This is a genomic window from Streptosporangium longisporum (assembly GCF_039534895.1).
Taxonomy (GTDB): domain Bacteria; phylum Actinomycetota; class Actinomycetes; order Streptosporangiales; family Streptosporangiaceae; genus Streptosporangium; species Streptosporangium longisporum.
The window spans coordinates 57,672-155,860 of record NZ_BAAAWD010000003.1 but is presented as its reverse complement, the minus strand read 5'-3'; the positions used below and the strand labels follow the sequence as shown (position 1 = coordinate 155,860).

The following is a 98,189-nucleotide window of genomic DNA, read 5'->3' as shown; positions in this document are numbered from 1 at the left end:
ACCCGTCCCGCGACCGCGCCGCGCGGCAGGGCCCTGCCCACCCACCTCACCCCCGAGGGGCGTGAACTGTGGCGGACCGCCAGCGTCGCCGTCCGTGCCGTCGAGGATCGGATGCTCGCGCCGTTCTCCCCGGACGGGAAGGAAGGACTACGCCGCGACCTCGCCGTCTGTATCGCCGCCCTTCCCGACCGCAGGCCTCCCGACACGTGATCGGGCGAGGCGGCGGGCCCGGGGACTCCAGGGCGACGACGGCATGCCGGGGGTTCCGGGGGGTGCCGGGGGTGTCGGGGGTGCCGTCGGCCGGCCCTGTGCTGGACGCCGGTGCCGGCGGGGGAGGGGGTGGGGGTCGGTGTGCCGGGGCCGGTCAGCGGGTGTCGCGGGTCAGCTTCATCCGCAGCCGCACGTGGGAGCGCCCGTCGACCTGGCGGATGGTGAACTCATCGCATATCTGGCCCATCAGCCACAGCCCGAACCCGCGGGTCGCGCGGGAAGAGGGACGGTCACGGTGGGCGTCCCCCGGGGTGAGACGGCCGGCGTCGTCGGTGACGTCGACGGTCAGGGTCTCCTCGTCCTGCCAGACGCTCACCGTGCCGGACGCGCCACCGTGCTCCAGGACGTTGATGGTGGCCTCGTGGGCGGCCAGCAGCAGGTCGTCGCGCCGCCTGCCGGTCAGCCCCACCTGGTCGGCGTAACGAGCGAGCCGCCTGCGCAGGCCGGTCAGGTCGCTCGTGATCGGCCACTGTGCTCGGCTGCTGGTTCTCACGTCGATCTCCCCATATGCGTCCATGTCGTCGCCGGGGGGCTACCGGTACGTCGACCAGGATCCGAACGGTCGCTGAAGTATTACGTCCAGGTAACTACCCCCGCTGACCTGCCTAACCATCGATCATCGCTGGGAGCGCTCCCGTTGCTGATCAGAGCCTTCCGATTCCGGCTCGCCGGAAGCCCGTACCGGGAGAGGACGAGTAGTGAATCTACGACGTAAAGGGCATTGCTGGTGAAAATTCTTGATCGGAAGAGGGGAAAGGGGAGCGGGAGGAGAAGGCGGAACCGGCAGGGGTGCGATCGAGAGGGCGTTCCGGGCATCCCGGGCCTCGCGGTCCCTGCCCGCACCGGATGAAGCCGGTCTTCCCCTCATTTCCTCCTCTTTGCGGGCCGGTGCTGATAACAGATCGGTAAGACCGTACTGTCATGGCCCGCATACACTGGGTGACTTTTGCCAGGCTGGGGTGGTCGGACGCGATACGGGAGGCGAGATGCTCGATGGGCACGACCGGACCCACGGCCACGGCCCGAGAAGGCCGCGGGGTCGCATGCCGTACGGCGACCCGCCGCCCGGACGGCCCTCGTCTCCGCGGCCCCCCTCGGCCCTGTCCCCGTCCCCGGAGGTCCTTCCGGACGGGGGAGAGGTCACCGAGGAGGTGGCGGCCGACGAGCGTGCGGCGGCGCGGGCCTGGACGTATCTCGACAGCCGGCCGTTCTCCATGCCCCCGCCGCCGAGCCCGTGGCGGCGGCCCTGGTCGCGCCTCTCCCGCGACCGGCTGCTGCGACCGGCGCTGATCGCCGGGTTCCTCGCCGCCGCGGGGGTCGGCGTCTGGTCGTCCGGCTGGTCACCGTGGACCGGGACGCCGCTCTCCGGTACGACGTCCGCGCCCACCGGGGGGCCCGTTCTCGCCGGTCACGACACGCGGGCCGTCCCGCCGTCGGCCACGGCCGGTGCGCCGCAGGCGCCTCCCGCGAAGGAACGGGAGCCCGTGACGGACGGTGAGCCCGGCGCGGGGGAGGGGCGAGCGGGCCGGGACGAGGTCTCACCACGGGGACGGGCGCTGTCGTCCGGGCGGGCCCCGTCCGGTACCGGTTCCCGGGACGCGGAACCCGACGGGAACGGGTGGGTCCGGCGGATGGGGGCGAACGAGCGGGCCGGACGCTCCGGCGAGGGACACGATTCCCCGGCGGCCGGTTCCGCGACGAACGGTCCGCGAGGCGGCACCGGTCCGCGAGGCGGCACCGGTCCGCGGGGTGACACCGGTCCGCGGGGTGACACCGGTTCACGGGGCGGCGGGGCGAGCCGTCCGGACGGCGCCTCCGGGGGAGGCGGCAGCGCCGGACCGCGGGAGAGGGCGGGAACGCGGGAGAGCGCGGGTCCCGGCCGGGACGCGGGCGAGAGGCCCCGGGCCGCCAGGACGGGACGGCCGCGGACCGGGCCACCGGGAAGCGGACCGGCGGGGAACGGGGCACGGTCCCGCGCGCCCAGGTCGCCGTCGCCGCAGGCCACCGGCGGCGGGCGGCCGGCCACGGGTATCAGCGCCGCCTACGCGTGCCGCCACCTGCCCCCGGGTGACTGGCGGTACGCCTACTGCGTGCGGGTCTGGAACGACTACAAGCGCAGGAACGGCCTGCCCTGAACGAGCCCGCCGGCCGGACCCGGTGGTGCCCCGGGACGGCGTCCGGGCGCGTCGGCCCCGAGCGCGGCCCGGAGCACGCGGCGGTGTCGCGGCGATTGCTCACCTGCCGGGCATCGGCGGACCACTGAACCGTCGACCGGATGTCATGAAGACCTGTCAGCTTCGGGTCACAGAACATTCTCCACCTCTGAGGAGACCCGTGTTCCGACGACTCGGTACCGCGCTCACGACCGCGCCGGCGATGCCGGCCGTGCCGGCCACGCTGGCCGTACTGGCCATGCTGGCCGTGCTGATGGTGCCCGTCCCCCCGGCCGCCGCGGCGCAGTTCTCGACACCCCTCAACGTCGCCCACCGCGGGGCGTCCGCGTACGCGCCGGAGAACACCGTCGCGGCCTTCGAGCTGGCGCACGAACAGGGCGCCGACATGTTCGAGCTCGACGTCCAGGAGACGAGGGACCACAGGCTGGTCCTGATGCACGACACGACGCTGGCCCGTACCACCGACGCCGAGAGCGTCTTCCCCGACCGGGCTCCCTGGAGGGTCGGCGACCTCACGCTCGCGGAGATCCGCAGGCTGGACGCGGGCTCGTGGTTCGACGCGGAGTACGAGGGCGAGCCGGTGCCCACGCTCGGGGAGGCGCTGCGCGCGATGGGGGAGAGCAGGCTCGGCCTGCTGTTGGAGATCAAGGCGCCACGGCTCTACCCGGGCATCGAGGCCCGTGTCGCCGCCGAGCTACGGCGCCACCCCTCGTGGCTGGCTCCGGGGCGGCTCGCGGTGCAGTCGTTCGACTGGAACTCGATGCGCACGTTCCACCGGGCCATGCCCCAGGTCGCGATCGGCCTGCTCGGCACACCGGCGGTCGCGGAGCTCCCGGAGCTGGCGAGGTTCGCCGACCAGATCAACCCGCCGTACCGCGACGTCACCCCGGAGTACGTCGGGCGCGTCCACCGTCACGGCATGGAGGTCTTCACCTGGACGGTGGACGATCCGGCGGTCATGCGGCGCATGACCTCCTACCGGGTGGACGGCATCATCACCAACCGGCCCGACCTGATGCGCTGACCGCTCCCGTCTCACGCGGCCTGAGCCGCTTCGGGCCCCGTCGCACGGGCCCGAGCGGTGGGCCGAGCCGTACGCCACGTGCCATACGCCACCGCGCCGTACGCCACCGTGCCGACCGTCCGGTTCGGCAGGACATGTCGCAAATCAGATATTGCCTACCATTTATAGAGGGATTAGGGTGATCTCACGCGACAGGGAGAACGGACACCGGCATGAGCATCATCGGCACGACGTCCCAGGTCCCCGACCGGCCCGGGGGGCACGTGATCGCCGACGACGAGGAGGCGATCGCCACGGCCCGTACGCTGGCGGCCGAGTTCGCGACCGGCGCCGCCGAGCGGGACGCCGAACGGCTGCTGCCCGTCGCCGAGCTGGACCGGCTCTCCGCGAGCGGGCTGCTCGCGATCACGGTGCCGCGCGCGTTCGGCGGCGCCGACGTGCGCGCGGAGACCCTGGCCGAGGTGGTACGCCTGCTGGCCGCCGCCGACCCGAACATCGCGCAGATCCCGCAGAGCCACTTCGTCTACGTCAACGTGCTGCGCCGCCAGGGCACCCCCGAGCAGCAGAAGTTCTTCTTCGGCGAGGTGCTCGCCGGTGCCAGGCTCGGCAACGCGCAGTCCGAGGCCGGCACCAGACACGTGCAGGACTACCGCACACGGCTGGTGCCCGACGGCGAGGACGGCTTCCTGCTGCGCGGGGTCAAGCACTACAGCACCGGCGCGCTGTTCGCGCACTGGATCCCGGTGCTGGCCCGGCGCGAGGACGAGACGTTGCACGTGGCGTACGTGCCGAGGGACGCCGACGGGCTGACGGTGATCGACGACTGGGCCGGGATGGGCCAGCGGACCACGGCCAGCGGCACTGTGCGCCTCGACGACGTGCGCGTGCCCGCCGACCGCGTGGTGCCGCACCACCTGACGTTCACCGGGCCGCAGCTCCACGGCGCCGTCGCGCAGCTCCTGCACGCCGCGATCGACGTGGGCATCGCCGGCGGGGCACTGGCCGAGGCGCTGGACTTCGTCCGGACCCGGGCCAGGCCCTGGTTCGAGAGCGGGCTGGACAGCGCCGCGGAGGACCCCCTGACCGTCCAGCGGGCGGGCGAGCTGACGATCAAGGTGCGGGGCCGCGGAGGCGCTGCTGGCCGTGGTGGGCCGCCAGGTGGACGCGGCGGCGGCGGACCTGACCGAGGAGTCCGCGGCCGAGGCCTCCATCGCGGTGGCGACCGCGAAGGCCTACGTCGATCCGGTCGCGGTCGAGCTGGGCAACGCGATCTTCGAGCTGGGCGGCACCCGCGCCGCCCTGGACGGGCTCAACCTCCACCGTCACTGGCGCAACGCCAGGACGCACACGCTGCACGACCCGGCCCGCTGGAAGGTCCAGCACATCGGCCGCTACGTGCTCAACGGGCGGCTCCCACCCCGCCACGGCCTGCTCTAGCGCATCCCGCCGCCCCGACGACCACGACGACCACGACGACCGGCCGAGGAACGGCCGACGACGTCGGCCGACATCGGCCGACGACACGCCGGAAAGACCGGCCGGTGACCGACCGGCGACCGACCACGGAAGTGCCATGACACACCTGACGTTCCACTGGTTCCTGCCCACCTACGGCGACAGCCGCGACATCGTCGGCGGCGGTCACGGCCTGCCTCCGGGCGCGGCCGGTGGTGCGCGTCCGGCCACGCTGGCCTACCTGCGGCAGATCGTGCACGCCGCCGAGCACCTCGGCTTCGTCGGCGCGCTGACGCCGACCGGCGCGTGGTGCGAGGACGCCTGGCTGACCACGGCCATGCTCACCGAGACCACCGAGCGGCTGAAGTTCCTGGTCGCGTTCCGGCCCGGCCTGGTCACGCCGACCCTGGCCGCGCAGATGGGCGCCACCTTCCAGCGTCACTCGGGCGGGCGCCTGCTGCTCAACGTCGTCACCGGGGGAGAGAGCCACGAGCAGCGCGCGTACGGCGACTTCCTGGACAAGGACGCCAGGTACGCGCGCACCGACGAGTTCCTGCACATCGTGCGGGCGCTGTGGCGCGGCGAGAGCGTCTCCTTCGCCGGGGAGCACCTGCGGGTGGAGGACGCCAGGCTGAACCGGGTGCCCGACCCGGTGCCCGACATCTACTTCGGCGGGTCCTCCGCGGCGGCCGGCCGGGTCGCGGCCCGTCACGTGGACGCCTACCTCACCTGGGGCGAGCCGCCCGCGGCGGTCGCCGAGAAGATCGCCTGGGTGAACGGCCTGGCCGAGGCCGAGGGCCGCACGCTGCGGTACGGCATCCGGTTGCACGTGATCAGCAGGGACACCTCCGACGAGGCGTGGGCGCAGGCCCGCAGGCTGCTCGACGGCATCGACCCGGCCACGGTCGAGAAGGTGCAGGCAGGGCTGGGCCGCAGCGAGTCCGAGGGGCAGAAGCGGATGCTCGCCCTGCACGGCGGCAGCCGCGACGGCCTGGAGATCTCCCCCAACCTGTGGGCCGGTGTCGGGCTGGTCCGCGGTGGCGCGGGTACCGCGCTGGTCGGCAGCCACGCCGAGGTGGCCGACCGGATCGAGGAGTACGCCCGCCTGGGCATCACCGAGTTCGTCATGTCCGGGCACCCGCACGTGGAGGAGGCGTACTGGTTCGGCGAGGGGGTGCTGCCGATCCTGCGCGGGCGCGGCCTGTGGGAGCATCCCGCGGCGGCGGGCGCGCACGAGCCCGCGTCGATCCCGTTCGCGTCCACCGGGTCGAGCTGAGCCGCGGCCCGCACCGGCCGGGACCGGGATGGTCCCGGCCGGCAGCGGGGGAGGGCCGGGCGGGGGAGACGGCTCAGTAGCGCCCGGCCCGCCGCATCGTGCGGGGACGCCCGTCGGGGTCGCAGACGATGCGGTAGAAGGGCGTGGCCCAGGCCGCGGTCCAGGGTGACATCGGTGCCGGCCGGTACGTGCGCAGCCGTCCCGGTGGACGGGGACCGCGGCGGCCCCCGGCGTGCCAGCGTTCCAGGGCGGCGGCGCAGGAGGCGAAGGCGTCGAAGAAGGAGACCGGGTCGAGCAGGTCCGCGTCGGAGTCGGCGGCCCGGTCCAGGTGCTCGCGGGCCAGCGTCAGCCGCAGGTCCCGGGCCAGGCGGCGGGCGCCGTCCCCCAGGCCGCCGGGGTCGGCCGGCTCCCGGTCGTCGCGGGTCTCGTCCAGGATCGCGCAGGTCAGTTCGGAGTCGTAGGTCCACGAGCGCCGGTTGAAGTTGTCCGAGCCGATGGTCGCCCAGACGTCGTCGACGACGCACACCTTGGCGTGCACGTAGACCGGCGTGCCCTCCCGGTTCTCCAGCCCGTAGATCGCGACCCGGTCGCCGCCCGCGCGCTTGAGGACGTCCAGGGCCTGGTTGCGTCCCAGGATCTGCGGTACGCCGCCGATCGGGCCGTCCTGGTCGGGGTGGAGCGGCAGCACGCTGATCATTCTCAGGTCGGGGTTGGCCGTCAGCGCCTCGGCGAAGGACTCGGCGACCTGCGGTGACCACAGGTACTGGTCCTCGATGTAGATCAGGCCGCGGGCGCGGCGCAGCGCCTTGAGGTAGCCGCGGGCGATGCTGCGCTCTCCCTGCGGCGCGAACGCGTAGCGGGTCCTGCGGTGGGCGTAGGTGCGCAGCAGCTGCACGGCGTGCGGGCCGCAGGCGGGCGGGTCGGCGGTCTGCGGGGGCATCGGGTCGGCCCGGGTGTCCTCGTGCCGCATCAGGTCGGCGACGCGGTGCACGGGGTTGCGGGTCAGCGGCTGCGGGTCCTCCCAGCGCTCGCGGAAGACGGCCTCGACGTCACCGACGGCCGGGCCCTGGATCGCGGCCTGCACGTCGTGCCAGGGCGGGCGGTCGCCGTAGACCTCGGCCATGGGCGCGGCCTGGACGTCACCGGTGTGGGAGGCGTCGTCGCGGCGGCTCCAGCACAGGTCGATGCCGCCGACGAACGCGATGTCGCGCCGGGGGTCGTCGCGGTGGCGCAGCACCACGAGCTTCTGGTGGTGCGAACCTCCGACCGGGACGCGCATGTCGCGCAGGCACTCCCCGCCGGCGGCCTCGATGGCGTCGCCGAGGTGGCGGTTCTCCTCGGCGCTGAAGAACAGGCGGTCCCAGTGCGAGCGCCAGAGCAGGCCCTTGACCACGACGCCGCGCCGGGCGGCGTCCGCGAACACGTGCGCGACCTCGGTGCCGGGGCCGTCGAGCCGCTCCCCGGGGTCGCCGCGCCAGTCGGTGAACAGCAGCAGGTCCCCGGCGCGCAGCTCGCGGACGCGGGTGAGCAGCTCGGCGAAGTAGGGGGCGCCGTGCGGGATGGGACGCACGGTGTTGCCGCGCGACCAGGCGAGCCCGTCGTCACGCCGGGTGTCGATCCGGGACGCCGGGTTGCCGCGCTCCTCGGGGGCGAGAAACCACGTGTCTTCCGTCATCGGCCTGGATCTACCCGGTTTTTACGTGATCTCACCCGGGCCGTCCGGCGCTCCCCGGGGAGGCCGGGGCCGCTCCGCATCGGACGGCGGACATGACACCGGCACGGGTCACGCCGTCCGGCCGCGAACGAGAGGCGAGAGACCGGAGGCGCCGGACCACTCCGGGGACGACGGGACGGGGCGTCACGGAGGCGGTCACACCGGGCGGGGAAATCCTGACAGGGCATTTACACCATGTTACCTACGTGTTAAAATCAGCAAAAGAACGATCAAGCCATGAAAAAAGTGGACTGTTCGTTCTCTGAGGTCGCTCCCGTCCCCCGGTTTCCGCCCTTTCCGGCCCCTTCTCCTCCCCGGCCTTCCTCTGACCTCCCCCATGTCAGGAAAGGACCCCATGTCCCCCCGTCCTCGCCCATGGGCCGGCCCGCTCGCCGCCGTCCTGCTCCTCCTCGCCGGTGCCGCGCCCCCGGCCGCCACGGCCCATGCCGCCACCCTCCCCACCACCGCGACGGCCACCACGACGACCACCACGACGGCCACCGCCACGGGTGCCGTCACGGGTGCCACCGCTTCCGGTACGGCGGCCGACATCCCGCCCGCCGACTACCAGCAGGTCTCCCTGGCCACCGGCCCGGCCGAGCTCGGCGAGCCCATGTCCCTGACGGTGCTGCCCGACAGGTCGGTGCTGCACACCGCGCGCGACGGCACGATCCGCCGTACGACCGCCGCCGGTGACACCGCGGTCGCGGGCAGGCTGGACGTCTACACCCACGACGAGGAGGGCCTGCAGGGCATCGCGGCCGACCCGGGCTTCGCCACCAACCGGTACGTCTACGTGTACTACTCGCCCCGGCTGTCCACCCCGGCCGGTGACGCCCCCACGACCGGCACCGCGGCGACCTTCGAGCAGTGGAAGGGCCACCTGAACCTGTCCAGGTTCACCCTCAGGGCGGACGGCACTTTGGACACGGCGAGCGAGAAGGTCGTGCTGCAGGTGCCCAACGACCGGGGCCAGTGCTGCCACGTGGGCGGCGACATCGACTTCGACGCCTCCGGCAACCTGTACCTGACCACCGGCGACGACACCAACCCGTTCGAGTCCGGCGCCTACACCCCCATCGACGAGCGCGCCGACCGCAACCCGCAGTTCGACGCCCAGCGCTCCTCGGGCAACACCAACGACCTGCGCGGCAAGATCCTGCGCATCAAGCCCCAAGCGGACGGCACCTACACGATCCCGCCGGGCAACATGTTCGCCCCGGGCACGGCCAGGACCCGTCCCGAGATCTACGCGATGGGCTTCCGCAACCCGTTCCGCATGTCGGTCGACAAGGCCACCGGCATCGTCTATCTCGGCGACTACGGCCCCGACGCGGGCGGGCCCGACCCCGCGCGCGGTCCCGGCGGGCAGGTGGAGTTCAACCGCGTCACCGGGCCGGGCAACTACGGCTGGCCGTACTGCACCGGCACCAACACCGCCGCCGAGACCTACAACGAGTACACCTTCCCCTCGGGCCCGTCCGGGGCGAGGTACGACTGCGCCGGCGGCCCGGCCAACAACTCCTTCCGCAACACCGGCCTGCCCACCCTGCCCCCGGCCAAGCCCAGCTGGATCCGCTACGGCGGGGAGGCCGGCTCGCCACCGGAGTTCGGCGGCGGCTCCGAGTCGCCGATGGGCGGCCCGGTCTACCGCTACGACGCGGCCCTGAACTCCTCGGTCAAGTTCCCCGCCTCGCTCAACGGCCGGTTCTTCGCCGCCGAGTACGGCCGCCGCTGGATCAAGGCCATCGAGGTCACCTCCTCCGGCGCGCCCGGCGAGATCGCCGCCTTCCCCTGGACCGGGACGCAGGTGATGGACCTGACCTTCGGGCCCGACGGCGCCCTGTACGTGCTCGACTACGGCACCGGCTCGGGCAACCAGACGCTGTTCCGGATCGAGTACATCGGTGGCGGCAACCGCAACCCCGTCGCCAGGGCCGCCGCGAACAGGACCTCCGGACCCGCGCCGCTGGCCGTCACCTTCTCCTCGGCCGGCAGCTCCGACCCCGAGGGCGGGGCCCTGACCTACGGCTGGACCTTCGGTGACGGCGCCACCTCCACCGCGGCAAATCCCACCCACACCTACACGTCCAACGGCACCTACACCGCCACGCTCACCGTCAGGGACCCCGGCGGGCTGACCGGCACGGCCAACGTCACCGTCACCGTCGGCAACACCGCGCCCGTGGTGAACCTCACCCTGCCCGCCGACGGGCAGCTGTTCTCCTTCGGCGACACCGTGCCCTTCCAGGTGACCGTCACCGACCCGGAGGACTCCTCGATCGACTGCACCAGGGTCAGGGTCGCCTACATGCTGGGCCACGACAGCCACGCGCACGAGATCACCGTGAGGAACGGCTGCTCCGGCACCCTGACCGTGCCCCGCGACGGCGAGCACGACGAGGCCGCCAACATCTACGGCGTCTTCGTCGCCCGCTACACCGACGCCGGTGGGCTGGCAGGCGAGAGCAGCCGCACCCTGCAGCCCCGTCACCGCCAGGCCGAGCACTTCGGCGCCCAGTCCGGCATCCAGATCGCCGAGCACGGCCCGGCCGAGGGGGCCAGGACCGTCGGGTTCGTCGACAACGGCGACTGGATCTCCTTCCGGCCGTACGTGCTGCGCGACGCGACCTCGGTCGCCCTGCGCGTCTCCTCGGGCGGTGCGGGCGGCACGATCCAGGTGCGCGCGGGATCGGCCACCGGGACGCTGCTCGGGTCGGCGACCGTCCCGGTCACCGGAAGCTGGGACACCTTCGTCGAGGTCTCGGCCCCCCTGACCGGCGCTCCCGCGGGAGCCAGCACGCTCTACCTCGTCTTCACCGGGCCGACGGGCCAGGGCAACCTCTTCGACCTGGACGCCTTCACCTTCACCACCTCCGGTTCGGCGACGGTGGAAGCGGAGGCGTTCTCCTCGACGTCGGGGGTGCAGCCGGCCGGTCATGCCGGGGCGAGCGGCGGGACGACGGCGGGCTACATCGAGAACGGGGATTGGGCGGGGTACGCGTCGACGAGCGCGGCGGGTGCGCGGACGTTCGCGGCGCGGGTCTCCTCCGCGGGGTCGGGCGGCACGATCCAGGTGCGGGCCGGGTCGGCGACGGGTGCGTTGCTGGGGTCGGTGAGCGTGCCGGTGACCGGGAGCTGGGACACCTTCCAGAACGTCTCGGCCCCGTTGACCGGCAGTGGCAGCGGCCCGGTGTTCCTGGTCTTCACCGGCGGTTCGGGCTTCCTGTTCGACGTCGACACCTTCACCATCACCCGATGACGGTCCAGGGAATCCGCTGACCGATCCCCGGGTCACCTTTCCGGTCGCGTCGTCTCCTGGAGGGCCGCGTCGGCTCCCGGCGGGTCACGCCGCCTTCCGGCCGACCGCGAGCCCGGCCGGGAGGCGCGTCCCGGCCGGTTCATCGCCCGGCCGGGACACGCCCCGGCGGGCGGTGAACCGGCCGGGGTCACACGCCTCACGAGCGCCCCGGTCCGGGCCGGACCCGCTCACCGCCCTTCCCGGACGCCTCCCGTCGCATCGTGCCGTACCGCGACATGCCGTACGGTGAGACGCGAATACGGACTCCCGTCATCGGGCGTCCCGGAAAACCCGTGTGTGACCTGCCGTCCCACGGACCCGCGAATTAGCACTGGACATGCCACGTTAAATACTGCTCAAATGGTGTTTTTAGTGAAAACAATTAATCCTGCGTGAGGGCAGTCGAACACTTTCTGATGGTGGCGCATGGACACTGCTCTGTCGTTTCGAGTTCTCGGCCCACTCGAAGTCCTGGTAGGTGAGCGACGAGTCTCGATCGGAGGGGCGCGCCAGCGGATCACCCTCGCCACCCTCGTCCTGCGCGCGGGACGCGTCGTCCCCGTCGACCTGATCGCCGAGGCCATCTGGGGCGAGCACCCGCCACCCACCGCCCGCCGCCAGGTGATCATCTGTGTGTCCGGGCTCCGCCGTGCCTTCCAGGAGGCGGGCGCGCCCCCGGACCTGCTCGTCACCTCCCCGCCCGGGTACGTCCTGCAGGCCGGTCCGGACGACGTGGACGTCCTGCTCGCCGAGCGGCTCGCCACCAAGGCACGGGCCGCCGAGGCCGAGGGCGACCTGACCGGTGCGGCCCGATGGTTCGCCGAGGCGTGCGACCTGTGGCGCGGCCCGGCCCTGGCCGGTATCGAGAGCGCGTTCGCCGAGGCCGAGGCGCGGCGGCTGGACGACCGGCACCTGACGCTGACCGAGGAGCGCGTCCAGCTGGAGCTGGCCCTGGGCCGCCACCGTGAACTCATCGACGACCTCGCCGTCTTCGTCGACGCCAACCCGCTGCGCGAGCGGCTGCGCGCCCAGCTGATGCTGGCCCGATACCGGTGCGGGCGGCGGGCCGAGGCGCTCGACACCTACCGGATCGGGCGGGCCCAGATGGTCGGCGAGCTCGGTATCGAGCCCGGTACCGAGTTGCAGGCCCTGCACGACGCCATCCTCCGCGACGACCCGGAGCTGGCCGCGCCGTCCGCGCCCCCCGCCCGGGTGACCGCCTCCACCCCGGAGACCGCGCGCGCCGGGGGCAGCGCCACGGCCGGGGGGGAGCGCCACGGAGCCGGAGCGGCCGACCGTGGACCGCCCGTCGGCGGCACCCGCACCCGCACCCACCGCACCCGCACCCACCGCACCCGCACCCGCCGGACCCGTACCCGGTGGTCTCGCGACCGCCGCGCACCCGCCCGCCGGTCCCGTGCCGCCCGCGCCCGCGGGTCCCGGAGCCGCAGGACCCGCGCCCGTCGTCCTCGCACCCGCCGCACCCGTGGCACCTGCAGTACCCGTCGCACCCGTCGTGCCCGTCCCGGCCGTTCCCGGGAACGGTGTCCCGGCACCCGCCGGCCCCGGACCCGCGGGACGCGCGCCCGCGGGACCCGCGACGCCGGGCGAGCACGGGGTGGTCCCCGCGCAGCTTCCCGCGGACGTGCCGCACTTCGTCGGCAGGACCGCCGAGATCGCCCAGCTGGACGCACTGCTTGACGAGCGGATCGGGCAGGGCCTGCTGACCATCGCGCTCATCACCGGGGTCGCCGGGGTCGGCAAGTCGGGGCTGGCCGTGCACTGGGCTCACCGGGTCGCCTCCCGCTTCCCCGACGGGCAGCTCTTCGTGAACCTGCGCGGGTACGACCTCAACGCGCCGCCCCTGACCCCCGGCGCGGTCATGGACCGCTTCCTGCGCGCCTTCGGCATCGGCGGCGAGCGCATCCCCGAGGACCTGGACGAGCGCGCGGGCCTGCTGCGCACCGTCATCGGCAGGCGCAGGCTGCTGCTCGTGCTGGACAACGCCCGCGCCGTCGAGCAGGTCAGGCCGCTGCTCCCGGGGTCCGGCACCTGCTGCGTCGTCGTGACCAGCAGGGACCCGCTGGGGGACCTGGCCCCCTCCCTGGGCGCCAGCGTCATGCACCTGGAGGTGCTGGGGTCCGACGACTCCGTGGCCCTGCTCCGCGGGGTGTCCGACTCCGTGGCCATGGGGGAGGACCCCGGGTCCACGGCCCTGCTGGGCGAGCTGTGCGACGGGCTGCCGCTGGCCCTGCGGATCGTGGGCGCCCGCCTCAGCGCCCGCTCGTACTGGACCCCGGCCCGGCTGGCCCGGCGGCTCGCCGACGAGCGGCGCCGCCTGGACGAGCTGAGCTACGGCCAGCTGACCGTACGGGCCGGTTTCGCCCTGAGCTACCGCGACCTGAGCCCGGAGGCGGCGCTGATGTTCCGCAGGCTGGGCCTGCTGGAGGCGCCCGACTTCGCCTCGTGGGCGGGCGCGGCGCTGCTCGGCATCGACGCCCTCGACGCCGAGGACCTGATCGATCGGCTGGTGGACGCCCAGCTCGTCGAGGTGCTGGGACGCGACGGCGCCGACCAGATCCGCTACCGCTTCCACGACCTGGTCCGGCTGTACGCCAGGGAGCGGGCCCACGCCGAGGAGACGGCCGAGGAGCGGCACGCCGCCGTCGTCCGCGCGCTGGGCTGCTGGCTCGCGCTGGCCGAGGAGGCGCACCAGCGGGAGTACGGCGGCGCCTTCACCCAGTTGCACGGCACGGTGCCCCGGTGGCGGCCCGAGGACGCGGACGAGCTTCTGGAACGGCCGCTCGACTGGCTGGAGGCCGAGCGCGGTGCCCTCGTCGCCGCGATCTCCCAGGCCGCCCACCTCGGCGTGTCCGAGCTGTGCTGGGACCTCGCCGTCACCGCCACCACCCTGTTCGAGGCGCGCAGCCACTTCGACGACTGGCGCGCCACCCACGAGACGGCCCTGGCCCTCGCCCGCGAGAGCGGCGACCCGCGCGGGGAGGCCGCCGTCCTGTGCTCGCTGGGGAGCATGTACCTCTTCCAGCAGGAAGCCGACAGGGCCGGTGAGCGCCTGCGGGCGGCCCACGAGCTGTTCGAGCGGCTCGGGGACTCCTACGGGCTGGCGCTGACGCTGCGCAACCTCTCCCTGCTGGACCGGCTCGCGGGCCGCTTCGACCTGGCCCTCGACAGGTTCCGCACCGCGAAGGACATCTTCGTGGAGGTCGGGGACCGTTTCGCCGAGGCCCACGTGCTCGGCGGGATCGCGCAGGTCCACACCGACCGGGGCAGGACCGACCTCGCCGAACCGCTGCTCAGGCAGGCCCTCGGGGTCTTCCGCGAGCTCGGCAGCGAGCGGGGGCAGGCGCAGATCCTCAACAGGCTGGGAGAGGTCCTGCTGCGCCAGGACCGGCCGCAGGAGGCCGAGGAGATCGCCCGGACCGCGCTCACCCTGGTCAGGGACCGGCAGGACGGTATCGGGCAGGCGTACATCCTGTGCGGGCTGGGGGAGGCCCAGCTCCGTCAGGACCGGCAGGAGGCCGCGGCGGAGAGCCTCGGCGAGGCGCTCGTCATCGCCCGGGGGGTGCGCGAACGGTTCGTGGAGGCGCGCATCCACCTGGCCTTCGGGCAGCTCCACGCCCGGTGCGGCCGGTTCGACGAGGCGGTGACCCACCTGCTGCAGGCCCTGGAGATATCGACCGAGCTGGACACCCGGCTGTGGCGGTTCCGGGCCCTGTCCGCCCTGGGGGAGGTGTTCCTCCTCAAGGGGGACGAGGCCGCGGCCTTCGACGCGCTGAGCCGTGCCCTGGACTGCCGTACCGGCACCGGCCCCGAGGACGACCGGCGGATCAGGGCCCGGCTGGCGGTCCTGTCGCGGGTGTCCGCGGACGCGTCAGGTCCACGTGCTGTCGCCGGCGGTGTAGGCGACTGACGAGGCCATGCCGAGCGCGGCGTGGCTCGCGGCCATGGGGAGCGTGAGGAGCGCGGCAGTGGCGGTGACCTTCGCGGCCCAGGTGATCCACCGGGACATCTTCTTCCACCTCGTTCGTTCGTGTCGGCTGCTTTCGGCGACGAACGTAGGGCGAGGCGGAATCGCATCGGCATCGCATCGGTCATCGACCGGCATCCCCGGCCGGTATCCCCGCTCCCGCACCGGATGCCCCGAGGCGGCGCACCCTGCGGGCGCGTGAGGCCGCGGGGAACGGGTGCGCGCCCGGGAAGGGGTTCCCCGACGGGGCGGGCCTGCCGGGCAGGGGAAGCTGGTCCAGGCCGGTCACGGCCCTCAGGTGGGCGTCCAGCAGGTCGAACCCGCACTCCCGCGCGAAGGCCGCGGCGTCCGCCCTGTCCGCGCCGTCAGCGGGGTGGGCGTCGATCCGCACGACGTAGGCGTGGTCACCGGCGAGCCTCATCTGGACGTGGGCGGCACCGTGGGTGAGGCCCACGGCGGCCAGGGCCCGCGTCGCGGTCGCGGTGAGCGTCCGGACCCGGTCGGGCGGCAGCGGCATCGCGGGGACGTGGCCGCGTTCCACCAGGTGCGGCGGGGCGGTCACCTGCCCGGCGGTGATCCCGGCGCACCGGTGGAACCCCCCGGCGCCGACGGTGTCGACGCCGAACCCCGGTCCCGGCAGGCGGCCCTCGATGACGGCGGTCCCGGCCGGGATCCCCGTACCGGCGGCGGGCGACACGATCCGGCGGCAGTGCGCGATCACCTCGCCGTAGGTGGAGCAGAGCGCGAGCCCGGGCTCCCCGCCGGATCCGGTGCCGGGCCCGGGGGCGCCGGGGACGCCGGGGGAGCTGAGGGCGCCGAGGGCGGGGCCGGTGAGGTCGAGGGCGGGCCCGACGACGCAGGGCAGCGCGATGCGCGACAGCGCGGCCACCACCCGCGCGTCGAGGTCGTCGTCCGGGGAGACCGGTTCGAAGGCGGGGGAGGGCAGCCGGGCCGCCACCAGCGCGCGGCGCGTCAGCACCCTGTCCGCGCAGGCGGCGACGGCCTCCGGCGTGTTGCCGGGCAGCCCGAGGCAGGCGGCGACCCGGGCGGCCGTGACGGCGTGCGTCCTGTCGGCCGCGGTGACGCCGGCGATCTCCCCCAGGGCGTGGCGCAGCCGTCCGGCCAGGGTGGCGGGGGAGTCGAGGTCGCAGGTCAGGACCCGCACCCCGGCGGCCCGCACCCCGGTGCGGGGGGCCGGGTCCGCGGTGACCAGCACCGGGGTGAACCCCAGCGCGGCGGCCCTGGCGAAGGCCGGGGCCCCGAGGCCGCCGGCACCGGACCCGATGAAGACGATCTTCATGCCCGCTCCGATGCGCGTGCGGGTTCCGGGGGCGGAACGGTCACGACGCCTCGCCCGCCCTCGTGCCGGCGGTGTGCTCCCAGGCCTCCCGCAGCCACCCGGACCGCTGCGCGGTGCCCCGGTCGACCGCGGCGAGCCGGTCGCCGACCTGCTCCAGGAGGAGGAGGACCTGTTCCGGGCCGGTCGAGCCGGCGGTCCTCTTGCGCCGCACGACCCCCTCCGGGTCCAGCAGCTCGCGGACCTCGGCCTCCCCGACGTTCAGCGCGACCCCGAACCGCTCGCCCGCGGCGGTCAGGCCCGACGCCGAGAGCCGGGCGGGGGTGAGCGCCCCGGCCGGGCCGCCCTTCCCCCCGGACGCCGAGGCCCACGCGTCGACGACGGCCCGCGCCGTCCCGTCCGGTACGCCGTGTTCCAGCGTGAGGTGCGCGGCGACGGCCGGGACGGCCACCGGTTCGTCCCGTACCGCGCGGCTCGCCCGCTCCGGGTGGAAACGCAGGTTCGCCACCACCCGGTCGAGCAGCGCGAGCATCGTGCCGCAGGTCGAGAACAGCTCCTCCGCCGCGTGGCCGTCGTGGCCGGCCCCGTCGGGGTCGGCGTACCCGATGTCGCGCTGGGCGGCCATGATCTCGTACGAGAGACCGGCCAGGTGGCGGGTCATGTCGCGGATGCCCTCCAGGACCACCGGGACCGGCGCGCGCGTCCCGGCGGGGGAGGGGCCGGAGAGCTCGTCCGGCAGGCCGACGAACCGGCGGCCGGGACCGCTCCACCGGATCAGGTCGTTCAGGAAGCGGTTCAGCGTGGTGCCGAGCACCGACAGCTCCCCGGCCGGGCGCAGCACCCAGGCACCGGAGGCGGCCGAGGTCAGCGCGTGCGGCTGCGGCCCGTCGAACCCCAGCGCGACGGCGAGCCGGTGCCGGTCCCACGGCGCCTCCAGCCCGGTCATCGCGCCCGAGCCCAGCGGGCAGAGGTTGACCGCGTCGAACAGCGCCTGCAGCGACTCCGCGGCCCCGGCCGTGGCCTCGGCGAGCGCGGCCAGGTAGAAGCCGAAGGTCATGGCCTGGGCGGGCCGGTCCCCGCGCCGGGGGGACCCCGGCATCACCGACCCGCTGTGCCGGGCCGCGACCTCCATCGAGGTACGCGACAGGCGGCTCACCGCCGCCACCGTGCCCAGCAGCCGCTCCCTGCCCCGCATGAGCCGCGCGCACGCCCGCACGTCGTCACGGACCGGGTCGGCGTGCCACACGCGCGCGTCGTCGGGAAGGCGCGACCGGACGCACGCCTCCAGGGCCGGCAGCGGGTCGGGGAGCACGGCCGTCCCGGAGCCGGTCGCCGGTTCGGGGGACAGGGCCAGCACGGCGCGCCGGATCCGCTCCGCGGTCTGTGGGCCGAGCAGCCCCATGCGGGCGTACTCGCCGATCCTGGCCAGCTCGATCCAGCGGTGGTGGCGCAGCAGGGGGTGCGGTTCCCCGCCGTGCGGGCGGGCCGGGACCGCGTCACCGGGACCGCCGAGGTCCCCGAGAGGCCCGAGGTGCCCGAGGTGCCCGAGATCGTCGAGGTCGTGGAGCGGGCGCGTCAGGGCCCGCCGTGTCCGTCCGGTGGCAGCCATGGATCCCACGCTGCCCGTGCCCACCGGGGGTGACCAGGAGGAATGACCGGCGATATCCGCGCGATACCAACACGAGAGCGGGAGATGACCGACTTTTCCTACCGTGGCGGCATCTGGTCGCCGCCGGGGGGTTCACGTGAGGTCTGTATCGCCGTCCGAGGGCCTGGTGTTCGCCCAGTTGCTGCGCACCCATCGCGGCCGGGTCCGGCTGACCCAGGAGGAGCTGGCCGAACGCGCCCGCCTGAGCGTGCGCACCCTGCGCGATCTCGAACGGGGCCGCACCCGCTACCCGCACCGCACCTCGGTGCGCCGCCTGGCGACCGCCCTGGAGCTGACCGGTGAGGACCGGCTGACCTTCGAGGCGGCCCCGCAGCCCCGCCCGCTCGCGCCGCTCCCCGGGATGACCGGGCCGCCCTCCGGAGCGTCCGCCAGGCTCTCCGCCGCGCCCGCGGTGCCCCCCTGCGGGGAACGGGACGTGCTCGTCTTCCCCGAGCGCGTCGTCCCCTTCCCGGAACGCGGCCTCTCCCCGGACCGCGGCTCCTTCCCGGACCGCGGCCCTTTCTCTGAGCGCGGCCTCTCCCCGGAACGGGGTCCGTCCTCAGAGCGCGGTTTCTCCTTGGAACGCGGCTCCTTGCCGGACCGTGGCCTTTCTCCGGAACGCGGTCCGTCCCCGGAGCACGCCCCCTTCCCGGGCCGAGGTCTCTTCGCGGAGCGGCTCCCAGCCCCGGGCCGTTCCCGAGCCCCAGGCCGGACCCCGGCCCAGGAGCGTGCCCCGTTCCCGGAGCGGGTCCCGTTCCCCGGGCGGGTCCCGGCGGGGAGAGCGGAGGAATGGGCGCTGCCCGCGGTGAGCGACAGCGTCGCGCTGAGCCGCCTCCCGCTGCTGCGCGAGATCGAGGACGCGGTGATGATCGCCTCCTGCAGCGGAAGGCCCACGGTGGTGACCGTCACCGGCCCGGCCGGGACCGGCAAGACCACCCTGGCCACCCAGTGCGCCCACGTGCTGCGCCAGCGGATGGGCCTGGACGCGCTCTTCGTCGACCTGGGCCGTGACCGGCGTGACCCTCGCGAGCTGCGCGCGGCCCTGCGGCTGGCACGCCTCGGCCTGGCGGCGTCCCCGGCCTCGGGCGGGCGGTGCCTGCTGCTGGCCGACGACGCGGACGGCCGCTGGGACGGATCGGCGACCGGCCGGGTGCAGCCGCTGCTGGCACTCGGGTTCACCGGGATCATCGTCACCGGCAGGGAACCGATCGCCGGGCTCGTCCCCTCCCGGCACCTCGTCCTCACCCACCCGGGCTGAGACCCGCCGCCGGCCGGTGCTCACGAGACCCTCCGGCGACCGGCCGGCGCCCGCCGGGATCACCGCCCGGTGCCCGCCGGTCGGGATCACCGCCCGGTGTCCTCCGGTGCCATCCGCCCGATCGCGGCCGGTCCCGGGTGCCCGTCGTGCCGCGCTAGCCGGGGCTCCCGGAACCGCCCGTTCCCGGTACGGCGATCGCGGTGACGAGCAGGCCGTCGGCCACCAGCCAGCGACCCGTGAAGCCGGTCACCTCCCGGCCGTCGACCCGGGGGCCGGGCACCAGCAGGCGGGCGGTGAACGTGCCGTCCGGCGAGAAGGACAGCCGCGCCTCCTCGAACCCCAGCCAGCGCCTGGCCAGCGGGAACCACGCCTTGTAGACGCTCTCCTTGGCGCTGAACAGCAACCTGTCCCAGTGCACGCCGCCACCGAGGCCGGCCAGCTCGGCCCGCTCCTCGTCCAGCGAGATCGAGGGCAGGATGCCCTCGGGGAGGGGTTCGTGGGGCTCGGCGTCGATGCCGACGGTCAGCGCCTCCAGGGAGACGGCCGCGGCACGGTAACCGGCGCAGTGGGTCATGGTGCCCGCGACCCCGTCCGGCCAGCCGGGGGCGCCGCGCTCACCGGGCAGGATCGGTGCCGGCGGCACCCCGAGGCGTGCCAGTGCCTGGCGGGCGCAGTGGCGCGCGGTGGCGAACTCGCGCCGCCGCTTCTCCACCGCGCGGGCGATGACCGCCTCCTCCTCGGGGAACAGCACGACGTCCGGCGGGTCCTCGAACGCCTCCGCGCTCACCACCCACGGCGGCAGGATCTTCTCGATCATGCGACGGGCTGCGGGCTGGGCAGGATGTGCCGCAGCCTGCCGGGCGGGGTGGAGCGGGGACGCCATTCACGTGGGTAGCCCAAGGAGACCTCCTCGAAGCGGACACCGTCGTACCAGGTGGTGCGGGGGATGTGCAGGTGGCCGTAGACCATCGTGTGGACGTCGAAGCGCAGGTGCCAGTCGGCGGTGCGCTCGGTGCCGCACCAGATCGCGAACTCGGGGTGGTACAGCACCAGCGTGGGGTCGCGGACCAGCGGGTAGTGGTTGACCAGCACCGTCGGCACGCCGGGCGTCCTGGCCTCCAGGCGCCGCTCGGTCTCGGCGACCCTGGCCTCGCACCACGCGTCGCGGGTCGGGTAGGGGTCGGGGTGCAGCAGCATCTCGTCGGTGCAGACCACGCCCTTGTCGTAGGCGATGGCCAGCGCCTCCTCCTTGGTCGCCACCCCGGGCATGCGGAAGGTGTAGTCGTACAGCACGAACAGCGGGGCGACGGTGACCGGGCCCTCGGGGCCGGTCCAGGTGAGGTACGGGTCCTCGGGCGTCGTCACCCCCAGGTTGCGGCACAGCTCGACCAGGTGCCGGTAGCGTTCCTCGCCGCGGAGCTGGACCGGGTCGCTGGGATGGGTCCACAGCTCGTGGTTGCCGGGCGCCCACACCACCTTCTCGAACCGCTCGGCGAGCAGGCCGAGGGCCCACTCGACGTCGGAGACCTTCTCGGACACGTCGCCGGCGACCAGCAGCCAGTCGGAGGCGGAGACGGGCCGCAGCTCCTCGACGATGCGGCGGTTCTCCTGGTAGCCGATGTGCAGGTCGCTTATGGCCAGCAGTGACGTCATGCCCCGCCCGCCCCGCCCGCCCCGCGCGTTCCCTCGTCCACGAGCACCGTCGCCTCCGTCCAGCGCGCTTCCCCGACTTCCCCGGGCCGGTCACGGATCAGCGATCCACCGGCAAAGGAACCCTCTCATGGCCGCCCCCCGGCGGCACACCCCGCCCCACCCCGCCCCGCCGCGCAACCACCCGTGGAACCGGTCGCGGCACGACCCCCGGAACCGTCCACGGAACCACCCGCGGGACCATCCGGGAGACGGCCCGCGAGGCGACCCATACCGGTCGGCGTACGAGTGCACGATACCCGTGCGCCCGCCGGGCGGAGCGGCGATTCTGGACCCATGACCACAGCACGGACGACCGTCCCCCACCCCCCGCCCCCCTGCCACATCGCGCCTCCCGACCTGCTGGAGGCGGTGGCCGGGCAGGGCGACCCCTCCGAGCGCCGGGCCGCGCTCAGGACCCTGGCCACGTCGGAGAGGGCCCGGGCGCAGCGCGCCTCGGTCGCCGGCGTGCTGCGCCAGCTCGGCCTCACCATCTCCGACGTGGCGCCCGCCCCCGGCATGGTGCGCACCGTCTACGACGTGGAGAACGGCGGGGACTTCGACCTTCCCGGCCGCAGGCGCCGCGGGGAGGGCGACCCGCCCTCGGGGGACGCGGCGGTCGACGACGCCTACGACGGCGCGGGCGTCACCTACGACTTCTACCGGACGGTCCTGGGCCGCGACGGCATCGACGGGCGGGGGCTGGAGATCGTCTCGTCCGTCCACTACGGGACCGACTACGACAACGCCGCCTGGACCGGCTTCCAGATGATCTACGGTGACGGCAGCGGGCAGATCTTCACCAGGGGGTCGCTCACCAGGGCCGTCGACATCGTCGCCCACGAGCTGACCCACGGCATCACCCAGTTCACCGCGCACCTGCTCTACAGCAAGCAGTCCGGGGCGCTCAACGAGTCCTTCTCCGACGTGTTCGGCTCCCTCGTCAAGCAGTACGGCCGGGGCCAGACCGCCGATCAGGCCGACTGGCTGATCGGTGACGGCATCCTGGGCAGCGCCCTGCGCGGGACGGCCCTGCGGTCGATGAAGGCGCCAGGGACCGCCTGGTCCACCTCCGGCGGGGGACGCGACCGCCAGCCCGCGCACATGCGCGACTACGTGGACCTGCCCGACGACGGCGACCCCGCCAACGACCACGGCGGCGTGCACATCAACTCGGGCATCCCCAACCACGCCTTCTACCTGGCCGCCACCGCCATCGGCGGGCACGCCTGGGAGCGCGCCGGCCGGATCTGGTACGTCACGCTCACCGAACGGCTGCGCTCGCGCTCGGACTTCCCCGAGGCGGCGCAGGCGACGGTGGAGGTCGCCGGGGAGCTGTTCGGCGAGGGCGGGGACGAGCAGGCGAAGGTGCGCGACGCGTGGCGGAAGGTCGGGGTCCTCTGACCGGGAACGGCTCCCCGCCCCCGGCCGCACCGGCCCGGGGCCGTCTAGGATCGGGCCCATGAAGGTCTCGATCGTCCGTGGCGGCGGCATCGCCGGTCTCGTCACGGTCGTCACGGCCGACTCCGCGTCCCTGTCGCGGCCGGAGGCCGCCGAGCTGCGCGCCCGGGTGGAGCGGGCCGGGCTGACCGGCGAGCCGCCCCCGCCGCCCCCGGTCACCGCCCGCCCGGACCGCTTCGACTACGAGCTGACCGTCGAGGACGAGGGCGGCGTGCACACGGTGCGCGCGAGCGAGGGCACCCTGTCGGCGCCGCTGCGCGCGCTCATCTCGTACGTGACCTCGCTCCCGGGCCGGCAGCAGCGGATCGGCCCGCCCGGCTGACCCCGGCCGCCGTCACCCTTTCGCGTCCCTTCTCCGCGTCCCTCGCCCGCCCGCCCCGCCGCGCGTCCCTCACCACGTGATACTCCGTACCGTCACCGGTTCCGGCGGGAACGTTCCGGTGAACCGGGCCGCCGGCGACCGGTGCGCGGCCCACCCCGCGCGGGCGACCCCGGATCCCCTCCTTTATTACACCTTGGCGGCGATTGTTGTTATGCCTGGATAATTGGCGCGTTTGAAATCAGATTGACCAGGAGCACTTCGGATATACGGAGGTATATGTGAAACGCTTCATCATCACCGCGGCCGTCGCCACCCTCGCGGCGACCGCGCTGGTGCCACCGGCGCAGGCTCGGCAGGCCGTCGCCGAACAGGGCGCGGAGACCGAGTACGTGGTCCTGTACACCGAGGGCGCGAACCCCGCGGACGCCCAGCAGGCCATCAAGGCGGCCGGCGGAAGCATCGTCAAGGAGAACACCGCGGTCGGCCTGGCCACCGTCACCACGACGAACACCGGCTTCGCCGAGGCGATGCGCGGTGCGGCCTCGATCGAGGGCACCGCCCACAACCGCTCCATCGGCAGCGTGCCCACCGCCAGGAAGGGTGTCGCGACCCGGACGGCCGGCGAGGCCAAGGCCGTGGAGAAGGACGGTCGCGGCGCGCCCGCCTCGACCTCCGCCACCGCCTCCACGTCCGCCTCCACCTCCGGCAAGCCCGCTCCCGCCGCCGAGCCCCTGGCCGACCTGCAGTGGGACATGAAGCAGATCCGCGCGACCGCAGAGGGCTCCTACCGTTACCAGCAGGGTGACCGCGGCGTCCTGGTCGGCATCATCGACACCGGCGTGGACGGGTCCCACCCCGACATCGCGCCGAACTTCAACAGCAGGCTGAGCCGCAACTTCACCGTCGACGTCCCCGTGGACGCGAACGGCGCCGAGGTCGACGGCCCCTGCGAGGCCGAGGCCGACCGTTCCTGCAACGACCCGGCGGACGTCGACGAGAACGACCACGGCACGCACGTGGCGTCGTCGATCGCCTCGCCCATCAACGGGCTGGGCATCGCGGGCGTGGCCCCGAAGGTCTCGATCGTGAACCTGCGGGGAGGCCAGGACTCCGGCCTGTTCTTCCTGCAGCCCAGCGTCGACGCGCTGACCTACGCCGGCGACGTCGGCATCGACGTGGTCAACATGAGCTACTACATCGATCCGTGGCTGTTCAACTGCGTCGACAACCCGGCCGACTCCCCGGCCGACCGCGCCGAGCAGGCCACCATCATCAAGGCCACCCAGCGGGCGCTGAACTACGCGCACGCCAAGGGAGTGACCCTGGTGGCCGCCGCGGGCAACGCCGCCAGCGACTACACCAAGGAGCTCGTCGACTCCTCCAGCCCGGACTTCGCCAGCGTGCCCGGCGAGCTCCCCTACGACCGCACGATCCCCCCGAGTTGCGTCTCCATGCCGGCCGAGGGCAAGCACGTCGTCTCGGTCTCCTCGACCGGCATCAGCAAGCGCAAGGCGTACTACTCCAACTACGGCAACGGCTACGTCGACGTCTCCGCCCCGGGCGGCGACGTCTACGACAGGCCGGACAACACCCGTGACGTGACCAGGGGCACCCTGTCGGCCTACCCCAGGGCCCTGGCCGAGGAGCGCGGCGAGCTCAACGCCGACGGCACGCCCAACGTCGCCCACGTGGTCCGGAGCTGCCGCGGTGACGTCTGCGCCTACTACCAGTACCTGCAGGGCACCTCGATGGCCTCGCCGCGCGCCGCGGGTGTGGCCGCGCTGATCGTCAGCAGGTTCGGCCTGCCCGACCGGGCGCACGGCGGCAAGAAGCTCGCGCCCGCCGTGGTGGAGACGGTCCTGAAGGCCACCGCGACCAGGACGGCCTGCCCGACCCCGCCCGCCTACACCTACACCAGGCACCTGCTGGACGGCACCACGAGCGTCACCACGCACACCTGTGAGGGAGGCCTGCTGCGCAACGGCTTCTACGGTCACGGGATCGTCGACGCCCTGAGGGCGGTCCGCTGACCTGACCCCGGCGCTCCGCGCCCGTCACGACGGCCGTCCGGCCACCCGGTCATCACCGGTGTGGCCGGACGGCCGTTCGCGTTCCCGCCCGCGTCCGGGCCGGTCCCGGTGCCCGGCACGAGCGGACGTGCCGCGATCGCCGGACCGGCCGGGTGCGGGGGCCGCCATGACATCGCCGCCGGCGAACGGCTCATCCGCCCCCGCAACGGGCCCCTGCCGGGGCAGAATGGCCTCATGACCACGGTCGTTCACCTTGAGACCTTCGTCGACCTCGACGAGCGGCACGACGACCCGCGCCGGGTGTCGGTGTCGGCGACGCTCTCGGCCGTCCTCGACGACGGCCGCCGGATCACGCTGCTCGACGACCGGGGGTGGGGCAGCACCGGGCTGTGGGAGACGACCACGGCCGGCGAGATCGAGGCCACCGCCCTGACCGTCGTCGGCCCGGACGAGCCGGCCGAGGGCGGGACCCGCGAGGAGGCGGCGGCGGCGTACTGGACGCACCTGGCCGCCGCTCTGCGGGAGCGCGGCGTGGCGGTGGGCCCGGACACGCTGGGGTCGCTCCCGCACGCCGTCGTGCTCGCCGACCGCCTGCGCGGCCGTATGACCACGGGCTGACCGGCAGCGCGGCCGTCCCCCCGGAAAGGCCCGGGGCGGAGAGCCGCCTCAGGTCACGTCGCGCGCCGACGTCCCGAAGAAGTCACCCGTCTCGAAGAAGTCGCCGTCGACGCCCCAGGTCAGGATCCGCCGAGGTCGGATCAGGATCCACGCGGTGTCGAAGGGGAACGGCGCGCCGAGCCGTCCGCCCACCTGCTCCCCACCCCCACCCCCACCCCCACCTCCGCCCTCGCCCCCGGCTCGGGCGCCTCGCGCCCGGCGCCCGCGGACGGCCTTCGCGTCCCGCCCTCACGCCCGGTCCCGGCGCGGCCGATCCGCATGGTTTCGCAGCATCTTTACGCCTTCTTGCGCGATGAGTTGATTTACCCGCAGCCCGCCCCGGGGATGGGTCGCCCGACGCCGTCGGCCACGGGTCGCGAGCCTGCCGCCGGAAGACGCATCCGAACGCGGTCCCGCTTGCGAATTCCTCTATCGACGCAAAGGAGTGATGCCCATGGCCGCCGTCACCCGCGAGACCGACCGGCTCCGTGAGCGGATGGACGACCATCTCGACCGGCTTCTCGAACGTGAGGCGGCCAAGCTCGCCTTTCTCGGCGACGACCTGGACGTGATACGCGACGTGCTGCTCGGCTTCGTCCGCGCGGGCGGGAAGCGGCTGCGGCCCTCGTTCGTGTACTGGGGCCACCGGGCCGCGGGCGGTTCCCCCGACGACGAGGCGGTGCTCGCCGCGGGCTGCGCGGTGGAGCTGATGCACGCCTGCGCCCTCATCCTGGACGACGTCATGGACGAGGCCGCCACGCGGCGCGGGCGGACCACGGCGCACCTGGTGCTCGCCGGTCACCACCGCTCCCGCGACTGGCTGGGCGACCCGGGACGGTTCGGGGAGTCCACCGCCACCCTGTTCGGCGTGCTCGCCTACACCTGGGCCGACGCGGCCCTGCTGGGCTGCGGGGACGAGCTCCCGGCCGCCCTGGAGGTGTTCAACCGGCTCCGCAGCGAGGTCGTGGGCGGCCAGTACCTCGACCTGGTCCACGCCGCCCGGCGGGGCGGGGACGTGGAGGAGGCCGGGCGCATCTCCACCTACAAGTCCGGCAAGTACACCGTCGAGCGTCCCCTGCACCTGGGCCACGCCGTCGCGGGCGGGCATCCCCGGCTGCGCGCGGTGCTCAGCGCGTACGCGCTCCCGCTGGGGGAGGCCTTCCAGCTCCGCGACGACGTGCTCGGCGTGTTCGGCGACCCGGCCACCACCGGCAAGCCCGTCGGCGCCGACCTGCTGCAGGGCAAGCACACCTGGCTGACCGCGGTGGCGCGCGAACGGGCCGGGGAGTACGGCGCGGTCCTGCTGGACGACGTCGCCGACGACGAGGGGGTGGAGGCCGCGCGTGCACTGATCGTGGCCACCGGCGCGCTGGAGGCCGCCGAGGAGCGCATCACCGACCTGGTCACCCGGGCGGTGGCGGCCTTGGACGCGGGCGGCGTCCCGGCCGAGGCCGTGGACGGGCTGGCCGACCTCGCCGACCTGGCCACCAGGAGGAGCGCGTGAGCCCCGTCGTGGTGATCGGCGCCGGTCTCGGCGGCCTGGCCGCGGCGGTCCGGCTGGCCGCGGCCGGCCGCGACGTCACGATCGTGGAGGCGGCCCAGGTGCCGGGCGGCTGCTGCGGCACCGCCACCCTGGGCGAGTACCGCTTCGACACCGGCCCGTCGGTGCTGACCATGCCGGACGTGCTGGCCGACGTCTTCGCCGCCGCGGGCGAGGACATGGAGAGTCTGCTGCCGCTGCGGCGGCTGGACCCCTACTACCGGCTGCGCTACCACGACGGCTCGCACCTGGACGTGGTCGAGGGCGAGGACGCCATGGCCGAGCAGGTGCGCGCGCTGAGCGGCGCCGCCGAGGCCGACCGCTACCGGCGCCTGCGCGCCCGGCTGGGGGAGCTGTTCGAGGCCGAGTGGCCGGCGTTCATCGACCACGACATGACCCGGCTGCGCGACCTGGCCCGGCCGCGGGTGCTGGCCCGGCTGGCCGCCCTGGGCGGCTTCCGCAGCATGGACGCCCTGGTCAAGAGCCATGTCACCGACGAACGGCTGGTCAAGGCGCACACCTTCCAGGCCCTGTACGTGGGCCTGCCGCCCCGTCGCGCGCTCGGCATCTACGCGGTCATCGCCCACATGGACACCGTCGGAGGCGTCTTCTTCCCGCGCGACGGCGGCATGCACGCCATCCCGCGCGCCCTGGCGGCACTGGCCGAGAAGGCGGGAGCCCAGATCCGGTACGGGGTGCGTGCCCTGAAGATCGAGACCGGGGCCTCGGGCGTCACCGGTGTCCGGCTGGACACCGGGGAGCGCCTGGCGGCCGGGAACGTGGTGGTCGCCTGCGACCTGCCCCGCGCCCACACCGGGCTGCTGCCGAAGGGGGCGGGCGACTGGCGGCTGCGCCGTCCCCGTTACTCGCCGTCCTGCCTGGTCCTGCACTTCGGCCTGGACCGGAAACTGGCCGGCCAGGCCCACCACACCCTGCACTTCGGCGCCCAGTGGGACGCCACCTTCGACGCGCTGCGCGCCGGACGGCCGCAGCCCGACCCCAACCTGCTGGTCACCTACCCCGAGTCCGACACCGGTGCCGCGCCGAACGGCCAGGCCACCCTCACCGTGCTGGAGCCGACCGCCAACCTGCGCGGCGAGGCCGACTGGGACGACCTGAGCCCGCGGCTGCAGGACCGGCTGCTGGGCAGGCTCGCCGACCTCGGCTACGGCGACCTGTCCTCGGCGCCGAGGCTCACCGTCGACCCACCGGCCTGGGCTCGGCTCGGCCACTCGGCCGGCACCCCGTTCGCCCTGGACCACCGCTTCAGCCAGACGGCCTGGTTCCGGCCGGCGGGCGCGGCCCGGCGCGTCCCCGGCCTGCACTTCGCCGGAATGTACACCGCACCGGGGGTGGGGGTGCCCCCGGTCCTCATCTCCGGCCGGCTGGCCGCGCAACGCGTACTGGAGACCCCCCGATGACCCTGACCGCGAGTTACGAGTTCTGCCGCAGACTGAACGCCCGGCACGGCCGCTCCTACTACCTGGCCACCCTGCTGCTGCCGGCCTGGAAACGCCCGCACGTGCACGCCCTGTACGGCTTCGCCCGCTACGCCGACGAGATCGTGGACTCGTTCACGATGACCGGCGACCGGGCGCGGGCACTGGAGGACCTGACCGTCCGGGTGTCCGGCGCGCTGGCGGGCGGCGCCCCCGCGGACGCCGCCGCCGGGGACCCGGTGATCCCGGCGTTCACCCAGACCGTCCGCTCGTTCGGCATCGACCACGGCGACGTCACGGCGTTCCTGCGCTCGATGCGGGCCGACCTGACCGTCACCCGCTACTCCACCTACGACGACCTGCTGGAGTACATGGAGGGCTCGGCCGCGGTGATCGGCACGATGATGCTGCCCGTCCTCGAACCGCTGCCCGGCCTGGCCGGGAAGGCGCGGGAACCCGCCCGCCAGCTCGGGCTCGCCTTCCAGCTGACGAACTTCCTGCGCGACGTCGCCGAGGACCTGGAACGCGGCCGGGTCTACCTGCCCGTGGAGGACCTGGACAAGTTCGGCGTCGAACCGGCCGACCTGGGACGCGACGCCCCCACCCCGGCCCTGCGCGAGCTGCTGGCCTTCGAGACCCGCCGGGCCAGGGAGCACTACGCGCGGGCCGAGGAGGGCATCGACATGCTCACCCCCTCCTCCCGGCCGTGCCTGCGCGCCGCCGTCGCGCTGTACGGCGGCATCCTCGACCGGATCGAGGCCGCCCGCTACGACGTCCTCGGCGGCAGGGCCGCGGTGCCCAGGCGGCGCAGAGCCGCGATCTTCGTACGGCACCTGCTGGCCGCCTCCGCGGCCGACCGCGCCGAGCGCCGCGTGACCGTCGAGGTCCCGTGAGCCGGTCGGACGGGACGGTCGCCGTGTCGTCGCGACCTGTGGTCGTCGACGCCATGGGCGGAGACCACGGACCGGTCGAGACGGTCGCCGGAGCGGTGACGGCCCGGCGCGAGCTGGGAGTCCCGGTGGTGCTGGTGGGCCGCGGCGAGAGCGTCCGCGTGGAGCTGGCCCGGCACGGCGCCACCGGGGAGATCGACGTGGTGCACGCCGAGGACGTCGTCCCGATGACCGAGCGCGGCGCCGGGGCGGTCTCCTCCACCACGACCAGCCTGACCGTCGGCTGCGACCTGGTGCGGCAGGGCAGGGCGTCGGCGTTCGTGTCGGCGGGCTCCACCGGCGCGGTCGTCTCGTGCGCCATCCGCGGCATCGGACGCGCCCCGGGCGTGCTGCGGCCCGCCCTGGCCGTCGCGCTGCCCTCGGTCACCGGCGGCGCGACCGTGCTGGTCGACGCGGGGGCGACCTCCGACCCCACCCCGGAGATGATCGCCCAGTTCGCGACGCTCGGCGCCTCCTACGCCCGGCTGGTGCTCGGCGTCGCCGACCCCTCGGTCGGCCTGCTGTCGATCGGCTCGGAACCGGGCAAGGGCAACCGGCTGACCCGTAGGGCCGGTGAGCTGCTCCCCGCGCTGCCGCTCCGCTTCCACGGCAACGTGGAGGGCCACGACGTGCTCGCGGGCACCGTCGACGTGATCGTCACCGACGGCTTCACCGGCAACGTGGTGCTCAAGAACGTCGAGGGCTCCATGCGGGCCGCGCTGACGCTGATGGCGCGCTCCGGTGGCGCCGGCGCCGAGGAGATGCGGGCGGTGGCCCTCCGCTACGACCCCGAGACCCACGGCGGGGCCGCGCTGCTCGGCCTGGCCGGGACCGTGGTCGTCGCGCACGGCTCCTCGCGGGCGGCGACGATCGCCCGCGCCTGCGCGGTGGCGCACGACCTCTCCGACGGCGGGGCCGCCGAGCGGTCCGGGGACCTGTCCGGCGCGGAACCCGTCCGTTGAACGGGTCCCGTTGAGCCGCGCACCGGTCCCCTCAGGCCAGCGGGTCGGCGCCGTCCCAGGTGCCCTCGCTGGCGTACGGCGCGAACCGGGCGAACAGCTCCTCGGAGTACCAGCCCTCCGTGCGCGTCCGGCCGATCACCTGGCGGTGCGCGCGTCCCCGGTGGGCGAAGCCGCGCATCGCGTCCTCGTCGCGCCAGAGCGAGAACGTGCCCTGCCGGGCCAGCGGCCACTCGCCGACGCCGACCGAGGCCAGGCAGCCGTCCTGCTCGGCCAGGAGCCGGTCCACCCCGGGGACCGAACGGTAGAACGGCACCAGCCGGGAGGGCCGGATCGACGCCCGGGTCAGCACCGCCACCGGTCCGCCCGTGCCGCCCGCCCGGTCCGTGCCGCCCGCCCGGCCTGTGTCGCTCGTGCCGGTCGTCCCGCTCAGGCCTGCCGTCCCGGCGGGACCGGAGGATCCTGCGGGGGCTGGGGATCCTACGGGGGCGGGGGGCCGCCCGGCGCCCGATGGCGGGCCGAACGGTTCCACCCCGTTCCACCTGCCGCGCGAGGCCAGCGGGACCATCCGCACCTGCCAGGACTCCCGGGCCTCGCGCCGCCAGCGGGCCGGTATCGGGGAGACGTCCAGGAAACGGTCGAGGTCGGCCTCCTCGCGCCAGACCGCGAGCAGCGCCCAGCGCCGCAGGTCCGCCCCCAGGCTGGTCGACGCCCCACGGCCGGAGCCCAGCATCCGCCAGAACAGCAGTCCCGGCGTCCGTGCCAGCACCGGACGGTCGAACGCCATATAGGGCATCCCCCCTAAATCCGGATATCTCGTCAGGTGGAAGGAAACGATGGTTCCCCTGCTCGTCTCGGTCATCGGCGGCTACCTTCTCGGGTCCGTGCCGGTCGCCGTGGTGGTCGCCCGCGCGTACGGGTTCGATCCTCGCGAGGTCGGCGACCGCAACCCCGGCTTCTGGAACGTCAGGGAGCGACTCGGCTGGCGGGCCGCCGTCCCGGTCTTCGCCGGGGACATGCTCAAGGGCACGCTCGCCGGGGCGCTCGCCCTGGGGGTCACCGCCACGCCCCCGGCGTGGACCGGCGGTGTGGACGCCGGTGCCGTGCCGGAGGTGTACCTTGCGGTGGCCGCCGCCATGGCCGGGCACGCCTGGCCGGTCTTCGCCGCCTTCAGGGGAGGCCGGTCGGTCCTCACCTTCGCGGGAGGCTTCGCCGTCATCTGCCCGCCCGCCTTCCTGCTCGGCGTCGCCGCGCTGATCGTGGTGGCGGCGGTGACGCGCTCCTTCGCGATCGGGGCGCGCGTCGGCGTGTTCGGCCTCCCGCTGCTGCAGGCGCTCTTCGCGCCGATCGCGCAGGTGGCCGGGACCGGCCTGCTGATGTGCCTCATCGGCCTGCGTTTCGGCCAGGCCGCGAAGGCCACTCGTTCGTCGTGACGCGGCCCCGGGAGGTGCCCGTCCCGGCCGTGGCGGACCGGGGACCCCCGGTGACGCGGCCCGGCTCCGCACCCGCCGTTCCCGCGGAGCCCGCAGAACCCGCGTCGGTCACCGCGCCCACAGCGGTTCCACCGGCCCCGCCGGACGGGGTCTCCGTACGGGCGCGGCCCGGCCGGACGTCCGTCGTGCTCGCGGGGTAGGTGCGGCCCCGCCAGTGGCGTACCGGCCGCAGCGTGGCCTGGGTCAGCCGCAGGGCCGCCACCGGGTCCAGCAGCGGCGACAGCAGCACCCCGGGCCCCGGCCGGGTGTAGCTGCCGCGCAGCGCGCCGGCCAGCAGGAACCGTACCGTCAGAAGGCCCAGGTCGAGCCGGGTGGGGCGGCCGGTCACCAGCCGCAGCACCGGCAGCGCCTGGGCCAGCCACACCACCCCCAGGTCGGCGGCCTGCCAGCCGGGCCCGGTGACGTCGCGCAGCGACAGCGACCGTCCCCACTCCCGCCACACCCCGCCGGCCGAGTCGTGCATGTCGACCTCCAGCAGGCCCCCGCCGTCCAGGAACCCCACGGCCCACCCGCCCGCCGCCAGGATCCTGGCCAGCGCCACGTCGTCGGCCATGTTGCCGCGGACGCGTGCGAACCCGTCCGCGTCGAGCATCGCCGTGCGGCGGAAGGCCAGGCACTGGCCGTTGGCCACCGCGCGGTGCGGCGCGGGCGGCGCCGACGGCCCGATCGGGCCGAACCGGTAGACCAGCGTCGTCAGGAACGAGGCGTGCAGCGCCTGCTCGGCCACGCCCTCGCAGACGAACCGGGGGCCCACGCTCACCAGGTCGTACTCCTCCAGCGCCGCCGCGAGCGCGCCGAACAGCCCCGGCGAGGGACGGGCGTCGGCGTCCAGGGTCACCACGACCTCGTTCCCGGCCGCCTCGATGCCCTGCTGCACCGCCCACTGCTTGCCGATCCAGCCCTCGGGCGGCGGCGTACCGGCCACGACCCGCGCTCCCAGACCGGCGGCCAGGCGGGCGGTGCCGTCGCGGGACTCGTCGTCGACCACGATCACCTCGGTGACGGCCGGATCGGCGAGCGCGGCCGACAGGCACGGCCCCAGCCGGGCCTCCTCGTCACGCGCGGGGATCACCACCGAGACGCGTGCCGTCGCCGTCGGCGCGGGGGTGCGCGGGGCGGCCAGCGGGGGCAGCCGCCGCCGTCCCCGGGCCAGCCGCGCCGCCACCGCCACCGCGGCCGCCGCCTGCAGGACGTTCAGGATTCCCATCGCCGTACCTCCACGCCGAGTCGTCCGTGCGCCGGATCTCATGCCCGCCCCCGGGCCGGGGAGCCGGTGGAGCCCGCGGTCCTCGTGGGGAAGTCCGCCCCGACCAGGGAGGACACGATCTTCGCGCCCATCGCCACCAGCGGCAGCCCGCCGCCCGGGTGCACCGAGCCGCCCACCAGGTACAGGCCGCGCCGGGGGCCCCGGTTGCCGGGACGGCGGAACGGGGCCAGCGGCCCCGAGTAGGCGCCGCCGTAGATGGAGCCGCCCCACGCGCCGTAGCGGTCGCGCAGGTCGGCGGGGGTGAACAGGTCCACGAACCGCAGCCGCCCCGACAGGTCGTACCCCCGGCCGGCCAGCCGCTCCAGCACCAGGTCCCGGTACGACTCCGGCGACATCGGCCACCGTCCCGGATCCCGGGACGGGACGTTGACCAGCATGACCCAGTTCTCCGTGCCCGGCGGCGCCTGCGACGGGTCGTCCACCACCGAGCAGCCGATGTAGACGGTCGGGTCCTCCGGAGGCCTGCGCCGCCGGAAGATGTCGCCGAACTCCCGCCGGTAGTCGGCGGAGAAGACCACCGAGTGGTGACCCAGCCCCTCGGTCCTGCCCTCCACCCCGGCCAGCAGCAGGAACGCCGACGAGGAGGTGCCGAGCCCGGCGACGCGCCGCAGCAGCCGCCGGTCCGGCAGCAGCCTCCCGTACAGCGCCGCCGCGTCGGTGTTGGCGACCACGATGTCGGCCCGCTCGGACTCCCCGGAGGCCAGGCGCACGCCGGTGACCCGGTCGCCGTCGGCGAGCACCCGCTCCACCGCGGTGCCCAGCACGACCTCCACGCCCGCCTTCTCCAGCATCAGCGCCAGGGCGTCGGCGATGCGCGGCAGCCCGCCGGGGACGTACCAGCCGCCCTCGCCGTGCTCGATCGCCGGCACGCAGCCCAGCGCGGCCGGGGCGCGGTACGGGTCGGAGCCCGCGTAGGTCGCGTAACGGCCGACGTACTGGCGCAGGCGCGGGTCGGTGAAGAAGCGCCGGGCCAGGCCGTCGAGCGTGCGGCCGGGGGCCACCGCCAGCAGGTCCGCCAGGCGGGCCTCGGCGGGCGGCGAGGTCAGCGGCCCGGTGAAGAACGTGCGCCGCGACGCCTCGTAGCAGTTCCGCGCCCAGTCGTGGAAGGCCAGCCAGGAGCGGCCCTGACCGGGGGCGAGCCGGTCGACCTCGGCGGCCATCCGGGCCGGGTCGCGGTGGGCCGCCAGCGTCGAGCCGTCGGCGAAGCGGTAGTGGCACAGCTCGTCGAGCTCCACCAGGTCCAGCTCCAGCCCGAGGCCGGTGAAGATCTCGGGAAGGGTCAGCAGGGAGGGGCCGAGGGAGAAGGTGAAGCCGTCCCTGGTGTGCTCGGCGAGCTTGCCGCCCAGCCGGGGAAGCTGTTCGTACAAGCGCACCCGGTGTCCCTGCCCGGCCAGCAGCAGGGCGGAGACCATGCCCCCCACGCCGCCGCCTATCACGATCACGTCCGGCATCGGTGCCTCCTGGAGAGCAGGGCGAGCGTTGCGAACAATCCCATCGAGACCCCTCCGGCGGCGGCGACCAGCGGGTCCGGCGGGTCGAAGACCGCCGCGAACCCCACCGTCTCCATGACCGCCATCACCGTGTAGATCGAGACCAGCCCCCCGCTCCACGCCGCGGGCCGGGCCACGACGCGCTCCACCGCGACCATGACCAGCAGCGAGACGAGGATCCAGCCCGCGAAGTTGCTGAGCGGGACACCCCGGTAGAGGCCGGGCTCGTGCCAGACCCACAGGCCCAGCCGGATCATCTGCGGGTCCAGGAACAGGTCCCAGGCGGTCAGCGCCAGCGCTCCCAGTACGACGCGCGCCGCCCGGCTCGCCGGTGCCACCGCGGCGGCCACCGCGTGCGCGGCCAGTCCCATGCCGCCCCAGGCCAGCGCCACGATCACCGGCACCCCGCCGAGCTGCGGGCGCAGCACACCGGTGTAGTGGTAGCCGCCGAACGGCACGCCCGTCCTGATCCCCACCCACTCGGCCGCGTACCCGGTCACGACCACGGCGGCGAACGCCGGTGCGGCCCTGGCGGCGCCGTGGGTCACCGAGGCGAAGGCCAGCGCGCTCCCCGCCAGCAGCAGGACCACCACGCCGGTCAGCGCGATCGGCCTCGGCTGCAGACCCGAGGCGACCTGCGCGGCGACCATCGCGACCAGCAGCGCCACACCCAGCGCGCCCGCCGCGCGCCTGGCGCGCGCCGTCCCCGGTCCGTTCGGTGGTGGCCGTTCCCGCAGCGCGCCGAGCCCCTGCCGTCCGCCGTTCACCTGTTGGCTCTGCCCCATGAACGGTCATTCGAGCGGCTGGGCGCGGTCAGATTCACTTTGAGGTCCCGATCTCGCTCCGGCTCCCCGATCCCCCGGGCCGGCCGGTGCCGGGTGGCGGTGCCGGGTGGCGGGCAGGTGGCCGCGGACAGTGCCGGAAGAGGGCCGGAAGGGTGTCGGAAGGGGGCCGGGACGGTGCCGGGGTGGTGGCGGGCGGCGACCGGGGATGTGATTGGCTGTGCGACCGTGGACGTCGCCGAGGTGCTGTGGCTGCTGGGAGCCGGGACGCTCGCCGGGGTGGTCGGCACCGTGGTGAGCTTGGCCTCGATCGTCTCCTACCCGGCGCTGCTCGCGCTCGGCCTGCCGCCGCTGGCCGCCAACGTGACGAACACGGTGGCGCTGACCTTCCACGGCGTGGGCGCGGCCCTCGGCTCGCGGCCCGAGCTGGCCGGGCAGGGCTCGAGGGTCGTGCGGCTGGGCGGGATGACCCTGCTCGGCGGGGCGGCCGGGGCCGCGCTGCTGCTGGCGACGCCCTCCACCCTGTTCGAGGCGATCGCGCCGTGGCTCATCGCGGCCGCCTCCCTGCTGCTGGTCCTCCCGCCGAAGGTGGGGCGCGGGCTCGGCGGCGAGGACGGGTGGGGGGCACGCGCCGCGATGTTCGCCGTCGCGCTCTACATCGGCTACTTCGGGGCTGCGGGCGGGATCCTCATGTTCGCGGTGCTCTCGGCCGTGCTCGACCAGACGCCGGTCAGGGTCAACGCCCTCAAGTCCGTCGTGTCCTCGCTGGCGAACGCCGTGGCGATGATCGGCTTCGCCCTCTTCGGGCCGGTGCAGTGGGCGGCGGTGGTCCCGCTCGCGGCGGGGTTCTTCCTGGGCGGCCTGCTCGGCCCGCCGATCGCCCGCCGCCTGCCCGGCCGCGCGCTCCAGCTCGGCACCGCCGCCTGCGGGCTGGCCGTCGCGGTCAAGCTCGGCCTCGACGCGTACGCCTAGAAGGCCGATGAAGCCGTGCGGGTTGCCGCAGTGGTCCGGCCGGAACCTGGACGCCTGGTCGGCTGCGCGGTGAGGTGCCGCCTGGGCGAGCCGCCGTGCCGGGCGGGTCAGGTGGGCGTCCCCTCCCGGGTGACCCAGGTGGCGATCTGGATGCGGGAGGTGAATCCCAGCTTGGTCAGGATGTGCTGGACGTGCGTCTCCGCCGTACGCGACGAGATGACGAGCCTCCTGGCGATCTCGGGGTTGCTCAGTCCCTGCGCGACGAGGTCCGCGATCTCTCGCTCGCGAGGGGTGAGGCAGGCCGCGAAGTCGTCGGCGGTCCCGCCCGCCGGGGGTGTGGCGCCTGTCTCCGTCATCTCGAACACCGCCTGGTCGGGCAGGCGTTCGCCCTCGGCGGCGTACGCCTCCAGACGGCCGGTGCCGAGGGCGGTCTCCAGGTGGAGCACGCACCGGTCCTGGTAGGGGGCGAGGTGGGCGTGGTGAGGGAGCGGGGCGCCGATCTCGCTCCAGATGCGGCGCGTCGCTCCGAGGAGCATGGCCGCGAAGCGGGCGTCCCTGGCCTGGGCGCTCATCCAGGCGATGGCCTGGACGGCGAGGGACCCGCCGAGCCGGTCGCCGTGGGAGCGGGCGGTGCGGACCGCCTCCCGTTCGTGTTCGACGGCGAGGGCCGTGTCGCCCGTCTCCCAGGTGACGATGCCGAGGATCCACAGGGGATAGGTCATGACCCAGGTCGCGCCCAGTGTCCGGCAGCGTGCCAGGCATTCCGAGGCGACGGCGCGGGCGCGGGAGTGGTCGCCGAGGGCGAAGGCGGCTTGGGCCAGTCGCAGCAGGGCCAGGGCGCTGCTGACGGCGTCGTCCCGTTCCCGGTAGCCGGTGAGGGCGGTGTCGACGAGTTCGAGGGTGCGTTCGAAGTCGCCGCGGAACAGGGCGACCAGGCCCCACATGTCGGTGACGTGGTGGGAGATCCCGGTGTCGCCGAGCCGCCTGCCGAGGAGTTCGCACTCGGTGAGCAGGGCGGTGACCTGGTCGAAGTCGCCTTGGAGTGCGGCCAGCCAGGCGTTCGCCCACAGGGCGTTGGCCCGCGCGGTCGTCGCCCGGTTCTCCGCGGGCGCCCCGGTGCTCGTCGTCACCCCGTTCCCCGCAGGCGTCCCGTTCTCCGCGGCCGTCGCGTTCTCCGCGGGCGCCCCGGTGCTCACGGTCGCCGTGCTCTCCGCGTCGAGCAGGCGGTCGAACCAGCGCCGCCCCTCGGTGAGCAGGTTCAGCGCGCGCCAGTGCAGCCACAGGGCGGCGGCCATGCGCAGGCCGGTCTCGGCCTCCCCGGGGGTGGTGAGGCAGAAGTCCAGGGCGACGCGGAGGTTCGCCTGTTCCCGGTGGGTGCGGCCGTGCGGGCCCGCGCGCAGCGCCCGCGTGTGTCCCGTCTCTCCGCTCTCGACCAGGCGCAGGTAGTGGTCGCGGTGCCGGCGTCGTACGGCGACGGTCGTCCCGGCGTCGGCGGCCAGCCGTTCGGCGCCGTACTGGCGGATGGTCTCCAGGAGGCGGTAGCGCACGCGCGCGTCGTGTTCCTCGCGGACGAGGATCGACTTCTCCACGAGGGCGGCCAGCGTGTCGAGGATCCTGTCCCGGGGGAGGTCGGGGCAGGAGCAGACCTCCTCGGCGGCTTCCAGCTCGAAGCCGCCGGAGAAGACCGACAGCCTGGCCCACAGCCGCCGCTCGTCGGGGGAGCAGAGGTCGTGGCTCCAGTCGATGAGCCCGCGAAGGGTCCTCTGCCGGGGCCGGGCGGCGGTGTCGCCCTGGTTGAGGAGCTGGTAGCGCCGGTCCAGGCGCTGGAGGATCTGGCGTACGGACAGCGCGCGCAGCCGTACGGCGGCCAGTTCGATGGCGAGGGGGAGGCCGTCGAGCTGGGTGCAGAGGGCGGCGACGTCGCGGGCGTTGTCGGGGGTGAGGCGGAAGTCGGGCAGGACGGCGGTCGCCCGGTCCAGGAACAGCCTCACCGCGTCGTGGTCGTGGAGGTCGCCGGGTCCGGTCACGGTCGCCGGGTCGGGTGCGCGCAGGGGCGGCAGTACCAGGGAGTGCTCGCCGGACAGTCCCAGGGGCTGGCGGCTGGTGCTCAGGACGTGCAGGCGGGGGCAGGCTCGCAGCAGGTCGCCGACGAGCCGCGCGCACGCGTCGCGGAGGTGCTCGCAGTTGTCGAGGACGAGGAGCAGGCGCCGGTGGTTCAGCGCGGCGGCCAGGACGGCCGTGGGTTCGCGTGCCGACTCGTCGGCGACGCCGAGGGTGGCCATGATCGTGTGGGGGACGAGGGCCGGGTCCCGCAGGGTCGACAGGTCGGTGACCCAGACGCCGGCGTCGAAGCCGGGGGCGAGTTCCCTGGCGACGTGCAGGGCCAGGCGTGTCTTCCCGATGCCGCCGGTGCCGGTCACGGTCACCAGCCGGGCGGTGGAGAGCAGGTCCCCGATGCGGGCGGCCGAGCGGTGCCTGCCGACGAACGTGGTGATCTCGGCGGGGAGGACGGTGCCGGTCTGGGGTGCGGCCGTTCTCGGCATGGTGATCGCCCCGGGGCAGGTGAAATGTCGGAAATTTCTGGTTAACGGTAGGTCCCCCGGGGGGCTCGGGTCAAAGCCGGACCGGGTGCCCCCGTCGTCCTACGTAGGGGAGACCGCCTGCGCGTACGTAGGCGGGATACGTGGGTTCCCGGAGGTGGGCGGGGCGGGAGGGTGCATACGGTGGCGCCACCGCACCGGAACGATTGATCGGTCGTGAAGCGTCATGACAGCTGATTTCCCCCCTCGGACGGATCCCGTCCCGCCGGTCCTGGAGAAGGACGTCCTGCGGAAGGTCGCCCGGCGTCTGCTCCCCTTCATCGGGTTGTGTTACATCGTCCTGTACCTGGACCGCCTGAACATCGGCGTGGCCGCGCTGACCATGAACGCCGAGCTGGGCATCTCGGCGACGGTCTTCGGGTTCGCCGCCGGCGTGTACTTCTGGAGCTACACCCTCTTCGAGGTGCCGAGCAACCTCATCCTGACCCGGCTCGGGGCGCGGCGCTGGATCGCCCGCATCATGATCACCTGGGGTCTGGTGACGATGGCGACCGCCGCGGTCCAGGGCACCACGAGCCTGATCGTGATGCGGGTGCTGCTGGGGTTCGCCGAGGCCGGGTTCTCGCCGGGCATGCTGTACTTCCTGACCTGCTGGTTCCCCAAGCGGGCGCGGGGGCGGGGCATGGCCGTCATCGTCGCGTTCATCGCGATCTCCGGGTTGTGCTCGCCGATCTCGGCGGAGCTGCTGTCGCTGGACGGGGTGGCGGGGTTGTCGGGGTGGCGGTGGATGTTCATCGTCACCGGGATCCCGGCCGTGGTGCTGGGCCTGGTGTGCCTGAGAGTGCTGCCGGACCGCCCCGAGGACGTCACCTGGCTCAGCGCCGGTGAGCGGACCTGGTTGCGGGAGCGGCTGGACGCCGAGCGCGCGGCCGACGGCCCGGAGGGGTCGCACTCGGCACTGCGCGGGCTGGCCAGCGTGCGGACCCTGGTGCTCAGCATGGTCTTCATCACCGTGACGTTCGCCCTGAACGGTTACGGGTTCTGGATGCCGCAGATCCTGAAGACCTTCCAGCTCAGCAACACGCAGGTCGGCTGGCTGGGCGCGCTGCCGCCGCTGCTGGCGATCGCGCCCGTGGTGCTGTGGACGCGGCATTCGGACCGGACCGGTGAGCGGCTGTGGCATTTCGTCGTGCCGTGCGCGGTGGGTGCCGCCGGATTCCTCTTCGCGGCCGTCACGCTGGACCGGCCCGTGCCGGCGATGGTGGGCTTCTGCGTGGCCGCCGTCGGCATCTACACCGCGCTGGCGAGCTTCTTCCTGCTTCCCATGTCGATCCTGCACGGTACGGCGGCGGCCGCCGGGCTGGCGTTGATCAACGGTCTGGGCAACCTCGGCGGGTACTTCGGCCCGCAGGCCGTCGGCCTGATCAAGGACGCGACCGGTGGTTTCGGGTGGGCGGTGGCCGCCTTCGGGATCGCGCTCCTGCTGGGCTGCGCCGTGGCGACGTCGCTGGCCCGGGACGGCCGGCTGCGCGGGCGGCCGCGGGCTCCGGGGGAGACACCCGGCGACCGGGCCGCGGACGAACTCGACGGCACCCGCACCGCCTTCGACGGCGGACGTACCCGGTGGGCCGGGCGGGGCGCGCGGTCGCTCCGGACGGGGGAGACGCGATGAAGAAGATCATCATCGAGGTGCGGCCCAACGAGAACACGATGCGCCACGAGAACCCGAACGTGCCGTGGACGCCGCGGGAGATTGCCCAGGACGCGGCCGAGTGCCGTGAGGCGGGCGCGGCGCTGATCCACGTCCACGGCCGTACCCCGTCCGGCGCGCCGGACTCCCGGCCGGAGACCCACGCCGAGATCGTCGCCGGCATCCGGGAGCGGTGCGACCTGCTCGTGGCGCCACCCCTGCCCGGCGCGGCCGGCGCGTCCCCGGACGAGCGGCCGGCGGGCGCCGGCGGCGCGGCGGGGGACCCGCGGACCCGGCCGGACTTCCTGGTGGTGGACATGGGGTGCGCCAACATGGACCTTTACGACCCGGTGAGCAGGTCGTACGCGAGCGACGGGCGGTCGCTGGCCAACGACGTCACGACGATCGGGCGACTGCTGGGGGACGGCGCGCGAGCTGGGGATGGCCCCGTACCTGACGACGTTCAACGTGAGCTGGACGCGGACCATCGCCGCGTTCCTTCACATGGGGGCGGTCGACCTGCCGGCGCTGGTCGGGATCGTCCTCGGGGGGCCCGCCTTCACGGCGGCGCACCCGGGGACCCCGGCGGGTCTGCGCGCGCAGCTGGACTTCCTGCCCGGCGGGTGCGAGTGGACGGTCTGCACGTACCTCGGTGACGTCTTGGAGGTGGCCGAGACGGTGATCGACCGTGGCGGTCACCTGTCGATCGGCCTGGGTGACCACCCGCACACGCGGCTGGGCCGGCCGACCAACGCCGAGCTGGTCCACCGGGTGGCGGAGCTGGCCCGTGCCCGCGGCCGGGAGGTCGCGACCCCCGAGGAGGCACGGCGGATGCTGGGCCTCCCCCTTCGACGATCGGAGCGGTGATGACGCGGGAGATCTTCGCCCGGCCGGGCGAGGTCCGGCCGGATCTCACCCGGACGGTGCTGGCCCGGGGCGGGCGCCGGGTGCTGGTGACGGACTCGGTGTCGTTCGCCGCCCGCGCACGGCCGGCCGACGTCGTGGTCACCGGCTCGCACGGCGGGCTGAGCGCCGGCGAGTACGCGCGCCGGTTCGGCCTGGGCTTCCTGGTCTGCAACGACGCGGGCGTGGGCAGGAACGGGGCTGGCGTCGCGGGGTTGCGCGCCCTGGACGAGACCGGGGTCCTCGGCGTCGCCGTGGGCCACCGCTCGGCCCGGATCGGCGACGGCGCCGACGGGTGGGCCTGCGGGGTGATCACGTTCGTGAACGAGACGGCCCGCGGGTCGGGACTCCGGCGCGGGACCTCACTTCGCGAGGCGGTCGGCGGGTTCCTGGACCGGCCCGCCCCCGTGCCCGCCCCCGTGCCCGGCCCCGCGCCGGGCGGCGGCGAGGCGACGAAAGGACGGCCGATGCTGCGGCAGGTCGTCCACGAGGAGGAGGGACGCAAGGTGATCGTGATGGACAGCATCTCCCTGATCGGCCCCGGCGACGTCGGTCACGTCGTCGTGGCGGGGTCCAACGGCGGGATGGCGGCGGCCGCCGCGGCACGCGCGTTCAAGGGCGCGCTGGTCGTGCTCAACGACGCCGGGATCGGCAAGGACGAGGCGGGCGTGGCCGGGGTGCGGGCCCTGGACGCGGACGCGATCCCCGCCGTGGCCGTCGGTCATCTCTCGGCCGAGATCAGCGACGGGCGGGACACCTGGGAGAACGGGGTCCTCTCGTGCGTCAACGAGACGGCCGCGCGGGCCGGGCTCGCCGCGGGGCAGCCGGTCCGGGCCGCCGTCCTGGGCCTTCTGGAGGCGTCCCATGGCTGAGCGGCAGCTTCTCGACGCCCCGGGGTCGGTGGCCGACGACGCGCTCGACGGGCTGTGCCTGGCCCACCCGGATCTGATCCGCCGGGATCGCGAGCACGGGTACGTCGTGCGGGCCGAACCGGGGCCGGTGAAGGTCGCGCTGGTCTCCGGCGGCGGCTCCGGGCACGAGCCGCTGCACGCGGGGTTCGTCGGGCGGGGCATGCTCGACGCGGCGGTGCCCGGGGCGGTGTTCGCCAGCCCGACGGCCGTGCAGATCGAGGCCGCCACCGCCGCCGCCGACCGCGGCCGCGGGGTGGTGCACATCGTGAAGAACTACACCGGTGACGTGCTGAACTTCTCGATCGCCGGTGAGCTGGCAGGTGAGGCGGGAATCACGCTCGAGACGGTGCTCGTCGACGACGACCTCGCCACCGACGGGCTGCCCGGACCGGGACGGCGCGGCACCGCGGCGGTGGTGGCGGTGGAGAAGATCTGCGGCGCCGCGGCCGAGCGGGGCGCGTCGCCGGCCGAGGTCGCGGCGCTGGGCCGGCGCGTGGTCGCGGGCGCGCGCTCCATGGCCCTGGCGCTGACGGGCTGCACCCGTCCGGGCGGGAGCGGGCCGTCGTTCGAGCTCGGCCCGGACGAGGTCGAGTTCGGGGTCGGCATCCACGGCGAACGAGGGATCGGCCGCCGCCCCTTCGGCCCGGCGGCCGAGCTGGTCGAGGCCCTGACCGTCCCGGTGGTCCAGGCACTGGAGCTGGGCCGGGGCGACCGGGTGATCGCCATCGTCAACGGGCTGGGCGCGACGCCGCCGCCGCAGCTCCTGGTGGCGTACCGGAACCTGGCAGGGCTGCTGACCGGGCGCGGGGTCACGGTGGCCCGGTCGCTGGTCGGCCCGTACGTGACGGCGCTGGACATGGCCGGGTTCTCGGTCACGCTGGTGCGGGCCGACGACGAGACGCTGTCGCTGTGGGACGCGCCGGTCCGCACCCCGGCGCTGACGTGGTGAACGTGACGAGATCGGGGAGATCCGTGGACGACCTGCTGGACACGACCGCCGCCCGCCGGTGGATCGACACCTTCGTCGAACGCTTCCGTTCGGCTCGCGAGGAGCTCACCGACCTCGACCGGCGCAGCGGCGACGGCGACTTCGGCACCAACGTGGACACCGCGCTCGACCGGGTCGCGGCCGCCCTCGAGAAGGCGCGGCCCGCCGGGCCGGGGGAGGTGTTCGGCGCCGTCTCGCGGGCCTTCCTGCACACCGGCGGGACCAGCGGCCCGCTGTTCGGGATGTGGTTCCGGGAGCTGTCCCACGCCCTGGCCGGCGGTCCGTCGGCGGGGACGGGCGCGCTGGCGGCCGGTGTGGCCGAGGGGACGGCGGCGGTGCGGCGGCTCGGCGGTGCCGCGGTGGGCGACAAGACGATGGTGGACGCGCTGGTCCCGGCGGCCGAGGCGCTGCGCGCGGCGGCCGGTGAGGGGCTGGGGGTGGCGGCGGGGTTGCGCCGGGCGGCGCGGGCGGCGCGGGCCGGTGCCGAGTCGACCCGGGGCCTGCGGGCCCGGCGCGGCCGGGCCAGCTACGTGGGCGAGGCCGCCCAGGACGTGCTCGATCCCGGGGCGGTGCTGGTGGCGCTGTTCTTCGAGGCCGCCGGCACCGGTCACGGTCCGCTCCCGGCCCCGGGCAAGGTGATCGTCACGGTGGCGCCCACCGGGGGGTCGCTGACGCGCGAGGACGACCCCGCGGTGCCGACCCAGCCGGAGGAGATCGCCGAGGACGTCCGGCGCTGCCACGACGCCGGGGCCGCCGTCGCGGCGCTGCACGCGCGCCGCGCCGACGACCAGGCCACCTGCGACCCGGCGATCTACCGCCGCATCAACGCGCTGGTCCGCGAGCGGTGCGACGTGGTGATCAACAACTCCACCGGTGGCGGCGTGAACGGCGACATGATCGGGCCGGTCGTCGACGGCCAGGGCGAGGTCGTGTGGGAGCAACGGCTCAGGGGCCTGGACGGCGGCGCCGAGATGTGCACGCTGGACGCGATGACGTTCGTCGCGTGCGTGGGGGATCGGGAGATCCTGATGCGGACCCCGCCCTCCCGCGGCCGGCTGCTGGCGCGGATGATGCGGGAGCGGGGCGTCAAACCCGAGTGGGAGGCGTTCAGCCCGGTCCACGTCGCGCAGGAGGTCACCACCCTCATCGCCGCCGGCCACGACGACCCGCCCTACTTCGTCAGCCTGATCCTGGGACTGGACCGGATCTTCCAGGGGGCGATGCCGTACTCGCCGAGGACCCTGCAGTCGATGGTGGACCTGCTGCCGGACGGCTGCCTGTTCTCGGTCGGCGCGGCCGGTGCGGACCAGCACGCGGCGGTCACGCAGTCGCTGCTGCTCGGCGGGCACGTGCGGGTGGGCCTGGAGGACAACCGGTACCTGCCCGGCGGCGAGCCGGGCACGAACGTCCGCTTCGTCGAGAACGTGGTGCGGATCATCCACTCCCTGGGGCTGGAACCGGCCACCCCCGCCGAGGCGCGGGCGATGCTCGGCCTGCCGTCCGCGGCGGCCTGACGAGCGGCCGGGCGAAGGAAGGCGGAGGACGAGATGAGCGACGTACGACAGACCGGGGGAGCCGGGGGAGCGGGCGGGCCGGCGCTGCGGTCGCGGGCCTGGTTCGGGCCGGCGGACTGGAACGGTTTCATCCACCGTTCCTGGATGAAGAACCAGGGCGTCCCGCACCGGATGTTCGACGGGCGGCCGGTGATCGGCATCTGTACCACCCGGTCGGAGCTGACCCCCTGCAACGCCCACCTGGACACGCTGGCCGAGCACGTCAGGCGCGGCGTGTACGAGGCCGGGGGGTTCCCGGTGGAGTTCCCCGTCATGTCGCTGGGGGAGACGCTCCTGCGGCCCACCTCGATGCTGTTCCGCAACCTCGTGAGCATGGACGTCGAGGAGTCCATCCGGGCCAACCCGATCGACGGGGTGGTGCTGCTGTGCGGGTGCGACAAGACCACCCCCGCCCTGCTGATGGGGGCGGCGAGCTGCGATCTGCCCACGCTGGTCGTGTCGGGCGGGCCGATGCTGAACGGGCGCTTCCGCGGCCGGACCCTGGGCTCGGGCACGGGGGTGTTCGCCATGAACGACGACGTGCGGGCCGGCAGGATGAGCGCCGGGGAGTTCTTCGAGGCCGAGGCGGCCATGTCGCGGTCGGCGGGCAGCTGCAACACGATGGGCACCGCCTCCACCATGGCCTCCCTGGTCGAGGCGCTCGGCGTGGGGCTGCCCCACAACGCCGCCATCCCCGCGGTCGACGCCCGCCGCCGCACGCTCGCCCAGGACGCCGGGGTGCGGATCGTGGAGATGGTACGGGAGGACCTGCGGCTGTCGCGGGTGCTGACGCGGGAGGCGTTCCTCAACGCGATCCGGGTCAACGCCGCGATCGGCGGGTCCACCAACGCCGTCGTCCACCTGCTCGCGCTGGCCGGGCGGGCCGAGGTCACGCTCACGCTGGACGACGTCGACGCCCACGGGCACGACATGCCGCTGCTGGTGGACCTCATGCCGTCCGGGCGGTTCCTGATGGAGGACTTCCACTACGCGGGCGGGGTGCCCGCCGTGGTCAACGCGCTGGGGGACCTGCTCTTCCGCGACGCGCCCACGGTGAGCGGCCGCACCCTGGGGGAGGTCTGCGCGGACGCGCCGGTGTGGGACGACCGGGTGATCCGCCCGCTCGCCGCGCCGGTCAGGGAGCGGGCCGGCATCGCGGTGCTGCGCGGCAACCTCGCCCCGGACGGCGCGGTGATCAAACCGTCCGCCGCCAGCCCCCGGCTGCTGCGGCACCGCGGCCGCGCCGTCGTCTTCGACACCATCGAGGACTTCACCCACCGCGTCGACGACCCCGCGCTCGACATCGACGAGACGTGCGTGATGGTGCTGCGGGGCGCGGGACCGCGCGGGTACCCGGGAATGCCGGAGGTGGGCAACCTGCCGCTGCCGCGCCGGCTCCTCGCCAGGGGCGTCGACGACATGGTGCGCATCTCGGACGCGCGGATGAGCGGCACCGCCTACGGCACCGTCGTGCTGCACGTGGCGCCCGAGTCGGCGGCCGGCGGGCCGCTGGCCCTGGTCCGCGACGGTGACATGATCGAGCTGGACGTCGAGGCGCGGCGGCTGCACCTGGACGTGCCCGAGACCGGGCCGGCCGGGCTGGCCGCGCGGCGGGCGGCCTGGACGCCCCCGCCGCCCGCCGCCGTGGGCGGCTACCAGGGCATGTACGTCTCGCACGTCCTGCAGGCCGACCGCGGCGCCGACCTGGACTTCCTCGTGGGCCGGCGCGGCTCGGCCGTCACCAGGGACAACCATTGAGCGCGGACGCCGGGGCGGGCCCGGTCGCCGTGGTCACCGGCGCCGGCTCGGGCATCGGGCGGCAGGTGTCGGTCGCGCTGCGCGCCGCCGGATACCGGACGGTGGCCGCCGGGCGGCGGGCGGAGGCGCTGGGGGAGACACTGCAGCTGGCCGGCGGCCCGTGCGGGAGCACGCTGGCGGTGCCGTGCGACGTGACCGATCCCGTCTCGGTGCGCGAGCTGTTCGCCCGTACCCGTGAGCGCTTCGGCCGGATCGACCTGCTGGTCAACAACGCCGGCGTGCCGGGCCCGGCGGCCGCGTTCGACGAGATCACCCTTGAGGAGTGGGAGGAGGTGGTGCGCACCAACCTGACCGGCGCGTTCCTGTGCGCGCAGGAGGCGTTCCGGCAGATGAGGACGCAGCGGCCGCGGGGCGGCCGCATCGTCAACAACGGCTCGCTGTCGGCCCACGCACCCCGCCCGCGCGCGGCCGCCTACACCGCGGCCAAGCACGCGATGACCGGCCTGACCAGGGCCGTCGCCCTCGAAGGGCGGTCGTACGGCATCGCCTGCGGGCAGATCGACGTCGGCAACGCGGCGACCGACATGACCGCGGCGATGGGCCGGGGCGTACCGCAGGCCGACGGCTCGCTCGCGTCCGAGCCGACCTTCGACGCCCGGCACGTCGCCGAGGCGATCGTCTACATGGCGGGCCTGCCGCCGGAGGCGAACGTGCCGTTCATGACGGTCATGGCGACCGCCATGCCGTTCGCCGGCCGGGGCTGACCCGGACCGGCGGCCGGTCCGCGACCACGCCCCGACCACGACCCGACCACGACCCGACCACGACCCGACCACGACCCGACCACGCCTCGACCACGGCCACGGCCACGGCCACGACCCGGCCTCGACCACGGCCACGGCCACGACCCGACCCCGACCATGACCACGACCCGACCACGACCTGGCAGGAGAGGGAAGGCGACATGAGCGTCCGACCGGCACACGCCGCCGCGCAGACGGCGGGGGATCGTCCGTGAACGTGCTGCGCCTCGGAGAGGTCACGATCAGCAGGGTGACCGAGGTGGAACGATGGCCCTTCCGCCCGGAGGAGCTGTTCCCCGCCATCACCGGAGAGATCGTCGAACGGGCCGCCCGCGAGCTGGGGCCGCGCTTCGTCGACCCGGACACCGGCGAGCTGATCCTCAGCATCACCTGCCACATCGTCCGCGCGGCCGGGACGGTGATCGTCGTGGACAGCGGGAACGGCAACTTCAAACACCGCCCGGCGCTGCTCGCCCACCACCGGTTCGACACCCCCTACCTGGAGCGGCTCACCGAGGCCGGGGTGGACCCGGGGGAGGTGGACGTCGTGGTCTCCACCCACCTGCATCCCGACCACTGCGGATGGAACACCCGCCTGCTCCAGGGCCGCTGGACCCCCACGTTCCCCAACGCCACCTACCTGTTCGACCGGGGCGAGTTCGAGTGGCTGCGGGCGCTGTTCCACGACGATCCGGACGATCCGGTGGCCGCCGACCTGGCCCGGACCTTCGCCGACAGCGTCGAGCCGGTCGTGCGCGCCGAGCAGGCCGTGCTGGTCGGACAGGACCACGTGATCGTCGACGAGGGCGGCACCCGGGTCTCGCTGCGCGGCATGCCCGGGCACACCGGCGGCCACCTGGTGGTGGACGTGCGCGGCGGCGGACGCCACGCCCTGCTCAGCGGCGACGTGATCCACCACCCGCTGCAGCTCGCCGTGCCGGACCTCGCGCAGGGCGGCGACCAGGACCCGGCGCGGGCCGCCCGCACCCGGCGCGCGCTGATGGAGGAGTGCGCAGCCGGCGGCACCCTCGTGCTGCCCGCCCACTTCCCCGGCCCGCCCGGCCGGATCGTCCGCGACGGCGGCCGCTTCTCCTTCGACCCGCTGCCGGACCGACCCCGGCCGCGGTGACCGACGACCTCGGGAGACGAGAGACATGACCACACCGACCGCCGCCATCGTCGGCCCCGGCCACATCGGGACCGACCTGCTGGCCAAGCTCCTGCGCAGCCCCCACCTCGACGTGCGCTACATGGTGGGCGTGGACGCGGCCTCGCAGGGCCTCGCCCGGGCGCGTGAGCTGGGCGTCGAGGCCAGCGCCGAGGGGGTGGGCTGGCTGCTGAGCCGCCCGGAACGGCCCGACATCGTCTTCGAGGCGACCTCGGCAGGCGCGCACCGGGCCAACGCCCCCCTGTACGCCGAGGCCGGGGTGCGGGCCGTCGACCTGACGCCGGCGGCCCTCGGCCCGCTGGTCTGCCCGCCGGTGAACATGCGACTGGACGCGCCCAACATCAACATGATCACCTGTGGCGGGCAGGCCACGATCCCGATCGTCGCCGCCGTCTCCCGCGTCACGGCGGTGCCGTACGCCGAGATCGTGGCCTGCGTGGCGTCACGCTCGGCCGGGCCGGGCACCCGGGCCAACATCGACGAGTTCACCCTCACCACGGCCCGCGCGATCGAGACCGTCGGCGGCGCCGGCCGGGGCAAGGCCATCATCGTCCTCAACCCGGTGGAACCCCCGATGATCATGCGTGACACCGTCTACTGCGCCCTCTCCCCGGACGCCGACCGTGACGCCGTCCGCGAGTCCATCCACCGGATGGCGGCCGTCGTGCGGGAGTACGTGCCCGGCTACCGGCTGCGCGCCGAACCGCAGTTCGACGACCCACGCCCGGAGTGGTCGGGCCACGCGCGCGTCACGACGCTCCTGGAGGTGCGCGGCAACGGCGACCACCTGCCGGAGTGGGCCGGGAACCTCGACATCATGACCGCCGCCGCGACCCGGGTCGGCGAGCTGCTCGCCGTGCAGATGACAGGAGCGACCGCATGAGCACCACCACGCACGCCACCCCCGCCGGGGCGGCCCCGGCCGTACGGATCACCGACACGACGCTGCGGGACGGCAGCCACGCGATGGGCCACCGCTTCACCGAGGAGCAGGTGCGGGCCACCGTGCACGCCCTCGACCGGGCCGGCGTACAGGTCGTCGAGGTCTCCCACGGCGACGGCCTGGGAGGTTCCAGCTTCAACTACGGCTTCTCCCTGGAGGAGGAGATCACGCTCGTGCGCGCGGCGGTGGACGAGGCGGTACGCGCCAGGATCGCGGTGCTGCTGGTCCCCGGCATCGGCACGGTCGAGGACCTGCGCCGGGCCCGCGACGCCGGGGCCGACGTCGCGCGCATCGCCACCCACTGCACCGAGGCCGACGTCTCGGCCCAGCACTTCGCCGCCGCCCGGGCCCTGGGCATGGAGACCGTCGGGTTCCTCATGCTCGCGCACCGGCTGGCGCCCGCCGAGCTGGCCGCGCAGGCCCGGCTGATGGTGGACGCCGGAGCCCAGTGCGTCTACGTCGTCGACTCCGCCGGCGCGCTCGGCCTGGCCGACGCCCAGGACCGGGTACGGGAGCTGGTACGGCGGATCGGGAGCGACGCGCAGGTCGGCTTCCACGGTCACCAGAACCTCTCCCTGGGCGTGGCCAACTCGGTGGTGGCGTTCGAGCACGGCGCCCGCCAGCTCGACGGGGCGCTGTGCGGCCTGGGCGCCGGAGCGGGCAACGCGCCGACCGAGATCCTCACCGCGACCCTCGACCGGGTGGGGGTCGGCACCGGGATCGACGTGCACGCCGTCCTGGCCGCCGCCGACGAGGTGGTGCGGCCCTTCGTCCCGCGGCTGCCCTGGCCCGACCGCGCCGCGATCGTCCAGGGATATGCCGGGGTGTACTCCAGCTTCCTGCTGCACGCGCGGGTGGCGGCCGAGCGGTACGGCGTTCCCGCGTACGAGATCCTGGAGCGCGTGGGCGCGGCCGGGTACGTGGGCGGGCAGGAGGACATGATCACCGATGTGGCGCTGCGGCTCGCCGAGGAACGCGCGCTCACCCCTCCGCGGTGACCGAAGGGCTCCTCGTGCCGAGGACGGGGGAGGCGCCCTCCCTCACGAGTGGGTCCGAGCCGGTCGTGCCGGTGAGGCCGGGCGTCACGGATCGCCGTGACGCTTTCCGGCGGGGCGCCTGCCGTCGGGGAGAGACCTGAACGCTATCGCCGATCACGAAGGTCCTCCAGCGCAGCCGCGACCTCACGAACCTGCTCAGGCCGCCGGGTGCACCAATCGGAGACGCCGTTGAACCACCGGTTCCAGACGGAGCCGACGACGTCGGCGGTGATCTCTTCTCCACCGCGCACGAGAGCAGTGAGATCCCGCACTTCGGGGTCGTACTCGTCGTCGGGGGCCCCCATGCCCAACAGGCCTTCGGGGTCGTACCGGTCGATCAATGCGCGGACAGCGGCGGTCAACCGATCATCAGTCATGGTCCCAGCATGCAGGTGGGCGGTAGGCGCCGGGAGCGCCCGCGGTGGAGGGATGCGGTTTTCCGCACCCCGGGGGCGGCCGTCCGCCCCATTCCGGCCCTCTCGTGGACTTCCGTAGTCTTCCGGACATGAGGGATCGGCCGAACGGCGGGCAGGGCGGCATGCGTACCGCCGCGCAGGGGACGCGGCTGCTGTGGACGGTGGGCCTCGGCGCGGCCACCGCCCTGCTCGGCCTCGTCCTCCTGCCGTCCGCGCTGCCGTTCACCGGCCGCCCGGCCGTGCGCGAGGCGGTGCGGCGGCTGGCCCTGTTCGAGGTCCGCCGCCTGCGGCTCGACCCCGCCGTCCTCGGGCTGGCCCCCGGCGTTCCCCGGTCCGGCGCGGACCGCTCCGGTGGCCGGGAGTTGCGCTACCTGGCGGCCAGGGTGCCGCTGGGCGTACTCGGCGGCGTGGTGGCCGCCCTGCTCGTCTGGGGGGCCGGGACGGCCATGGCGCTGGCCTGGACCTGGGGGAGGGGCCTGCCGTTCGACGGCATGACGCCCAGCGTGCCCCTGCTCGCCTACGCGGGCCTGGCCGGTCTCGTCCTGCTGTTCCTGGACCTGTCCGGCCTGGTGGGGGTGCACGCGCTGGAGCGGCGGCTGGCCGCGCGCATGCTCGGCTCCGACCCCACCGAGGCGCTGCGGCACCGCATCACCGAGCTGGCCGAGAGCCGCGCGGGCGTACTGGCGGGGGTCGATGCCGAGCGGCGCAGGATCGAACGCGACCTGCACGACGGGCTGCAGCAGCGGCTGGTGGCGCTGTCCATGCTGGTCGGACGCGCCCGCCGGGGCCGGCCCGAGCTGCTGGAACAGGCGCACGAACAGGCCCAGCAGGCCCTGGCGGAGCTCCGCGAGGTGGCCTGGCGGGTCTACCCCTCGGGGCTGGACTCCCTCGGGCTCGCCGACGCCCTCGCCGGGGTGGCCGAACGCTCCGGCGTCCCCGTCAAGGTCGTGGCCGATCTGCCGGTACGGCCGCCGATGGCGGTGGAGACGGCGTCGTACTTCGTGGTCAGCGAGGCGGTGACCAACGCGGCCAAGCACGCCCGCGCCACCGCGGTCACCGTCGAGGTCCGCGCGCACGACACAATGGTCGTCGTGCGCGTACGGGACGACGGTGTGGGCGGGGCGGACCCGCAGGGCGGCGGCCTGTCCGGGCTGGCGCGGCGGGTGGCCGCGCTGGACGGCCGCTTCACGGTGACCAGCCCGCCCGGCGGGCCCACCACGATCGAGGCGGAGCTGCCGTGCGGGTGATCCTGGCCGAGGACTCCACCCTGCTGCGCGAGGGCCTGGTACGGCTGCTGGCCGAGGAGGGCCACGAGGTGCTCGCCGCCGTCGGCGACGCCGACGCGCTGGTCGAGGCGGTGGACGCCTGCGAACCGGACGTGGTGGTGGTCGACGTGCGGATGCCGCCCACCCACACCGACGAGGGACTGCGCGCCGCCCTGGACATCAGGCGACGCCGTCCGGAGGTCAAGGTCCTGGTCCTGTCGCAGTACGTGGAGAAGAGGTACGCCACCGAGCTGATGAGCGCGAACGTCGAGGGCGTCGGCTACCTGCTCAAGGACCGGGTGGCACAGGTGGGCGACTTCCTGGACGCCCTGGAACGGGTGGGGGCCGGGGGAGCGGCGTTCGACCCCGAGGTGGTACGGCAGCTGCTCGCGCGCACCAGCCACGCCGACCCCCTGACCAGGCTGACCGTCCGCGAACGCGAGACGCTGGAGCTGATGGCGCAGGGCATGACCAACGCCTCGATCGCCCAGGCCATGCACGTGTCGCAGAGCGCGGTGGAGAAACACGTCAACGCGCTGTTCGACAAACTGGAACTGTCCCACACGACCGGCTACAGCCGCCGCGTCCTGGCCGTCCTGCACTACCTGGGCTCCTGAACCGACCGGCAACCGCTCCAGTCTTATAGTGTTCCGAACCCGTGAGACCGCGCCGCCCAGAATCCCGAGCCGGTCGGCAACCGCCCCAGCCTTATAGTGTTCCGAACCCGTGAGACCGCGCCGGCGACTGGACCGAGGAGCGAAGGAGCGAAGCGGATGAGCGACGAGGGAAGGAGCCGGATCAGAGCGGTCTCACCGCGACGCGAAGCGTCGCCATGAACAGAGTCTCACCGCGACGCGAAGCGTCGCCATAGGTAGGGAGTGAGATGGCCAGGAAGGCACCGCGTGACGAGGTCGGTGAGGACGGCCTCAAGGTCTCCCCGCCCAAGGAGTGGGCCGCCGGCATCCCGGGGGTGACCCGGTCGCTGCTGGCCGCCCAGGCCCAGATGGGCGCCGGCCGTACCCTGCTGACCCTGGCCGGTGTCAACCAGAAGGAGGGCTTCGACTGCCCCGGGTGCGCCTGGCCCGAGGGCGATCACCGCAGCCCCGCGGAGTTCTGCGAGAACGGCGCCAAGGCGGTGGCCGAGGAGGCCACCGTGCGCCGCGTCACCGCGGACTTCTTCGCCCGGCACAGCGTGGACGACCTGGCCCGTCACACCGACCACTGGCTGGGCCAGCAGGGGCGCCTCACCTCGCCGATGCACAGGGCTCCGGGCTCGGACCACTACGTGCCGGTGAGCTGGCAGGACGCCTTCTCCATCGTCGCGCGGGAGCTGCGCGCGCTCGACGACCCGGACGAGGCGCTGTTCTACACCTCCGGCCGTACCTCGAACGAGGCCGCGTTCGCCTACCAGCTCCTGGTCCGCAGGTTCGGCACCAACAACCTGCCCGACTGCTCCAACATGTGCCACGAGTCCAGCGGTTCGGCGCTGAACCAGACCCTGGGCATCGGCAAGGGCACGGTCTCGCTGGAGGACCTGCACCGGGCCGACCTGATCTTCGTCGTCGGCCAGAACCCCGGCACCAACCACCCCCGCATGCTCTCGGCGCTGGAGCGGGCCAAGCGCGGCGGCGCCCGGATCGTCGCGGTCAACCCGCTGCCCGAGGCCGGGCTGCTCCGCTTCAAGAACCCGCAGCGGATCTCCGGCCTGGTGGGGAAGGGCACGACGCTGGCCGACCGGTTCCTGCAGATCCGCCTCAACGGCGACCTCGCGCTGTTCAAGGCCATGTCGCTGCTCCTGCTCCAGGCCGAGGACGCGGCGCCCGGCACCGTGGCCGACCGCGACTTCGTCGAGACCCACACCCTGGGGTTCGACGCCTGGGCACAGGACCTGCGCTCCCTGGACTGGGCCGAGGTCGAGGAGGCGACCGGGCTGGACCGCCCGGCGATCGAGGAGACCGTACGGGAGGTGCTGGACGCGAAGTCGGTCATCGTGTGCTGGGCGATGGGCCTGACCCAGCACAAGAACTCCGTCGCCACCATCCGGGAGGTCGTGAACTTCCTGCTGCTGCGCGGCAACGTGGGCCGTCCCGGGGCCGGGGTCTGCCCGGTGCGCGGTCACTCCAACGTCCAGGGCGACCGCACCATGGGCATCTACGAGCGGCCACCGGCCTGGTTCCTGGACGCGTTGCGCGCGGAGTTCGGTTTCGAACCGCCTCGTGAGCACGGGTTCGACACCGTGGAGGCGATCCGGGCGCTCCGGTCGGGACGGGCCAAGGTCTTCGTCGCGATGGGCGGCAACTTCGTGGCCGCGACCCCGGACACCGCGGTGACCGAGGAGGCGATGCGCCGTGCCCGGCTGACCGTGCAGGTCTCCACCAAGCTCAACCGTTCCCACGCGGTGTGCGGCCGGGAGGCGCTGATCCTCCCCACCCTGGGCCGCACCGAACGCGACACCGGTCCCGGCGGCACCGACGGCACCGGTCCCGACGACCGTGCCGGGCGGTTCGTCACCGTCGAGGACTCCATGGGCCTGGTGCACGCCTCACGCGGCAAGCTGGCCCCGGCCTCCGGTGACCTGCTCTCCGAGGTGGAGATCGTCTGCGGGCTGGCTGCGGAGCTGTTCGGCGACGACCCGCACGTGCCGTGGAAGGAGTTCGCGGCCGACTACGACGCCATCCGCGACCGCATCTCCCGGGTGGTGCCCGGGTTCGACGACTTCAACGCCCGCGTCCGGGCCCCGGGCGGTTTCGCGCTGCCCAACGCTCCCCGCGACGAGCGGCGCTTCCCGACCGCGACGGGGAAGGCCAACTTCACCGTCAACCCGCTGGAGGTGCTTCGGGTCCCGCCGGGCCGGCTGCTGCTCCAGACGGTCCGCAGCCACGACCAGTACAACACCACGATCTACGGCATGGACGACCACTACCGGGGCGTGCGCGGGGGACGCCGGGTGGTCTTCGTGCACGCCGGTGACCTGGCCGAGCGCAACCTCTCCGACGGTGACCTGGTGGACCTGGTCAGCGAGTGGCCCGACGGGGAGCGCAGGGCCGAGGCGTTCCGCGTGATCGCCTACCCGACCGCGCGCGGCTGCTGCGCCGCGTACTTCCCGGAGACCAACGTGCTGGTGCCGCTGGACTCGGTCGCCGACACCTCCAACACCCCCACCTCCAAGAGCGTCGTGGTCAGGCTCGTCCTGCGCGCCGACGACCCGGAGCGCCCCTGACGCGCGGCTTCCGCGCCCCCGGAGACGGCCCGACCGTGTCCGGGGGCCTCACCGGTGCCGGTGCCCTCCGGGTCAGCGGGGTTCGAGCAGGCGGCGCGGCCCGGCGCCCTCGCCGCCCAGGCGGTCGCCGGGGTTGACCAGGGCGCACTGCTCGAACGACAGGCAGCCGCAGCCGACGCAGTCGGTGAACAGGTCGCGCATCCGCTCCAGCCGGGCGATGCGCGCGTTCAGTTCCTCGCTCCAGCAGTGCGACGCCCGACGCCAGAACTCCGGGGTCGGGTGCGTCCCCTCCGGCAGCAGGGCGAGCACGTCGCCGATCACCGACAGCGGGATGCCGACCGACTGGGAGGCGCGGATGAAGGCGATCACCCGCAGCGTGGAGCGGTGGTAGCGGCGCTGGTTGCCGGTGGTGCGGCGGCTGCGTATGAGGCTCTGCCGCTCGTAGAAGCGCAGGGCCGAGGTGGGCACGCCGCTGCGCTCGGCCAGCTGGCCGATGGTGAGCTCCTTGGCCGCGGGGGAGGCGTCCGGCGGGGAGGCGTTCGTCATGCCCGCCAGCCTAACTTGACTTCAACATTGGTTTAAGTTCGACCATGGTCGCATGAACACTTCAGAGAAGATCCTGGTGATCGGCGCCACGGGGAACATCGGCGGGCATCTGGTGTCCCTGCTCGCCGAGGCGGCCGTCCCGGTGCGGGCAATGACCCGTGATCCGCGGCGGGCGGAGCTGCCCGGCGGTGTCGAGGTGGTGCGCGGGGACCTGACCGAGCCGGAGACCCTGGAGGCGGCGCTGAAGGGCGTGGGCGCGGTGTTCCTGCTGTGGCCGTCCTTCTCGGCCGCCGGGGCGGAGGCCGTCGTCGAGGTGATCGCCCGGCACGCCCGGCGGGTCGTCTACGTCTCCGCCCTGTCCGTACGGGACGGGGTCGAGGCGGTACAGAACGGGGTGTGGGGCGAGGTCGAGGAGCTGCTGCGGAGGTCCGGGACGGAGTGGACGTTCCTGCGGGCCGGCGGGTTCGCCACGAACACGCTCGCCTGGGCCGGCGAGATCAGGAACGGCGGCGTGGTGCGCGCACCGTACGCCGGCGCGGCGCGCTCGCTCGTCCACGAGGCCGACATCGCCGACGTGGCCTTCCTGGCGCTGACGCAGGAGGGGCACGGCGGCCGGAGTTACGTGCTCACCGGGCCGGAGGTCATCACCCAGGCCGACCAGCTCCGCGTCATCGGCGAGGTCATCGGCCGTCCCCTGCGTTTCGAGGAGCAGCCGCGGCAGGAGGCCCGCGAGCAGATGATCGCCGCCTGGGGCGACCCGGCGATGGTGGACGCCTCGCTCGACTACTGGGCCTCCATCGTCACCGATCCCGAGCCGGTCAGCACGGCCGTCGAGGAGGTGACCGGCCGTCCCGCCCGTACGTTCCGCGAGTGGGCACGTGACCACGCGGCCGACTTCCGGTAGGCCCGGCACGCGTACGCGGCGACGGCCGGGGCCCGCGGACGGCCCAGGGGGTTCGGGCCCGGGAAATGGCCGCCAGGACGGGTGCGGTGACCGTTCCCCGGTGACCGTTCCCCGTTCCCCGGTGACCGGTGACCGGTGACCGGTGACCGGGACCGGTGGCTGTCCCCGGTCACCGGGGATCGTGCCCGGTCACCGCACCCGTCTGCTACGGACCGCCGTGTCCGGTCACCACACCGCGGTGCCCAGGGAGCAGGACCGCAGGTGGGAACGCCTGCCCAGGTCGTTCAGCAGGGCGTCCCACTCGGCGCCGACGACGTCGAGGTCGTAGCGGGAGGCGGTGCGCAGCGCGTTGCCCCCGAGGCGCAGGCGCAGGTCCTCGTCCTCGATCAGGCGGCGGACGCCCTCGGCGAGCGCGGACGGCTTGCCGGAGCGGATCAGCAGGCCGTCGTGCTCGTGGGTGATGATCTCACGCGGGCCGTGCGGGCAGTCGAAGCTGACCACCGGCACCCCCTTGCTCATCGCCTCCAGGATGGTCATGCCGAAGCCCTCGTACCGGGAGCTGACCACGTAGATCGAGGACCGTGCCAGCTCCTCGCCGATCTCCTTGCTGCTGCCCATCAGGAAGACCTTCCCGGACAGGCCCGCCTCCTCGATCCGCTCGCGCAGCCGCTGCTCCCGGTCGGGGGTGCCGCCTCCGTAGATGCGCAGGACCCAGTCCGGGTGCGCCTCGGCGACGTCCTTCCATGCCTTGACCAGGCGGTCGAAGCCCTTGGCGTACACCACCCTGCCGATGGCGATCACCGTCTTCTCCCGCAGCGTGGAGATCTCCCCGGCCAGGGGAGGGACCGCGTTGGGGATGCGCAGCAGCCGGCCGGGGGCGTTGTTCTTCAGCGCTCCGGCGTACTGCTTGCGGTCGGCCTCGGTGAGGGTGACGAACGCGTCGAACCTGCCGTACCGCCTCTTGATGAGCCGCAGCATCTCGGGCTTGTGCGTCTGCAGGGTGACGTGCTCCTGCCCGACGGTGATGACGCCGGGGGGGTGCCAGCAGGGTGGTGGCCAGGGCGTACGCGGGGCGGGTGGCGATGAGCACGCCGCCGTCCAGCGAGCGCAGGAAGCGGAGCAGGCGCAGGTCGGTCCAGAGCGTGACGGCCTGGTGGACGTTCTCCTGCTCGGGGACCAGCCTGCTGGCGAAGCGGGAGAGCAGCCGGGCCGCCGGTCCGCGCGGTCCGACCCTGTCGTCCAGGAACGACACCCGCACCCCCGGCGGGATCGGGAAGAACGGCTCCTCGGCCGCGCGGACGACGCTGACGATCTCCACGTCCCGCTCCCGCGCCAGGTACCCCGCCAGGTTCAGCACGGTCCGGATCGTGCCACCCATCCCGTAGGCGTGGTGCAGCAGGATCCGGACCGTCCCCGTGTCGGGCGCGGGCGCCCGCCGTGCCCTTCTCGCATTGATTCTTCTCAGTGACCACAGCGCCGCGTTCACCAGCGGCCTGCGAATCTTCCCCGTCATCGAAAGTCCCGTTCGAGTGGTGTGCTCGTCCCACGACGCGCTCCCGCGGCCTGACCGGCTCCGGGATCGCGAAGGCCCCTTGGCGGGAGAGCGCGGATCGGTCGGTGTGGTGGTCGGTCAGGGCAGCGCGGGGACCGACGGTGCCGCGTCGGTCCAGCCGGCGTGGAGCACGATCTCCGTCGACGTCTTGTTCGCGAACGGCTTGCCGTCGATCGTGGTCCTCACGCCTTCGGACAGCAGCAGCATCGCGCCGGTGTCGACGATCACCTCGGTCTCCTGCTCGAACCCCTTCTGCCCGGGGTGCGGTCTGTGGTCGAGGGACAGGCGCTCTCCGGTCCTGCCCCGCGCGTCCTTCGCCGTCCCCCGGGCGTGGACGCCGGGCATCGCCGGCAGCGCCCGGTAGGCCGCGACGCGGACGCCCCTCGGCGCCGGGACCTGGTAGAGCAGCTCGACCAGCGTCCTTGTCACATGGCCGTCGACGGCGTCCTCGGGAACGTCCGCGGTCGGGTCCGCCTTCCGGACCCGTACGGCCTTCTCGATCCACCCCCTCAGCCCGGCCGGGTCCGCGGGCAGCCGCTGCAGCTCCTCGTACGACAGCTGCTGACCGGCCACGTGGAACGCGTCCGAGCGGCCCTTCGCGGCGCCGACCCGGCCCTTGTCCGGCCGGGTGGACAGGACGACGGTCATGCCGTCCGCGGACCGGTTCCACGTGGCCGGGGAGCCGTCGCGGCGCCACGCCCGATCGTCGGCCGGGCTCTTCGGCCGCGTCCCCAGCCTCCGGAACCCGGACCACTGCTTGCCGCCGGGCGCGACCCACGTCTCGTAGACATGCCGCTCCTCCACCTCGTAGCGGTCGGAGCCGCTCCCCATCTTCCGGGGATGGACGCTCGTCCACAGCGTCCTCGTGTGCCAGTAGGCGCCCTGCGCCGGATCCGCCACCGGGCGCGACGCGGCCACCGGCCGAAGCTCCGGCGTGCCCGGCGTGCCCGGCGTGCCCGGCGTGCCCGGCGTGCCCGCCGTGCCGGGCGGGGCGAGCACGCACACCGCGGCCAGGACGGCCCCGATCGCCGTCAGCGACCGGGCCGGTGAGACTACGGCTTTCGTCTGTTGTCTCCGGTCATGCGATGTCATGACCACATATACGCCCGGCCCCCCGGGGAGGTTGCCCGCGTACGATCTTGAATTTGCGCGGCCCGGGGTTCCCGGGGCGTTCGCCGTCGGCGGGGTGACGCGACGGAACGCGAGATCGCCGGAGGTCGTGGGCAACGCGCGGTGCGACGCAGGCGTATTAGGGGGCATGACATTGGACGGACAGGAGTGAGCGATGCCGAGGACGACGGGTTCGCGGCGTTCGTCGCCGCACGCGGCACGAGCCTGTTACGGGTCGCCTACCTCGCCTGCGGCGACGAGAAGGAGGCGGAGGACCTGTTGCAGACGGCACTGGAGCGCACCTACCAGCACTGGGACCGGGTGCGGTACGACAACCCCGAGCCCTATGTCCGCCGCATCATCGTCAACGCCTCCATCAGCCGTGCCCGGCGACGGGCGATCATGCGGATCATCCCGATGCACACCCCTCCGGAGTCCGCGGCACGCGAGACCGACGTCGACCTGCGCCACGTGCTGATGGACACCCTGCGCGCGCTGCCCCCCCGGCAGCGCGCGGTGGTCGTCCTGAGGTACTGGGAGGACCTCAGCGAGACGCAGACCGCGGAGATCCTCGGTTGCTCGACGGGCACGGTGAAAAGTCAGGCATCGAAGGCGCTCGCCAAGCTCCGCGCGGCGATCGGCCCGGAAGCAGCGGAAGGAGTGATCGGGAATGTCCGCGCCTGAGAGTGACCTCCGCGCGCCCGGGGACGACCTCCGGCGGATCATGGCGGACGAGGTCGAGAGGCTGCACGCCCCGCTGGACCTGGTGGACCGGGTTCTCCGTGCCTCCCGGAAGAAGAGGACGAACCGGATCAGGCTCACCGCCCTGGCCGCAGCCGCAGCCGCAGCCGCAGCCGCGGCCGTGGCCGTCGTCGGCGTGGTGACCCCCCTCTCCCTCGACCTCGGCCCGGACGGCCCGGCCACCGGGGGATCCCGGCCCGCCGGGCGGATCACGGTCTCCGGGACACCGGGGCCGGACGTCACCGCCGGGACCACGCCGGAACCTCCCGCCATCGACGACAGCGGACCGCCCCCCGCGTCCGAGCCCGGCGACCTCGGCGACCTGGGCGACGGAAGGGCCTTCAGGAGCATCCGGGTCGGGTACCTGCCCGAGGGCCTGCTGTGGTCCAACTGGTCCCTGGACCGGGGTGAGGAGTACACGACCTCGTGGGACTACAAGGGTGACGGGAACGGCGCCTACTGCGTCCAGATCTACGTCCACGAGGGCCGGGCCGTCCAGGAGGCCGACGAGCGCGTCCGGGAGTACCGCGAGGAGGGGACGGGGAAGGAGACGACCGTCGGCGACGACAGGACCGGCTACCTGGTCAGGCAGGACGTCGGAGAGGACGGCGGGAACGGCACCCCGACCCTCTTCCTGAGCCTGGGGGAGGGGCGGCGGGTCGAGGTCATGCTCGGTCCCGGCTACGCCGACGACCTCGGGAGCCCCGAGGCGGTCGACCGCGAACTGAGGAGGATCGCCGCGGGTCTCAGCGCCGTCGGCTGACCCCGCCCGCCGGCCCGCCGGCCCACCGGCCCGCCGGCCCACCGGCCCGCCGGCCCGCCGGCCCGCCGGCCATGGGCCCCGCCGCCCCTCACGGTGCGGCTCAATCGAGCTCGCAGCCGGTCTCCGCCTCGGCGATGCAGACGTCGGTGCCCAGGCCGCCGTGGGCGGTGTCGGTGCCCGTGCGCCCGTCCAGGATGTCGTTGCCGCCGTTGCCGGACATCGTGTCCCCGCCCGCGTCACCGGTGACGAAGTCCTCGTTCGACCCGCCGTTGTACGTGTCGGAGCCGATGCCGAGGAAGGCCCGCACGGGCAGGGAGGTGTTGTTCGTGACGATGTCGTCCCCGCCCTTGACCTGGACGAAGAGCCGGTTGACGCTGCCGATCGGACAGTGCACGGTCCTGGTGTCGATCCGCGTGCACGCGAAGTTGGGGACCAGTGTGTCGTTGGCGTTGAACACCTTGATGACGTTCACGCCGACGCTGATCGTGATGTTGTCGGCCAGGTCGCCCGAGTTGATCGTGAGCTGTCCGTTGAACAGCGCCACGTTGGTCGTCGCATGCGCCGGCCCGGCCGACAACAGCAGCGGAACGGCGGCCAGGACGCCGGCGGCGAAGGTCTTGAGCATGGTGCGCATCGGTTCTCCTCAACGGGATCGGTTGAGGGGATTAGAGCCCGCAGGGCGGCCGGGTTCCGCTGAGTTCTGCATCCTGCGGATGTGCCCTTGTCCCTGGTCGGAGCGGTCGTCATCCGGTAAAGGCGCCGCCGGGGGCCCGTCCCCTGCCGGCCGGCGGACACCGGTCGGCAGGGGACGGGCGGCCGGTCAGCAGACGCCGGGCAGCGAGCAGACCTTCACCGCCATCTTCCGGGCGTCCTTCAGCTGCCGGCGGAAGTCCGAGGCGTGCACCCCGCCGTACTCCCTGGATTGCGTGTAGCTCACCAGAGCGCGGCCCTTGCGCACGACGACGCCCCGCTGGCCGCCGATGGCCGGGCCTGCGTCCCCGCGGTCGTAGTTCTGGACGATCACCCGGACGGCCTGGTCCCCCACCTTGATCTTCTCCGTCCGGCCCTTGGCGACCACCTGGTCGCCGTGGTCGACCTCACATCCGCCGATCCGCCTCCGCAGGTCGGCCATGGCCGTGCGCGCAGCCCGCTCGGAGCGGTAGATCACGACCTGCTCGGCCTGGTGGACCTCCAGCGCCGTGTAGACGACCGTCCGGGTGCTCACCCGGCCCCGGTCCGTGGAACGGCCCACGTCGCAGGGCGAAAGGTCGAGGCGTTCATGCCGGTCGCTGATCGTCCACTTCTCCTCCCCCGGGTGCTTCACCGGCTTGCGGGCCTGGGACTCGTGGAGCAGGAAGTTCCTCGGCAGTTTCCCGCCGGTCCTCTCCGCTCCCGCGTGCTGCTCCGCGGTGGCGGCCGTCCCGGTGGCCGCCGCGGCGGCGCCGCCGCCCGTCAGGACGAGTGCGGTCAGCGCCCCGGCCGCCATCTTCGCCACACGATTCATCGTGCGCCCCGTACCCGCCATGATGACTTCTCCGCATCCGTGCTCTGATCTCATGCACGGTACGACAGGCGTTCCGCGCAAAAGGTTCGCGCCCATGGAGAAGAGATCCACTGCCGGGCACGGCGCACCCGTTACCGTTGCCGGATGCACACCATCGAGCTGATCTGTGACGACATGCTCGACTCGGCGGTGCGCGCGGCCTGGGACCGGCTGGCGGCCGAGGGACTTCCCGGCCAGGCCCGGCACCCGCACCCGACCAACCGCCCCCATCTGACGCTGGCGGTCTGCGAACGGCTGCCGCCCGACGCGCCGGCCGCGTTCGCCGAGGCCTTCGGTGACCTGCCGGTGCCGGCCAGGCTGGGGCCGCTGCTGCTGTTCGCCGGCCGGGCGCGGGTGCTCGCCTGGGGCGTGGTGCCGGATGCCCGGCTGCTGGCCGTGCACGCGGGGGTGTGGCGGGTGCTGGGCGGCTCCTGCGGCGGCAACCCGCTGCACGCGCCGGGACGGTGGCTCCCGCATGTGACGCTCGCCCGCAACCTGGACGCCGCGACCCGGGCACAGGCGGTCACGGTGCTCGACGGACTGGCCGAGGCCACCGGGGCGTTCTCCGGCGCGCGCAGCTACGACGGCGCGCTCCGCACGACCGTCCCCTTGGTACGACCCTACGGGTGACCGGCGGCGCGGTCGCGGTAGGTCCGCACGATCCCGGCCAGCATGGCGGCGCCCGCGCCGGCGGCCAGGACGTGCTGGGCCACCGCCACCACCGGATGCTCCGCCGGTACGTAGTCACCCGGCCGCAGCACCGCCACGGACAGCTTCCAGCACCCCCAGGCGAACAGCGATCCCGAGGCGGCGAAGGCCAGGGAGAACGGCACCCAGACCGGTGACCGGACGGCGTACCGGCCGGTGGTGAGCGCCCGGACGCTCCAGGCTCCGGCGAACGCCCAGATCGCCGAGTTGCCGTTCAGCAGCCGCTCGTTCAGGTCCGGGTCGCGATGAGCGGCCTCCAGCCCGAGCGTCCCGCCGAGTGCCCAGTACAGCCACAGCGCCCCCAGCGCCCCCAGCGCCAAGGCCACCACCGCCGCTGTCGCGTACGAACTGCGTGGCGAGGGGGCGGGCGGGGTGTCCCCGAGGCGGCCCAGGAACGCGTGCGGCCAGCGTTCCCGCATGTAGATCGGAAGGGCGATCGCCAGCCCCACCGCCATCCCGGCGAACCCGATCGAGATGAAGACCCCCTCCCAGGCCGGTATCGCCGCTGCGGGACCGGCCGCGCCCGCGTCGCCACCCGCGTCCCCGCCGGTTCCGGTCGCACCGAGCACGGCGCTCACCACCAGGTACGGCAGCATCGGCACCATGAAGCCCGCACCCGTCCACGCGACCAGGAGCAGGGGAGCGGCGGGGACGCGGCGGCCCCAGGGTTGCGCCAGCGCCAGTCCCAGCGCGACCCCGACCGTCGCCATCCCCACCGTGACCGCGTTGAGCGCGACCCAGTCCCCGGCGGCGGAACCCTCCGTGCCGCCGGGGAGGGCGGCGAGCACCCAGATCACCTTGACGACCAGGTAGAGCGAGAGCGTCGAGGCCGCCCCGTAGCCCGCGAATCGGCGGACGGCGCTCCATCGCGCACCGACACCCGGTGGTTCCGTACCGGCCGCCTCGTAGGTCATGCCCGCGATCATGCCGACGCCGTCCTGAGAGGACGCTGAACGCCTCTCAGCCCCTTCTCAGGCTGTCAGCCGAGGCCGAGCCCGCCGGTCTTCACGCGGTCGAGGAAGGTGCCCCACTCGGCGGAGGTGAACAGGAGCGCGGGGCCGCCGGTGTCCTTGGAGTCGCGTACGGCGACCAGGCCGGTGGCGTTCCCGAGCCTCGCGACCTCGACGCAGTTCCCGCCGTTGTCGCCGGAGAGACTCGACTTGACCCATGTGGCGTTACTCAGGTCCATTTTTCCGACACCGCTTTCTGGATGAGATCGATGGACATGCTCATCGGCAGCGCCTCGCCCCGGATGGCTTCGAAACGCTCCACGGCAATGGTGACGTCTTCCGGATCGCTCGTGGTGATACCGCGAACGGCCGTCTCCGCATACAGTACGTCGCTTCCTCCGCTCAGCGTGGCGATCGCGAACCCGCCCATCAGACCCGAGTGCATCCCATGGGGAAGCACTTGAAAACTGAGTCGTGGACTGATCGCTGAAATGATGTGCTCCAGCTGTTCTTTCATCACTTTGGCGCCACCGATCGGGCGGTGGAGGACCGCCTCGTCCACCACGCAGCGGAGCGTCGGTGGTCGAGGGTCCTCCCGGGTGAGGATGGCCTGGCGGTCCAGGCGAGCTTCCACGGCCGCCTCGTTCTCGCCGAGCAGCACGCGAGCGTACTCCTCGGTCTGGAGAAGCCCGGGAAAGACGAGCGGTTCGTAGGCGCGTAGCGCGGTCGCCTCCTGCTCCTTGTCCCTCCATCTTCCGAACCAGGAGGGGAAGACCTGCCCCTTGCGCCAGTCGAGCAACCGGGACAGCGCGTTGCCCGTCGCCAGGGCCTGGTCGCAGATCTCGGCGAATTCCGGGCTGGCCGGGAGCTGTCCCGTCTCCACGCCGCTGATCAGGGACTCGCTGAAGTGGATCCTCTCGGCGAGCTGGCCCTGGGTGAGACCGGCCGCCTTGCGGTAGTGGCGCAGCTCCCTGCCCCAGATCGCCTGAGGCGTATGGAGATTGGTGATGATGACCTCCTTGTCGGAGTTCAACAAAGGGCGTGCGAACTCCAGCCCGTTCTCTTCGTAACGATTTCGCTACCCAGCGTAGTGACACCCCGGCACCCTGGACACAGGAAATCCGGAACGAAGAGAGAAATCATGGAAGAGGTCCTTCAGGCGAGCGCGGCCCTGACCGAATATCGCCACACGATGAATCCCGGCCTTTCTCCGCTGGGGGAGAGGTGGATACCACGCGACCCGAGAAGTGTCGCCTCCGCTCGCCGGTTCGTGCGCGACGTCGCCCTCGACTGGAACGCGGCCGAGGGCATTCCCGAAATCGCCGAACTCCTGGCCTCGGAACTCGTCACCAACGCGCTCGCGTACGGTTCCCGGGACGTGGGCGTCCCGGGTCCCGTCCGTGTCACGGTCGGCCGGGAGAGGGAGCTGCTCGTCGTGGACGTCTGCGACTCCTGCATCATGGTCCCCCGGCTGAGGCGGGCCGGTGACCTGGAGACCTCCGGCCGGGGCCTCGCCATCGTGCGCGACCTCTCCCGCAACTGGGGCTGGACCCTGAACCCCTACGGCAAGTCCGTCTGGTTCCAGCTTGAGGCCTGGCCGTGAGCCGGGACGATCCCCGTGCCGGAGCGGGCAGGCCCCGCCGCCGGCCGGTCGGACCCGGCGGGGGACCGATCGGCGGCCGTGACGCGTACGCGGCCGTCAGGGCTTGCGCGCGATCCCTACGTAGCCCATCCGGGCCATCTCCTCGTCGACCTGCAGCTCCGTGTCCGGGTCGGAGAACGGCTCGATGCCCTCCGCGTTCCGGCCGTTGACGAGGCCCGGGGGGATGAGCTCGAAGTCGCCGAAGAACCGGGCGATCTCCTCGCCCGTACGGGGGCAGAACGGCGTGTTCGCCTTCTGGTAGAACTCGCTGATCCGGGCGGTGCGCTCGGGGGCGGCGTCGCTGCCGACGTGGGAGACGGCCAGGTAGCTTCCCGGCGCCACGGCCTCGCGGTAGGCGGCGACGAACGCCTGCGGGTCGTCCTCGTCGGAGATGAGGTGCAGCAGGAACATCATCAGCACCGCGACGGGCCGGTCGAAGTCGATGAGCTCGCGCACCTCGGGGTTGCCGAGGATGCTTTCGGGGTCGCGCACGTCCCCCTGGACCATGGCCACCCCGTCGCCCCCGGCGAGCAGGGCACGGCCGTGCGCGCAGACCACGGGGTCGTGGTCGACGTAGACCACGCGCGCGTCCGGGGCCAGCCGGAGGGCGACCTCGTGCACGTTCTGCTGCGCGGGCAGCCCCGAGCCGAGGTCGAGGAACTGCCTGACGCCCTTGCCGATGAGGTACTCCACCACACGGCCGATCAATCTGCGGTTCTCCCGGGCGCCGTCACGGGTCTCGGGGAGCACGCTGAGCACCATCTCGGCGAGCTCCCGGTCGGCCCGGAAGTTGTCCTTGCCGCCGATGAAGTAGTCGTACATCCGTGCCGCGTTCGGGATGTGCGGATCCACCCCCTGGGGCGCCTGCTCCTTCGTCATCAGCGTCCTGTCGTCTGTCTCGTCTCCGCGTGCTGAACTCCGTCATGATCCCGTTGTTTTCCGGCGAACGCCACCTTTTCGGGAGGTGTATCTCACGGTGAGAGCACCCTGACCCGCTGTGGTGATCCCGCCGGACCGCTCCGCGGGCTCCGCCCGAACCCGTTTCCTCGCGGCCCGATTCCGGTCGGTAAGGTACACGGATGGCGAACGTAAGGAAGCAGATTCTCACCGAGTTCGGCGTCAAGGCGACCATCGTCCCCGAGGCCGAGATCAGGCAACGGGTCGACTTTCTCAAGGACTACCTGCGGTCGACCCCGGCCAAGGGTTACGTGCTCGGGATCAGCGGCGGCCAGGACAGCACGCTGGTCGGCAGGTTGTGCCAGCTCGCCTGTGAGGAGCTGCGCGCCGAGGGGCGTGAGGCCACCTTCGTCGCGGTGCGGCTTCCCCACGGCGTGCAGGCCGACGAGCACGACGCCCAGGTCGCGCTGGAGTTCATCCGGCCCGACCGGTCGATCACGGTGAACATCAAGCCGAGCGCGGACGCCGTCTCCGCCCAGACGGCGCTCGGCCTGCGGGAGGTCGAGGGCGACGGGTTCGAGCTGAGCGACTTCGTGCGCGGCAACGTCAAGGCCCGCGAGCGCATGGTGGTCCAGTTCGCGATCGCCGGGCAGCTGGGCCTGCTCGTCGCGGGCACCGACCACGCGGCCGAGGCGGTGACCGGCTTCTACACCAAGTACGGCGACGGTGGCGTGGACGTCATCCCGCTGACCGGGCTGAACAAGCGTCAGGGCGCCGCCCTGCTGCGGGAGCTGGGAGCACCGCCGAGCACCTGGGAGAAGGTGCCGACCGCCGATCTGGAGGAGGACCGGCCCGCCCTGCCCGACGAGGTGGCGCTCGGCCTGACGTACGCCCAGATCGACGACTACCTGGAGGGCGCCGAGATCGCGCCGGAGGCGGCGGCGAAGCTGGAGGCGCACTACCTCGCGACCCGGCACAAGCGGACCGTTCCGGTCGGCCCGTCCGACGACTGGTGGCGGACCACGGACGCGTGACCGTCGGCGGTCTTCGTTGCGCACGGCGCACCCTGTCGCGCCGTGCGCTTTACGTCCGCCTGCCTATCCTCCTGAGGTGAAGGGGGCGGCCGTGTACGACTTCGTCATCGTCGGGGGTGGTTCGGCGGGGTGCGCGCTCGCCAACCGGCTCTCTGCCGACCCCGCCAACCGCGTGCTGGTGCTGGAGGCGGGCCGCCCGGACTATTCCTGGGACGTCCTCATCCACATGCCGGCGGCCCTGCCCTTCCCGATCGGGAACCGCTTCTACGACTGGAAGTACGTCTCCGAGCCCGAGCCGCACATGAACGGCCGCCGGATCTACCACGCCCGGGGCAAGGTGCTGGGCGGCTCCAGCAGCATCAACGGGATGATCTTCCAGCGGGGCAACCCCCTGGACTACGAGCGCTGGGCCGCCGATCCGGGGATGGGGACCTGGGACTTCGCGCACTGCCTGCCGTACTTCAGGCGCATGGAGAACTGCGTGGCCGCGGACCCGGGTGATCCGATGCGCGGCCGGGGCGGGCCGCTGGTGCTGGAGCGCGGGCCGGTGCGCAACCCGCTGTTCGGGGCCTTCTTCGAGGCGGTGCAGCAGGCCGGGTACCCGCTGACCGACGACGTCAACGGCTACCGCCAGGAGGGCTTCGCCCGCTTCGACCGCACCATCAGCGCCGGACGCCGCCTGTCGGCCGCCCGCGCCTACCTGCACCCGGTCGCAAGACGTCCCAACCTGGAGGTCAGGACGCGGGCGTTCGTCACCCGGATCCTCTTCGAGGGCGGGCGCGCCGTCGGCGTCGAGTGCGGCGGCCGGACGGTCCGCGCGGGCGAGGTGATCCTGTGCGGCGGCGCGTTCAACTCCCCGCAGCTGCTCCAGCTCTCCGGGGTGGGGAACGCGGCCGAGCTGGAGTCCCTCGGCGTCGACGTCGTGCACCACCTGCCGGGCGTCGGCGAGAACCTCCAGGACCACCTGGAGGTCTACATCCAGTACGCCTGCAAGCGGCCGGTGTCGCTGCAACCGGCGATGAGGTGGCGCAACCGGCCGTGGATCGGCGCGCGCTGGCTGTTCCTGCGCAGCGGCCCCGGCGCGACCAACCACTTCGAGGCGGGCGGCTTCGTCCGGAGCGACGACGAGGCCCGCTACCCCGACCTGATGTTCCACTTCCTGCCCGTCGCGGTCCGCTACGACGGCTCCGCGCCCGCGGGCGGGCACGGCTACCAGGTGCACGTCGGGCCGATGTACTCCGACGCGCGCGGCTCGGTGAAGATCACCAGCACCGACCCCCGGGTGCACCCGGCGCTGCGCTTCAACTACCTGTCCACCGCGCGGGACCGGCGCGAGTGGGTGGCGGCCGTCCGGATCGCCCGCGACATCCTGAACCGGCCCGCCATGGACGCCTTCAACGCCGGGGAGATCTCACCCGGCCCCGGTGTCGGGACCGACGAGGAGATCCTCGGCTGGGTGGCCAGGGACGGGGAGACCGCGCTGCACCCCTCGTGCACCGCGCGGATGGGCGTCGACCCCATGTCCGTGACGGACCCGCTCTCCATGCGGGTGCACGGCCTGGAGGGACTGCGCGTGGTGGACGCCTCGGTGATGCCGTACGTGACCAACGGCAACATCTACGCGCCGGTCATGATGGTGGCGGAGAAGGCGGCCGACCTGATCCTGGGCAACACCCCGCTCGCGCCCGAGCACACCCCCTTCCACCGGCACCGCGGCGAGCCTGCCCGCTGACCTCGCCCGTCGGCCCTACCCGTCGTGTCCGGCCGTCGTGTCCGCCCGCCGACCCTGCCCGCCGACCCTGCCCGCCGGCCCCGCCCGCTGCGTCGACCCCGCCGGCCCGCCTGTCGTGTCCGAAACATCAATCGGACGTCGGCAGTTTCCCCCTTGCCGGATATATCTGGTTAACGAGTGGTTCAGGTGTTTTTGCAAGGGTGTTCGGGTAGCCGGAGCGCTCTCTCCGGCGGGGATGGAAAGGCACACCATGGGCCACGGGCACGATCACCCTCACGATCACACGCATGCTCACCCACACGACCACTCTCACGGTGCCGAGCACGCCCTCGACCAGGGTGACACGGCGCCGATCGTCGACTTCTCGGTTCCCGACGCCGAGCTCTCTCCCGGCCAGCTCTCGCGGCGCCAGATGTTCCGCCGCGCCGGACTGCTGGGCGCCGGCCTGAGCGCGGCCGGCGTCCTCGGCGCGCAGGGCCAGGCCGCCGCGGCCACCACGGGCACGCCGACCCCGCACGGCCGCGAGCCCCGCGACGGCTACCTCTGGCTCGCCGGCGACCACCACATCCACACCCAGTACAGCTCCGACGGGATCTACAAGGTCAGCGACCAGGTCCGGCACGGGAACGCGTACGGGCTGGACTGGATGGTCATCACCGACCACGGGGGCGCCACCCACGCCAAGATCGGTGTCGACAAGGTCAACCCCGACATCGTCGCCGCGCGGCAGGACGTCAGGGACGCCCTGGTCTTCCAGGGGCTGGAGTGGAACATCCCCGGCGCCGAGCACGGCACCGTGTTCGTGGCCCCGGGCCGGGGCGAGGTGGCCACCCTCAAGGAGTTCGAGAACTCCTTCGACGGCTCGGTGAAGGGCGCCTCGTCCTCCACCCCGCAGAACGAGGCCCTGGCCATCGCCGGGCTGAACTTCCTGGCCGACGCCGTCAGGCGCCGCCGCGTCGAGGCCGCCCTGTTCCTCGCCAACCACCCCTCGCGCAAGGGGCTCGACTCCCCGCACGAGATCCGGGGCTGGCGCGACGCCCAGCCGGACATCGCCGTCGGCATGGAAGGCGCGCCGGGCCACCAGGCCGCGGGCATCCCCAAGCCGCACGGGCCGGGCGGCGGGCGCGGCTTCTACGACAGCAACCCGGGCGCGGACTCCTTCCCCGCCTACCCCGCCGAGAGCTACAAGACCTTCGGCGGCTTCGACTGGATGACCGCGACCGTCGGAGGGCTCTGGGACAGCCTGCTCGCCGAGGGCAAGAGCTGGTGGGTCACCGCCAACTCCGACTCGCACTCGGTCTACGCCGACACGACCGACCGCGGGCCGGGCGGGGACTTCAACGCCAACGGCAGGTACGAGGACCCCGTCTACCGGGGCACCCCCAACCTGACGGCCGGCGACTTCTGGCCCGGCTTCTACAGCCGCACCCACGTCGGCGCCAGGAACTTCTCCTACACCGCGGTCATGGACGCCATCCGCGAGGGCCGCGTGTGGGTCGACCACGGCGGCCTCATCAGCGGTCTGGTCGTGCGCGCCCGGCAGGCCGACAGGGGACAGCGCGGTGTCTCGCTCGGTGACACCCTGCACATCCGCAAGGGCGCCAAGGTCGAGCTCAGCATCGAGATCACGCTGGCGAACCGGCCGAACTGGGCCCAGTACGTCCCGGCCCTGGCCCGCGTGGACGTCATCCAGGGCGACGTCACCGGACCCGTGACCGACAGGGACGTCTTCACGACCCCGGCCACCAAGGTCGTGACCTCCTTCGAGGTCGGCAAGAACACCGGGACCGTGAGGTTCACCTACCGGCTCGGCGCCGTCGACCGGCCGCTCTACGTGCGGCTGCGGGGCACCGACGGCAACCGCAGCGCCCCCGGGCTGCTCGGCGCGGCGATCGACCCGGCCGGACCGCGGATCGACGTCTTCGGCGACGCCGACCCGTGGAAGGACCTGTGGTTCTACAGCAACCCGATCTGGGTCGTGCCGCGCGGATGATCATCGGCCTCGACGGAGGCTCGCGGACGGTCGCGGAGGCCGAGCACCTTCTCCACCGGGTGGTGGAGACGCTCGGCCTCCCGGACGGCACCGTGGGCTGCACGCACTTCGTACGCGTCGCGGACGGCACGCCGCACGTGGCCTGCTCGCTCGCCGTCCGGGAGGCGATCGACCTGGCGGCGTTCTCGGCTCTCCCTGCTGAGGTGGGGGCCGCGTCCGGTGAGGACCGTACCGGGCCCGAGGAACCGGCGCGGGGCGCGGCGCTCGCCGCGGCCGCGCACGCCGCCGGGTCCGGAGGGCGCCTGGTCGTGTACCCGGGCCGGGCGGAGCTGACCGGCACGCTCAGCGTGGCCGAGATCCTGGCCCGTTCGGCGATCGACCAGGTCGCCGTGCTGGCCCAGGCCGAGGAGCCGGCACCGGACACCCTCGTCACGACCGGCGACCACGTACGGCCGCAGCTGCGCGACGGGCGCGTGGTCCTGCTGACCATGCCCGCCGCGGACGGGCGCCTCATGCCCGCCGAGGTACGCGACCCGACGCCCTGCTGCGCCGACCACGGCTGAGGCGGCGCGGCCGGGGCCGTGAACCGCGGGCCCGGCCCGGGAACCCCGGATCGACGGCCGACGCGGCCGACGCGGCCGATCCGGGGGTCCCGGTGTCACCACCGGCCGCTCACCGGCCGCTCCCCGGGATCACCCCGGGTCCGGGGACCACGGGAAGCCGGCCAGTTCCTCCACGGCCGTCTCCAGCGCGGCGTCGACACCGTGTTCCACCATGGCCCGGTAGGCCGGGTCACCCGCCGCCGCGGTGCGCCGGATGCCCTCCGCCGAGGCGCTCACCCGCAGGCGGACGGTGTCGACGAACCGGTCGGCCGGTCCGCTCCAGCCGTAGGCGTCGAGGAACAGCCGCAGCCTCCGGGGTCTGTCGGCGAACGCGGTGAAGCCCTCCGCCGCCACGATGTGGCGCGCGTGCAGCGGCACCCAGGCGAAGGCGGTGAAGGCGAGGTCCCACTCCGGGGTGACCGGAGCGGCGAAGTCCCAGTCGAAGAAGCCGACGAGACGCCCGTCGGCCCAGGCCGCGTTGTAGGGGGCGGCGTCGTTGTGGCCGACGACCATGCCGGGCCGCCAGACGCCTCCCTCGCGCCAGACCGCGTCCGCGGGAGGGACGAAGCCCGCCACGGCGGTGTGGAAGTCGCGAAGCCAGTGGCCCACCTGGCGGAGCGCGTCGTCGCCGTGCACCCAGGAGGGCCACGGCCGTGCGGTCCCGACCACGTCCCCGGGCAGGAAGGAGAGCACCTCCCGGCCCTGCTCGTCGAATCCCAGCGCCCGTGGGGCCCCGGCGAAACCGACGGTCTCCAGGTGCCGGAGCAGCGCGTGCACGGAGGGCGTCCAGGGGCCCGGGACACGGCGGACGGTGTCACCGACCCGGACCGCTCCGCCGGTGTTCCCCCCGGGAAGTCGTTGTTCTTCGATCATGGTTCCATCCTGGTGCGCGGCAGCGGGGAGTGCCACACGGCGTCGACCGGCAGACCGGCGAGCCGTTCGCCCAGCAGGCCCGCCTGCCGGCGGCCGATGCCGGTGGGGTTCCCGAACGCGTCGGCCGTGCCGGGCCGTGGTGTGGCGCGCCGTGGTGTGCCAGGTGGAGGTGTCGTGTGGTCGCGAAGGGTTGACGGTCCTCCCCGGGCTCCTATAGGAAAGGGCTTCTGTAGGAAAGCGCTATCCGATCGTGTGCACCGGGAGGTCCCTGATGACGAGCCGTCCCGGAGACGTCCGGGGCCGTGGCGACCGCGTCGCGGCCGGTTGAGCGGTGCCGTCCGACGCCTCCCACGACCACGCGGACCCGCGCCGCCTGCGGCACCTCGGGAAGTTCTCCGGGCTGGCCGACATCGCCGCCGCCCAGCGTGGTCTGTTCCCCCCGCCGGGCCCGCGGCTGAGCGAGCGGGCGCGCGACGTCCTGGGCGTGCTCGACCTGACCGCGTCGAGCGTGCGCACCGAGCGCACCTGGACGGCGGGCGACCTGTCCGGTGAGGAGGTCTCCTGGGACGTGGGGTTCGGCCCCAGGACCCGTGCCTACGTGCTGCGTCCCCGCGAGGCGGGCGGCGCGGCGCTGCCGGGCGTCGTCGCGCTGCACTGCCACGCCGGGATGAAGTGGGCGGGCAAGGAGAAGATCGCCGACGGCCCCGGGGCTCCCACCCCCGAGGTGGCGCGGCTGCGGGCCGCGATCTACGACGGCAGGGCCTGGGCCGGGGAACTGGCCCGGCGGGGGTTCACCGTGCTGGTGCCCGACGTACTGGGCTGGGGCAGCCGCAGGATCCCGCTCGCCGACATGCCCGAGAACGTCGCCGGCGCTCCCGGCGACGATCCCGGGCTCGGCGAGGCCGACCGCTACGACGCCGCGGCCGGACGGTACGAGAACGTCCTGGCCAAGTACTGCACGGTGCTCGGCACCTCCTACGCGGGCGTCGTCGCGGGGGAGGACCTGGCCGCGACCGCCTACCTGCGCTCGCGCCCCGACGTCGGGCCCGTGGGGTGCGCCGGGCTGTCGGGCGGCGGGCTGCGCGCCGCCCTGCTCGGCGCCTTCGACCCCGGCCTGCGGGCGATCGCCGTGGTCGCGATGATCTCCTCCTACCGGGACCTGCTGGACGGGTACGTCGCCCGCCACACGTGGATGCTGTACCCGCCGGGACTGTCCCGGCTGTGCGACCTGCCCGACCTCGTCGCCTGTGCCTTCCCCCGCCCCCTGCTGGTCTGGTACGCCGAGCACGACGAGATCCTCCCGCCGAGCGGGATGCGCCGCGCCCACACGATGATCGCGGCCCGCTACCGGAGTTCCCCGCGGGAGTACACGGGCGTGTTCGCCGAGGCGGGACACGCCTTCGGTCTCGGCGCGCAGGAGCGGGTCTTCGGCTGGCTCTCCTCGCACCTGGACGCGGGCGGGGACGGACCGCGGTAGCGGCCGACGACGACCAGCGGGGACGGGCGGGGACGGACGGGGTACGGCGTGCGGGTCAGCCTCCTGTGAGAACGGCCGCCTCCGGCCGGCCCGGCCCCACCCGTTCGGCCAGGAAGTCCTCCCAGGTCCGGGTGCCCAGGGTGGCCCCCCGGAGGGTGAGGTTGTCCCCGGCCCGGTAGGCGCGCCCGGCCTTTCCCGGCATCCGGACCGGCACCGTCAACCGGCGCCCGCCGCGCGCCTTCAGGTACCCGCGGCTCAGCTCGTCCAGCCCGTACACCCTGGGCCCGGCCAGGTCGGGCACCAGGCCGGCCGGCTCGCCGAGCGTCAGTTCCGCCAGGTGCGCCGCCACGTCGCGCGCGTCGACCGGCTGGAACCGGAGCCCGCCCGGGATCGGTATCACCGGCAACGCCGCCATCTTCCGCACCACGTTCAGGACCAGGTCGTGGAACTGGGCGGCCCGCAGCGTCGTCCACGGCAGCCCTGAGCCGGTCACGGCCCGCTCCGCGTCCAGCTTGGACCTCATCCAGGCCAGCGGGAGCCGGTCCGCCCCGATGACCGAGATGTACACCAGGTGCCGCGTCCCGGCCCGTGACGCGGCCCGGACCAGGTTCCGGGTCGCCTCGTCGTCGCCCTTGGGGCCGCCCGCGAGGTGCAGGACGATCCCGGCCCCGTCGACCGCGCGCCCGACGCCGTCCCCGGTGAGCAGGTCACCGGTGACGTACTCGACGCCGTTCCCGTTCTCGTGGCCGCGCCTGCTGAGCACCCGCACCTCCCGGCCCGCGGCCCGCAGGAGCGGCACCACGAGGCGCCCGAGCGTGCCCGTGCCACCGGTGATCAGAATGGGTGAGGTCATGTGGTCTCTCCGAACTCGTCGTTCCGGGAGTTCGTCCTCCCGGTCACATCGGCGGGATCGCGCGTGTCTACCCTTACGACTCCTGGCGAGGAAGGAACGTGACACGGTGGACGAGCGCGAGTGGCTCACCGAGCGGTTCGAGGAGCACCGGACCCGGCTGCAGGCCGTGGCCTACCGGATGCTCGGCTCGGTGAGCGAGGCCGAGGACGCCGTGCAGGACGCCTGGCTGCGCCTCGGTCGCGCCGACACCGGTGACGTGCGCAACCTCGGCGCGTGGCTGACGACCGTGGTGGCCCGGGTCTGCCTGAACGTGCTGCGCTCGCGCGAGCGACGGCGCGAGGACCCGCTCGGGGTGCGCATGCCCGACCCGATCGTCGGCCACGAGGACGGGACCGGCCCCGAGGGGGAGGCGGTGCTGGCCGACTCGGTCGGGCTGGCGCTGCTGGTGGTGCTGGAGACGCTGACCCCGGCCGAGCGGCTCGCGTTCGTGCTGCACGACATGTTCGCCGTGCCGTTCGAGGAGATCGCCACGATGATCGACCGGTCCCCGGCCGCGGCGCGGCAGCTCGCGAGCCGCGCCCGCCGCCGGGTGCGGGGACAGGCCCCGGTCCCCGACCCCGACCTCGCCCTCCAGCGTGACGTCGTCGACGCGTTCTTCGCCGCCGCCCGCGACGGCGACTTCGGCGCGCTCGTCGCCGTGCTCGACCCCGGCGTCGTGCTGCGCTCCGACGGCGGCGCCGCGCGGGCCCAGCACACGGTCGTCATCACCGGTGCCCGGACCGTGGCCGAGCGGGCACTCACCTTCGGGCGGCTCTTCCCGCTCGCGCGACCGGCGCTGGTCAACGGGGCCGCCGGGGTCGTCGTCGCCGCGCACGGCAGGCCGCTGTCCGTCATGGCCTTCACCGTCACCGGCGGGAGGATCCTCGCCATCGACGTGCTGTCCGACCCGGAACGCCTGGACCGGCTCGATCTGGCGGTCCCGGGCTCCTGAGCACCCGCCGGCGGGACGTCCTCCGGCAGGCGCAGGCGGCACGTTCCCCGGTACGCGCAGGCGGGAGGCTCTCGGCACGCGCAGGCGGGACGCTCCCCGGTACGCGCGTGCGGGACGTTCCCCGGTACGCGCGGAAAAGGGCGGGGTGACCGGTCGTCGACCGGTCACCCCGCCCTTCCGCGTCCTCCCCGGATCTTCCGCGTCTCCCAGGCCCCTGGGTCCTCGTGATCCCCCGGTTCGTCGCCGGTCAGCTGAACATCGCCTCCATGGTCTCGTGCGACTTCTCCTTCTTGGCGTCGGACTCGCTGCCCCAGCAGGTGTTGAGGATGATCCGCGTACGGTCCTCGGAGAGCGGGACCGTGCGGTGCAGCGTCGTGTCGGAGCGCAGGAAGTAGATGTCACCGCTCTGGTGGGCGTACGTGCTGATCGGCTGCTTGATGAGGTGGTCGTGGACCCGGGGGTCGTCCTTCACCCAGTGGGTGTGGGGGACGCACTGGAGCATGCCGCCGTACTCGCTGCTCGGCGCCTCCAGGATCCAGATGACCGTGAAGCTGAAGTCCCCCCAGTGCCAGCCGTGGGTGTCGCCCTGCTTCTCCTGGCGGATGATGACGTACTTCTCCTCGTCCCAGGGGCAGTTGACGACCGGCTCGTTGGCCAGCCTGCTCAGGAAACCCTTGATCGCGGGGGACTCGTAGATCTCCGGGATCAGGGTGCTGTCGCGGGCGATGGACTGCTGGCTGACCGTGCTCATCTTCCGCGGGGAGTTGCTGGTCTCCTTGAGGTTGATGTCGATCCGGCGCGCGTGCAGGTCGAGCAGCCGGTCCACCTCGTCCGAGACGAGTTCCTTGACCTCGTCCGAGACCAGGTTCCGCAGCTTGACGTAGCCGTTCCTGCGGAAATCATGGGAGAGCCTCCGAATTTCCCAGGGGTCGTGAAAGGTCTTTTCGAGATGCTCCGCGATCCGGTCGTCGAGCGAGAGCGTCCCGAGGCCGGTCTCGTAGTTGGGAGTCGGCATGCGATTTCTCCTCCGTGGTTATCGAGCCCGTGTTCATAGAGGTTTCCAGGAGCGTAACACGCGGCCGTCGGACGCGAATTGCGCCGTTGTTCGCCGCGGTCCTCTGTGAAAGCATGAGCCAATTCGATCCGAGCGGCTTCAGCGATTACTCAGACTACGCAAGGACGAGCGTCATGAACACCAAAGTCACATTCGTCGAGCTGTCCGCATTCGAGGCCATCCTGCCCCTCGCCTCCGGCTACATGCAGGCCTACGCGCAACAGGACCCGGAGGTGGGACCGAGATGTGATTTCGAGATCTACTCCGCCCCGGTCTCCGCCGACCAGAGGGAGGTGATCGAAGAACTGCTCACAAAACGCAGCGACGTGTACGCGATCAGCTGTTACATCTGGAACATCGGCTTCGCACGCTCGGTGCTGGCCGCGCTGCACGAGCGGCTCCCCGACGCCCAGTTCATCCTCGGCGGCCCGCAGGTCATGCAGCACGCCCACGAGTACGTCGCCCCCGAGCAGGAGAACGTCGTCGTCTGCAACGGCGAGGGCGAGAAGACGATGGTGCAGTACCTGCGCCAGGTGCTCAGCGGCGCCCCCCGGTTCGAGGAGGTCGACGGCATCAGCTTCTGGCGGGCGGGCGAGCTCGTCACCACCGAGGCCGCCGCGCGCGTCCGTGACCTGATGGAGGTTCCCTCGCCCTTCACCTCCGGTGTCTTCGAGGAGGGCAAGTACACCACCGCCATCCTGGAGACCAACCGGGGATGCCCGTTCAGCTGCGGTTTCTGCTTCTGGGGCGCCGCGACCAACGACAAGGTGCACAAGTTCGAGGACCAGCGCGTCCGCGACGACATCACCTGGATCAGCAAGAACAACTTCGTGTCGATCTTCATCGCGGACGCCAACTGGGGCATGGCCCCGCGCGACGTGGAGCTGACCCGCCACCTGGTGGAGTGCAGCGAGCAGAACGGCTACCCGGTGATGGTCTCGATGGCCGCGGCCAAGAACAAGCCCGACCGGATGGCCGAGATCACCGAGATCCTCGTCCAGGGCGGCCTGCTGACCAGCCAGCCCATCTCCCTGCAGTCGATGAGCTCGAAGACCCTCGACCTCGTCGACCGCTCCAACATCAAGCCCGCCACCTACACCGAACTGCAGAAGACGCTGCGGGAGAAGCGCATCAGTTCCTACATCGAGCTGATCTGGCCGCTTCCCGGAGAAACCCTCGGCTCCTACAAGGAGGGAATCGCGGAATTGTGCCGGCTACGCGCCGACACGCTGATCGTCTATCCGCAGCTCCTTCTCCACAACACCTCGATCTACGCCAAGAGGGACCTTCTCGGCGTGAAGGTGGAACGCGTTCCCAGCGATGTCACCGAGGCCGATGTCGTGGTCGGCACGAATTGGGTCAACCGCGAGGAGTACGAGCGCGGCACATGGTTCTACTACGCGGTCCACTCGCTCTACAACCTGCGCGGCCTGTATTACCTCGCCAATTATCTGGAGAGGTCGGGCACCAGGAAGCTGGAGGACTTCTTCACCGACGCCGCGACCTATTTCGAGAGCCGCACCGACACCGAGATCGCGACTTTCTTCCGCGATTCGGTGAAGAAACTGTGGAACTACGACTTCCACAACTTCGGGATGGTCGCGCACCTCGTCCTGCACTCGCACCGCGAGGAGTTCGACGGGCTGCTCGTCGACTTCGCCCGCGGCCAGTCGTGGTGGGAGGACCCCGGGGCGCGGGCCGCCTTCGAACTCGACCTGCTGGCCAGGCCCTACATCTACCTGGCCAAGCCCACGCCCCCACGTTACGACTTCACCGAGCTGGGCGTCGAGTCGCGCGCCGGGTCGCGCGGCAGGACGACGTCGGTCGTCGACATGCCCGCCGACCTGGCCGCCCTGCTCATCGACCTCGACGTGACCGGCCTGGACGCCGGCCAGGAGCGCCTGACCCGCCTGGAGCTCGACCACCCGCGCGGGCGCAAGCTGCCCTACATGCCCGAGCGCAGCCTGGAGCACAACGCCTCCTACTGCCAGGGCATGGTCCTGCGGCTGCGGGAGTACCTCCCCACCTGGCGTCCCGTGTCCGAGGTCGCCGCACTGCCCGGTCCCCGCTGAGCCGCGCCGCTCCCCGTCGGGCCCAGCCCCCGGTGTACCGGCGCCCCGGTGTCCCGGTGTCTCCGCCCGGCCCCGGTGTTCCCGCTCGGCCGCGCTGCCCCCGCGCATGACGAGGGCCCGTGAGGATCATCCTCACGGGCCCTCGTCATGCGCGGCCGTTCCGGCGGGGTCGGCGGTCACGCGCGGCCGTGGCGCGCTCTCGTCACGGCCGGGGTCGTCGTGCCGGCGCGTTCCCGCTCCCGTCCCCGTCCCCGTCCCCGGCACGACCGAGGCGGCAGGGACGGGAGCGAGGGCGGGACGGTGGCGGGCGTCCCGCCGGGCCGGGCCGGGCATCCCGCCGGGCGGGATGCCCGCCACCCTCCGACCTGCACCGACGGCCCGCTCAGACCGTCGCCCCGGCCTTGGCGCGGGCCGCGTCCACCGCCTCGGCGAAGTCGGCCAGCACCGGGTTCTCGAACAGCACCCGGATCAGCACGTTCACCTCGAACGTCTCCCGCACGCGGGTGATCACCTGCGCGGCCACCAGCGAGTGACCGCCGATCTCCAGGAAGTCGTCCTCGCGGGCGACCCGCTTGAGCTTGAGCACCTCGGCCCAGATCTCGGCGATCGTCTGCTCGGTGTCGGTCTGCGGCGCGTCGAAGTCGTCGTCACCGCCCCCACCGGCCAGGCCGGGCTCGGGCAGCGCCTGGCGGTCCACCTTGCCCGAGGAGGTCAGCGGCATCGCGTCCAGCGTCACGTACGAGGAGGGCAGCATGTACGTCGGCAGCGAGCCCTGCAGGAACCGGTGCAGCTCACCGGTCAGGCCGCTCCGGTCGGCGAGGATCCTGGAGGCGTCGTCGAGCACGACGTAGGCGACGAGCCGGTCGTCGCGCACGACGACCGCGGCCTCGCGGACGCCCGGATAGCGGGTGATCGCCGACTCGATCTCGGCGAGCTCCACCCGGAAACCGCGGATCTTCACCTGCTGGTCGACCCGGCCCACGTACTGCAGCCGGCCGTCGGGCAGGTAGCGGACCAGGTCGCCGGTGCGGTAGAGCCGCGCGCCGGGAGGGCCGTACGGGTCGGGCATGAACGACTGCGCGGTCAGGCCCGGCTTGCCCCGGTAGCCGTGCGCCAGGCCGGTGCCGCCGACGTACAGCTCCCCGGGCACGCCCGCCGGGAGCGGGTTGAGCCAGCGGTCCATCACGTAGGCCCGGAAGTTGGCCAGCGGGCGGCCGATCGGCGGGGCGTAGGCCGTGGCGGGGTCGCACGTGCCCATCGTGGCGCACACGGTCGTCTCGGTCGGCCCGTAGGCGTTGACGAACGTACGGCCGGGGGCCCAGGTCCGCACCAGGCCGTTCGGGCACTGCTCGCCCGCGACGACCATGAGCCTGACCGTGCCCAGCTCGTCGCCCCTCAGCGTGCTGAGGAACGTCGGCGGGAACGTGGCCGCGGTCACCTTCTGCTCGCTGATGAGCTGGGCCGTCTCCTGCGGCGTCATGGCCGAGGGGTCCAGCACGCACAGCGCCGACCCGTTCAGCAGCGCCATCGTGATCTCCCAGATCGACGCGTCGAAGCTGAGCGAGGCGAACAGCGCCACCCGGTCGTCGGGCGTCAGCGAGAACTCCCTGGACAGGGTGGAAGCCAGGTTGCTCACTCCCCGGTGCGGGACCTCCACCCCCTTGGGCCGGCCGGTCGAGCCGGAGGTGTAGATCAGGTACGCCGGGGCGTCGGGGACGGGCGTCACACCGGGGCTCGTGCCCGGCTCCTCCGCCTCGATCGTGCGCCACTCGCCGTCCAGCTCGATCGTGCGCACCCGGTCGCCCCGCACCCGCCCGGAGTGCCCGGCCGCGGTGAGGACGAGCCCCGCTCCGCTGTCGTCGAGGATGTAGCCGAGCCGGTCGGCGGGCAGCGCCGGGTCCAGCGGCAGGTAGACGCCACCGGACTTGACGATGCCGAGGAAGGCCACGAGCGCCTCGGCCGAGCGGCCGGTCATCGAGCCGACCACGTGACCGGGCCGCACCCCCTCGCGGATCAGCCGGTGGGCCACCCGGTTGGCGCGCTCGTCCAGCTCTCCGTAGGTCAGCCGGTGCTCACCGGCGATCACCGCCAGCGCGTCCGGGGCGGCCGAGGCCCGCGCCTCGAACAGGGCGCCGACGCACGCCTCCTCGTCGAAGGGGGTCTCGGTGCGGTTCCACTCCTCGACCACGACCCGCCGCTGCTCCGCGTCCAGCAGCGACAGCCGCGAGACGGGCGAGGCCGGGTCGCGCACGGCGTTGGACAGCAGCGTGACGTACTGCTCGGCCCTGGTCCGAGCGCTGGGCGCGTCGAACAGGTCGAGCCCGTAGCGCACCTCGCCCTCCAGCGAGTCCGGCACCAGCACCAGCGCCAGGTCCGAGGCGAGCGGGAAGCGGTCGGCCACCAGCCGCGAGGTCCGCACGCCCGGCAGCCGCAGCGCGCTCCAGGCCGGAACGGCCAGGTCGAACTCGGCCTGGTAGAGCGGGTGCACACCGCTGGAGGCGTCCAGGTCCAGCTCCCCGGCGAGCCGGTGGGCCGGGTAGGAGCCGTGCGCGGCCGCCTCGTCCAGCGCGTCGCGCACCCGGGTGACGACGTCGGCGAACGACGCGTCGCCGTCGCAGCCGACGCGGATCGGGAACACCGGGGCGCGGTCCGCGACCGGCACGGGAACGCCGATCACCACCTCGTCCTGTCCCGACCAGCGGCACAGCGCGACGGCCCACGCGGCCAGCGTGACGGCCCTCGTGCCGCATCCGGTCTCACCCGCCAGCGCCTCGGCCCGCGCGACGGTCTCCGGCGGCACGGTGAAGGTCACCCGGGCGCCGGTGAGGCCCGGAACGGCCGGACGGCTCCGGTCGGCGGGCAGGTCGAGGACGGGAAGCGTGCCGCCGAGCCGCTCGCGCCAGTAGGCGAGGTCGGCGCCGTCTCCCGCCCCGTTTCCCGCGCCGGAGGACGCGCGCAGGGACGCGTGGCCGTCCCCCGCACCGTCCTCCGTGTGCGGCGCGGCCCGGGGCGCGGGGGAGCCGCCGGCGTCCGCAGCGTCCGCGGCGTCCGCGGCGTCCCCGGTGCCCTCCGGCCTCTCGTACGCCAGGGAGATCTCGCCGGCGAGAGCGGCCAGTACGCGCTCGTCGGCCACCGTCCGGTGCGCCGTCACGACGAGCGCGTGGTCGTCGTCGGCCAGCCGGGCCGTGGCGATCCGGAGCGGCGGGCCCGCGACGGGGTCGAGGGGCCGGTTGGCCTGCTCGGCGACCAGCCGCGCGAGCGCCTCCTCGCGGCGGCCGGGGTCGTGCCTGCCGAGTTCCACGGGCGGCGGGACGGTGACGGGCCGGGACTCCCCGGAGCCGTCCGGCGGTGCCGCGCGCAGGTGCGGGCGTGCCTGCAGCACGTGTTCCAGCGCGGCGGTCAGGGCCTTCTCGTCCAGCGGCCCGCGCAGCCGCGCGGCGAGCGTGACCTGGTCGGTGTGGTCACCGGGGGTCGTGGCCCCCCGCGGGCTCCACCGGGTCTCCTGTGTCGGCGACGGTGCGGTTCTGCTGTCCGGCATGTGGTGCTCCAATCAGTGCCCGGCGTGGTCGAGTTCGAGGTGGACGGGGACGCGGTCGACGCCCCACATGAGGTTCGAGCGCAGCCGCTTGACCGGTCCGGTGAGCTCCATGCGCGACACCCGGGCGGTCAGCTCCTCCAGCAGCACGCGCAGCTCGAACCTGGCCAGGGCCGCGCCGATGCACAGGTGCTTGCCGAGGCCGAACGTGAGGTGCCTGTTCGGGGTGCGCCCGACGTCGAAACGGCGCGCGTCGGGGAAGGCGTCCTCGTCGCGGTTGACGACCGGGTGCCACACGCTGACGCGCTCACCGGCCCGGATGGCCTGGTCCCCGATCTTCGTGTCCCGTATCGCGGTGCGCATGACGTTCAGGCTGGGGGCGGTCCAGCGCAGGACCTCCTCCACGGCGGTGGGGATGAGCGAGGGGTCCCGGCGCAGCCGCGTCCACTCGTCGGGGTTCTCCACCAGGGCGATGACGGCCCCCGCCGAGGCGTGCCGGGTCGTCTCGTTGCCGCCGGTGATGAGGCCGTTGATGTTGAGCAGGATCTCCTCGTCGGTGAGCGGCGTCCCGTCGATCTTCCCGCGGATCAGCACGCTGATCACGTCGTCGCCGAGGTCGCGGCGCCGCTCGGCGAGCAGGTCGGCGTAGTAGGCGAAGATGTTGGCGTTGGCCTCGGCCTTCTCGGCGTCGGAGATGATGTCGTCGGAGGTGGCCGAGCCGAACGCGGTGCGCGTCCACTGGATCATCAGGTCCCAGTCGGCGCGGGGCACGCCCAGCAGCTCGCAGATGACCGACAGCGGGAGCCTGCCCGCCACCGTGTCGACGAAGTCGAAGGAGTCCTTCGCGGCGTTCTCCTCCAGCATCCCGCCGACGGTCTCGCGCATCGCGCTCTCCAGGCGGCGCACCACCCGGGGCGTGAGCGCGGGGTTCATCACGTCGCGCAGCTGGCTGTGCCGGCCGTCGGTGACGATGAGCATCTTGCCGGCGGCGGCGCGGGCGGCGGACTCGGTCTGCCCCACCTGCATGCCCCGCTCGGAGGTGAAATTCGTCTTGTCGAGATAGACGGCCACCCCGTCGGCGTATTTGGTGAACGCCCAGAAGCTCGGCCCGCCGGACCTCTTGTTCCAGAACATCGGCTGATGTTCCTGCAGGTGGTGCAGAACGCCGAGACCGGAGTCCGGAGCCGTGTAGATGTCGGGGTCGGCCAGGTCCAGTTCGTTCAGATCAATGGCTGTGTCCACTGTCATGTGGCATTCCTCCGTGCGTACACGTCGAAGATGTCCGTGTCCTTCAGCAGGGGGTCCTGGCCGATGTCGACCTGGAATCCACGGCCGGTGAGGTCGTCGCGCACGGACGCGAGCCTCCCGCCGATGTCGTGGACCTGCATGACGATCTGGTCGATCGCCTTCCAGTCGCCGGGTGCGATTCCGTCCAGGACATCACATTCGGCTTTCTCGACGTTGATTTTCAGCAGTCCTATGCGGTCGACGCCCTCGGTGGCCATGACCTCGGAGATCGTGCGCACCTGGCATTCCTGCTCCTCGGTGACGTGTCTGCCCTGCGCCATGTCGGCCACGTCCTCGGGGGCGAAACCGCTGTTGGCCAGGAACGTCCTGGTCACCTCGGCGTCGTGGTCGGTGTCGGTGTACATTCCCGACATCGCGGTCGTCTCCGGGTAGACGGTGAGAACGGCCGTTCCCGGGGTACGGGAGAGCGCGCAGTCGAACGCCTTGGCGTTCAGGCCGTGCGCGGCCAGATTCGCGCACAACGCGTCGTAAAGCGGCCTGGCGGGCTCGAAGGCGAGAATCCGCGTGCCCGGACATTCCCAGTGAAACGCCAGGGCCGCGATTCCGATGTTAGCGCCCACGTCGAAGACCGTCATTCCGGGCTCAAGGCGCACGTCATGCCTGAAGTAGCTTCTGTCGCCCACGATGCTGCGATACTGCAGGCTGGTCTCGGCCGGATTGACCTGGAATACCACATGACCGTCGGGGAGGGTCATCTGGCGTACCCGATGTTTGTTTTCCAGTGTGCCTCTCGAGTGATTTCGCATATCATCACCCTTAACAAAATCCCTATCTCAGTCAACCAGAGGTGAAACCCGACAAGGACGGAACGATCTTATGGACACTCAGAGAACGGAAGTCAGGGCGCCGGAGGAAAAGCCGCCCTCTCTCTGGCGGAACCCCGACTTCAACCGGCTCTGGGCCGGTCAGTCGATCTCGGTCCTCGGCTCCGAGCTGACGACCCTGGCGCTTCCGCTGACCGCGATCCTCATGCTGCAGGCCAGTTCCTTCGAGGTCGGCCTCCTCAACGCCATGCGCACGATCGCCGCGCTCCTGCTCACATTGATCGCCGGCGTGCTCATCGACCGCTACCGCCGCAGACCCCTGATGGTCGGCTCCGACATCGGCCGCGCCCTGGTGGTGGCCCTGATCCCGCTCGCGGCCTTCGTCGGGTTCATGGACATGTGGGTGCTCTACGTGGTCGCCGTCGTGGTCGGCGGGCTCTCGGTGGTCTTCGAGATCGCCTACGCCGCCTACATGCCGACCCTGCTGAGCGAGGAGCAGCTCGTCGACGGCAACAGCCGGATGGCGGCGACCGAGTCGGTGGGCGCCATCGCGGGCTCCAGCGCGGGTGGCGTGCTCATCGACCTGTTCCGGCCGGCGTACGTGATGCTCGGAGACGCGATCTCCTTCCTCGTCTCCGCCTTCGCGCTCTCGCGCATCCGCCACGTCGAGCCGCCCGTCGAGCGCCAGGACAACGGCGGGCGAGGCGCCGTCGCGGCGATGCTCCACGACATCAAGCACGGCCTGAGGGTCACCTACCGCAACGACTACGCGCGGCCGCTGATCCTCAACTCCGCCGGGGCGAACTTCGGGTCGATGATGATCCTGACCCTGTTCATCCTGTACGCCTCCAGGGAGCTCGGCATGTCGGGCACCTGGATCGGTTTCATCTACGCCGTCGGCAGCATCGGCGGTGTCGTCGGCGCGGTATTCGCGAGCAAGCTGTTCGAGAAGGTCGGCTACGGGCGCGGCATCATGACCGCCCTGATCGCCTTCCGGGTGCTGTGCCTCACGCCGTTCGTGGCCGGCCCGCAGTGGCTGCAGATCATCCTGTTCTCGGCGATCTGGTTCGTCACGGTGTTCGGCGTGGTGGCCGGCAACATCGGCCAGCTCACCCTCTTCCAGTACGTCATCCCCAACCACCTGCGGGGCCGGGTCATCGGCGCGAGCCGCGCGGTCTACCTGGGCATCCTGCCGCTGGCCGCGATGCTGGCCGGCGTGCTGGGCGAGCTGATCGGGGTCAAGCCCGCGATCTACGCCGGGGCCGCGTTCCTGCTGCCCTGGATCATCCTGCTGTTCCTGTCGCCGGTGCCGAACCTGCGCAGGCTGGAGGACGCCGAGATGCTCCAGGACGACGCCCCCGAGCCCGCGGACACGAGGTCCACGGACACGAAGCCCGCCGGGACGAGGCCCGGCGGGCACGAGGACGACGACGTGAAGGACTGAGGTCACCCCGGGATCCGCGCGGACATGCTCCGCGCGATCTCGTCCAGCAGGGCGGCGGGCGCCTGGAGATAGCTCCAGTGCCCGCCGTCCAGCACGGTGTAGCGGGTCTCGCCGTAGGACTCCCAGCCGCCCATCTGCTCCGGGGGGATCTGCGTGTCGCCCGACCAGCCGATGGCGGTGATCGGGCAGGGCAGCTCCACCGGGTCGGTCTTGTCGAAGCGGCCGTAGGCGGCCACGTCCGCGCGCATGACGCCCGCGGCCATCTCCACCAGCTCGGGCAGCGGCTCGGCGCCGCGGGCCCGCATCAGGTCCGACACCAGCGCCCCGACCTGCTCCTCGTCCAGCTTGAGGATGCTCGGCCACGACGCCCGGTGCGGCGGGACCATCGAGGAGGCGAACAGGTGGCCGGGCAGCGGCCCGCCGCGCTCCATGAGCAGCAGCGTCGCCTCGTAGCCGATGAAGACCGTGCCGCAGTGGCTGATGAAGCCGAACGGCCGGTCCAGGTAGGGCTCCAGGCCCTCCAGCATCTGGGCCGCGACGGAGGCGTAACTGTCGAACAACGGCTCGCGCAGCCGGTTCTCCCGGCCGGGCAGCTGCACCGGGCACAGCTCGATCCCGTCCACCTCGGACGGCCACCCGTGGTACATCGACGCCCCCGCCCCCGGGTACGGCAGGCACCACAGCCGGGCCCGCGCCTCGGGGTCGGGGGTGCGCAGCAGCCAGGTGGGGCGGCTCTTCCTCCGCTTCCTCTCGGTCATCTCGTGCTTCCTTCCGCCCTGATGTTCCGGATGAGGGTCTCTGGTGTCGGCGCCTTCAGGAAGTCGCGCAGCCGGATCCGCACGCCGTAGCGGCTCCCGATCCGGTCGACGAGACGGGTGGCCGCCAGGGAGTCGCCGCCGGAGCGGATGAAGTGGTCGCCCAGCGCGCCGGGCGCGCCGAGCTCCTGCTCCCACAGCTCCAGCACCCCCGCGGTCACCGGGTCGGCGTCCGCGCCGGTCGCCGCGTCCGGGTGCGTCCCGTCCGCCCGGTCCGCCCGGTCCGCGTCCCGGCTCGTGTCCCGGCCCGCCGTCCCACCGGCGTCCCGCCCTGCCGTCCGGCCCGTGCCGGTGTCCGTGTCCCGCCCGGTGTCCGTGGCCCGCCGGTGCTCACCGCCGCCCCAGGCGGGGGCGGGCAGCGCGAGGCGGTCCACCTTGTTGCTGGAGTTCAGCGGCAGCCGCTCCATCGGCACCCACACGGTCGGCACCATCGGGCCGGGCAGCCTGGCGGCGGCGAACGCGCGCAGCTCCCCGCCCCCCGGGTTCCCGGTGCCCCCAGGGCTGTCCGGGTCGCGGTCGCGGGGGAGCGCGGTGTCGTGCACGACGTAGGCGCAGAGCCTCAGGTCGCCGCCCGGGCCCGGCACGCCCGTCACCACGCATTCGCGCACCGACGGATGGTCCAGCAGCACCGCCTCCACCTCCGCCGGTTCCACCCGGTGGCCGCGGATCTTGACCTGCTGGTCGACGCGGCCGTGGTGCTCCAGCCGCCCGTCCGGCCGCTCGCGCACCAGGTCCCCGGTCCGGTAGACGCGGCCGCCCCCGCCCGAGGGGTCGGGCAGGAAGCGCTCGGCGGTGCGGGCCGGCTCGCCCAGGTAGCCCCGGGCCAGCTCGGGCCCGGAGACGAACAGCTCGCCGACCTCGCCCCGGGCGACCGGTTCCAGCCCGGCGGTCAGCACGCCGGCGCCGACGTCCGGCCAGGGCCGCCCGATGGGGGGACGGGCGCGCCTGTCGGCCTCGCCGGCCGTGACCGAGGTGCAGCGGTCCTCCAGCGGGACCAGGCAGCTCGTCACGCCGTTGGCCTCGGCGGAGCCGTACTCCACCGCGACCTCGAACGGCAGGTCCGGCGAGGGCCACACGCGCACCGCGTCACTGCCGACCGTCATGAGCCGCAGCGCCGCCCGCCCGGGCCACGGCAGGCCGTACAGCAGCTCCGCCAGCGGCATGTTCACGTACGCGCGGGTGATGCCCGAGGCCACCATCCAGTCGCGCAGCTCGGGCGGCGAGCCCGCGGTCGCCGCGTCGGCGACGTGCACGCTCGCGCCGGAGCACAGGTAGGGCCACAGTTCCACCACCGACACCGACGAGGCCGGGGGAGCCAGCCAGCTGGACCGGTCGGCGGGGGTGATGCGGTACGCCTCGGCGTGGGTGGCGACCCGGTGGACGATCGCCCGGTGGGTCACCCCGACGAGCTTGGGACGGCCCGTCGACCCGGAGGTGTGCACCGCGTACGCCAGCTGGTCCTCGTGCACCGGGACGCCGGGGCCCTCCGCGGAGGGCTCGGCGCCACAGGGACCGTCGATCACCACGGGACAGCCGTCGAGGACCGCGGCGACGCGGTCCTTGGGCCAGGCGGGGTCGAGGAGCACCGCCGCGCCGCCGGCCTTGAAGACGGCCAGCAGCGCGACGAGCAGGTCCGGAGAGCGGTCCAGTCTCAGGGGGACCAGGGTCTCGGGGCCGACGCCGCGCCGCAGGAGCGACCGGGCGAGGCCGTTGGCACGGGCGTCGAGCTCCCGGTAGGTCAGCCGGACGGCCCCGGAGACCAGGGCCGTCCCGTTGGGGGCTCGCACCGCCCGTTCTTCGAACAACGTGTGGACGGCGGCCACCTGCTCCTCCGTTCAGCCGGCCTTGGCCTCGAGGACCCCGCGGGCGGGGATCTGGCCGGTGGCGACCTGGTTGAGGACGAGCCTGGCCCACTCCTCCACGCTGCGGTTCATCCGGCGGGCGGCGTCACGCCAGCACTGTTCCTGGTCGACCGGGACGTCGATGTGGATGACGGCCTTTTCCTTGGCGGCCTCGGCGGCCCGGCCCGACGCCGCGAGGGCGGCGGCACGGTGCGCCTTGATCTGGCTGCGCAGACGATTCCTGGACCAGTTGAAACGCTCCGCGCGGTCGAGCCACAGCGACTGCTCGTGCTCGGGAAGGGCCGCCACCTCCGCGTGGTGCTGGAGGCTGAGTTTATCCCGCCGGCGGGATACCGGAAATCGCCGCGCGACCCAGGCGTAGTTGCGCAGGGTCTGAATGTCCAGGGAACTCTCCTCCACGGCCCTCTTGTAACGGTCGGTGTATTCGTTCTCGCCGTAGACCAGCCAGTCACCGAGCCACCAGGAGGAGGAGTCGGCGATGAGGGAGATCTGGTGCCCGATGCGCCGCCACGTGTCGAAGGGGAGGCTCGACGGGAGCTGCAGGCCTGTCCGCCTCGGTTTCGCGGACGCGTCCAGAGCCAGCTTGGAGCCCTGAGGGGAGGGGGGGCGGGGGCTGGGGACGGGCTTTTTGTCGTTACAGGAGGGCGGAGCGTTACGGTTCGCCTCTCGGTGGGGGGAGAGCACCTGCATGCGACTGTTCCTCCGGATTTCTGTGCACTGGAGTGAGTCAGGCCGGTACCTTACCCGCCGTTTTCAAAAGCGCACTCTTGATCATGAGTAATTTTCGGATCGTCGTCCCAAGGTACAAAGGAATGGCGGGAGCAGGCCGTTGATCAGCTGATTCGCCAATCAGTATTGGCAAATTTTTTGTCCTGTGATATGCGCTCTCCCCGTTATTCGGTCCTACGGAATGGAATCGGTCGATGACTAATCGCAGCTTCCGGTCGGTGGGAGCGCGCACACTGCGCCGCACCCTGACCGCGTACGGACTCGCGGTCGTGCTGCCCGCCGCGCTGGCGCTTGTCATGCTGGGCCTCGACCCGGGCACGGCCACCGGCCCGGTCCCCGTCCCCTCGGTGAAGGCCGGACGGCCGGAGCAGGTCCCGGCCACACCCCTGCTGCTGCTGTCGATCACCGTGGTCGTCGCGATGGCCCATCTGGGAGGCGCGGTGTTCCGCAGGCTCGGCCAGCCCCGGGTGATCGGCGAGATGGCCGCGGGCATCGTGCTCGGGCCGTCGTTGCTCGGCGCGGTCTGGCCCGGCGCGCACGCCCTGCTCTTCCCCAGCGCCGTCATGCCGTACCTGAACCTCCTGGCACAGTTCGGGCTGGCCTTCTTCATGTTCCTGGTCGGGATGGAGCTGCGCGGGGACCTGCTGCGCGGCCGGGGCCGGATCGCGGTGCTGTGCGGGCAGGCGAGCGTGGCGATCCCGTTCGCGCTCGGGGTCGCATTGGCACTGCTGATCTACGTGCCGCTGGCGACCGCCCCGGTCGGCTTCCCGGTCTTCGCGTTGTTCATCGGGGCCGCGCTGAGCGTCACGGCCTTCCCCGTGCTCGCCAGGATCCTGCTGGAGCGCGACCTCTTCCACACCCCGACCGGGGCGCTGACCGTCACCTGCGCCGCCATCGCCGACGTGACCGCCTGGCTGCTGCTGGCCGTGGCGGTGACCATGGCCAAGGGCTCCTCGCCCGCCGAGGCGCTGCGCACGTTCGGCCTCACCCTCGCCTTCGCCGCCGTCATGGCCGGGGTGGTACGGCCGCTGCTGGCCCGGCTGCTGCGCCGGGGCCTCTCCCAGGAGGCGACGCTGCCCATCGTCATCGTGGGCCTGCTCGTCTCCGGCCTGCTGACCGAGCTGATCGGCATCCACCTGATCTTCGGGGCGTTCCTGTTCGGTGCGCTGTTCCCCCGCGACGGGGACGTGCGGCTGCGGCGGGTCCGCGAGCGCACCCAGGACTTCACCACGTCCTTCCTGCTGCCGCCGTTCTTCGCCTTCGTCGGGCTCAACACCCAGATCGGGCTGCTGAGCCGGGACCTGACGATGTGGAGCTGGTGCCTGCTGATCCTGGTGGTCGCCGTGGCGGGCAAGGTCGGCGGCGTGCTGGTCATCGCCAGGCCGATGGGCGTGCCGGGGCGGGAGGCCCTGCGGCTCGGGGTGCTGATGAACTGCCGGGGGGTGACCGAGCTGGTGATCCTGAGCATCGGGCTGAGCCTCGGCATCATCACCCAGGCGCTGTTCACGATGTTGGTGATCGTCGCGCTGGTCTCCACGGCCGCGACCGCGCCCCTGCTCGGGCTGCTGGACCGGTGGGACGCGCGGCGCGACCGCGAGGCGCCCGGGGGGCGGCCAGGGGAGAGCGGGGGGAACGCGGGGGACGAGGGGGACGAGGGGCCCGTGGACGCCGGGGACGCCGGGGAGGCGAAGATGGTGCGGCCCGTCTGACGGTGCCCGCCTGAAAGGGCGGCCCGCCTGACGGCGCGGCCCATCCGGTGGCGTGGCCCGCCTGAGCGACGGGACGCACCCCGCCGCCCAGACCGGCCTCAGGAGGCGCGGGGCAGTGCCGGCTCCGCGCCCAGCTCGCGGAGCTTGGCGCGGACCGCCTCGGGACTCTCCCCGGCGACGGTGAGCCGGGACGTGGCGAAGACCTCGGCGTCGGCGTCGGTGATCGGGGCCCCGGCGTAGGGCACCTCGCCGCTGAAGCGGACGGCCTGAAGGTGGTCGCGCAGCTCGGGCCGGGCGTGCAGGGAGAAGATCGGCAGCCGGGTGGCCATCGCGGCCAGCCGCATGGTGCCCGAGATCCGGGGGTTGATCTCCAGCAGGTGCACCTCGCCGTGCCCGGTCAGCAGGAACTCCACCTCCAGGTACCCGTGCGCCTCGGCCAGGTCGGCCAGCCGCTTGCCGACGGCCCGCAGCTTGCGCTCCCACGTGCCGCCGAGCCCCGGATCGGGGCACAGCCGCAGCCGCCGCCAGGGCGGTACCAGCTCCGGGCTGGTCGGCCCCTTCCACACCGGGGGGAACGTCGCCGTGCCGTGCTCGTCGCGGTAGACCAGCACCGAGTACTCGACGCCGTCGACGTACAGCTCGCCCAGCTCGTTGGGGGCCAGCCGGCACTCGCCCGCGCGGGCCAGCCGGGTGCCGACGCTCTGCGTGCCGTGCCGGTCCTTGACCACCACCCGGGCACCAGGAGACGGCTCCGGCAGCGCCTCGCCGGCCCGCGCCCAGGGTGGCGAGACCAGGCGGTAGCGGTCGAAGAACTCCTTCATCAGGATCTTGTCGCTGCCCAGCGAGGCGCACAGCCGCGACTGGCACTCGGCGTGGTGGCCCAGCTCGCGCAGCCGGAACGCCAGCAGCTGGTCGCGGCCGAGCGTCGTGTGACTGGAATGGAAGATCACGCTCGCCCGCGGGGCCCCGCCGATCGCGTCGAGCAGCGGGGCCACATCCAGGCGGGCGTCCTCACCGGTGAAGACGATCCGGTCCTGCGGCCCGAGTTCGACGAAGTGACCGAACCAGCTCTCCAGGCTGACGGGGGCGACGGCGTGGACGACGGGAAACGCTTGTCGGCTCATGGGATCACTCCGGAATCGACGCTGGAAACAGAAACGACGTTACGCGGTACGTGCCATCGAGAATGCGTCGTCGAACGCGTCCAGATACGCGCCCACCAGCGGCGAGTTCTCCTCCCAGAGAAAGTTCACCGGCAATTTCATCCAGCGGGCGAACAATTCCGCCGAACGCGGGAACGGGCGGTCGTTCACCGCGGCCGCGGCCCGGACCGCGGCGGCGACCTGTGGCGACCAGTCCGGCGCGGCGCCCTGGAAGAGCGGGAAGACGTGCAGCGGCCTGGTGGCCGGCGCGCGCACCTTCAGGCCGCGCGCCTGCCCGGCCGCCACCAGCTCGTCCCGGCTGAACGGGCACTCCGGCGTCACCTCGACGACACCGTCGTACCACGCGCCCATCGTGACGCCGTCCGCGACGGGGGAGGGGCGCACGCCCGGCAGCCTGCCGAGTCCCGCCGACAGGGCCGACATGTTGGTCACCCTGCGCTCCACCAGCTCGTCCAGGCGGTCGAGATGGCTCTGGGCCAGCACGGCCCCGGGCGTGGAGATGCGGAAGTTGCCGCCGAGGCCGGTCAGCAGGAACGGTTCGTAGCGGGCCGCGTCGATGGTCAGGTCGGTGCGGTGGCGGAAGTTCGTCAGCAGGCAGGCGCGGGCGAAGACGTCCTCGGAGTCGGTCAGCAGCATGCCGCCCATGCCTCCGGAGACCAGCTTCCTGCCGCCCACGCTGAAGACCGCGATGTCGCCCATGGAGCCGACGGGCCGGGAGCGGAAGGTGGAGCCGTGGGCGTGCGAGCAGTCCTCGACCAGGGCCAGCCCGTGCCGGGACGCCACCGCGCGCAGCGCGTCCATGTCGCAGCTGTGGCCCCACAGGTGGGTGACGGCGATCGCGACCGTGCGCGGGCCGACCAGCGCCTCCACGGCCGCGGGGTCCACGTTTCCGCTGGCGTCGCCCGCGTCGCACAGCACCGGCACCGCGCCAAGCAGGAACAGCGGCGAGGCCGTGCTGAAGAACGTGAGGTCCGGGACGATCACCTCGTCGCCGGGGCCGACGCCCAGCGCGAAGTAGGCGGCCAGCAGCCCCGCGGTGCCCGAGGTGAGCGCCAGCGCGTGGGTGCGGCCGTGCCGCTCGGCGAACGACCGCTCCAGCTCGGCCAGCTCGGAGCCGTAGTCGTAGTCGAACGTGCGTCCCCGCGTGATCAGCTCGGTGACCCGGGCCGCCACGCCGTCGTCGTAGACCGGCCACTCCAGGGGGTGCGCCGGTTCCGCGTGTCCCGGACGGCCCGTGGGCGGGCTCACCGGGTGCCCGTTCGCGAGTGGCCTCATGTGCTCGCCTCCTTGCGGGCCAGCAGCCTGGTCACCGCGTGGGTGTGCGGCTCCTCGTGGCCCTTGTGGGTGTGGGTGGAGTCGGTGTCGGTGGCCTCCAGCACGGTCCATCCGGCGTACCGGGCGAGGTACCAGTCGTGGTCGAGCAGGACCGGCATGCGCATCTCGCCGGCGGGAGGCCGGTAGGCGTGGCCGCGGTTGAACATCAGCAGCGCGTTGACCCCTCCGGGCCTGGTCGCGGCCTGCACCCTGGCGATGACGTCGGCGACCTGTTCCTCGTCCCGGAGCCAGTGCAGGACGCTGCACACCAGCACCCCGTCGAACGAGACGGGATCGAGGGGCGTGGCGCGCGCGTCGCCCCGGCGCCACTCGATCCCGCCGGCGTCGCCCCAGGCGCGCGCGCCGTTCTCCAGCGCGGCGGCCGACATGTCCATGGCCAGCACCCGCGCGCCGCGCTGGGCGAGCCGTACCGCGTTGCGTCCCTCGCCGCACCCCAGGTCGAGCACGGCGGGCGCGTCCGGGCCGGGTGGTCCCGGTGGCGGGCCGACGTCGTCGGGCGCCCCGGGCAGGTCGAGCGCGTCCCCCAGCGCGTCGGAGATCCGGTCGGGCCTGCGGCCCCACAGGCAGGCGGTCCTGGTGTACCTGGCGTCGCATCCGCCGTCGTCGTCGTAGCGGTCGGATCCTGTCAGTGGTCTCATCTGGCGGAGGCTAGGCGCGGCTCTGATCACCGTCAACGGGGGTGCAGGGCGCCCGGAGGCGTCGCGTGCCGCGGGGCCTGTGCGGGTACGAGCCGCAACTTGTCGCGCGCCCCGTCCACCGGGGTCGGGTACTCGCCGGTGATGCACCCCTCGCACAGGCCCTCGCCCGCGACGCTCCCGACCGTCTGCCGCATGCCCGCCACCGACAGGTGCGCCAGGCTCGTCGCGCCGATGATCCGGCACACCTCCTCCACCTCGCGCCCGGCCGCCACCAGCTCGCCCGTGTCGACGATGTCCACCCCGTAGTGGCAGGGCGCGACCAGCGGCGGGGCGGCGATGCGCACGTGCACCTCGCTCGCCCCGGACTCGCGCAGCAGGGTGACGATGCGCCGCATGGTGGACCCGCGCACGATCGAGTCGTCCACCACGACGACCCGGGCCCCGTCCACCGGCGAGCCGATGGAGAACTTGTTCCGCAGCTTGCGCTCGCGCCGCCCCCGGTCGGGCTCGATGAACGTCCTGCCCACCTGCTCGTTGCGGACCAGCGTCCCGGCCAGCGGCAGCCCGGCCGCGCGGGCGTACCCCCGGGCGGCCGGCACGCCCGAGGCGGGGACGGCCACGACCAGGTCGGCGTCCACGGGCGACTCCATCGCCAGCCGCTCGCCGAACGCCACCCGCGTCGCACCGGTCCGCACCCCGCCGATCCGGGAGTCCTGCCTGGTCAGGTAGAGGTGCTCGAACACGCAGGAGGCGCGCGGGGCCGGCTCGGCCACCCGGTAGGCCCCCTCCAGGCGGCCGTCGCGCAGGATCAGCAGCTCGCCGGGCTCCACCTCCCGCTGCTCGGAGCAGCCGAGCGCGTCGAGCGCGCAGGTCTCCGAGGCGACGGCGGCCCTGCCCGGGGCGAACCCCGCCACCAGCGGGCGCAGGCCGTGCGGGTCCCGGAAGGCGAGCAGGCGGTCGCCCGCGGCGCAGACCACCGCGTACCCGCCCCGCAGCACCCGCACGGCCCGCGCCACCGCGGCCACGACCCGGCCGGACGCCCCCGACGCCCCCGACGCCCCCGACGCCTCGGACGCCCCGGTCCCGCTGCCCCCGGTCCCCTCGGCGGCTGCGATCCCGTCCCGGCGGGAGCCCGTGCCGGCGAGCAGGGCGAGGATGACCTCGGAGTCGCTGGTCGACCGGAACGCGTACCCCTCACGGCCGAGCAGGACGCGCAGCGCGGCGGCGTTGGTGAGGTCGCCGTTGTGGGCCAGCGCGATGTGCCCCGCCTCGTGGACGAAGGGCTGGGAGTTCTCCAGCAGCGTGGCGCCGGTGGTGGAGTAGCGGGTGTGGGCGACGGCCACGCCCCCCGCGGGCCCGCCGGGGAGGTCGTCGCAGCCGGAGCGGGAGGCGAACCCGAGCGCCCGCCGGACCCGCACGCCCCCCGGCCCGGCCACCGCGACCCCCCACGACTCCTGGCCGCGGTGCTGCAGGGTGACGAGCCCGTCGAACGCCGGCCGTGCGGCGGCTCCATCGAGAACGGATACGCCGGTTATTCCACACATAGCTCCCCTTCAAAACCCTAACATTTCGCGAAAAGTACGTTAAATGGCTTCTGCTCGACCATGGCATTGTTCGTAGGTGCGACACGTGAATGACGAATGACGCGAAGGAGATTCCGATGACCACGTCCGCGGGGTCCACCGAGACCGCTAAGGCCGCCGAGTACACGGTGGTGCGCAATCACGAGGAGCAGTACTCCATCTGGTGGGCCGATCGTGACATTCCCGAGGGCTGGCGGAGCGTCGGCCACAGCGGCACCCGCGAGGAGTGCCTGGCCCACATCGAGGAGGTCTGGACGGACATGCGTCCCTTGAGCCTGCGCCGGTGGATGGACGGCACGGACGGCACCGACGGCGAGCGGTCCTGACCCGCCAGAGCACCGACGAACGGTCCCGGAGGAACGGGCCCTTGAAGGAGGAGCCGATGGACACGATCCAGGAGCACGACGCGCACCTGGTCGTCGAGGAGTGGAACCGCACCGAGCTGGCCCACGAGCCGGCGACCGTCGTCGAACGGTTCGCCGCCCAGGTCGCCAGGTCGCCCGCTGCCACGGCGCTGACGGACGAGGAGGGCACGACCCTCACCTACGACGAGGTCCGCCGCGCGGCCAACCGCCTGGCCGGGCACCTGCTCGGCCTCGGCCTGCGCCGCGAGGACCGCTGCGCCATCTACCAGCGCCGTTCGGCGAGCATGGTCGTGTCCATGTTCGGCACGCTCGCCGCGGGCGGCGCGTACGTCCCGGTCGACGAGGGCAACCCGCCCGAGCGGCTGGAGGCGATCCTGCGCGACTCCGGCACCTCGGTGGTGCTGGCCGACTCCACCACCGAGGCCGACGTGCCGCCGGGCCCGTGGTTCGTGGTCAACGTCGACCGCCACCCGGGAGGCGACGAGAGCGATCCCGGGGTGCCGCTGCACCCGGCCAACCTCGCCTACGTCATGTACACCTCCGGCAGTACCGGGGCGCCCAAGGGCGTCCTCATCGAGCACCGCGCGGTCACCGCGTTCGTCCGCGGCGCCCAGCACCTGTACGGGCTCTCGCCGCGCGACCGCTTCGTGCAGTTCTCCTCGATCGCCTTTGACGTCTCCACCTTCGACGCCTTCGGTGCGCTGCTGTCGGGAGCCTCCCTGCACGTCGCCTCCACCGAGACCCGCACCTCGTCCGAGCGCTTCCGCGACCTGCTGCGCGAGCGGCGGATCTCCGTCTACATGGGCACCCCGGGCATGCTGCGGCTGCTGGAGCCCGGGGACTTCCCCGACCTGCGGGTCGTCGCCGTCGGCGGCGAGAGCTACTCGGGGGAGTTCACCACCCGCTGGGCGTCCGGGCGCAGGTTCGTCAACAGCTACGGGCCCACCGAGACCACCGTCGGCGTCATCACCCAGGACTGCGAGGGCACCTGGGACACCTCGCCGCCCATCGGCCGCGCGATGCCCAACCACCGGGCGTACGCGCTGGACGAGGCGATGCGTCCCGTCCCGATCGGCACGGTCGGCGAGCTCTACGTCGGCGGCCCCGGACTCGGGCGCGGCTACCTGGGCCGGCCCGGCACGAGCGCGCTCTCCTTCGTGCCCGACCCCTTCGCCGCCACGCCCGGCGAGCGGCTCTATCGCACCGGTGACCTGGTGCGCTGGACACCCGAGGGCGAGCTGGTCTTCGTCGGGAGGGTCGACCGGCAGGTCA

General features: G+C 73.2%; 85 protein-coding genes and 2 pseudogenes (1 of these 87 only partly in view). 50 read left to right on the top strand and 37 right to left on the bottom strand.

The annotated features are described in order from the left end of the window. Nucleotides 1-210, top strand: a pseudogene (locus ABD832_RS03095) (MarR family transcriptional regulator); the annotation flags it as partial. Nucleotides 211-364: 154 nt separating this feature from the next. On the opposite strand, the gene ABD832_RS03090 reads toward ABD832_RS03095, so the two are convergent. Continuing rightward, nucleotides 365-763, bottom strand: coding sequence for an ATP-binding protein (locus tag ABD832_RS03090; RefSeq protein ID WP_344887934.1), 399 nt, complete (start codon nucleotides 761-763; stop codon nucleotides 365-367). A 493-nt stretch (nucleotides 764-1,256) separates the two neighbouring features. On the opposite strand from ABD832_RS03090, the gene ABD832_RS03085 reads away from it, so the two are divergent. The 4 genes from ABD832_RS03085 (at nucleotide 1,257) to ABD832_RS03065 (ending at nucleotide 6,199) form a co-directional block, all read left to right on the top strand. After that, nucleotides 1,257-2,405 (top strand): hypothetical protein, encoded by a 1,149-nt coding sequence (locus ABD832_RS03085; RefSeq protein WP_344887931.1) that lies wholly within the window; start codon nucleotides 1,257-1,259, stop codon nucleotides 2,403-2,405. Between the two features lie 199 nt (nucleotides 2,406-2,604). After that, nucleotides 2,605-3,468, top strand: coding sequence for a glycerophosphodiester phosphodiesterase (locus ABD832_RS03080; RefSeq protein ID WP_344887928.1), 864 nt, complete (start codon nucleotides 2,605-2,607; stop codon nucleotides 3,466-3,468). A 212-nt stretch (nucleotides 3,469-3,680) separates the two neighbouring features. Beyond that, nucleotides 3,681-5,045 carry an acyl-CoA dehydrogenase family protein gene (locus ABD832_RS42030; protein ID WP_425582564.1) on the top strand — a complete coding sequence of 455 codons (1,365 nt, stop codon included), beginning with the start codon at nucleotides 3,681-3,683 and terminating at the stop codon, nucleotides 5,043-5,045. Continuing rightward, complete coding sequence (locus ABD832_RS03065; protein WP_344887925.1) at nucleotides 5,042-6,199, top strand: LLM class flavin-dependent oxidoreductase; 1,158 nt, start codon at nucleotides 5,042-5,044, stop codon at nucleotides 6,197-6,199. The genes ABD832_RS42030 and ABD832_RS03065 overlap by 4 nt, the downstream gene beginning before the upstream one ends. 73 nt (nucleotides 6,200-6,272) lie before the next feature. On the opposite strand, the gene ABD832_RS03060 is transcribed toward ABD832_RS03065, so the two are convergent. After that, nucleotides 6,273-7,874 carry a phospholipase D family protein gene (locus tag ABD832_RS03060; protein ID WP_344887922.1) on the bottom strand — a complete coding sequence of 534 codons (1,602 nt, stop codon included), beginning with the start codon at nucleotides 7,872-7,874 and terminating at the stop codon, nucleotides 6,273-6,275. A 394-nt stretch (nucleotides 7,875-8,268) separates the two neighbouring features. On the opposite strand from ABD832_RS03060, the gene ABD832_RS03055 reads away from it, so the two are divergent. The 3 genes from ABD832_RS03055 to ABD832_RS03045 all read left to right on the top strand — a co-directional run bounded on the left by ABD832_RS03055 (nucleotide 8,269) and on the right by ABD832_RS03045 (nucleotide 15,145). Next, nucleotides 8,269-11,175, top strand: a complete 2,907-nt coding sequence (locus ABD832_RS03055; protein ID WP_344887919.1) for a carbohydrate-binding protein — start codon at nucleotides 8,269-8,271, stop codon at nucleotides 11,173-11,175. Between the two features lie 465 nt (nucleotides 11,176-11,640). Further along, nucleotides 11,641-12,915 carry an AfsR/SARP family transcriptional regulator gene (locus ABD832_RS03050; RefSeq protein ID WP_344887916.1) on the top strand — a complete coding sequence of 425 codons (1,275 nt, stop codon included), beginning with the start codon at nucleotides 11,641-11,643 and terminating at the stop codon, nucleotides 12,913-12,915. Next, a complete protein-coding gene (locus ABD832_RS03045; protein ID WP_344887913.1) occupies nucleotides 12,833-15,145 on the top strand; it encodes an ATP-binding protein in 2,313 nt (770 codons plus the stop codon). The genes ABD832_RS03050 and ABD832_RS03045 overlap by 83 nt, the downstream gene beginning before the upstream one ends. Here the strand turns inward: ABD832_RS03045 and ABD832_RS03040 are convergent. The 3 genes from ABD832_RS03040 to ABD832_RS03030 all read right to left on the bottom strand — a co-directional run bounded on the left by ABD832_RS03040 (nucleotide 15,107) and on the right by ABD832_RS03030 (nucleotide 18,108). After that, nucleotides 15,107-15,244, bottom strand: a complete 138-nt coding sequence (locus tag ABD832_RS03040; RefSeq protein WP_344887910.1) for a hypothetical protein — start codon at nucleotides 15,242-15,244, stop codon at nucleotides 15,107-15,109. The two genes, ABD832_RS03045 and ABD832_RS03040, sit on opposite strands and share 39 nt — an antisense overlap. Before the next feature lie 82 nt (nucleotides 15,245-15,326). Next, on the bottom strand, nucleotides 15,327-16,502 hold the full coding sequence (locus tag ABD832_RS03035) for an ATP-grasp domain-containing protein (protein ID WP_344887907.1): 1,176 nt from the start codon (nucleotides 16,500-16,502) through the stop codon (nucleotides 15,327-15,329). 40 nt (nucleotides 16,503-16,542) lie between these two features. Continuing rightward, nucleotides 16,543-18,108, bottom strand: coding sequence for a lyase family protein (locus ABD832_RS03030; protein ID WP_344887904.1), 1,566 nt, complete (start codon nucleotides 18,106-18,108; stop codon nucleotides 16,543-16,545). A 136-nt stretch (nucleotides 18,109-18,244) separates the two neighbouring features. On the opposite strand from ABD832_RS03030, the gene ABD832_RS03025 reads away from it, so the two are divergent. Then, nucleotides 18,245-19,405, top strand: coding sequence for a helix-turn-helix domain-containing protein (locus tag ABD832_RS03025; protein WP_344887902.1), 1,161 nt, complete (start codon nucleotides 18,245-18,247; stop codon nucleotides 19,403-19,405). A 154-nt stretch (nucleotides 19,406-19,559) separates the two neighbouring features. Here the strand turns inward: ABD832_RS03025 and ABD832_RS03020 are convergent, their stop codons facing one another. After that, a complete protein-coding gene (locus tag ABD832_RS03020) occupies nucleotides 19,560-20,222 on the bottom strand; it encodes a 4'-phosphopantetheinyl transferase family protein (RefSeq protein ID WP_344887900.1) in 663 nt (220 codons plus the stop codon). Then, the gene (locus tag ABD832_RS03015; protein WP_344887897.1) at nucleotides 20,219-21,058 is read right to left on the bottom strand and encodes a metallophosphoesterase family protein; all 840 of its coding nucleotides are present in this window, start codon (nucleotides 21,056-21,058) and stop codon (nucleotides 20,219-20,221) included. The genes ABD832_RS03020 and ABD832_RS03015 overlap by 4 nt, the downstream gene beginning before the upstream one ends. A gap of 333 nt (nucleotides 21,059-21,391) precedes the next feature. On the opposite strand from ABD832_RS03015, the gene ABD832_RS03010 reads away from it, so the two are divergent. From ABD832_RS03010 to ABD832_RS02995, 4 genes are all read left to right on the top strand, one after another. After that, complete coding sequence (locus ABD832_RS03010) at nucleotides 21,392-22,498, top strand: M4 family metallopeptidase (protein WP_344887894.1); 1,107 nt, start codon at nucleotides 21,392-21,394, stop codon at nucleotides 22,496-22,498. A 58-nt stretch (nucleotides 22,499-22,556) separates the two neighbouring features. Continuing rightward, nucleotides 22,557-22,877, top strand: coding sequence for a protealysin inhibitor emfourin (locus tag ABD832_RS03005; protein WP_344887891.1), 321 nt, complete (start codon nucleotides 22,557-22,559; stop codon nucleotides 22,875-22,877). Between the two features lie 278 nt (nucleotides 22,878-23,155). Continuing rightward, on the top strand, nucleotides 23,156-24,907 hold the full coding sequence (locus tag ABD832_RS03000) for a S8 family serine peptidase (protein ID WP_344887888.1): 1,752 nt from the start codon (nucleotides 23,156-23,158) through the stop codon (nucleotides 24,905-24,907). 234 nt (nucleotides 24,908-25,141) lie between these two features. Beyond that, complete coding sequence (locus tag ABD832_RS02995) at nucleotides 25,142-25,525, top strand: hypothetical protein (protein WP_344887885.1); 384 nt, start codon at nucleotides 25,142-25,144, stop codon at nucleotides 25,523-25,525. A 48-nt stretch (nucleotides 25,526-25,573) separates the two neighbouring features. Here ABD832_RS02995 and ABD832_RS02990 read toward each other — a convergent pair whose 3' ends face one another. Further along, nucleotides 25,574-25,717, bottom strand: coding sequence for a hypothetical protein (locus ABD832_RS02990; RefSeq protein ID WP_344887882.1), 144 nt, complete (start codon nucleotides 25,715-25,717; stop codon nucleotides 25,574-25,576). Between the two features lie 301 nt (nucleotides 25,718-26,018). On the opposite strand from ABD832_RS02990, the gene ABD832_RS02985 reads away from it, so the two are divergent. The 4 genes from ABD832_RS02985 to plsX are packed head-to-tail and all read left to right on the top strand — an operon-like array spanning nucleotide 26,019 to nucleotide 30,434. Then, entirely contained in the window at nucleotides 26,019-27,068 is a 1,050-nt protein-coding gene (locus tag ABD832_RS02985) for a polyprenyl synthetase family protein (RefSeq protein WP_344887879.1), read from the top strand. After that, the gene (gene crtI / locus ABD832_RS02980; protein ID WP_344887876.1) at nucleotides 27,065-28,525 is read left to right on the top strand and encodes a phytoene desaturase family protein; all 1,461 of its coding nucleotides are present in this window, start codon (nucleotides 27,065-27,067) and stop codon (nucleotides 28,523-28,525) included. The genes ABD832_RS02985 and crtI overlap by 4 nt, the downstream gene beginning before the upstream one ends. After that, nucleotides 28,522-29,436 carry a phytoene/squalene synthase family protein gene (locus tag ABD832_RS02975; RefSeq protein ID WP_344887873.1) on the top strand — a complete coding sequence of 305 codons (915 nt, stop codon included), beginning with the start codon at nucleotides 28,522-28,524 and terminating at the stop codon, nucleotides 29,434-29,436. The genes crtI and ABD832_RS02975 overlap by 4 nt, the downstream gene beginning before the upstream one ends. A gap of 23 nt (nucleotides 29,437-29,459) precedes the next feature. Then, nucleotides 29,460-30,434 carry a phosphate acyltransferase PlsX gene (gene plsX / locus ABD832_RS02970; protein WP_344887870.1) on the top strand — a complete coding sequence of 325 codons (975 nt, stop codon included), beginning with the start codon at nucleotides 29,460-29,462 and terminating at the stop codon, nucleotides 30,432-30,434. Nucleotides 30,435-30,465: 31 nt separating this feature from the next. On the opposite strand, the gene ABD832_RS02965 is transcribed toward plsX, so the two are convergent. Next, complete coding sequence (locus ABD832_RS02965) at nucleotides 30,466-31,218, bottom strand: spheroidene monooxygenase (protein WP_344887867.1); 753 nt, start codon at nucleotides 31,216-31,218, stop codon at nucleotides 30,466-30,468. A gap of 49 nt (nucleotides 31,219-31,267) precedes the next feature. Between ABD832_RS02965 and ABD832_RS02960 the strand changes: the two genes are divergently transcribed. Next, complete coding sequence (locus tag ABD832_RS02960; protein ID WP_344887864.1) at nucleotides 31,268-31,864, top strand: glycerol-3-phosphate acyltransferase; 597 nt, start codon at nucleotides 31,268-31,270, stop codon at nucleotides 31,862-31,864. Here the strand turns inward: ABD832_RS02960 and ABD832_RS02955 are convergent. The 3 genes from ABD832_RS02955 to ABD832_RS02945 are packed head-to-tail and all read right to left on the bottom strand — an operon-like array spanning nucleotide 31,815 to nucleotide 35,466. Beyond that, entirely contained in the window at nucleotides 31,815-33,131 is a 1,317-nt protein-coding gene (locus ABD832_RS02955; RefSeq protein ID WP_344887861.1) for a glycosyltransferase family 2 protein, read from the bottom strand. The two genes, ABD832_RS02960 and ABD832_RS02955, sit on opposite strands and share 50 nt — an antisense overlap. Before the next feature lie 38 nt (nucleotides 33,132-33,169). After that, the gene (locus tag ABD832_RS02950) at nucleotides 33,170-34,642 is read right to left on the bottom strand and encodes a phytoene desaturase family protein (RefSeq protein ID WP_344887858.1); all 1,473 of its coding nucleotides are present in this window, start codon (nucleotides 34,640-34,642) and stop codon (nucleotides 33,170-33,172) included. Further along, nucleotides 34,630-35,466 (bottom strand): carotenoid biosynthesis protein, encoded by an 837-nt coding sequence (locus tag ABD832_RS02945; protein WP_344887854.1) that lies wholly within the window; start codon nucleotides 35,464-35,466, stop codon nucleotides 34,630-34,632. Before ABD832_RS02945 ends, ABD832_RS02950 begins: the two co-directional genes overlap by 13 nt. 225 nt (nucleotides 35,467-35,691) lie before the next feature. On the opposite strand from ABD832_RS02945, the gene ABD832_RS02940 reads away from it, so the two are divergent. Further along, on the top strand, nucleotides 35,692-36,435 hold the full coding sequence (locus tag ABD832_RS02940; protein WP_344887851.1) for a sulfite exporter TauE/SafE family protein: 744 nt from the start codon (nucleotides 35,692-35,694) through the stop codon (nucleotides 36,433-36,435). Between the two features lie 107 nt (nucleotides 36,436-36,542). On the opposite strand, the gene ABD832_RS02935 is transcribed toward ABD832_RS02940, so the two are convergent. Next, nucleotides 36,543-38,978 carry a LuxR C-terminal-related transcriptional regulator gene (locus ABD832_RS02935; protein ID WP_344887849.1) on the bottom strand — a complete coding sequence of 812 codons (2,436 nt, stop codon included), beginning with the start codon at nucleotides 38,976-38,978 and terminating at the stop codon, nucleotides 36,543-36,545. Between the two features lie 223 nt (nucleotides 38,979-39,201). On the opposite strand from ABD832_RS02935, the gene ABD832_RS02930 reads away from it, so the two are divergent. The 11 genes and pseudogenes from ABD832_RS02930 (at nucleotide 39,202) to dmpG (ending at nucleotide 50,690) form a co-directional block, all read left to right on the top strand. After that, nucleotides 39,202-40,647 carry an MFS transporter gene (locus ABD832_RS02930; RefSeq protein ID WP_344887846.1) on the top strand — a complete coding sequence of 482 codons (1,446 nt, stop codon included), beginning with the start codon at nucleotides 39,202-39,204 and terminating at the stop codon, nucleotides 40,645-40,647. Further along, a pseudogene (locus ABD832_RS42025) lies at nucleotides 40,644-41,045 on the top strand (3-keto-5-aminohexanoate cleavage protein); the annotation flags it as partial. The gene ABD832_RS02930 and the pseudogene ABD832_RS42025, both read left to right, overlap by 4 nt. A 55-nt stretch (nucleotides 41,046-41,100) precedes the next feature. Next, nucleotides 41,101-41,532 (top strand): 3-keto-5-aminohexanoate cleavage protein, encoded by a 432-nt coding sequence (locus ABD832_RS02925; RefSeq protein WP_425582566.1) that lies wholly within the window; start codon nucleotides 41,101-41,103, stop codon nucleotides 41,530-41,532. Then, on the top strand, nucleotides 41,532-42,440 hold the full coding sequence (locus tag ABD832_RS02920) for a hypothetical protein (protein ID WP_344887844.1): 909 nt from the start codon (nucleotides 41,532-41,534) through the stop codon (nucleotides 42,438-42,440). Before ABD832_RS02925 ends, ABD832_RS02920 begins: the two co-directional genes overlap by 1 nt. Continuing rightward, nucleotides 42,433-43,428, top strand: coding sequence for a dihydroxyacetone kinase subunit DhaK (locus tag ABD832_RS02915; protein ID WP_344887841.1), 996 nt, complete (start codon nucleotides 42,433-42,435; stop codon nucleotides 43,426-43,428). Before ABD832_RS02920 ends, ABD832_RS02915 begins: the two co-directional genes overlap by 8 nt. Before the next feature lie 23 nt (nucleotides 43,429-43,451). Beyond that, on the top strand, nucleotides 43,452-44,981 hold the full coding sequence (dhaL, locus tag ABD832_RS02910) for a dihydroxyacetone kinase subunit DhaL (RefSeq protein ID WP_344887838.1): 1,530 nt from the start codon (nucleotides 43,452-43,454) through the stop codon (nucleotides 44,979-44,981). A gap of 33 nt (nucleotides 44,982-45,014) precedes the next feature. Continuing rightward, complete coding sequence (locus ABD832_RS02905) at nucleotides 45,015-46,778, top strand: IlvD/Edd family dehydratase (RefSeq protein WP_344887835.1); 1,764 nt, start codon at nucleotides 45,015-45,017, stop codon at nucleotides 46,776-46,778. Continuing rightward, on the top strand, nucleotides 46,775-47,542 hold the full coding sequence (locus ABD832_RS02900; protein WP_344887832.1) for an SDR family oxidoreductase: 768 nt from the start codon (nucleotides 46,775-46,777) through the stop codon (nucleotides 47,540-47,542). The genes ABD832_RS02905 and ABD832_RS02900 overlap by 4 nt, the downstream gene beginning before the upstream one ends. A gap of 250 nt (nucleotides 47,543-47,792) precedes the next feature. Continuing rightward, on the top strand, nucleotides 47,793-48,710 hold the full coding sequence (locus ABD832_RS02895; RefSeq protein WP_344887829.1) for an MBL fold metallo-hydrolase: 918 nt from the start codon (nucleotides 47,793-47,795) through the stop codon (nucleotides 48,708-48,710). Between the two features lie 25 nt (nucleotides 48,711-48,735). Then, nucleotides 48,736-49,632, top strand: a complete 897-nt coding sequence (locus ABD832_RS02890) for an acetaldehyde dehydrogenase (acetylating) (RefSeq protein ID WP_344887826.1) — start codon at nucleotides 48,736-48,738, stop codon at nucleotides 49,630-49,632. Next, a complete protein-coding gene (dmpG, locus tag ABD832_RS02885) occupies nucleotides 49,629-50,690 on the top strand; it encodes a 4-hydroxy-2-oxovalerate aldolase (RefSeq protein ID WP_344887823.1) in 1,062 nt (353 codons plus the stop codon). The genes ABD832_RS02890 and dmpG overlap by 4 nt, the downstream gene beginning before the upstream one ends. 143 nt (nucleotides 50,691-50,833) lie before the next feature. Here dmpG and ABD832_RS02880 read toward each other — a convergent pair whose 3' ends face one another. Then, nucleotides 50,834-51,106, bottom strand: a complete 273-nt coding sequence (locus ABD832_RS02880) for a hypothetical protein (protein ID WP_344887820.1) — start codon at nucleotides 51,104-51,106, stop codon at nucleotides 50,834-50,836. Nucleotides 51,107-51,234: 128 nt separating this feature from the next. Here ABD832_RS02880 and ABD832_RS02875 point away from each other — a divergent pair, with 128 nt between their 5' ends. The 3 genes from ABD832_RS02875 (at nucleotide 51,235) to ABD832_RS02865 (ending at nucleotide 55,630) form a co-directional block, all read left to right on the top strand. After that, entirely contained in the window at nucleotides 51,235-52,392 is a 1,158-nt protein-coding gene (locus ABD832_RS02875; protein WP_344887817.1) for a sensor histidine kinase, read from the top strand. Beyond that, nucleotides 52,383-53,027: a response regulator gene (locus ABD832_RS02870; protein WP_344887814.1), complete on the top strand. Its 645-nt coding sequence runs from the start codon at nucleotides 52,383-52,385 to the stop codon at nucleotides 53,025-53,027. Before ABD832_RS02875 ends, ABD832_RS02870 begins: the two co-directional genes overlap by 10 nt. Nucleotides 53,028-53,293: 266 nt before the next feature. Beyond that, a complete protein-coding gene (locus ABD832_RS02865; protein ID WP_344887811.1) occupies nucleotides 53,294-55,630 on the top strand; it encodes an FdhF/YdeP family oxidoreductase in 2,337 nt (778 codons plus the stop codon). Nucleotides 55,631-55,702: 72 nt separating this feature from the next. Here ABD832_RS02865 and soxR read toward each other — a convergent pair whose 3' ends face one another. Continuing rightward, nucleotides 55,703-56,176, bottom strand: coding sequence for a redox-sensitive transcriptional activator SoxR (soxR, locus tag ABD832_RS02860; RefSeq protein WP_344887808.1), 474 nt, complete (start codon nucleotides 56,174-56,176; stop codon nucleotides 55,703-55,705). 52 nt (nucleotides 56,177-56,228) lie between these two features. On the opposite strand from soxR, the gene ABD832_RS02855 reads away from it, so the two are divergent. Beyond that, on the top strand, nucleotides 56,229-57,080 hold the full coding sequence (locus tag ABD832_RS02855; protein WP_344887805.1) for an SDR family oxidoreductase: 852 nt from the start codon (nucleotides 56,229-56,231) through the stop codon (nucleotides 57,078-57,080). A gap of 225 nt (nucleotides 57,081-57,305) precedes the next feature. On the opposite strand, the gene ABD832_RS02850 is transcribed toward ABD832_RS02855, so the two are convergent. Next, nucleotides 57,306-58,058, bottom strand: coding sequence for a glycosyltransferase (locus tag ABD832_RS02850; RefSeq protein WP_344887802.1), 753 nt, complete (start codon nucleotides 58,056-58,058; stop codon nucleotides 57,306-57,308). A 71-nt stretch (nucleotides 58,059-58,129) separates the two neighbouring features. Here ABD832_RS02850 and ABD832_RS02845 point away from each other — a divergent pair, with 71 nt between their 5' ends. Then, a complete protein-coding gene (locus ABD832_RS02845) occupies nucleotides 58,130-58,465 on the top strand; it encodes a hypothetical protein (RefSeq protein ID WP_344887799.1) in 336 nt (111 codons plus the stop codon). Between the two features lie 245 nt (nucleotides 58,466-58,710). Here ABD832_RS02845 and ABD832_RS02840 read toward each other — a convergent pair whose 3' ends face one another. Further along, a complete protein-coding gene (locus ABD832_RS02840) occupies nucleotides 58,711-59,724 on the bottom strand; it encodes a CU044_5270 family protein (protein WP_344887796.1) in 1,014 nt (337 codons plus the stop codon). A 186-nt stretch (nucleotides 59,725-59,910) separates the two neighbouring features. On the opposite strand from ABD832_RS02840, the gene ABD832_RS02835 reads away from it, so the two are divergent. Both ABD832_RS02835 and ABD832_RS02830 read left to right on the top strand, forming a co-directional pair. Continuing rightward, nucleotides 59,911-60,426, top strand: a complete 516-nt coding sequence (locus ABD832_RS02835; protein WP_344887793.1) for a SigE family RNA polymerase sigma factor — start codon at nucleotides 59,911-59,913, stop codon at nucleotides 60,424-60,426. Then, nucleotides 60,413-61,246 (top strand): hypothetical protein, encoded by an 834-nt coding sequence (locus ABD832_RS02830; protein WP_344887790.1) that lies wholly within the window; start codon nucleotides 60,413-60,415, stop codon nucleotides 61,244-61,246. The genes ABD832_RS02835 and ABD832_RS02830 overlap by 14 nt, the downstream gene beginning before the upstream one ends. A 100-nt stretch (nucleotides 61,247-61,346) precedes the next feature. Here the strand turns inward: ABD832_RS02830 and ABD832_RS02825 are convergent, their stop codons facing one another. Continuing rightward, entirely contained in the window at nucleotides 61,347-61,880 is a 534-nt protein-coding gene (locus ABD832_RS02825) for a calcium-binding protein (RefSeq protein WP_344887787.1), read from the bottom strand. A 186-nt stretch (nucleotides 61,881-62,066) separates the two neighbouring features. Next, the gene (locus tag ABD832_RS02820) at nucleotides 62,067-62,741 is read right to left on the bottom strand and encodes a hypothetical protein (RefSeq protein WP_344887784.1); all 675 of its coding nucleotides are present in this window, start codon (nucleotides 62,739-62,741) and stop codon (nucleotides 62,067-62,069) included. A 153-nt stretch (nucleotides 62,742-62,894) separates the two neighbouring features. Here ABD832_RS02820 and ABD832_RS02815 point away from each other — a divergent pair, with 153 nt between their 5' ends. After that, nucleotides 62,895-63,419, top strand: coding sequence for a 2'-5' RNA ligase family protein (locus ABD832_RS02815; RefSeq protein WP_344887781.1), 525 nt, complete (start codon nucleotides 62,895-62,897; stop codon nucleotides 63,417-63,419). Here ABD832_RS02815 and ABD832_RS02810 read toward each other — a convergent pair. The 3 genes from ABD832_RS02810 to ABD832_RS02800 all read right to left on the bottom strand — a co-directional run bounded on the left by ABD832_RS02810 (nucleotide 63,410) and on the right by ABD832_RS02800 (nucleotide 65,483). Next, nucleotides 63,410-64,411 carry a hypothetical protein gene (locus tag ABD832_RS02810; protein ID WP_344887778.1) on the bottom strand — a complete coding sequence of 334 codons (1,002 nt, stop codon included), beginning with the start codon at nucleotides 64,409-64,411 and terminating at the stop codon, nucleotides 63,410-63,412. The two genes, ABD832_RS02815 and ABD832_RS02810, sit on opposite strands and share 10 nt — an antisense overlap. 65 nt (nucleotides 64,412-64,476) lie before the next feature. Beyond that, the gene (locus tag ABD832_RS02805; RefSeq protein ID WP_344887775.1) at nucleotides 64,477-64,686 is read right to left on the bottom strand and encodes a DUF397 domain-containing protein; all 210 of its coding nucleotides are present in this window, start codon (nucleotides 64,684-64,686) and stop codon (nucleotides 64,477-64,479) included. Further along, nucleotides 64,677-65,483 (bottom strand): helix-turn-helix domain-containing protein, encoded by an 807-nt coding sequence (locus ABD832_RS02800; protein WP_344887772.1) that lies wholly within the window; start codon nucleotides 65,481-65,483, stop codon nucleotides 64,677-64,679. Before ABD832_RS02800 ends, ABD832_RS02805 begins: the two co-directional genes overlap by 10 nt. Before the next feature lie 105 nt (nucleotides 65,484-65,588). Between ABD832_RS02800 and ABD832_RS02795 the strand changes: the two genes are divergently transcribed. Further along, nucleotides 65,589-66,050 (top strand): ATP-binding protein, encoded by a 462-nt coding sequence (locus ABD832_RS02795; RefSeq protein ID WP_344887769.1) that lies wholly within the window; start codon nucleotides 65,589-65,591, stop codon nucleotides 66,048-66,050. Between the two features lie 96 nt (nucleotides 66,051-66,146). Here the strand turns inward: ABD832_RS02795 and ABD832_RS02790 are convergent, their stop codons facing one another. Next, on the bottom strand, nucleotides 66,147-66,968 hold the full coding sequence (locus ABD832_RS02790; protein WP_344887766.1) for an SAM-dependent methyltransferase: 822 nt from the start codon (nucleotides 66,966-66,968) through the stop codon (nucleotides 66,147-66,149). Between the two features lie 200 nt (nucleotides 66,969-67,168). On the opposite strand from ABD832_RS02790, the gene nadE reads away from it, so the two are divergent. From nadE to ABD832_RS02770, 4 genes are all read left to right on the top strand, one after another. Then, nucleotides 67,169-68,020, top strand: a complete 852-nt coding sequence (nadE, locus tag ABD832_RS02785; RefSeq protein ID WP_344887763.1) for an ammonia-dependent NAD(+) synthetase — start codon at nucleotides 67,169-67,171, stop codon at nucleotides 68,018-68,020. 76 nt (nucleotides 68,021-68,096) lie between these two features. Continuing rightward, the gene (gene betA, locus ABD832_RS02780) at nucleotides 68,097-69,752 is read left to right on the top strand and encodes a choline dehydrogenase (RefSeq protein ID WP_344887760.1); all 1,656 of its coding nucleotides are present in this window, start codon (nucleotides 68,097-68,099) and stop codon (nucleotides 69,750-69,752) included. A 235-nt stretch (nucleotides 69,753-69,987) separates the two neighbouring features. Continuing rightward, nucleotides 69,988-71,745, top strand: coding sequence for a PHP domain-containing protein (locus tag ABD832_RS02775; protein ID WP_344887757.1), 1,758 nt, complete (start codon nucleotides 69,988-69,990; stop codon nucleotides 71,743-71,745). Beyond that, nucleotides 71,703-72,308, top strand: a complete 606-nt coding sequence (locus ABD832_RS02770; RefSeq protein ID WP_344887754.1) for a hypothetical protein — start codon at nucleotides 71,703-71,705, stop codon at nucleotides 72,306-72,308. Before ABD832_RS02775 ends, ABD832_RS02770 begins: the two co-directional genes overlap by 43 nt. A 129-nt stretch (nucleotides 72,309-72,437) precedes the next feature. Here the strand turns inward: ABD832_RS02770 and ABD832_RS02765 are convergent, their stop codons facing one another. Both ABD832_RS02765 and ABD832_RS02760 read right to left on the bottom strand, forming a co-directional pair. Beyond that, on the bottom strand, nucleotides 72,438-73,220 hold the full coding sequence (locus tag ABD832_RS02765; protein WP_344887751.1) for a phosphotransferase: 783 nt from the start codon (nucleotides 73,218-73,220) through the stop codon (nucleotides 72,438-72,440). Further along, on the bottom strand, nucleotides 73,217-73,294 hold the full coding sequence (locus ABD832_RS02760; protein WP_344887937.1) for a hypothetical protein: 78 nt from the start codon (nucleotides 73,292-73,294) through the stop codon (nucleotides 73,217-73,219). Before ABD832_RS02760 ends, ABD832_RS02765 begins: the two co-directional genes overlap by 4 nt. 257 nt (nucleotides 73,295-73,551) lie before the next feature. Between ABD832_RS02760 and ABD832_RS02755 the strand changes: the two genes are divergently transcribed. Then, nucleotides 73,552-74,697, top strand: coding sequence for an alpha/beta hydrolase family protein (locus ABD832_RS02755; protein ID WP_344887748.1), 1,146 nt, complete (start codon nucleotides 73,552-73,554; stop codon nucleotides 74,695-74,697). Nucleotides 74,698-74,752: 55 nt separating this feature from the next. On the opposite strand, the gene ABD832_RS02750 is transcribed toward ABD832_RS02755, so the two are convergent. Beyond that, nucleotides 74,753-75,550 carry an SDR family oxidoreductase gene (locus ABD832_RS02750; RefSeq protein WP_344887745.1) on the bottom strand — a complete coding sequence of 266 codons (798 nt, stop codon included), beginning with the start codon at nucleotides 75,548-75,550 and terminating at the stop codon, nucleotides 74,753-74,755. A 106-nt stretch (nucleotides 75,551-75,656) separates the two neighbouring features. On the opposite strand from ABD832_RS02750, the gene sigJ reads away from it, so the two are divergent. Then, a complete protein-coding gene (sigJ, locus tag ABD832_RS02745; RefSeq protein WP_344887743.1) occupies nucleotides 75,657-76,541 on the top strand; it encodes an RNA polymerase sigma factor SigJ in 885 nt (294 codons plus the stop codon). 247 nt (nucleotides 76,542-76,788) lie between these two features. Here the strand turns inward: sigJ and ABD832_RS02740 are convergent, their stop codons facing one another. Next, complete coding sequence (locus tag ABD832_RS02740; RefSeq protein ID WP_344887740.1) at nucleotides 76,789-77,556, bottom strand: HalD/BesD family halogenase; 768 nt, start codon at nucleotides 77,554-77,556, stop codon at nucleotides 76,789-76,791. 173 nt (nucleotides 77,557-77,729) lie between these two features. Here ABD832_RS02740 and ABD832_RS02735 point away from each other — a divergent pair, with 173 nt between their 5' ends. Beyond that, nucleotides 77,730-79,667: a B12-binding domain-containing radical SAM protein gene (locus tag ABD832_RS02735; protein WP_344887737.1), complete on the top strand. Its 1,938-nt coding sequence runs from the start codon at nucleotides 77,730-77,732 to the stop codon at nucleotides 79,665-79,667. A 382-nt stretch (nucleotides 79,668-80,049) separates the two neighbouring features. On the opposite strand, the gene ABD832_RS02730 is transcribed toward ABD832_RS02735, so the two are convergent. The 3 genes from ABD832_RS02730 to ABD832_RS02720 are packed head-to-tail and all read right to left on the bottom strand — an operon-like array spanning nucleotide 80,050 to nucleotide 85,205. Then, nucleotides 80,050-83,205 carry a non-ribosomal peptide synthetase gene (locus ABD832_RS02730; RefSeq protein ID WP_344887734.1) on the bottom strand — a complete coding sequence of 1,052 codons (3,156 nt, stop codon included), beginning with the start codon at nucleotides 83,203-83,205 and terminating at the stop codon, nucleotides 80,050-80,052. Between the two features lie 12 nt (nucleotides 83,206-83,217). Continuing rightward, entirely contained in the window at nucleotides 83,218-84,450 is a 1,233-nt protein-coding gene (locus ABD832_RS02725; RefSeq protein ID WP_344887731.1) for a cytochrome P450, read from the bottom strand. Further along, nucleotides 84,447-85,205: an FkbM family methyltransferase gene (locus ABD832_RS02720; RefSeq protein WP_344887728.1), complete on the bottom strand. Its 759-nt coding sequence runs from the start codon at nucleotides 85,203-85,205 to the stop codon at nucleotides 84,447-84,449. The genes ABD832_RS02725 and ABD832_RS02720 overlap by 4 nt, the downstream gene beginning before the upstream one ends. 121 nt (nucleotides 85,206-85,326) lie before the next feature. On the opposite strand from ABD832_RS02720, the gene ABD832_RS02715 reads away from it, so the two are divergent. Further along, entirely contained in the window at nucleotides 85,327-86,718 is a 1,392-nt protein-coding gene (locus ABD832_RS02715) for an MFS transporter (RefSeq protein ID WP_344887725.1), read from the top strand. A gap of 2 nt (nucleotides 86,719-86,720) precedes the next feature. Here ABD832_RS02715 and ABD832_RS02710 read toward each other — a convergent pair whose 3' ends face one another. From ABD832_RS02710 to ABD832_RS02700, 3 genes are read right to left on the bottom strand one after another with little or no spacing between them, the layout of a single operon-like run. Then, on the bottom strand, nucleotides 86,721-87,476 hold the full coding sequence (locus tag ABD832_RS02710; protein ID WP_344887722.1) for a thioesterase II family protein: 756 nt from the start codon (nucleotides 87,474-87,476) through the stop codon (nucleotides 86,721-86,723). Next, nucleotides 87,473-89,356 carry a non-ribosomal peptide synthetase gene (locus tag ABD832_RS02705; protein ID WP_344887719.1) on the bottom strand — a complete coding sequence of 628 codons (1,884 nt, stop codon included), beginning with the start codon at nucleotides 89,354-89,356 and terminating at the stop codon, nucleotides 87,473-87,475. Before ABD832_RS02705 ends, ABD832_RS02710 begins: the two co-directional genes overlap by 4 nt. A gap of 12 nt (nucleotides 89,357-89,368) precedes the next feature. Then, on the bottom strand, nucleotides 89,369-90,085 hold the full coding sequence (locus ABD832_RS02700; RefSeq protein WP_344887716.1) for an LmbU family transcriptional regulator: 717 nt from the start codon (nucleotides 90,083-90,085) through the stop codon (nucleotides 89,369-89,371). Between the two features lie 233 nt (nucleotides 90,086-90,318). Between ABD832_RS02700 and ABD832_RS02695 the strand changes: the two genes are divergently transcribed. Continuing rightward, a complete protein-coding gene (locus ABD832_RS02695) occupies nucleotides 90,319-91,833 on the top strand; it encodes a cation:proton antiporter (protein ID WP_344887713.1) in 1,515 nt (504 codons plus the stop codon). Between the two features lie 98 nt (nucleotides 91,834-91,931). On the opposite strand, the gene ABD832_RS02690 is transcribed toward ABD832_RS02695, so the two are convergent. The 4 genes from ABD832_RS02690 to purF are packed head-to-tail and all read right to left on the bottom strand — an operon-like array spanning nucleotide 91,932 to nucleotide 96,513. Beyond that, the gene (locus ABD832_RS02690) at nucleotides 91,932-92,957 is read right to left on the bottom strand and encodes a hypothetical protein (protein ID WP_344887710.1); all 1,026 of its coding nucleotides are present in this window, start codon (nucleotides 92,955-92,957) and stop codon (nucleotides 91,932-91,934) included. Nucleotides 92,958-92,996: 39 nt separating this feature from the next. Continuing rightward, entirely contained in the window at nucleotides 92,997-94,271 is a 1,275-nt protein-coding gene (locus ABD832_RS02685; protein ID WP_344887707.1) for a DegT/DnrJ/EryC1/StrS family aminotransferase, read from the bottom strand. Next, nucleotides 94,268-94,969: a class I SAM-dependent methyltransferase gene (locus tag ABD832_RS02680; RefSeq protein WP_344887704.1), complete on the bottom strand. Its 702-nt coding sequence runs from the start codon at nucleotides 94,967-94,969 to the stop codon at nucleotides 94,268-94,270. The genes ABD832_RS02685 and ABD832_RS02680 overlap by 4 nt, the downstream gene beginning before the upstream one ends. Nucleotides 94,970-95,001: 32 nt before the next feature. Further along, on the bottom strand, nucleotides 95,002-96,513 hold the full coding sequence (gene purF / locus ABD832_RS02675; protein WP_344887701.1) for an amidophosphoribosyltransferase: 1,512 nt from the start codon (nucleotides 96,511-96,513) through the stop codon (nucleotides 95,002-95,004). A gap of 116 nt (nucleotides 96,514-96,629) precedes the next feature. Here purF and ABD832_RS02670 point away from each other — a divergent pair, with 116 nt between their 5' ends. Together ABD832_RS02670 and ABD832_RS02665 are read left to right on the top strand one after the other, a co-directional pair. After that, nucleotides 96,630-96,878, top strand: coding sequence for an MbtH family protein (locus tag ABD832_RS02670; protein ID WP_344887698.1), 249 nt, complete (start codon nucleotides 96,630-96,632; stop codon nucleotides 96,876-96,878). 56 nt (nucleotides 96,879-96,934) lie between these two features. After that, on the top strand, nucleotides 96,935-98,189 hold the 5' portion of the coding sequence (locus ABD832_RS02665) for a non-ribosomal peptide synthetase (RefSeq protein WP_344887695.1). It continues 1,247 nt past the right edge of the window; the window shows 1,255 of its 2,502 coding nt (coding positions 1-1,255); its start codon is at nucleotides 96,935-96,937; the stop codon falls past the right edge of the window.

Excerpts from the sequence above, each read along its gene's own strand:
- ABD832_RS02950 (WP_344887858.1), bottom strand. The coding sequence starts at position 34,642 with ATGCCGGACGTGATCGTGATAGGCGGCGGCGTGGGGGGCATGGTCTCC.
- ABD832_RS03010 (WP_344887894.1), top strand. The coding sequence starts at position 21,392 with ATGACCACAGCACGGACGACCGTCCCCCACCCCCCGCCCCCCTGCCAC.
- ABD832_RS02750 (WP_344887745.1), bottom strand. The coding sequence starts at position 75,550 with ATGACCTCACCCATTCTGATCACCGGTGGCACGGGCACGCTCGGGCGC.
- ABD832_RS03055 (WP_344887919.1), top strand. The coding sequence starts at position 8,269 with ATGTCCCCCCGTCCTCGCCCATGGGCCGGCCCGCTCGCCGCCGTCCTG.
- ABD832_RS02720 (WP_344887728.1), bottom strand. The coding sequence starts at position 85,205 with ATGACCCTCCCCGACGGTCATGTGGTATTCCAGGTCAATCCGGCCGAG.
- ABD832_RS02735 (WP_344887737.1), top strand. The coding sequence starts at position 77,730 with ATGAACACCAAAGTCACATTCGTCGAGCTGTCCGCATTCGAGGCCATC.
- ABD832_RS02985 (WP_344887879.1), top strand. The coding sequence starts at position 26,019 with ATGGCCGCCGTCACCCGCGAGACCGACCGGCTCCGTGAGCGGATGGAC.
- ABD832_RS02915 (WP_344887841.1), top strand. The coding sequence starts at position 42,433 with ATGGCTGAGCGGCAGCTTCTCGACGCCCCGGGGTCGGTGGCCGACGAC.
- ABD832_RS02730 (WP_344887734.1), bottom strand. The coding sequence starts at position 83,205 with ATGCCGGACAGCAGAACCGCACCGTCGCCGACACAGGAGACCCGGTGG.
- ABD832_RS02855 (WP_344887805.1), top strand. The coding sequence starts at position 56,229 with ATGAACACTTCAGAGAAGATCCTGGTGATCGGCGCCACGGGGAACATC.
- ABD832_RS02795 (WP_344887769.1), top strand. The coding sequence starts at position 65,589 with ATGGAAGAGGTCCTTCAGGCGAGCGCGGCCCTGACCGAATATCGCCAC.
- ABD832_RS03005 (WP_344887891.1), top strand. The coding sequence starts at position 22,557 with ATGAAGGTCTCGATCGTCCGTGGCGGCGGCATCGCCGGTCTCGTCACG.
- ABD832_RS02890 (WP_344887826.1), top strand. The coding sequence starts at position 48,736 with ATGACCACACCGACCGCCGCCATCGTCGGCCCCGGCCACATCGGGACC.
- ABD832_RS03030 (WP_344887904.1), bottom strand. The coding sequence starts at position 18,108 with ATGGCTGCCACCGGACGGACACGGCGGGCCCTGACGCGCCCGCTCCAC.
- ABD832_RS02710 (WP_344887722.1), bottom strand. The coding sequence starts at position 87,476 with ATGACCGAGAGGAAGCGGAGGAAGAGCCGCCCCACCTGGCTGCTGCGC.
- ABD832_RS03085 (WP_344887931.1), top strand. The coding sequence starts at position 1,257 with ATGCTCGATGGGCACGACCGGACCCACGGCCACGGCCCGAGAAGGCCG.
- ABD832_RS02960 (WP_344887864.1), top strand. The coding sequence starts at position 31,268 with ATGGTTCCCCTGCTCGTCTCGGTCATCGGCGGCTACCTTCTCGGGTCC.
- ABD832_RS02825 (WP_344887787.1), bottom strand. The coding sequence starts at position 61,880 with ATGCGCACCATGCTCAAGACCTTCGCCGCCGGCGTCCTGGCCGCCGTT.
- ABD832_RS02765 (WP_344887751.1), bottom strand. The coding sequence starts at position 73,220 with ATGATCGAAGAACAACGACTTCCCGGGGGGAACACCGGCGGAGCGGTC.
- ABD832_RS02715 (WP_344887725.1), top strand. The coding sequence starts at position 85,327 with ATGGACACTCAGAGAACGGAAGTCAGGGCGCCGGAGGAAAAGCCGCCC.
- nadE (WP_344887763.1), top strand. The coding sequence starts at position 67,169 with ATGGCGAACGTAAGGAAGCAGATTCTCACCGAGTTCGGCGTCAAGGCG.
- ABD832_RS02920 (WP_344887844.1), top strand. The coding sequence starts at position 41,532 with ATGACGCGGGAGATCTTCGCCCGGCCGGGCGAGGTCCGGCCGGATCTC.
- ABD832_RS02875 (WP_344887817.1), top strand. The coding sequence starts at position 51,235 with ATGAGGGATCGGCCGAACGGCGGGCAGGGCGGCATGCGTACCGCCGCG.
- ABD832_RS03035 (WP_344887907.1), bottom strand. The coding sequence starts at position 16,502 with ATGAAGATCGTCTTCATCGGGTCCGGTGCCGGCGGCCTCGGGGCCCCG.
- ABD832_RS02945 (WP_344887854.1), bottom strand. The coding sequence starts at position 35,466 with ATGGGGCAGAGCCAACAGGTGAACGGCGGACGGCAGGGGCTCGGCGCG.
- ABD832_RS02935 (WP_344887849.1), bottom strand. The coding sequence starts at position 38,978 with ATGCCGAGAACGGCCGCACCCCAGACCGGCACCGTCCTCCCCGCCGAG.
- ABD832_RS02995 (WP_344887885.1), top strand. The coding sequence starts at position 25,142 with ATGACCACGGTCGTTCACCTTGAGACCTTCGTCGACCTCGACGAGCGG.
- ABD832_RS02725 (WP_344887731.1), bottom strand. The coding sequence starts at position 84,450 with ATGACAGTGGACACAGCCATTGATCTGAACGAACTGGACCTGGCCGAC.
- ABD832_RS02685 (WP_344887707.1), bottom strand. The coding sequence starts at position 94,271 with ATGAGGCCACTCGCGAACGGGCACCCGGTGAGCCCGCCCACGGGCCGT.
- ABD832_RS02670 (WP_344887698.1), top strand. The coding sequence starts at position 96,630 with ATGACCACGTCCGCGGGGTCCACCGAGACCGCTAAGGCCGCCGAGTAC.
- ABD832_RS02790 (WP_344887766.1), bottom strand. The coding sequence starts at position 66,968 with ATGACGAAGGAGCAGGCGCCCCAGGGGGTGGATCCGCACATCCCGAAC.
- ABD832_RS03050 (WP_344887916.1), top strand. The coding sequence starts at position 11,641 with ATGGACACTGCTCTGTCGTTTCGAGTTCTCGGCCCACTCGAAGTCCTG.
- ABD832_RS02680 (WP_344887704.1), bottom strand. The coding sequence starts at position 94,969 with ATGAGACCACTGACAGGATCCGACCGCTACGACGACGACGGCGGATGC.
- ABD832_RS02905 (WP_344887835.1), top strand. The coding sequence starts at position 45,015 with ATGAGCGACGTACGACAGACCGGGGGAGCCGGGGGAGCGGGCGGGCCG.
- ABD832_RS02840 (WP_344887796.1), bottom strand. The coding sequence starts at position 59,724 with ATGACATCGCATGACCGGAGACAACAGACGAAAGCCGTAGTCTCACCG.
- soxR (WP_344887808.1), bottom strand. The coding sequence starts at position 56,176 with ATGACGAACGCCTCCCCGCCGGACGCCTCCCCCGCGGCCAAGGAGCTC.
- ABD832_RS03040 (WP_344887910.1), bottom strand. The coding sequence starts at position 15,244 with ATGTCCCGGTGGATCACCTGGGCCGCGAAGGTCACCGCCACTGCCGCG.
- ABD832_RS02740 (WP_344887740.1), bottom strand. The coding sequence starts at position 77,556 with ATGCCGACTCCCAACTACGAGACCGGCCTCGGGACGCTCTCGCTCGAC.
- ABD832_RS02810 (WP_344887778.1), bottom strand. The coding sequence starts at position 64,411 with ATGACCTACGAGGCGGCCGGTACGGAACCACCGGGTGTCGGTGCGCGA.
- ABD832_RS02775 (WP_344887757.1), top strand. The coding sequence starts at position 69,988 with ATGGAAAGGCACACCATGGGCCACGGGCACGATCACCCTCACGATCAC.
- ABD832_RS02965 (WP_344887867.1), bottom strand. The coding sequence starts at position 31,218 with ATGGCGTTCGACCGTCCGGTGCTGGCACGGACGCCGGGACTGCTGTTC.
- ABD832_RS03065 (WP_344887925.1), top strand. The coding sequence starts at position 5,042 with ATGACACACCTGACGTTCCACTGGTTCCTGCCCACCTACGGCGACAGC.
- ABD832_RS03060 (WP_344887922.1), bottom strand. The coding sequence starts at position 7,874 with ATGACGGAAGACACGTGGTTTCTCGCCCCCGAGGAGCGCGGCAACCCG.
- ABD832_RS03020 (WP_344887900.1), bottom strand. The coding sequence starts at position 20,222 with ATGATCGAGAAGATCCTGCCGCCGTGGGTGGTGAGCGCGGAGGCGTTC.
- ABD832_RS02695 (WP_344887713.1), top strand. The coding sequence starts at position 90,319 with ATGACTAATCGCAGCTTCCGGTCGGTGGGAGCGCGCACACTGCGCCGC.
- ABD832_RS02955 (WP_344887861.1), bottom strand. The coding sequence starts at position 33,131 with ATGGGAATCCTGAACGTCCTGCAGGCGGCGGCCGCGGTGGCGGTGGCG.
- purF (WP_344887701.1), bottom strand. The coding sequence starts at position 96,513 with ATGTGTGGAATAACCGGCGTATCCGTTCTCGATGGAGCCGCCGCACGG.
- ABD832_RS02930 (WP_344887846.1), top strand. The coding sequence starts at position 39,202 with ATGACAGCTGATTTCCCCCCTCGGACGGATCCCGTCCCGCCGGTCCTG.
- ABD832_RS42030 (WP_425582564.1), top strand. The coding sequence starts at position 3,681 with ATGAGCATCATCGGCACGACGTCCCAGGTCCCCGACCGGCCCGGGGGG.
- ABD832_RS03015 (WP_344887897.1), bottom strand. The coding sequence starts at position 21,058 with ATGACGTCACTGCTGGCCATAAGCGACCTGCACATCGGCTACCAGGAG.
- ABD832_RS02690 (WP_344887710.1), bottom strand. The coding sequence starts at position 92,957 with ATGAGCCGACAAGCGTTTCCCGTCGTCCACGCCGTCGCCCCCGTCAGC.
- ABD832_RS02865 (WP_344887811.1), top strand. The coding sequence starts at position 53,294 with ATGGCCAGGAAGGCACCGCGTGACGAGGTCGGTGAGGACGGCCTCAAG.
- dmpG (WP_344887823.1), top strand. The coding sequence starts at position 49,629 with ATGAGCACCACCACGCACGCCACCCCCGCCGGGGCGGCCCCGGCCGTA.
- ABD832_RS02700 (WP_344887716.1), bottom strand. The coding sequence starts at position 90,085 with ATGCAGGTGCTCTCCCCCCACCGAGAGGCGAACCGTAACGCTCCGCCC.
- ABD832_RS02880 (WP_344887820.1), bottom strand. The coding sequence starts at position 51,106 with ATGACTGATGATCGGTTGACCGCCGCTGTCCGCGCATTGATCGACCGG.
- ABD832_RS02830 (WP_344887790.1), top strand. The coding sequence starts at position 60,413 with ATGTCCGCGCCTGAGAGTGACCTCCGCGCGCCCGGGGACGACCTCCGG.
- ABD832_RS02975 (WP_344887873.1), top strand. The coding sequence starts at position 28,522 with ATGACCCTGACCGCGAGTTACGAGTTCTGCCGCAGACTGAACGCCCGG.
- ABD832_RS02815 (WP_344887781.1), top strand. The coding sequence starts at position 62,895 with ATGCACACCATCGAGCTGATCTGTGACGACATGCTCGACTCGGCGGTG.
- ABD832_RS02850 (WP_344887802.1), bottom strand. The coding sequence starts at position 58,058 with ATGCTGCGGCTCATCAAGAGGCGGTACGGCAGGTTCGACGCGTTCGTC.
- ABD832_RS02805 (WP_344887775.1), bottom strand. The coding sequence starts at position 64,686 with ATGGACCTGAGTAACGCCACATGGGTCAAGTCGAGTCTCTCCGGCGAC.